99 protein-coding genes and 1 other RNA gene (2 of these 100 only partly in view) are annotated in these 112780 nt (G+C 68.8%); 55 read left to right on the top strand and 45 right to left on the bottom strand.

Going from position 1 to position 112780, the window contains the following annotated elements:
- Positions 1–506 carry the 3' portion of an inorganic pyrophosphatase gene (locus SYV04_RS19945; protein WP_321547424.1) on the top strand. Its footprint begins 175 nt before the window's first position, so only the last 506 of its 681 coding nucleotides appear in the window; the start codon falls outside the window, past its left edge; it ends in the stop codon at positions 504–506.
- Here the strand turns inward: SYV04_RS19945 and SYV04_RS19950 are convergent.
- The gene (locus tag SYV04_RS19950; RefSeq protein ID WP_321547425.1) at positions 489–1637 is read right to left on the bottom strand and encodes an energy transducer TonB family protein; all 1149 of its coding nucleotides are present in this window, start codon (positions 1635–1637) and stop codon (positions 489–491) included. The two genes, SYV04_RS19945 and SYV04_RS19950, sit on opposite strands and share 18 nt — an antisense overlap.
- 102 nt (positions 1638–1739) lie before the next feature.
- On the opposite strand from SYV04_RS19950, the gene SYV04_RS19955 reads away from it, so the two are divergent.
- Positions 1740–3185 carry a nicotinate phosphoribosyltransferase gene (locus SYV04_RS19955; protein ID WP_321547426.1) on the top strand — a complete coding sequence of 482 codons (1446 nt, stop codon included), beginning with the start codon at positions 1740–1742 and terminating at the stop codon, positions 3183–3185.
- A gap of 1 nt (position 3186) precedes the next feature.
- On the opposite strand, the gene SYV04_RS19960 is transcribed toward SYV04_RS19955, so the two are convergent.
- A complete protein-coding gene (locus tag SYV04_RS19960; RefSeq protein ID WP_321547427.1) occupies positions 3187–4062 on the bottom strand; it encodes an alpha-ketoglutarate-dependent dioxygenase AlkB in 876 nt (291 codons plus the stop codon).
- 109 nt (positions 4063–4171) lie between these two features.
- Here SYV04_RS19960 and SYV04_RS19965 point away from each other — a divergent pair, with 109 nt between their 5' ends.
- Positions 4172–5143, top strand: a complete 972-nt coding sequence (locus tag SYV04_RS19965; RefSeq protein ID WP_321547428.1) for a nicotinamidase — start codon at positions 4172–4174, stop codon at positions 5141–5143.
- An 18-nt stretch (positions 5144–5161) separates the two neighbouring features.
- On the opposite strand, the gene SYV04_RS19970 is transcribed toward SYV04_RS19965, so the two are convergent.
- From SYV04_RS19970 to SYV04_RS19985, 4 genes are read right to left on the bottom strand one after another with little or no spacing between them, the layout of a single operon-like run.
- Positions 5162–6334, bottom strand: a complete 1173-nt coding sequence (locus SYV04_RS19970) for a glycerate kinase (RefSeq protein WP_321547429.1) — start codon at positions 6332–6334, stop codon at positions 5162–5164.
- Complete coding sequence (locus SYV04_RS19975) at positions 6331–6678, bottom strand: hypothetical protein (protein ID WP_321547430.1); 348 nt, start codon at positions 6676–6678, stop codon at positions 6331–6333. Before SYV04_RS19975 ends, SYV04_RS19970 begins: the two co-directional genes overlap by 4 nt.
- The gene (locus tag SYV04_RS19980; protein WP_321547431.1) at positions 6675–7160 is read right to left on the bottom strand and encodes a YkgJ family cysteine cluster protein; all 486 of its coding nucleotides are present in this window, start codon (positions 7158–7160) and stop codon (positions 6675–6677) included. The genes SYV04_RS19975 and SYV04_RS19980 overlap by 4 nt, the downstream gene beginning before the upstream one ends.
- A gap of 48 nt (positions 7161–7208) precedes the next feature.
- Positions 7209–8492, bottom strand: coding sequence for a class I SAM-dependent rRNA methyltransferase (locus SYV04_RS19985; protein ID WP_321547432.1), 1284 nt, complete (start codon positions 8490–8492; stop codon positions 7209–7211).
- Positions 8493–8550: 58 nt separating this feature from the next.
- Between SYV04_RS19985 and SYV04_RS19990 the strand changes: the two genes are divergently transcribed.
- Positions 8551–9039: a hypothetical protein gene (locus SYV04_RS19990; protein ID WP_321547433.1), complete on the top strand. Its 489-nt coding sequence runs from the start codon at positions 8551–8553 to the stop codon at positions 9037–9039.
- 59 nt (positions 9040–9098) lie between these two features.
- On the top strand, positions 9099–9611 hold the full coding sequence (locus tag SYV04_RS19995; protein ID WP_321547434.1) for an FxsA family protein: 513 nt from the start codon (positions 9099–9101) through the stop codon (positions 9609–9611).
- Between the two features lie 4 nt (positions 9612–9615).
- Here the strand turns inward: SYV04_RS19995 and SYV04_RS20000 are convergent, their stop codons facing one another.
- Positions 9616–11166 (bottom strand): FecR domain-containing protein, encoded by a 1551-nt coding sequence (locus tag SYV04_RS20000; RefSeq protein WP_321547435.1) that lies wholly within the window; start codon positions 11164–11166, stop codon positions 9616–9618.
- Complete coding sequence (locus tag SYV04_RS20005; protein ID WP_321547436.1) at positions 11153–11860, bottom strand: RNA polymerase sigma factor; 708 nt, start codon at positions 11858–11860, stop codon at positions 11153–11155. Before SYV04_RS20005 ends, SYV04_RS20000 begins: the two co-directional genes overlap by 14 nt.
- Positions 11861–11994: 134 nt before the next feature.
- Between SYV04_RS20005 and SYV04_RS20010 the strand changes: the two genes are divergently transcribed.
- Entirely contained in the window at positions 11995–12810 is an 816-nt protein-coding gene (locus tag SYV04_RS20010) for a DUF7107 domain-containing protein (protein ID WP_321547437.1), read from the top strand.
- 55 nt (positions 12811–12865) lie between these two features.
- On the opposite strand, the gene SYV04_RS20015 is transcribed toward SYV04_RS20010, so the two are convergent.
- On the bottom strand, positions 12866–13816 hold the full coding sequence (locus tag SYV04_RS20015; protein ID WP_321547438.1) for a class I SAM-dependent methyltransferase: 951 nt from the start codon (positions 13814–13816) through the stop codon (positions 12866–12868).
- A 174-nt stretch (positions 13817–13990) separates the two neighbouring features.
- Positions 13991–14974, bottom strand: a complete 984-nt coding sequence (locus SYV04_RS20020) for a class I SAM-dependent methyltransferase (protein ID WP_321547439.1) — start codon at positions 14972–14974, stop codon at positions 13991–13993.
- On the opposite strand from SYV04_RS20020, the gene SYV04_RS20025 reads away from it, so the two are divergent.
- The 5 genes from SYV04_RS20025 to SYV04_RS20045 all read left to right on the top strand — a co-directional run bounded on the left by SYV04_RS20025 (position 14973) and on the right by SYV04_RS20045 (position 21537).
- On the top strand, positions 14973–15659 hold the full coding sequence (locus tag SYV04_RS20025) for a UdgX family uracil-DNA binding protein (protein ID WP_321547440.1): 687 nt from the start codon (positions 14973–14975) through the stop codon (positions 15657–15659). The two genes, SYV04_RS20020 and SYV04_RS20025, sit on opposite strands and share 2 nt — an antisense overlap.
- Positions 15660–15811: 152 nt before the next feature.
- Positions 15812–16351, top strand: coding sequence for an RNA polymerase sigma factor (locus SYV04_RS20030; RefSeq protein ID WP_321547441.1), 540 nt, complete (start codon positions 15812–15814; stop codon positions 16349–16351).
- Positions 16351–19323: a CHAT domain-containing protein gene (locus SYV04_RS20035; RefSeq protein ID WP_321547442.1), complete on the top strand. Its 2973-nt coding sequence runs from the start codon at positions 16351–16353 to the stop codon at positions 19321–19323. Before SYV04_RS20030 ends, SYV04_RS20035 begins: the two co-directional genes overlap by 1 nt.
- Positions 19324–19592: 269 nt before the next feature.
- On the top strand, positions 19593–20108 hold the full coding sequence (locus SYV04_RS20040; RefSeq protein WP_321547443.1) for a hypothetical protein: 516 nt from the start codon (positions 19593–19595) through the stop codon (positions 20106–20108).
- 283 nt (positions 20109–20391) lie between these two features.
- Positions 20392–21537: a cystathionine gamma-synthase gene (locus SYV04_RS20045; RefSeq protein ID WP_321547548.1), complete on the top strand. Its 1146-nt coding sequence runs from the start codon at positions 20392–20394 to the stop codon at positions 21535–21537.
- 85 nt (positions 21538–21622) lie between these two features.
- Here the strand turns inward: SYV04_RS20045 and SYV04_RS20050 are convergent, their stop codons facing one another.
- Positions 21623–22987: a pyridoxal-phosphate dependent enzyme gene (locus tag SYV04_RS20050; RefSeq protein WP_321547444.1), complete on the bottom strand. Its 1365-nt coding sequence runs from the start codon at positions 22985–22987 to the stop codon at positions 21623–21625.
- A gap of 278 nt (positions 22988–23265) precedes the next feature.
- Between SYV04_RS20050 and SYV04_RS20055 the strand changes: the two genes are divergently transcribed.
- The 3 genes from SYV04_RS20055 to SYV04_RS20065 all read left to right on the top strand — a co-directional run bounded on the left by SYV04_RS20055 (position 23266) and on the right by SYV04_RS20065 (position 26646).
- The gene (locus SYV04_RS20055) at positions 23266–24306 is read left to right on the top strand and encodes an aminoglycoside phosphotransferase family protein (RefSeq protein WP_321547445.1); all 1041 of its coding nucleotides are present in this window, start codon (positions 23266–23268) and stop codon (positions 24304–24306) included.
- Between the two features lie 13 nt (positions 24307–24319).
- On the top strand, positions 24320–25348 hold the full coding sequence (locus tag SYV04_RS20060) for a nucleotidyltransferase family protein (RefSeq protein WP_321547446.1): 1029 nt from the start codon (positions 24320–24322) through the stop codon (positions 25346–25348).
- 251 nt (positions 25349–25599) lie between these two features.
- Positions 25600–26646, top strand: a complete 1047-nt coding sequence (locus SYV04_RS20065; RefSeq protein ID WP_321547447.1) for a tetratricopeptide repeat protein — start codon at positions 25600–25602, stop codon at positions 26644–26646.
- Between the two features lie 73 nt (positions 26647–26719).
- Here the strand turns inward: SYV04_RS20065 and SYV04_RS20070 are convergent, their stop codons facing one another.
- The 6 genes from SYV04_RS20070 to SYV04_RS20095 form a co-directional block, all read right to left on the bottom strand.
- The gene (locus SYV04_RS20070) at positions 26720–27115 is read right to left on the bottom strand and encodes a hypothetical protein (protein WP_321547448.1); all 396 of its coding nucleotides are present in this window, start codon (positions 27113–27115) and stop codon (positions 26720–26722) included.
- A 24-nt stretch (positions 27116–27139) separates the two neighbouring features.
- The gene (locus SYV04_RS20075) at positions 27140–27634 is read right to left on the bottom strand and encodes a hypothetical protein (RefSeq protein WP_321547449.1); all 495 of its coding nucleotides are present in this window, start codon (positions 27632–27634) and stop codon (positions 27140–27142) included.
- Positions 27631–27903 (bottom strand): hypothetical protein, encoded by a 273-nt coding sequence (locus SYV04_RS20080; RefSeq protein WP_321547450.1) that lies wholly within the window; start codon positions 27901–27903, stop codon positions 27631–27633. Before SYV04_RS20080 ends, SYV04_RS20075 begins: the two co-directional genes overlap by 4 nt.
- Before the next feature lie 18 nt (positions 27904–27921).
- Positions 27922–28626: a hypothetical protein gene (locus SYV04_RS20085; RefSeq protein WP_321547451.1), complete on the bottom strand. Its 705-nt coding sequence runs from the start codon at positions 28624–28626 to the stop codon at positions 27922–27924.
- A 175-nt stretch (positions 28627–28801) separates the two neighbouring features.
- A complete protein-coding gene (locus SYV04_RS20090) occupies positions 28802–29233 on the bottom strand; it encodes an acyl-CoA thioesterase (protein ID WP_321547452.1) in 432 nt (143 codons plus the stop codon).
- A 20-nt stretch (positions 29234–29253) separates the two neighbouring features.
- The gene (locus SYV04_RS20095; protein ID WP_321547453.1) at positions 29254–30561 is read right to left on the bottom strand and encodes a hydroxyacid-oxoacid transhydrogenase; all 1308 of its coding nucleotides are present in this window, start codon (positions 30559–30561) and stop codon (positions 29254–29256) included.
- 148 nt (positions 30562–30709) lie between these two features.
- Between SYV04_RS20095 and SYV04_RS20100 the strand changes: the two genes are divergently transcribed.
- Both SYV04_RS20100 and SYV04_RS20105 read left to right on the top strand, forming a co-directional pair.
- On the top strand, positions 30710–31897 hold the full coding sequence (locus tag SYV04_RS20100) for a lanthionine synthetase C family protein (protein WP_321547454.1): 1188 nt from the start codon (positions 30710–30712) through the stop codon (positions 31895–31897).
- A 7-nt stretch (positions 31898–31904) separates the two neighbouring features.
- Positions 31905–35147 carry a lantibiotic dehydratase gene (locus SYV04_RS20105; protein WP_321547455.1) on the top strand — a complete coding sequence of 1081 codons (3243 nt, stop codon included), beginning with the start codon at positions 31905–31907 and terminating at the stop codon, positions 35145–35147.
- Here SYV04_RS20105 and SYV04_RS20110 read toward each other — a convergent pair.
- From SYV04_RS20110 to SYV04_RS20120, 3 genes are all read right to left on the bottom strand, one after another.
- Positions 35144–35314 (bottom strand): hypothetical protein, encoded by a 171-nt coding sequence (locus SYV04_RS20110; protein ID WP_321547456.1) that lies wholly within the window; start codon positions 35312–35314, stop codon positions 35144–35146. The two genes, SYV04_RS20105 and SYV04_RS20110, sit on opposite strands and share 4 nt — an antisense overlap.
- 121 nt (positions 35315–35435) lie before the next feature.
- Positions 35436–36200, bottom strand: a complete 765-nt coding sequence (locus SYV04_RS20115; protein WP_321547457.1) for a Stp1/IreP family PP2C-type Ser/Thr phosphatase — start codon at positions 36198–36200, stop codon at positions 35436–35438.
- Positions 36201–36320: 120 nt separating this feature from the next.
- Positions 36321–36689: a DUF192 domain-containing protein gene (locus SYV04_RS20120; RefSeq protein WP_321547458.1), complete on the bottom strand. Its 369-nt coding sequence runs from the start codon at positions 36687–36689 to the stop codon at positions 36321–36323.
- A gap of 17 nt (positions 36690–36706) precedes the next feature.
- Between SYV04_RS20120 and SYV04_RS20125 the strand changes: the two genes are divergently transcribed.
- The 5 genes from SYV04_RS20125 (at position 36707) to rsmA (ending at position 47998) form a co-directional block, all read left to right on the top strand.
- A complete protein-coding gene (locus SYV04_RS20125) occupies positions 36707–37210 on the top strand; it encodes a tRNA (cytidine(34)-2'-O)-methyltransferase (RefSeq protein WP_321547459.1) in 504 nt (167 codons plus the stop codon).
- 33 nt (positions 37211–37243) lie between these two features.
- Positions 37244–43210: a DnaJ domain-containing protein gene (locus tag SYV04_RS20130; protein WP_321547460.1), complete on the top strand. Its 5967-nt coding sequence runs from the start codon at positions 37244–37246 to the stop codon at positions 43208–43210.
- Between the two features lie 153 nt (positions 43211–43363).
- A complete protein-coding gene (locus SYV04_RS20135; RefSeq protein ID WP_321547461.1) occupies positions 43364–46108 on the top strand; it encodes a response regulator in 2745 nt (914 codons plus the stop codon).
- Positions 46109–46151: 43 nt separating this feature from the next.
- On the top strand, positions 46152–47150 hold the full coding sequence (tsaD, locus tag SYV04_RS20140) for a tRNA (adenosine(37)-N6)-threonylcarbamoyltransferase complex transferase subunit TsaD (RefSeq protein ID WP_321547462.1): 999 nt from the start codon (positions 46152–46154) through the stop codon (positions 47148–47150).
- 11 nt (positions 47151–47161) lie between these two features.
- Entirely contained in the window at positions 47162–47998 is an 837-nt protein-coding gene (gene rsmA / locus SYV04_RS20145; RefSeq protein ID WP_321547463.1) for a 16S rRNA (adenine(1518)-N(6)/adenine(1519)-N(6))-dimethyltransferase RsmA, read from the top strand.
- A gap of 299 nt (positions 47999–48297) precedes the next feature.
- On the opposite strand, the gene SYV04_RS20150 is transcribed toward rsmA, so the two are convergent.
- On the bottom strand, positions 48298–49698 hold the full coding sequence (locus tag SYV04_RS20150; RefSeq protein ID WP_321547464.1) for a serine/threonine protein kinase: 1401 nt from the start codon (positions 49696–49698) through the stop codon (positions 48298–48300).
- A gap of 250 nt (positions 49699–49948) precedes the next feature.
- Here SYV04_RS20150 and SYV04_RS20155 point away from each other — a divergent pair, with 250 nt between their 5' ends.
- Both SYV04_RS20155 and SYV04_RS20160 read left to right on the top strand, forming a co-directional pair.
- Positions 49949–50947 carry a coiled-coil domain-containing protein gene (locus SYV04_RS20155; RefSeq protein ID WP_321547465.1) on the top strand — a complete coding sequence of 333 codons (999 nt, stop codon included), beginning with the start codon at positions 49949–49951 and terminating at the stop codon, positions 50945–50947.
- Between the two features lie 534 nt (positions 50948–51481).
- On the top strand, positions 51482–52000 hold the full coding sequence (locus SYV04_RS20160) for a hypothetical protein (protein WP_321547466.1): 519 nt from the start codon (positions 51482–51484) through the stop codon (positions 51998–52000).
- 3 nt (positions 52001–52003) lie between these two features.
- On the opposite strand, the gene SYV04_RS20165 is transcribed toward SYV04_RS20160, so the two are convergent.
- Positions 52004–52282, bottom strand: coding sequence for a hypothetical protein (locus SYV04_RS20165; protein WP_321547467.1), 279 nt, complete (start codon positions 52280–52282; stop codon positions 52004–52006).
- A 194-nt stretch (positions 52283–52476) separates the two neighbouring features.
- Between SYV04_RS20165 and SYV04_RS20170 the strand changes: the two genes are divergently transcribed.
- From SYV04_RS20170 to SYV04_RS20190, 5 genes are all read left to right on the top strand, one after another.
- On the top strand, positions 52477–53124 hold the full coding sequence (locus tag SYV04_RS20170; RefSeq protein ID WP_321547468.1) for a deoxynucleoside kinase: 648 nt from the start codon (positions 52477–52479) through the stop codon (positions 53122–53124).
- A gap of 154 nt (positions 53125–53278) precedes the next feature.
- Complete coding sequence (gene panB / locus SYV04_RS20175; protein ID WP_321547469.1) at positions 53279–54187, top strand: 3-methyl-2-oxobutanoate hydroxymethyltransferase; 909 nt, start codon at positions 53279–53281, stop codon at positions 54185–54187.
- Positions 54188–54192: 5 nt separating this feature from the next.
- Positions 54193–55047, top strand: a complete 855-nt coding sequence (panC, locus tag SYV04_RS20180; protein WP_321547470.1) for a pantoate--beta-alanine ligase — start codon at positions 54193–54195, stop codon at positions 55045–55047.
- An 11-nt stretch (positions 55048–55058) separates the two neighbouring features.
- A complete protein-coding gene (smpB, locus tag SYV04_RS20185; protein WP_321547471.1) occupies positions 55059–55544 on the top strand; it encodes an SsrA-binding protein SmpB in 486 nt (161 codons plus the stop codon).
- Between the two features lie 30 nt (positions 55545–55574).
- Complete coding sequence (locus SYV04_RS20190; protein WP_321547472.1) at positions 55575–56096, top strand: ClpXP protease specificity-enhancing factor SspB; 522 nt, start codon at positions 55575–55577, stop codon at positions 56094–56096.
- 8 nt (positions 56097–56104) lie between these two features.
- Here SYV04_RS20190 and SYV04_RS20195 read toward each other — a convergent pair whose 3' ends face one another.
- From SYV04_RS20195 to SYV04_RS20220, 6 genes are all read right to left on the bottom strand, one after another.
- Complete coding sequence (locus SYV04_RS20195) at positions 56105–57931, bottom strand: serine/threonine-protein kinase (RefSeq protein WP_321547473.1); 1827 nt, start codon at positions 57929–57931, stop codon at positions 56105–56107.
- Positions 57932–57950: 19 nt separating this feature from the next.
- Complete coding sequence (locus SYV04_RS20200; protein WP_321547474.1) at positions 57951–58289, bottom strand: DUF971 domain-containing protein; 339 nt, start codon at positions 58287–58289, stop codon at positions 57951–57953.
- Between the two features lie 20 nt (positions 58290–58309).
- A complete protein-coding gene (locus SYV04_RS20205) occupies positions 58310–60010 on the bottom strand; it encodes an HD domain-containing phosphohydrolase (RefSeq protein ID WP_321547475.1) in 1701 nt (566 codons plus the stop codon).
- Between the two features lie 18 nt (positions 60011–60028).
- Positions 60029–60922, bottom strand: a complete 894-nt coding sequence (locus SYV04_RS20210; RefSeq protein WP_321547476.1) for a LysM peptidoglycan-binding domain-containing protein — start codon at positions 60920–60922, stop codon at positions 60029–60031.
- On the bottom strand, positions 60919–61365 hold the full coding sequence (locus SYV04_RS20215) for a FecR family protein (protein ID WP_321547549.1): 447 nt from the start codon (positions 61363–61365) through the stop codon (positions 60919–60921). Before SYV04_RS20215 ends, SYV04_RS20210 begins: the two co-directional genes overlap by 4 nt.
- Positions 61366–61456: 91 nt before the next feature.
- Positions 61457–62263: a carbon-nitrogen hydrolase family protein gene (locus tag SYV04_RS20220; RefSeq protein WP_321547477.1), complete on the bottom strand. Its 807-nt coding sequence runs from the start codon at positions 62261–62263 to the stop codon at positions 61457–61459.
- Between the two features lie 208 nt (positions 62264–62471).
- On the opposite strand from SYV04_RS20220, the gene SYV04_RS20225 reads away from it, so the two are divergent.
- From SYV04_RS20225 to purB, 16 genes are all read left to right on the top strand, one after another.
- Positions 62472–62957 (top strand): ribosome maturation factor RimP, encoded by a 486-nt coding sequence (locus SYV04_RS20225; RefSeq protein WP_321547478.1) that lies wholly within the window; start codon positions 62472–62474, stop codon positions 62955–62957.
- A gap of 65 nt (positions 62958–63022) precedes the next feature.
- The gene (nusA, locus tag SYV04_RS20230) at positions 63023–64720 is read left to right on the top strand and encodes a transcription termination factor NusA (RefSeq protein ID WP_321547479.1); all 1698 of its coding nucleotides are present in this window, start codon (positions 63023–63025) and stop codon (positions 64718–64720) included.
- Positions 64721–64741: 21 nt separating this feature from the next.
- Positions 64742–65047, top strand: coding sequence for a YlxR family protein (locus tag SYV04_RS20235; RefSeq protein ID WP_321547480.1), 306 nt, complete (start codon positions 64742–64744; stop codon positions 65045–65047).
- Positions 65048–65146: 99 nt separating this feature from the next.
- Positions 65147–68323 (top strand): translation initiation factor IF-2, encoded by a 3177-nt coding sequence (gene infB, locus SYV04_RS20240; protein WP_321547481.1) that lies wholly within the window; start codon positions 65147–65149, stop codon positions 68321–68323.
- Positions 68324–68402: 79 nt separating this feature from the next.
- Positions 68403–68990 carry a DUF503 domain-containing protein gene (locus tag SYV04_RS20245; protein WP_321547482.1) on the top strand — a complete coding sequence of 196 codons (588 nt, stop codon included), beginning with the start codon at positions 68403–68405 and terminating at the stop codon, positions 68988–68990.
- Complete coding sequence (gene rbfA, locus SYV04_RS20250) at positions 68987–69346, top strand: 30S ribosome-binding factor RbfA (protein WP_321547483.1); 360 nt, start codon at positions 68987–68989, stop codon at positions 69344–69346. The genes SYV04_RS20245 and rbfA overlap by 4 nt, the downstream gene beginning before the upstream one ends.
- 34 nt (positions 69347–69380) lie before the next feature.
- Complete coding sequence (gene truB / locus SYV04_RS20255; protein ID WP_321547484.1) at positions 69381–70250, top strand: tRNA pseudouridine(55) synthase TruB; 870 nt, start codon at positions 69381–69383, stop codon at positions 70248–70250.
- A gap of 13 nt (positions 70251–70263) precedes the next feature.
- Positions 70264–70590, top strand: a complete 327-nt coding sequence (locus SYV04_RS20260; RefSeq protein ID WP_321547485.1) for a ubiquitin family protein — start codon at positions 70264–70266, stop codon at positions 70588–70590.
- Between the two features lie 125 nt (positions 70591–70715).
- Positions 70716–70985: a 30S ribosomal protein S15 gene (gene rpsO / locus SYV04_RS20265; RefSeq protein ID WP_321547486.1), complete on the top strand. Its 270-nt coding sequence runs from the start codon at positions 70716–70718 to the stop codon at positions 70983–70985.
- Positions 70986–71338: 353 nt separating this feature from the next.
- On the top strand, positions 71339–73513 hold the full coding sequence (gene pnp, locus SYV04_RS20270) for a polyribonucleotide nucleotidyltransferase (RefSeq protein ID WP_321547487.1): 2175 nt from the start codon (positions 71339–71341) through the stop codon (positions 73511–73513).
- A 192-nt stretch (positions 73514–73705) separates the two neighbouring features.
- Positions 73706–74503: a hypothetical protein gene (locus SYV04_RS20275; RefSeq protein ID WP_321547488.1), complete on the top strand. Its 798-nt coding sequence runs from the start codon at positions 73706–73708 to the stop codon at positions 74501–74503.
- Positions 74504–74512: 9 nt separating this feature from the next.
- Complete coding sequence (locus SYV04_RS20280; protein ID WP_321547489.1) at positions 74513–75523, top strand: M23 family metallopeptidase; 1011 nt, start codon at positions 74513–74515, stop codon at positions 75521–75523.
- 75 nt (positions 75524–75598) lie between these two features.
- Entirely contained in the window at positions 75599–76057 is a 459-nt protein-coding gene (gene dut, locus SYV04_RS20285; protein ID WP_321547490.1) for a dUTP diphosphatase, read from the top strand.
- A 94-nt stretch (positions 76058–76151) separates the two neighbouring features.
- Positions 76152–78281: an SUMF1/EgtB/PvdO family nonheme iron enzyme gene (locus SYV04_RS20290; RefSeq protein WP_321547491.1), complete on the top strand. Its 2130-nt coding sequence runs from the start codon at positions 76152–76154 to the stop codon at positions 78279–78281.
- Positions 78278–79216, top strand: coding sequence for an ABC transporter substrate-binding protein (locus SYV04_RS20295; protein ID WP_321547492.1), 939 nt, complete (start codon positions 78278–78280; stop codon positions 79214–79216). The genes SYV04_RS20290 and SYV04_RS20295 overlap by 4 nt, the downstream gene beginning before the upstream one ends.
- Entirely contained in the window at positions 79213–80526 is a 1314-nt protein-coding gene (gene purB / locus SYV04_RS20300) for an adenylosuccinate lyase (protein WP_321547493.1), read from the top strand. The genes SYV04_RS20295 and purB overlap by 4 nt, the downstream gene beginning before the upstream one ends.
- 3 nt (positions 80527–80529) lie before the next feature.
- Here purB and SYV04_RS20305 read toward each other — a convergent pair whose 3' ends face one another.
- From SYV04_RS20305 to SYV04_RS20320, 4 genes are all read right to left on the bottom strand, one after another.
- On the bottom strand, positions 80530–82569 hold the full coding sequence (locus tag SYV04_RS20305; protein WP_321547494.1) for a PAS domain-containing hybrid sensor histidine kinase/response regulator: 2040 nt from the start codon (positions 82567–82569) through the stop codon (positions 80530–80532).
- A 15-nt stretch (positions 82570–82584) separates the two neighbouring features.
- Positions 82585–83385, bottom strand: coding sequence for an alpha/beta fold hydrolase (locus tag SYV04_RS20310; protein WP_321547495.1), 801 nt, complete (start codon positions 83383–83385; stop codon positions 82585–82587).
- Between the two features lie 159 nt (positions 83386–83544).
- Positions 83545–84501, bottom strand: a complete 957-nt coding sequence (locus SYV04_RS20315; RefSeq protein WP_321547496.1) for a phosphoribosylaminoimidazolesuccinocarboxamide synthase — start codon at positions 84499–84501, stop codon at positions 83545–83547.
- A gap of 42 nt (positions 84502–84543) precedes the next feature.
- Positions 84544–85131, bottom strand: a complete 588-nt coding sequence (locus SYV04_RS20320; RefSeq protein WP_321547497.1) for a hypothetical protein — start codon at positions 85129–85131, stop codon at positions 84544–84546.
- Between the two features lie 51 nt (positions 85132–85182).
- Here SYV04_RS20320 and SYV04_RS20325 point away from each other — a divergent pair, with 51 nt between their 5' ends.
- Complete coding sequence (locus SYV04_RS20325; protein ID WP_422723953.1) at positions 85183–85917, top strand: RNA methyltransferase; 735 nt, start codon at positions 85183–85185, stop codon at positions 85915–85917.
- Between the two features lie 38 nt (positions 85918–85955).
- Here the strand turns inward: SYV04_RS20325 and SYV04_RS20330 are convergent, their stop codons facing one another.
- The 3 genes from SYV04_RS20330 to SYV04_RS20340 all read right to left on the bottom strand — a co-directional run bounded on the left by SYV04_RS20330 (position 85956) and on the right by SYV04_RS20340 (position 87984).
- Complete coding sequence (locus SYV04_RS20330) at positions 85956–86228, bottom strand: vegetative protein (RefSeq protein WP_321547499.1); 273 nt, start codon at positions 86226–86228, stop codon at positions 85956–85958.
- A gap of 145 nt (positions 86229–86373) precedes the next feature.
- The gene (locus SYV04_RS20335; protein WP_321547500.1) at positions 86374–87591 is read right to left on the bottom strand and encodes a S1C family serine protease; all 1218 of its coding nucleotides are present in this window, start codon (positions 87589–87591) and stop codon (positions 86374–86376) included.
- Positions 87592–87681: 90 nt separating this feature from the next.
- Complete coding sequence (locus SYV04_RS20340) at positions 87682–87984, bottom strand: hypothetical protein (RefSeq protein WP_321547501.1); 303 nt, start codon at positions 87982–87984, stop codon at positions 87682–87684.
- A gap of 102 nt (positions 87985–88086) precedes the next feature.
- Here SYV04_RS20340 and SYV04_RS20345 point away from each other — a divergent pair, with 102 nt between their 5' ends.
- Genes SYV04_RS20345 through SYV04_RS20375 form a run of 7 tightly spaced genes read left to right on the top strand, consistent with a single transcriptional unit; the run spans position 88087 to position 94780 of the window.
- Positions 88087–89169 carry a CFI-box-CTERM domain-containing protein gene (locus SYV04_RS20345; RefSeq protein WP_321547502.1) on the top strand — a complete coding sequence of 361 codons (1083 nt, stop codon included), beginning with the start codon at positions 88087–88089 and terminating at the stop codon, positions 89167–89169.
- Positions 89166–89762 carry a TlpA family protein disulfide reductase gene (locus SYV04_RS20350; RefSeq protein ID WP_422723954.1) on the top strand — a complete coding sequence of 199 codons (597 nt, stop codon included), beginning with the start codon at positions 89166–89168 and terminating at the stop codon, positions 89760–89762. Before SYV04_RS20345 ends, SYV04_RS20350 begins: the two co-directional genes overlap by 4 nt.
- A 3-nt stretch (positions 89763–89765) precedes the next feature.
- Positions 89766–90602, top strand: coding sequence for a hypothetical protein (locus SYV04_RS20355; protein WP_321547503.1), 837 nt, complete (start codon positions 89766–89768; stop codon positions 90600–90602).
- A 17-nt stretch (positions 90603–90619) separates the two neighbouring features.
- Positions 90620–91477: a DUF350 domain-containing protein gene (locus SYV04_RS20360; protein WP_321547504.1), complete on the top strand. Its 858-nt coding sequence runs from the start codon at positions 90620–90622 to the stop codon at positions 91475–91477.
- Positions 91474–92733 carry a glutathionylspermidine synthase family protein gene (locus SYV04_RS20365; RefSeq protein WP_321547505.1) on the top strand — a complete coding sequence of 420 codons (1260 nt, stop codon included), beginning with the start codon at positions 91474–91476 and terminating at the stop codon, positions 92731–92733. The genes SYV04_RS20360 and SYV04_RS20365 overlap by 4 nt, the downstream gene beginning before the upstream one ends.
- Before the next feature lie 13 nt (positions 92734–92746).
- Positions 92747–94204: a hypothetical protein gene (locus SYV04_RS20370; protein WP_321547506.1), complete on the top strand. Its 1458-nt coding sequence runs from the start codon at positions 92747–92749 to the stop codon at positions 94202–94204.
- Positions 94205–94213: 9 nt separating this feature from the next.
- Entirely contained in the window at positions 94214–94780 is a 567-nt protein-coding gene (locus SYV04_RS20375; RefSeq protein WP_321547507.1) for a hypothetical protein, read from the top strand.
- Positions 94781–94785: 5 nt separating this feature from the next.
- On the opposite strand, the gene SYV04_RS20380 is transcribed toward SYV04_RS20375, so the two are convergent.
- Positions 94786–95538 carry a 2OG-Fe(II) oxygenase gene (locus tag SYV04_RS20380; protein ID WP_321547508.1) on the bottom strand — a complete coding sequence of 251 codons (753 nt, stop codon included), beginning with the start codon at positions 95536–95538 and terminating at the stop codon, positions 94786–94788.
- Positions 95535–97355 (bottom strand): OmpA family protein, encoded by a 1821-nt coding sequence (locus SYV04_RS20385; protein ID WP_321547509.1) that lies wholly within the window; start codon positions 97353–97355, stop codon positions 95535–95537. The genes SYV04_RS20380 and SYV04_RS20385 overlap by 4 nt, the downstream gene beginning before the upstream one ends.
- Positions 97356–97469: 114 nt before the next feature.
- Between SYV04_RS20385 and SYV04_RS20390 the strand changes: the two genes are divergently transcribed.
- Positions 97470–99974, top strand: a complete 2505-nt coding sequence (locus SYV04_RS20390) for a S8 family serine peptidase (RefSeq protein ID WP_321547510.1) — start codon at positions 97470–97472, stop codon at positions 99972–99974.
- Between the two features lie 67 nt (positions 99975–100041).
- On the opposite strand, the gene SYV04_RS20395 is transcribed toward SYV04_RS20390, so the two are convergent.
- A complete protein-coding gene (locus SYV04_RS20395; RefSeq protein WP_321547511.1) occupies positions 100042–101661 on the bottom strand; it encodes a M16 family metallopeptidase in 1620 nt (539 codons plus the stop codon).
- Complete coding sequence (locus SYV04_RS20400; RefSeq protein ID WP_321547512.1) at positions 101661–103007, bottom strand: M16 family metallopeptidase; 1347 nt, start codon at positions 103005–103007, stop codon at positions 101661–101663. Before SYV04_RS20400 ends, SYV04_RS20395 begins: the two co-directional genes overlap by 1 nt.
- A gap of 179 nt (positions 103008–103186) precedes the next feature.
- Between SYV04_RS20400 and ssrA the strand changes: the two genes are divergently transcribed.
- Positions 103187–103548: a transfer-messenger RNA gene (ssrA, locus tag SYV04_RS20405) on the top strand.
- A 74-nt stretch (positions 103549–103622) separates the two neighbouring features.
- Here the strand turns inward: ssrA and SYV04_RS20410 are convergent.
- The 6 genes from SYV04_RS20410 to SYV04_RS20435 all read right to left on the bottom strand — a co-directional run bounded on the left by SYV04_RS20410 (position 103623) and on the right by SYV04_RS20435 (position 111419).
- Positions 103623–105839 carry a sialidase family protein gene (locus tag SYV04_RS20410; protein WP_321547513.1) on the bottom strand — a complete coding sequence of 739 codons (2217 nt, stop codon included), beginning with the start codon at positions 105837–105839 and terminating at the stop codon, positions 103623–103625.
- Between the two features lie 77 nt (positions 105840–105916).
- Positions 105917–106645 (bottom strand): YciI family protein, encoded by a 729-nt coding sequence (locus SYV04_RS20415; protein WP_321547514.1) that lies wholly within the window; start codon positions 106643–106645, stop codon positions 105917–105919.
- A gap of 28 nt (positions 106646–106673) precedes the next feature.
- Complete coding sequence (locus tag SYV04_RS20420) at positions 106674–107462, bottom strand: alpha/beta fold hydrolase (RefSeq protein WP_321547515.1); 789 nt, start codon at positions 107460–107462, stop codon at positions 106674–106676.
- A gap of 55 nt (positions 107463–107517) precedes the next feature.
- Complete coding sequence (locus SYV04_RS20425) at positions 107518–107970, bottom strand: DoxX family protein (protein WP_321547516.1); 453 nt, start codon at positions 107968–107970, stop codon at positions 107518–107520.
- An 854-nt stretch (positions 107971–108824) separates the two neighbouring features.
- Positions 108825–111098: an ATP-dependent Clp protease ATP-binding subunit ClpA gene (clpA, locus tag SYV04_RS20430; protein ID WP_321547517.1), complete on the bottom strand. Its 2274-nt coding sequence runs from the start codon at positions 111096–111098 to the stop codon at positions 108825–108827.
- A 3-nt stretch (positions 111099–111101) separates the two neighbouring features.
- Entirely contained in the window at positions 111102–111419 is a 318-nt protein-coding gene (locus SYV04_RS20435) for an ATP-dependent Clp protease adaptor ClpS (protein ID WP_321547518.1), read from the bottom strand.
- Positions 111420–111616: 197 nt separating this feature from the next.
- Between SYV04_RS20435 and SYV04_RS20440 the strand changes: the two genes are divergently transcribed.
- Positions 111617–112780, top strand: partial view of an ABC transporter ATP-binding protein gene (locus SYV04_RS20440; RefSeq protein WP_321547519.1) — the 5' portion only. The gene runs 588 nt beyond the window's last position; 1164 of the gene's 1752 nt are visible here — the first part of the coding sequence; the start codon lies at positions 111617–111619; its stop codon lies off the right edge, out of view.

Here is a 112780-nt window from a genome sequence, read left to right on the forward strand (position 1 = left end):
TCTCCAGCCAGTGCCCCACGCCGTATGGCTTCATCCCGCGCACGTTCTGCGGCACGCAGGTGGCGAAGCGCGCCGCCGAGCGCACGGGCCTCAAGGACATCCAGGGCGACGGGGACCCGATGGACATCTGTGTGCTGACCGAGAAGGTCATCACCAGCGGCAACCTGCTGGTGCGCGCGGTGCCGATTGGCGGCTTCCGGATGGTGGATGGCAACGAGGCGGACGACAAGATCCTCGCGGTGCTGGAGTCGGACCTGGCCTACGGGGAGATCGTCCACATGGCGCAGGCGCCGCGCGCGATGGTGGACCGGCTCAAGCACTACTTCCTCACGTACAAGCAGATTCCGGGTGAGGGGAAGCGCAAGGTGGAGATCGCCGAGGTGTATGACCGGCCCGAGGCGCTCGAGGTCATCCGCCGCAGCATGAAGGACTACCAGGGCCTCTATGGGAGCGCGACGCCCCGGGCGAGCAAGCCCCGGCGCAAGCGTTCACTGAACCGAAAGTAGCCGCACGCGCTTGTAGATGCGGCGGTCCAGCGGCAGCCGCATGTCGACGAACTTCAGGGCTTCGTCGAACTCGAAGCTGAGGGTGGGCACGGGCGGGGTGATGGAGATGATCAGCTCGAACTGCCAGAGGCTGGTGAGCGTCTGGCGGCCGGCGAGGGCCTCGGCGGGCGGGGGCGGGAGCTGCTCGGCGGCGGCGCGCACGTCCTTGAGGGCCTCGCGGTCCACCTGGGCGTTGTTGCTGGGGGAGACGAGCGTCACCTCCAGGAGCTTGCCCTGTGCGTCCTGCACCACGCGGATGGTGGCGCGGCGGGTGGCGCGGAACTCCTCGCGCATCTGCCGCTTCATGGCCCGGCGGGCCTCGAGGTTGGGGTCTCCTCCGGGCGGGCCTCGGTCGTTCTGCACGGGAGCGTCCGCGTTGATGGGCGAGCCCGAGGAGCCATAGGCGGCGGCACGCTCGCGCCAGATTCCATTCCAGGCCTTGCTGTTCTCCTGGGCCTGCTCCAGGAAGCCCTTCATGCCCTGGGAGGAGACGGCGCGCTCGGCGTCCCAGGAGTTCAGCAGGCTCTTGCCGAGCTGACTGAAGTAGGGGTGTACCAGGCCGCGCTCCACCTTGCCCTTGCCGAGGCTCTCCAGGGCCAGGTTGCTGACGATGCGCTCCGCGGACTGGGAGGGAAGTCCCTTGGGGCCTCCCGAATCCTCGGGCGCCACGGCCACCTCTCCGCCCGGCGTGAGCGAGAGCGGAGGCGCGAGGTTCGGCGAAGGGGTGAGGCGGAGGCCCGGGGCGCGGGGTGTATCCGCCGCGAGAGGCATGTCCGTTCGGGGAACGTCGGTGGCGGGAGCGGGAGGCGTGGGGGCCTGGGCCGTTGCCTCGGGAGGAGGGGCCGGCTTGGGCGTGGGTCGCGGCGCTCGGGGTGGCAGCGGGGTGGGGGGCGGAGCAGGAGGCTCAGGGGGCTTCGCGGCGGGAGGTGGGACCTCTACCTCCACATATTCGAGGGTCACCGGCGTGGGCGGAGGCGGGCGCTGCTCGGCGGAGTCACGGGCTCGGGCCGCCAATACCAGCCACACGAGTGCATGCACGCCCAGGCTGAGGGCGAGCGCGAGCAGCAGGCGGCGGGGAGGGGCCGGAGACATGGAGGCCTCCATTTAATCGCGGATGGGCTCCCGGCGCTCATCAGGCCATCGGCCTCATGCCGGACGCCTGATAGTCTCCGCAGCCTGGAGGCAGATACCTTAATGGCGATCTCGCTGCTCGCGACGGATGGCTACAAGTTCAGCATGGCAGAGGCGGGCTGGCCCCTGCGCCGGGAGACCTTCTACTACACGCACCGCAAGGGCGGCCTGCAGGTGATGCCGCTGGACCTCGCGGCCTTCATTCGCGGCCTGCTGCCCGACCCCAAGCCAGAGGACTACGAGTTCCTCGGCCGCCATGATTACGAGATGGGCGTCGGCTTCAAGGCGGCCATGCTCCGCAAGGATCGCCTCGTCATCCACGCCGTTCCCCGAGGTGCGCTCTTCTATCAGCGGGAGCCGGTGTTCACGGTGACGGGGACCTCGGCCATGGTGTCCTGGCTGGAGCCGCTGCTGCTCCAGCTCAACTTCCGCATCCAGGTGGCCACCCAGGCGCTGGCGGACCGTGAGGAGCTGGCGCGCGCCCTGGCCGTCGTCACCTGCGAGGAGCAGAAGCGCATTGCCCTGGAGACGTTGGACTCCGTGGGCGTCAAGGCGGTGCCCATTCGGGTGGACTCAGAGGGCTACTCCCAGCGGGTCCGCGCGCAGGTGCGCGAGCTGGTGGAGATCGTCGAGGACCCGAGCCGCATCTTCGAGGTGGGCCTGCGCGCCGCCACCTGCCTGGAGCAGCACGAGCTGGCCCTGCGCGCCTGCAAGGACGCGGGGGTCGAGCGTACCAGCAACGTGGAGGGGGCTCGCAAGCTGGGGATGATCCCGGTGGGGACGATGGGGCACGAGCACATCCAGCGCTATGGCTCGGACGAGGCGGCCTTCCGCGCGATGCGGGAGCGCCGGCCGCAGCGTTCCAGCTACCTGCTGGACACCTACGACACGCTCACCTCGGGCCTGCCCACGGCCTACCGGCTCATCCGCGAGGAGCCGGGCGCGAAGGACTCGATTCGCTTCGACTCGGGGAACAAGAAGCTGCAGTACCTCTATGCGGTGACGATGGCGCGCGACATCGGCATCCACCCGGTGAACATCCTCGAGGACGGGCTGGACGCGCAGGCCACCCGGGAGTTCGAGGAGCTGCGGCGCCAGGTGGGCTGGCAGCCCTCGGCGCAGTTCTATGGCTACGGTGGGCACATCGTCGCGCGCACCATGGAGTGCCCGCTGACGCGGGACCGGGTGGCGGCGGTGTACAAGCTGTCGCTCACGGGTCACACGCCCACGATGAAGTTCGGCAACGAGCTGGCCGAGGGTAAGCAGAGCGTTCCGGGCTCGCCCGTGCTCTTCCGGCGTCGCCATGGCAATGGGCCCATCGGGCTCATCGGACAGGAGGGAGAGGCGCCGCCCGACGGGTACTTCCAGCTGACGGATAGCGCCGCGGAGGCGCCCTCGTTCGTGGCCACGCACCACACGGACGCCAAGGATGTGCGCGTGGCCTATACGCCAGCGACCCAGTCCCTGGTCGACGAGCTGCGCCGAAAGCACTTCCCTGCGGCGCGGTGAGTCACGGAGCTGGCTTCTCTCGCTCCAGCTCCGCGCGGAAGAAGGCGCTGCCCTGGGCCAGTGTCCGCATGTAGGGGCGCACGTCCTCGCGCGCCTCGGCTGACAACTGTGCGAAGGGCGTTACGTGCTGGTCCGGCACGTAGCGAAAGGTGAGGTTCACCCGCCGCGTCTGAAAGTCGGGCAGCTCGGGCGGCATCTTGTGTCCCGCCCGGGTGTCCACCCGCTGCACCCGGTGGAAGGTCTGCTCCTTCCACCGCGCCCCACCGAAGAGCTGCAAGGAGCCGTCATCCAGCCACTGCTCGAGCACGATCTCGTCCCGCTCGCCCGGGCGGGTGGAGGTGACGAACTGGATCAGAGCCCGCTCACCCAGTGACAGTGAGGCCACCGGCCCCGGCTCGAAGTCCTTGTGCTCGCCCACGCGCGCCGTGTCCACCCAGCGCCCATCCTCCAGGCGGTTGCCGTAGAAGTTCACCAAGCAGGTGTTGAGGTGCCAGCCGGTGGGCATGTCCGGGCCCCGGAACATCCGGCGCGCCAGCTCTTCCACCTTCTTCACCTGGCGCTCGAGCACCGGCGGAAACGGCTCCGCCCGCACGCATCGGTCCTTCACCCCCTTGGGAGGGCGGTAGTAGTCGAGGCACGCGAACTGCCAGTTGCCCAGCCAGTACACCGGGCGCAGCAGCCGGCGCTGCTCTTGTCCCGGAGGAGGAGGGAAGTGCTTCGAATAGCGCTCCTCCCACAGCGGCTTCAGCGTCGAGAGCCACTGGAGGATCTCCGAGCGGTCGGCCGCCGAGAGGAAGCTGGCGTTGTAGTGGTGGCCCGGCGTGCGCTGGCGGGCCTTGGAGGCCAGCATGCCGCCGCGACGAGGAGGAGGAGCCATGGCCTCGTGCGACTACCACAGCGCGCCCTGCCGCTACAGGCCACCTTTTCACCCCCGGACGCTTGGGGGGAGATTCCCCCGCCCGCCTGGCCGCTTATGATGCGGTCGCATGCCACTGCCGACTCCCCGTTTCCATGAGGATGCCCGCATCGGGCAGCTCTACCTGGAGCGCGCCGCCGAGGTCTCCGAGGAGGCCTGCCGCTACGCCGCCGAGCACCGCATCCGCCCCGCGCGCGAGGACCGGGTGCGCATCGCCGCTTTCGGCATCGACGTGCAGGTGGCCTTCTGCACCCCTGGCGCCAGCCTCTTCGTCCCCGGCGCCGTCGAGGACACCCAACGCACCCTGCGCTGGCTCTACGCGAACCTCGAGCGCGTCACCGAGCTCGTCTTCTCGCTCGACACCCACCGCGCCTTCCAGATCTTCCACCCCGCGTGGTGGCAGGACGTCGGGGGACGCCCGCCGCCGCCGCTCACCCCCATCACCGCCGAGGACATTCGCGCCGGCCGCTGGAGGCCCACCCGCCACCCGGAAGAGAGCCTCGCCTACTGCGAGCGCCTGGAGTCCAACGGCAAGTACATCCTCACCGTGTGGCCGTTCCATGCGCTGCTCGGAGGCCTGAGCCACCCGCTCGTCCCCGCCATGTACGAGGCGAGCCTCTTCCACGCGCTCGCGCGGGATACGCCCACCTGGTTCGAGCTCAAGGGCGAGCACCCGCTCACGGAGAACTACTCGGTGCTCTCCCCCGAGGTGACGGAGGTGCGCGGCCAGAAGGTCGGTGAATTCAACGCGCGCCTCTTCGAGCACCTCATGTCTTTCGACCGCGTGTACGTCTTCGGCCAGGCCAAGTCCCACTGCGTGCTCTCCACGCTGATGGACCTGCGCCAGCACATCGAGCGGACGGACCCCTCGAAGATGGGCCGCGTCTGCATCCTCGAGGACGCGATGAGCTCCGTGCCCGCGCCGCCGTTGGAGCCGCTGCCGCCCTCGCTCGACTTCCCGCGCGTGGCGGACGAGGCCCTGCGCGAGTTCCAGAAGGCGGGCATGCGCGTGGTGCGCACCACGGATCCGCTCGAGCCGTGAGCCTCGGGCCCGGGCGCCCTACATGGTGCCCGAGCCGACCAGCTGCCCGTCCCGGCGTGTGTGCTCCCGGCTGTCTGGAGGCGCCATGCTCCGGGCCTCGGTGGCCCAGCGCACCGCCGCCTCCCGCAGCGCCTGCGTGGCGGCGACCTTGTCGAGCGCGGGCGTACCCACGTCGATGACCTGGTGGAACAGCGAGGTCTCCACCCCCTCCTCGCGAACCACCGAGCCCGCGAAGAGCACCACGATTCGCCCCAGCTCGCGGCTGGTGCGCGCCAGCGCGGCCGGCCCCTTGCCCAGCGCCGTCTGCCGATCGAACCGCCCCTCGCCCGTGAGCACCACGTCCGCCACCGCCACGCGCCGTGGGAGCTGGAGCGCCTGGGACACCAGCGAATACCCCGACATGATGCTGGCCCCCGCCAGCACCGCGAGCCCGAACCCCAGGCCCCCCGCCGCGCCCGAACCGGGCACCCGGATGAACTCCGGCCCCAGGCCCCGCGCGAAGTACCCCAGCGCCTCCTCCAACTCCTCTACCGCCGCCGGATCGGCGCCCTTCTGAGGACCGAAGAGCCGCGAGGCCCCATTGGGCCCCAGCAGCGGCGCCGTCACGTCCGTGGCCGCCAGCAGCTCCACCTGGGTGAGCCGAGGGTGCCGTCCACTGGCATCCACCCGCGCCAGGCGTCGCAGCGCCAGGCCACCGGGGGGCAACTCCTGGCCCTCGGAGTCGAGGAAGCGGTAGCCCAGCGCCGAGAGCGCTCCGGTGCCCCCATCGTTCGTCGCGCTGCCGCCCAGTCCGACGATGAGCTTGGTGCAGCCCGCCTCCAGCGCCGCTCGGATCAGCTCGCCCGTGCCGTAGGAGGAGGCCCGCCGCACGTCCCGCGCGTCCGGCTTCTGCAGCGACAGCCCCGAGGCCGCCGCCATCTCGATGATCGCCGTCTGCCCGGAGTCCAGCACGGCATAGGCCGCCTCGACGGGCTCACCCAGCGGCCCCTGCACGGTGAGCACTCGCCGCTCACCCGGAGCTCCCGCCAGCATCGCCTCCACCGTGCCGGGCCCTCCATCCGCCAGCGGCGCTACATCCAGGTGGACCTCGGGGGCTGCCTCTTTCAACCCGGCTCGTAGGGCCTCAGCGGCTTCGGAGGCGGTGAGGGTGCCTTTGAACTCCTGGGGAGCGATCAGCCAGCGGAGGTTCACGGTTCGTTCTTCGCTTCCTGAGTTGGAGGTTCGATGGTGACGTTGCCGCCCGGCAGCGAGAGGGCGACGCACTTGCTCTGGAGTCCTTCTTCCACGCACTGCTCGTGGGCTTTGCACTGCCCACGGCAGGGCAGGGTGACGCAGTAACCGGTGTTCGGATCGCAGTGAGTCCCCGGCGGGCAGGCCGCGTAGCAGCCGCCCTGGGCGCGCGAGACGCCCGAGGACGCCACCGCGATCGTCGAGTTGATGAGGGCCTCGGCCACCTCTCCCGAGCCGCCACCCCTGCAGCCAGCCCCGAGCGCCAGCAGCACCACGAGCAGCCCGCGTTTCCAGTGGAGCTTCATCGTCGTTCCTCCAGGGACAGGGCCTCCGCGTGCCATTCCAGCAGAGGGCGTGGACTCTTGAGGTGGGGCCGCACGCGCTGGGAGACCGCCTCCAGCCGCCGCAGGAGCGTGTCCACGGCCTCCGCGGGCTGGCGAGCAGGGCCTCGGATGCGCTCGCAGAAGAAGGTGCGGCAGCCGAAGGGCCGGTCCGCGTAGACGGTACACCGCTTGCCTGCCCCATCCAGGTACGGGCAGGCGCCATCGTCGCGGGGAGGGGGGAGGCCGTGGCGGCTCGCGAGCAGCTGCCACTCCGGGTGCCACAGCCAGGGCTGGCGCTGGGTCCGCGCCAGCTGGCAACACTCACCGCTGGCGGGGCAGGAGAAGGGGGCGTAGGCCGTGTCGGCTCGCTGGTAGATGACCCTCAGCTCCCGCAGCGCCCGCGCCTCCGCGATCTCGCTGGCCTGTGGGGCCTCGTCCTCGTCGTCCCAGTCCCGCTCTTGCATCCAGGGCCTTTTTCTCACAACGAGGGGGCCGCGGTCGAACCACCTCTCTCAGAGAACTCGCAGGACGAAGCACTTCAGGTAGCGCGTTTCCCGCAAATTCAAGAGTACCGGGTGATCCTTGCCTGCTCCCCGGCGCTCGATGATCTGCACGCGTCGGCGCGCATCCGCGGCAGCCGAGGCCAGCATGTCCTCGAAGGCCTGCTCGTTCACGTGGTAGGTGCAGCTGGCGGAGATGAGGTAGCCCCCGGGCCGCAGCAGCTGCATGGCGCGCAGGTTGATCTCCTTGTACCCGCGCACGGCGGCCTCCACCGCGTCCTTGTTCTTCGCGAAGGAGGGCGGGTCCAGGACGATGGTGTCGAAGCGCCGCCCCTCGTCCACCGCGTCTCTCAGGAAGTCGAAGGCGTTGGCCACCACCACGTCCAGGTTGGTGAGGCGGTTGGCGGCGGCGTTGTCGCGAAGCTGGGCGGCGGCCGCGTCCGAAATCTCCACGGCGGTGACGCGCTGGGCGCGCGTGGCCAGCTGGAGCGCGAAGCCTCCTACATAGGAGAAGCAGTCCAGCGCCTCGCCATGGGCGTACTGCGCCGCCATGACGTGATTCTCCCGCTGGTCGAGGAAGGCGCCCGTCTTCTGTCCCTCGAGCAGGTCGGCCTTCATGCGCACCAGCCCCTCGTCGAAGGAGATGGGGCCGGGGAGCTGGCCGCGCAGCAGGCCCTTCTCCGACGGCAGGCCCTCCAGGGCGCGCACGCCCACGTCCGAGCGGTTGACGATGCCCTTGGGCTTGAACAGCTCGGTGAGCAGGTCCGCGATGAGCTCCTTGCGCGACTCCATGGCCGGCACGAGGAACTGCGCGCTCAGGTAGTCACCGTAGCGGTCCACCACGAGCCCGGGGAGCTGGTCCGCCTCGCCGTGGACGAGCCGGTAGGTGTGCTCTCCGGGCAGCGCCTTGCGCCGCAGCGCGTCGGCCGCCGCGAGCCGCTGGCGGAAGAAGTCCGCGTCCACCGGCACATCCTCGTAGCTGAGCCAGCGCAGGGAGATCTTCGACTGCCGGGAGTAGAAGGCCTTGCCGAGGAACCAGCCCCGGCTGTCGGTGACGCGCACCACCTCGCCTCCGGCCAGGCCCGGGTCTCCGTTGAGGTCGGCGCGGTAGATCCACGGGTGGCCGCCCTGCCAGCGCTCCACGCCGCGGCGCAGCAGGGAGACCTGGGGCAGGCCGTCGGGCCCGAGCTCGGGCGCGGTGCGGTCGGGGGCCGGGGTCTCCGGGCGGTGTGGTCGGCCTCGGCCGGGCTGTGGGCGCGAGGGCCTTCCCTTCTTGTGTCCGGGCGTGGTGGGCATGGTCGTGGCGCGGCGTATACTGCCAACCCGCGTGAGATACGAGCTGCTCCTTCAGACAATGGTTCCCGGGACGCCTTATGACAGCTCCCGGGTGGATGCCCTGCTCGTGGAGCGGGGGGCGACCGCGCGGCCGGATGGCATGCGCGTCTGGCGCCTCAAGAACGGGGACGTGGAGGTGGGCGAGCTGCGCGAGAACGGCCAGGTCGTCGCCACCGAGGTGCGGGTGCCGCTCTCGGACCGGACGGAGCTGATGCGCGAGGCGGTGGAGGAGGCCGCCACGCTGGCCCAGGCCGCCGAGGTCCGCCTGGTGGATCCGCAGCTCGGGCGCCCGCTGACCGCCAACGACAGCGGCTCGGTGGCGGAGCAGTACCTGCGCACCGCGCGCTACGCGGGCGAGATGATGGGCCTGTCCGAGGCGGTGTCCGCCAGCTACGCCGCCCAGCCCGAGGGGTTCCCGACGGGCGGCAAGGTGCTGCTGGGCATCGTCGGCTTCCTCATCGTCCTGTACCTGGTGGTGAACGGGCTCATCAGCCAGTTGGGCGGCTGAGACGCACGGAGTCCTCCAGAAGCGAGGAAAAGGCCGGGGCGGGGTGTTAGGGAGGAGTCGTGGCCAGGTACCTCTTTCTCGCATTCACGGTGGTGCCGTTCGTGGAGTTGTATCTCCTCATCGGGATCGGCCGGCAGGTAGGCGTGCTTCCAACCTTGGGGATGGTGGTCGCGAGCGGTCTGCTCGGCGCCTGGCTCGCCAAGCGAGAGGGCCGGCGCGTCCTGCGAAGCTGGCAGGGGGCGGTGGCCCAGGGGCGCCTCCCCGAGGAGGGCATCCTGCACGGCGCCCTCGTCCTCGTGGGCGGCGTGCTGCTCATTACTCCGGGCGTCCTCACCGACGCGGTGGGGTTCCTGCTGCTCCTTCCTCCGGCCCGGCGGTTCATCGCCGCCCGGCTGCGGCGCGCGCTCGATCGCCGGATGCAGGCGGGCACGCTCCGGGTCGGCTCCTTTGGCTGGGGAGGCTTCCCGGGCATGGGCTCCTCGGGGGAGCCGTTCTCCCGCGCTTCACCGCCCTCTCGCCGCTCGCAGGGAGAGGTGGATGCGGAGTTCACGGACGAGGGGCCCGGGCGCTGAAGGCTTACGGCAGCAGCGCGGCCTTGGCCTCGCGGACGTAGCGGCCCTTGGGGAACTCGCGCAGGTAGCGGCGGTACTCGGTCGCCGCCTCATCCTTGGCCAGCCGCTCCTCGAAGCACCGCGCCCGCAGGTAGCGCGCCTGCTCACGGAACTCGCGAACCGGGCTCTGCACGGCGATCTCCGCGAGCCCCACCAGGAAGCTCTCGCACGCCGTGGCGTTGAGCTGCTCCCGCGCGTGCCACAGGAAGCGCGCGTCCGTTGTCCCCGGCTGCGCGACCCCTGGCTCCGGTGGAGTCCAGCGCGTGTCCGGCGCTGACGGGGCCACCACTGTCTCTGTTGGCTCCGGACTCGAGGGCACGGGGTAGGGCGCGAACTCGGAGCCAGAGGACTCCGGCGCTGAGGGGGCCATGGCCACGGGGGCGGGTTTCTCCTCCGGGGGCGCGCTCGCGGAAGGTTCGGGTTCGGGAGAAGCGGGGGACACGGCGGCGGCCGGCTCCGGCGCTCGTGCCGGGGAAGGCTCGGCGGGAGCAGGCCGTGGGGCGGGCGTGGGCATGGGTTCCGCCAGCGGAAGCCCCAGCTCCTGGAAGACCTGACGGTCCTTCGCGGAGAGCGCACGGGCCTTCGGGGTGGGCTTGCCGGAAGTCACCGCCACGCGCTCACCCGCGTTCACGAGTCGCGGGAGCTGACCGGCGGTCTCGATCTGCACCCTGCCTTCGAGCACGGCCACCACCGCGCCGCGCGCCGTGCGCTCGACGGAGAAGACGGTACCCACCACGGAGGCGCGTACGCCCGCCGCCTCCACGGTGAAGCCCTTGCGCGCCACATGGGAGGCCCGCACGGTCAACCGTCCCCGCTTGACCGTGAGGTGGACGTCCTCCGCCACGGTGCGCGCCAGGGTCACCTCCGAGTTGGGAGACAGCCGCACCCGGCTCGCGTCGGGAAGCTGCAACTGGGCGTTGGACTTCGCCCGCGTTCGCACGGAGGTGCCCGCCTGGAGCTGAGTGCCCGGCTGGAGCAGGCGCTCAGGCGTCTTCGGCTCGCGGATCCACGCTCCCGTGGCGCTCTCGACCCGGGTCGCGATGAGCGGCGCGGCGGTGGGGGCGGGCGCCTCTGGCGGCACGGGACTCGGGGGCACGGGGGCGGGGGCAGGAGGCTCCTGACGCGCCACCTGAGGCGGGGGCGTCTCCTCGCGCACCACGGCGACCTTCGGAGGGCTCGGCTGGGGCGGAGGCGCCGCCGGACGCAGCACCACGAAGGCCAGCACGGCTGCCAGGGCGCCCGTGGCGGCTAGCGCCCACGGCCAACGGGGCCGCTGCTCGAGCCGGGCGAGCCGCTGGGCCGCGGCGCTCTGGAGGCGCTCATTCACCTCCGCCCAGCGCACCTCGGGCGACTCCTCCCGCGCCGTGCTCAGCAGGGACTGGGCCCGGCGCAGCTCGGTGAGCTTTTGGGCGCACACCTCGCAGCCAGCCACGTGCTCCGCCACGCGGGCATTGGCCTCGACCTCCAGCTCGCCCGCGGCGAACGCCCACAGCGCCTCGGTCTCATGGCGTGCCATGGGGACCTCCGGCGCGGGGCGTGTCGAGCAGTCGCTGCATGGCCTCGGTGAATTCCAGCCGGGCATGGTGCAGCCGGCTGCGGACAGTATTGGCCGAGCTTCCCACAGCTTCGGCGATCTCGTCCGGCGTCATCCCGCACAGCTCGTAATAGACGAAGACGATGCGCTTCTTGGGTTTGAGCCGCTCCAGGGCCTGCTCTACCAGGCGCGCCGCCTGTCGCCGCTCGGCCTCCCGCTCGGGGTCCTCATTCGAGGCAAAGGCTTCGGGCGGAGTCGCCACCGGGTCCTCGGGCCGGCGCCGCTTCCAGCGCAGGTGGGACAGCGCCACGTTGGCGCACACCCGATAGAGGAAGGTGCGGAAGCGTGCCTCGCCCCGGAACCCCTTCACCGCCGACAGCAGCCGCAGGTACGTCTCCTGAAGGAGGTCCTCCACATCGGTGCGGTTACCCACCAGGTGGTGCAAGGTGCGCGCGGCGTCCTCGCGGGTGAGCTGGTACAGCCGGTCGAAGGCGGTGACATCTCCCTGCTGGAGGCGGTGGACCAGGGCTGTCAGCTGACTCTCATCCAGGGAGGGCGCGGGCGCGGGCGTCAGGCCCAGGCGCGCTCCGAGCGCGGAGGGGGCCTGCGGGGATCGTGCGCCACGGAAGAACAACGGGGAGCCCCCCTCGATGATTTGGACAGTCCAGGCCAGCACATTACCTCCATGCCCCTGGGTCTCCGCAGCAGCGCCCGGCGATCAAAAATATTTTTTGATCACTTCTGGTGACTCCGGAGACCAAGCCGCCAGACCGAGGTTGGTTGGCCGGACCACTTCCTTCGGAGTCCCCCATGCCGAACACCCCCGCCCGCCTGTCCTGGCTGGTGTCTCTTTTCGCACTCGGAATGATGTCCGGGTGTGTCATCCACGAGTACGACGACGAGCTCTCGGAGCACGGAGACTGGTGCGAAGACACGTTCCACTTCTGCGACGACACCTCCGACTGTCACTCCAACCAGTACTGCCGCTACGGCACGTGCCGCGACGTTCCGTCGGATGCGCAACGCTGTAGCTCCAGCACGCAGTGCGGTTACGGGCAGACCTGTATCGACGGGGTGTGCTGCAGCTCCTGCGATCGAGACTCGGACTGCGGTAACGGGGGCTCCTGCGCGGATGACAACTACTGCGATCCGAAGCCGCAGCCCCGGCCGGATGGCGGTAGCCCCAGGCCGGACGGTGGCTCGCCGCCGTGGCCGCCTCCCACGGACGGTGGCTCCTGCCAGCCGCCCCCGCCGCCTCCTCCCCCGGATGCGGGCGCGGGTTGCCGCCAGAACAGCGACTGCGGCTATGGCAACTACTGCATCAACGCCGTCTGCCACCGCTCGTGCGCCTCGAACACGCAGTGCGGCCCCAACGAGACGTGCCAGGGGGGCCTGTGCAAGCCGGGCTCGCCCAACCAGTGCGTGAACAATTCCCAGTGCCCCTCTGGGAACGACTGTGTGGACGGGCAGTGCCGCGCGCAGTGCGGCTACGGCTCTCAGTGCCCGACGGGCCACGTGTGCCGCATCGGCTACTGCCTGCCGGACACGGGCTCGGGCAAGGCTTGCACGGCCAACTGTGACTGCGTCGCGGGGGAGCGCTGCCTGAACGGGTACTGCTCGCTCTAACCCCTCGGAGCCGGGGGAGGAGGCCCGTCGCGCTGTGCGGCGGGCCTCCAGGCCATTACGGCGTCGGCCGACGCTCCAGCCGGGCCACGAAGAAGAAGTCGCGGTGGTTGAAGTTGTAGGTGGCCTCGATCACGAAGCCGAGTCGGCCCAGCACCTGCTCGACGAGCTGCGGGGAGAGCCACTCGAACTTCGGGCACATCTTGCCCTGGAGCGGGAAGCACACGGGCACGTCGCCCACCAGCTTGTTGAAGCCTCCATCGCTGGTGGCGTCGGCCACGGACATGATCAGCTTGCCGCCGATGCGCAGCGTCCGCGCGGCCGACAGCCAGTACGCGACGAGGTACTGCAGGTCGACGTGGACCATCGCGTCCATGGAGTACAGGCAGTCCAGCTCACCGGCCCACCCGAGCTGCTCGGCGGTCCGGTCGATGATGTCTGGGCGGTCTTCGATGACGAACGGGCGGAGCCGACCATCCGCGACGAGCGGCGCGCAGCGCTTCTCCAGGACCTTGAGGTAGGAGCGGGACACGTCGAAGGCGGCCACGGTCGCGTTCTTCCAGGCCTCGAGCACCATCAGGGAGTACTTGCCCGAGCCCGGGCCGATCTCCGCGAAGCGGGTGCTCTCCGGGGGGACGTGCTGCTTGAACATCTTGTCGAACGACTGGCGCCAGTACTGCTCGTCACCCCACTCGTCGCCCGGCCAGGTGAAGACGGTGTTGCCCGAGGCGTCGCGCTGCACGAGCTCGGGGAACTCCCGGTCGACGTAGAAGTCCCAGTACTCCCCATAGCGCTCCTGCTTGCCGTGCTGGCCCAGGGGCGCGGTCAGGGGCTCGACGGCCGGGGGCGGGGGGGACGGCGGAGCCACGGGCTCGGCGGGGCCCATGCGATTGCGCTCCTCGTTGGCGAGGGACTCGGCGCGTTCGATGAGGTGCTGCACGGTGGGGACGCGCACCGCACGGCGCGCCACATCCTTGGCTACTTCGACAATCGTTTCACGCAGTGCCATTACGGATTCCAGGACAGGTGGCCACCCGGCGTGGCCAGAGAGGGCCGCGAAGATAGACCAGGGCTCCGAGGAGCGTCCACGCGATGGCGGAGACGCACCGCGGCATTACTGAGAGGGATTTTTCCAGTCACACAGTGGCCGCGTCGTCGACGCGCGCAGCACCCTCCAAGCGTCTTATCTGGGGGCTCGGACCATGCGCCAGCAGCGGTGGATCTCCTTGCGCTGGAAGTCCTCGGGGATGGAGGCGGGGGTCAGCTCTTCCACGGCCAGGTCCCGCGCGGCGGACGGGTTGAGCGTGAAGCCCTGGAAGTTGTTCGAGAAGTAGAGGACGCCCCCGGGAGCGAGCACGGCACGGATGGCGGCCAGCAGGCGAGGGTGGTCTCGCTGGACGTTGAAGCTGCCGCTCATGCGCTTGGAGGTGGAGAAGGACGGAGGGTCGCAGACGATGAGCTCGTAGCGGTCCGGCTCGTCCGCCTGGGCCTCCAGCCAGGGCAGCACGTCGGCGCGGACGAGGCTGTGGCGCGCGTCCGCCAGCCCATTGAGGGCGAGGTTCTCCTCGGCCCAATCGAGGTACGTGTTGGACAGGTCCACGGTCACCGTGCGCGCCGCGCCGCCCGCGGCGGCGTAGACAGTGAAGGCGCCCGTGTACGCGAAGAGGTTGAGGAAGCGCTTGCCCTGGGCCTCCTCGCGGACGCGCGCGCGGGTGAGTCGGTGGTCCATGAAGAGGCCGGTGTCGAGGTAGTCCCCGAGGTTCACCCAGAACTTCAGGCCCTGCTCCTCCACCACGAGGCGCTCGCTGTCGTGCCCCACGCGCTCGTACTGTTTGCGGCCCCAGGGCTGGGGCGTGTGCGTCTTGACGTAGATGTGCTCGGGGGAAACCTCCAGCACCTCCGCCACCGAGGCGAGCACCTCCTCGCGCTGGCCCTCCACGGTGCCGCTCTGCAGGGCCCGGCGGCGGGGGTATTCCACGAGGTGGACCCGCTCGCCATAGATGTCCACGGCATAGGGGTACTCGGGGATGTCCCGGTCATAGATGCGAAAGCAGGTGAGGCCACGCGCGCGCGCCCACTTGCGAAAGTGCCGGGCGTTCTTGCGCAGCCGATTCTCGAACATACCTGCTGGATTCTCAGGGGGGTGCTTACCCTGTGGAGTAGCCATGCCCAAACGTCCCTCTGCCCAGGAAACCGCTGCCCCCCTCATTCCCCAATCCCCCACGTTGGACAAGCTTCGTGAAGCGGCCGCGGGCTGCCGGGCGTGCCCACTGTGGAAGACCGGAACCCAGACCGTCTTCGGCGAGCGGGAGGGGCGCCCCCAAGCGGGTCCCCGCGTCATGTTCGTCGGGGAGCAGCCGGGCGACCAGGAGGACAAGGCCGGCAAGCCCTTCGTGGGCCCGTCCGGACGGCTGCTCAATGAGGCGCTGGAGACGGTCGGCATCGACCGGCGGCAGGTCTACGTCACCAACACGGTGAAGCACTTCAAGTGGGAGGCGCACGGCAAGCGGCGCCTGCACGCCAAGCCGAGCTACGGAGAGATTCGCGCCTGCAAGCCGTGGCTGGAGGCGGAGATCCGCGTCTTCCGACCGGACGTCATCGTCTGCCTGGGCGCCACGGCGGCGCAGGCGCTGCTGGGCAAGGACTTCCGGGTGACGCGCCAGCGCGGGCAGCCCCTGCCGTCCGAGTACGCACGCGTGGTGGTAGCCACCGTTCACCCGTCGTCCATCCTCCGGGCGCCCAGTGCCGAGGATCGACGCCAGCAACTCGCGGCGTTCATCCAAGACCTGAATGGGGTGGCCCGGGTGCTCCGCGACCTGGACGCAAGGGAGGGGGTATCCGCGCACCCCTGAGGTAATAAATCCGGCGCTCGGCGTCTGGGATTGGCACGAGAGCGCTCATGCCAAGCCTGGGGTCGTCGTTGTCCTCCTTTCTGTTTGAAAAGTCCCTCCCGCTCGAGGTGGCCCATATAAGAGGGTGGAAACCGAAGGTACCTCCACACCCCATGAGCAACGATAAGAGCGGACACGGGGCGGGGGAGTTCGCCACGAAGCGCAGGAAGTGGCTCCTCCTCCAGGCGCGCAATGTGTGCCGCAACGAGAGTGACGCGGAGGACCTCGTGCAGGAGTCCCTCCTGCGCTTCATCCAGGTCTTCGGGAAGATGAATGCGCTCCCCGAGGACCGGATCTGTGAGTCGTGGCTGGTCACCACCCTCAACAATCTCTTCTTCGACCAGTGTCGGAGGAGGAAGGTGCAAGCCAACGGTGCGAAGGACCCCACCTTGAGCGACGAGGCGCTGGTGGTGCAGGAACCCGCCGCGCAGCCGGTGTACGACGCGGTCACCGACGAGCAGTTCGCCAAGGCTCTCCAGGCGCTGAGCCCGAAGATTCGAGCCACCTTCGAGCTGCATGCGGCCGGAAAGAAGTACCAAGACATCTCGCGTTCTTTGGACATCCCCATCGGAACCGTCGCCAAGCGGCTGCATGACGCCCGCGCGAAGCTGCGGGAGCTCCTTGGGCGCAGCACCACCCCGGGAGTGCACTGATGACCCGTCCCTGCGACCAGGTCGAGCTCTTCGTAGACGGTGAGCTTCCCCTCGAAGAGGCCGATGCCTTCCGGTTCCACCTCCCGGATTGCCCCCGGTGTCAGCGTGAGATGTCCAACCTCATGCAGCTTCGGTTGTTGGGGAATCGCTATGTCGAGCGGGAGGGCACGCGTGAAGTCGACGCGGTTCCGCGCCCTCCGGTCCGTGCGCGATGGATGCGCCCGCTGCTGATGGCGTCGGCTTCCCTCGCCGCCGCGCTGGTGGTGCTCGTCGCGGTGCGCCAGGGTTCCAAACCCTCCTTCGAGAGCGACGTCTGGCTGCTGGAGCGCCCCCGGCTGTTGGAGGCGCGCGTCAGCTACCGCGATGCCGACCGCTACCGGTCCATGGAATCGAGGAGCATGGGGAGCAAGGGAGCCTCGGCGAGACTTCCCCATGGGGACCTGGGCATCCTCGAAGAGAGGGACCCGCGGGGGTTGGTGGCGGCCTACCTGGTTCGCGGCGAGCCAGGGCTGGTGGAGCTGGCGCTCCAGGAGCTCGATAAGCTGGACGAGGCTCCGGAACCGCGAGACTCGTCGGACCTGGCCAGCGATCGCGCGGTGGCGATGTGGCTCAAGGGCAACCACGAGGAGGCGCTGAGGCTGCTGGATGCCGCGCTGGAGAAGAACCCGCGCCACGCCCAGGCGCTGTGGAACCGGGGACTGGTGCTGCGCGACCTGCACCTGCCGTTGCTGGCGGCTCAGGCCTTCTCCGAGGTGGCCGCGTTGAATGAGGAGGGCTGGTCCGGAGAGGCGGCGAAGAATGCCCAGGACCTCCGGGAGGAGCAGACGAAGCGGTACACGCGGTGGAATGAGGGAGTCGAGGCCGGCAAGGCCCTCGTGAACGAGGCACCGGACAGCCTCCCAACGGGCTTCGGCCAGAGCCCGGATACGCGTCGCTTCTTCTATGATGCCGTCCGGTCCGCCCCCAACCGGGAGCGGGTGCTCGCGCTGCTTCCTCTCGCGCAGGTACTCGATGAGCGGGCGGGGGGCAGCGTGCTCGAAGGTTACGTGCGCCGGGTCGCGGAGGCGGACTTCTCGCGGCGCGGCCCGCTCGCTCAGGACTACGCGGCCCTGGTTCAAGGGCATCTCAAGGGGGAGGCCAGGGAGCGCTTCCTCTCGAAGCTCCTGGAATCGAAGGAGGACGACATCCTTCTGGGGGCGTTCTTCGACCAGGGGACCGCCGCCCACCACCTGAAGCGCCACGAGGCCATCGTCGCCGCCAACCCGGATCCCTGGTTCCATCTGCTCCTGGCGCATGCGCGCGCGAAGCTTGATCGGGCTCAAGGGCGCTGGACGAACGCGACCCAGGTGCTCCTCGACGCGCGCGACCGGTGTCCGAAGCCTGGGCTCGAGTACCCCTGCATCTACACCAAGCTCGACCTGTCCAGCCTCTACATCCGGCTGAACCAGTTCGAGATCGCGCGCACGCACGTCGAGGACGGCTTGAAGGAAGCCCGCGGGAGCAACGCGTGGAAGATGGAGTCGAGCCTGCTGTGGAACCTGGCGCAGATCGCCCGCGTCCGAGGCGAGGACTCCCTGGCACGCGCCTACCTCAAGGAATTCCTCGAGAGGGAACTCCTCAAGGGCGCTCAGAAGGACGCCGACACGTTGCGCCGCGTCCACCAGGAACTGGCGGCCATCGCGATACGGCAACTTCGGGTAGATGAGGCCCGGCGGGAAATCGACGCGGCGATCGACGCGGCAAGCGCCGTGGGCGAGACGCTGTCGCTGCCAGGGAGCTTCGACCTGGCGGATATCTCGCGGCGCAAGCCCGCTGCCAATGACGAGCAGCACCTGACGAAGGCGGTGGAGAAGCTGCAGAAGGGGCTGAGCCCGGGCGAGCGCCTGGTCGCCAAGCACGTGCTGGGGCGGTTCTACATCGAGCGAGATGTGGAGAAGGGAAGCTCCCTTCTGAGGGACCTCATCCAGGAAGCGGAGGCGCCGCAACTCAGGGAGGACGGGGCAGCGCGGCGAGCAAGAGCCTATAGCTTCACCTCCCTGCTTCATGAGGCGGGCAAGCGCAATGCCTTCGAGGAAGCGCTGAAGCTGTTCGCGCAGGAATGGGGCGGGGAACTGCCCCGCCAGTGCCTGCTGGCGGTCACCGCCGATTCTGGGCGCCTGCTGCTCGTCGCGCGAGGCGTCGACGGTGCATTGGAAGGCCGCCATCAGGAACTGGGTAAGCCATTGCCCGTGCGCCTCGATAAGACGGTGCCCGAGGAGCTCAAGGGCCTCCTGCGCGCGTGCCCCCAGGTGCAGGTGCTCGCCCGCCCCCCCATTCATGGTCGGGCGGGGCTGCTCCCGCCGGAGATGGCCTGGAGCTACCTGACGCGCACCCCCGCGCCACGTCCGCAGCGGACCGGTCCGGCGATCCACCTCGTCGTCTCCAACGTGGAACTGCCACGCGACGTCCCCTTCAAGCGGCTCAACCCCTGGAGACCCACCTTCGGCCCGAATGAGCAGCGCCGTGAACTCTCGGGCGCGGAGGCGACGCCGTCTCGAGTGCTCGAGGCCATGCGGGATGCCACGGAGATCGACCTGGTGGCCCACGGCACCATCAATGAGTCCACCAACGCCTCTTACCTGCTGCTGGCGTCAGAGCCGGACGGTCCGGAACTGGGCGTGGCCGAGGTGCGCGCCGCTTCGCTCCAGGGGAGTCCTTTCGTGGTGCTGGCGGCCTGCCACGCCGCGCACACCGCCAGCTCGTTCGACTCCCCCTTCAGTCTCCCGGCCGCCTTCATCGAGGCAGGTGCGCGAGGGGTGCTCGCCTCGACGGTGGAGATCCCCGATCAGGAGGCGGAGAAGTTCTTCAACGCGGTTCGCGAGCGCATGCGCTCAGGCACCTCTCCCGTTCAGGCCCTCCGAGAGGAGCGTCTGAAGTGGTTGAGTGCGGGGCAGGGCACGCAGTGGCTCGATAGCGTTTTGTTGTTCGAATAAGCCACACGTCCGAGAGGACGCGGAGAGACGCACGTGCGCCAGGTCGGTGCGCGTGCGTTTCCTTTTGCGGGTCCAACCTCTCCCGAGGGATTCAGTCATGGTCCTGAATGTCTCGAAGTGATGACATTTCTGCATTTACCCAACTTCCTTGGTTGGATGGCGGCAGAGGAAAAAAAAGACCTGGTAGGGAGGTAAGAAACCAACTCGGCCGCGTCTTTTTTTTCGGGGAAGCGAAAAGGGCTTCCACCTCGAGAGACAAGGACTACGCCGTGAACAAGGCTCAGCAGACCCGCTCACTCAAGTCGTCCGGCATCAGCTCCATGAACAGCATGGGGGACGTGACTCCCCATGACCACGGGGAGACGGAACCGCCTCCGGAGCCCAAGCGGGGGAAGATCGTCCTCCGGACGGACGTGGTGAGCATCTTCGTGGAGGTCGACATCAACGACTCCACGGGGGCGGCCAGTTGGCCCGAGGACAGCGGTGCCCCGCGGGAGCTGATGATCGTGCCGCTGCCCGACGGCGAGGAGTTCCTGGCCTTCGGGCTGGTGCATGAGGCGACGATCAGCCGGGTGTCGTTCGTGGCCTGGGGCCTGGGGCGCGATCAGCTCGAGCTCCTCATGGACCAGTTGTCCGGCGATGCGGACTCCGTGACGTTCTACGCCCAGCCGCCGCAGCAGAGCCTTCAGACGTACATCTCCACCTACTTCCCCAGCGGCACCCTGCATGCCTCCTCGCTGCAGTGGCGGGTGAAGGGGCTCATCCGCTCGGCCTTCCTCAGTTGAGCGCGACGTGGAAACGGGAGCGGCCAGGTAAGAATTTTTCCGCTCCACGTCTCTTTTCTGCAACCGCCGACGCACTGTCAGCGGGAGGGGTTCTCCGGGGTTTCTGGCGCGGTGAGCCATGGGATGGGAAGTGCCTCGGGCGGCCATCGACGGATGCCTGGTTGAGAGGGGGATGTGTTTCTCCCAGGCGCGTACAGGGGGGGATGGCCGTCCGAGGCTTGTTGTTCATGCCGCACCCTGGGGCTTTCCCAGGAGCAGGAGGACTGTGGTAGTCCCCTGGGCCATGCGCTTCGACACGCTCGCCATCCATGCCGGCCAGGAGCCGGATCCCACCACTGGCGCCATCATGACGCCGGTCTACATGACCTCCACCTACGTCCAGGACGGCCCGGGAGAGCACAAGGGCTTCGAGTACAGCCGGACGCACAACCCCACGCGCAATGCCCTGCAGGAGTGCCTGGCCGCGCTCGAGGGCGCGAAGTACGGCGCTGCGTTCGCCTCGGGGCTGGCGGCCACGGATGTGCTGATGCACATGCTGGACGCGGGCGACCACGTCGTCGTCTCGGATGACGTGTACGGCGGCACCTTCCGCATCTTCGACAAGGTGTTCAAGCGCCTGGGGCTGAACTTCTCCTTCGTGGACCTGTCGCAGCCGGACACCTTCGCGGCGGCCATCACCCCGAAGACGAAGATGGTGTGGGTGGAGAGCCCCACCAACCCGATGCTCAAGCTCATCGACCTGGCGCGGATCGCCGAGGTGGCCAAGAAGCACAACATCATCTCGGTGGCGGACAACACCTTCATGACGCCGTACTTCCAGCGCCCGCTGGACCTGGGGTTCGACGTCGTCACCCACTCGACGACGAAGTACCTCAACGGCCACAGCGACGTGATTGGCGGGTTCACTGGCACGAGCCGCCAGGACATCGCCGAGCGGATGTACTTCCTGCAGAACGCGGTGGGCGGCGTGCCCGGGCCGATGGACAGCTTCCTGGTGCTGCGCGGCCTGAAGACGCTGCACGTGCGCATGGAGCGCCACGCGCAGAACGCGATGAAGATGGCGCAGTACCTGGTCACGCACCCCAAGGTGCAGAAGGTGACCTACCCGGGCCTGGAGACGCACCCGCAGCACGCGCTGGCGCGCAAGCAGATGAAGGGCTTCGGCGGGATGCTGACCTTCGACATCAAGGGCGGGCTGGAGGCGGCGCGCACGTTCCTCAAGCGGGTGAAGGTGTTCGCCTGCGCCGAGTCGCTCGGCGGGGTGGAGTCCCTCATCGAGCACCCGGCCATCATGACGCACGCCTCGGTGCCGAAGGAGACGCGCGAGAAGCTGGGCATCGCCGATGGCTTCATCCGCCTCTCGGTGGGCATCGAAGACTCGCAGGACCTCATCGACGACGTGGCCCAGGCGTTCGACGCGGTGAAGTAGTCCGCACCCCAGGGCGCTGAAAACACCGAGGGCCTCCCGCTTTCCAGCGTGGAGGCCCTCCGTGCTTCTACGGCTCAGGCGGCGCTCAGGCCGTGGTGCGGTGCATGTAGTCGATGAGATCGATCTTGGTGACGATGCCGACGATCTTCTCGCCGTCCTTCACCACCGCCACGTTGTCCTGCGCGAAGATCTCCCGCAGGCGGTTGAGGCTCGTCTCCGGCGCCACCATGCCCTGCAGCGGCGCCACGATGGCGTCGATGCTGTCGCTGAAGCCGATCTTCTTGGCGACCAGCGCGTTGAGCAGGTCCAGCTCATGCACCATGCCCACCGGGCGGCCTTCGTCGCTGAGCACCGGCATCTGGCTGATGCCGTGCTTGCGCATCTGCTCCACCACCAGGTCCACCTTCTGGCCCTTCTTCGCGGTGAGCACCTCGCGCTTCTTGTCCCCGAGCAGCTCGCGCACCGTGCCGCCCTTCTCCTCCAGGAAGCCGTTGTCGCGCATCCACTCGTCCGAGTGGAACTTGCTGATGTAGACCATGCCCGAGTCCGTCAGCACCGTGACGATGGTCTTGCCCTTGCCGATCTCCTTGGCCAGCTGCACCGCCACGTGTACCGCCGCGCCCGAGGAGCCACCCGCGAAGATGCCCTCCTCGCGCGCCAGCCGCCGCGCCGCCACGAAGCTCTGCCGGTCATCCACCTGGCGGATGTCGTCCACCACCTTGAAGTCCATGGCGCCGCACAGCATGTCCTCGCCGATGCCCTCGACCTTGTAGACGTGCGGCGTGGTGAGCTTGCCCGTCTTGAAGTAGCCCTCGTACACCGAGCCCACCGGGTCCACGCCCACCGTCTTCAGGCCGGGGATCTTCTCCTTGAGGAACTTGCCCGCCCCGCTCATCGTCCCGCCCGTGCCCAGGCCCGTCACGAAGTAGTCGAACTTGCCCTCCGTCTGCTCGTAGATCTCCGGACCGGTGATCTTGTAGTGAGCCTCGATGTTGTCCGGGTTGTGGTACTGGTTGAGCATGAACGCGCCTGGCGTCTCGCGGAACAGGCGCTTGGCCGTCTCGTAGTAGCTGCGCGGGTCCTCGGCCGGCACGTTCGTCGGCGTCACGACGACTTGAGCGCCCAGGGCCTTGAGGCGGTTGATCTTCTCCAGCGACATCTTGTCCGGCATGGTGAAGATGCACTTGTAGCCCTTCACCGCCGCCGCCAGCGCCACGCCCATGCCCGTGTTGCCGGAGGTGTTCTCCACGATGGTGCCGCCGGGCTTGAGCTTCCCCTCCCGCTCGGCCTTCTCGATGATGTAGAGCGCCATGCGGTCCTTGATGGACGCGCCCGGGTTCATGAACTCGCACTTGACCAGCACCGTCGCGTCGTTCGGTCCGACGAGCTTGTTGAGCTTGACCAGCGGCGTGTGGCCAATGGCCGTAAGGATGTTCTCGTGGATGTCCATCGTGGCTTCCGTGAAGAGGTGTTCTGCGGCCGGTCCTTATATGCCGCCGCTCCAGCCGGGTCGATAACGCCCCGCGCTTCGTCGCGCTCCGAGGGGCACTCCCCCGAAGGGCGGCCTTCCAGGAGCCATGAGCCGCGCTGTGGTGCCGCAGGACGTCAACGCGTCGCGTAGGCGACAACCCACACGCCCGCCCGCCTGGTCTCTCTTGTCTCCTTTGACCCACCCCCCGGGGGCCCCCATACTGGCCAGGTCTCAATCCCTTGGAGAACCCTTCCGATATGGAACTCGAGGCCGCCCTGCGCGACCAGGTGGGCAAGGCCATTGGCCGGCCCGTTCCCAACGCCCCCATCAAGAAGCTGAAGGGGGATGCCAGCAACCGCTCCTACTACCGCGTCGGCGCCCCCCCGGAGAGCTGGGTGGTGATGGTGATGCCGCTGGATGCGACGAAGAAGAGCGAGGAGGCCACCAAGGGTGAGCCTCCCAAGGAGCTGCCCTTCATCAACGTCCACCGCTACCTGGAGAAGCTGGGTGTGCGGGTGCCGCGCATCATCCGCTACGACGAGCCGGCGGGGATGATGGTGCTGGAGGACCTGACGGACCTCACCTTCGAGGCGGCGCTGGAGGGCGGCAAGCGGCAGGAGGAGCTCTACACGCGGGCGGTGGAGCTGCTGGCGCGCCTGCGCGTCGAGGCCGAGCGCCGGCCGGATCCGGAGTGCCTGGCCTTCACCCGCGCCTTCGACGAGGACCTGTACGACTGGGAGCTGCACCACTTCCGCGAGTGGGGCCTCGAGGCGTGGAGCGGCAAGAAGCCCACCGATGCCGAGCGCGCCGAGCTGGATCGCACCTTCCGGGAGATCTCCCACACGCTGGCGGCCGCTCCGCGTGGCTTCACCCACCGCGACTACCAGAGCCGCAACATCATGGTGAAGGACGGCGAGCTGGTGGTCATCGACTTCCAGGACGCGCTCCAGGGCCCGCGGCAGTACGACCTGGTGGCGCTGCTGCGCGACAGCTACGTGGAGCTGGACCGCGACTTCGTCGACACGATGCTGGACCGCTACATCGACGCCTTCGAGAAGGCGGGCGGCGGGCGCATCGAGCGCGCGGCCTTCAAGGAGTTCTTCGACCTGCTCACCATCCAGCGCAAGCTCAAGGATGCGGGGCGCTTCGAGTTCATCAACCGCGTGAAGGGCAACCCTGGCTTCCTGGTCTCCATCCCTGCCTCGCTGCGCTACGTGAAGGCCGCCTTCGCGCGGCGCCCCGAGCTGCGCAAGCTGCAGGAGCTGATCAGCAAGTACGTCCCCGAGCTCTCCGCCTGAGGCCCGTGCTGCGATGAAGGCGATGATCCTCTGCGCGGGGTTGGGCACGCGCCTCCGCCCGCTCACCGAGCGCTGGCCCAAGCCGGCGCTGCCGTTCCTGGGCCAGCCGCTGCTGCGCTACCACCTGGCCGTGCTGAAGGCGGCGGGTGTCACGGCGGTGGGCATCAATACCCACCACCTGCCGGAGGTGATGGCGTCCACCGCCCGCGCCGAGTGCGAGCGCGTGGGGCTGCCGCTTCACGTGGTGCATGAGCCTGTCATTCAGGGCACGGGCGGAGGCATCCGCGGGCTGAGGGACTTCCTGTCCGGAGATGACTTCCTCGTCTTCAACGGCGACATCCTCTTCCCGGTGGACCTGCGCCCGGTGGTGGCGGCGCACCGGAGCTCGGGCGCTGCGGCCACGATGGTGCTGATGCCCATGCCGCCGGACGAGAAGTACGCGGCGGTGGAGATGGACTCCGGGCGGCAGGTGCGGCGGATCGCCGGGCGAGGCCCTGGCGCCGCGGCGCTGAGCCCCTGGCACTTCACGGGCGTACACGTCATGTCCCCGCGCGTCTTCGACTTCATGACGCCTGAGGGGCCCGAGGACATCAACCGCGACGTCTACGTGCGGATGATGGAGGCGGGCCTGGCGGTGCGGGGCGAGGTGGTGCAGGCGTACTGGTCGGATCTCGGCACGCCCTCGCGCTATCTGGCCACGGTGCGGGACGTGCTCTTCGGCCAGGCCCCGGTGGACGGGCTCGGCGAGGCCTCTCCCTTTGCCGCGGCGCGGCGCGGGGAGGGGAACTGGTGGGCCCATCCCCAGGCGCACCTGGGCGCCGCGAAGGTGGCGGGGCCCGCGTACTTCGGCGCGGGCTGTGTGCTCGCCGACGGGGCGCGGATTGGCTCCGCGGTCGCGGTGGGCGCGGGGGCTCGCGTCGGAGATGGCGCGCGGCTCAACCGGGTCGCCGTCTTCGAGGAGACCGAGATCGCGCCGGGCGAGGAGCTGGTGGAGGTGCTCGCCTGGGGCACGCACCGGGTGCCCGCGCCGATGGGTTCCTGAGCTGAAGCTTCACAAGCAGTGAAGCCCTCGACCCGCGGCGTGTGCCGCGGCGCGGAAATCCCTCTCATTCCAAAGCACTGCTGCGGGTTAACCAAATGGTTGCGGTCCCTACGACCGCAACCTCGCGTGGGCCTGCATTTTTTTGAGCCAGCCGAGGCGTCGAGACTCAACAGTGTTTGGGCGCTGTCACTTTCAAATGATCACCCCATGCTCGGATCAGTGCCCTCAACCAATTCAAGAGGGAAGACCACATGTCGATGAAGAAGCAGCTGACCTTGGGTGCCGCGCTGGCCATGGCCTTGACCACGCCCGCGCTGGCAGCGCCCAAGCTTCAGCTCACGATCCAGGGGGATGTCGAGGTCGCGGGCAAGGAGGAGGCGGAGGCGGGCGACAAGGCGTTCGCGGCGGGTGACTTCCGCTCCGCCCTGGCGGCCTACGGCGAGGGTTTCGCCGACACCAAGGATCCGGATTTCCTCTACGCCCTGGGCCAGACGCAGAAGGCTCTGGGGAACAAGGCCGAGGCCAAGAGCCTCTTCGAGTCCTACCTGGCCGGCGCCGGCGAGCTGAAGTACCGCGGCGAGGCGGCCACCGAGGCGGGAGTAAAGGCGACCAAGGGCCTCGTCGGCGGTGTCGTGAACACGGTGGGCGGGGCGGCAAACGCCGTTGTCGGCGTGGTGGGAGGCCTGGCCTCCACCGTGTACACCGCGGTGAAGGTGAACGTGGCCGACAAGCTGGAGGCCGGCGCGCAGGAGGTGGCCAAGAAGGGCGACGAGGCCTACGCGGCGGGCAAGTATGCCGAGGCCCGTGCCTTCTATGATCAGGCCTACGAGAAGTCCCAGCAGGGCCTGGCCCTGTTCGCCGAGGGCATGGCCAACGCCCAGGCGGGCAAGGGGGCCGAGGCCCGGGCGGCGCTCGCGGGCTTCCTCGCCAGCGCTCCCAAGGGTGAGCAGGCCGATCAGGCCCGGCAGATGCTGCTGGCGATGGGCGGCTCTCCCCAGATGATGGCCAAGGGCGTGTCGATCGCCTCGAAGATGGCCAAGGAGGCCAAGACCGAGGCCACCAACGCCGACAAGGCCTTCAAGGCCGGGCGCTTCATGGAGGCAGCGAAGTTCTACGGCGAGGCCTACGCCAAGAAGAACGATGCCGTCGCCCTCTACGGCAAGGGCATGGCGCAGTACGCCGAGGGTGACGTGAAGGAGGCCGCCGAGAGCTTCAAGAGCTACCTGGCCTCTGGCGGGAAGCTGGAGTTCAAGACCCAGGCCGAGGCGGCCCTCGCGGCCTCCTGGGGCGCTGAGTAGTCCTCCACCGCGGTGACAAAAAGGCCCGGCCTCCTTTGGGAGACCGGGCCTTTCTCTTTTCCGGCTGCGTCCGTTAGTTGGTGCGGCAGTTGCCCGTGGACGTGTCGCACCGGCGTCCGGCCGTGCAGTCCACGTCGTTGGTACACTTGGGCGCGCAGATCTTCTCCTCGTCGGTGCAGATGACGTCCTCGTCGTCGCCGCACAGCTCGGTGCTCTGGCACTCGCAGAACTTCCGCTCGGAGCCGCTGGCGGTGCTCACGCCACTGCATGACTTGGCGCTCGAGGGGCAGTCCGTGGCCGACTCGCAGCTCTTGACGCACACCTTGGCGAGCGGGTGGCAGAGGGAGTCGTCGGAACAGGCTTCGTCGGTGGTACAGCTGGTGAGCTCATCCGACTGCAGGACAGAGCAGCCGGCCAGGGTGAACCCGCTGACGAGGGCCCCCAGGCAGAGCAGTTTCTTCAGGCTCATGGGTATTCCTTCCTTGGGTATCGGCTACTGGGAGTCGGGGCAGCCCAGGTAGTAGTCGCGCATCGGCTCGCAGAAGTCGGCGGTGAAGGCCCCGTTCACCTGGCCCTGCGGGAGCACCAGGTCGAACGTGCCACCGAACTCCTTCTCTTCTTCGGACTGGTCGACCTCGAGCCGGCCGCCAGAGGCAGTGCCCTCCAGGATGCGAACGCCCTGGAAGTCGACCCAGCGCGCGGAGAGGTCGCCGCCGATGCTCCGCGTGCCCTGCGCGAAGCTGGGCGTGCGGAACACCAGCGTGGTGCCCACATGCGGTTGCGGCAGGCATGCCAGCCCGTCGAACTGGGTACATGCATCGCCCCGGTCACTGATGAGGGCGACGGTGAACTCGTTCCCCTCGATCGGCACGCGAGCGAAGAGGATGGACTTGGGTTCGAGCTCGTGACCGCCGTAGGTCAGCGTCTCGGTGTCGTGGCCTCCACAGGCCGCGAGTCCCAGTGGCGCGAGCAGGAGAAAGCGCTTCATCGGCTGGTCCCCGCGCACTGGCCGTCAGCCGTGTTGCAGGACGCTTCGGCGCCACCTTCGGGGGCGGGACCGATCTCCGTCGCGGGCGTGCCGTCCGGGTTTTCGATGTACGTGCCCTCGTCGACACACAGTCCCTGGCGGACATCGCACTTCATGTCCTCGAGACAGTGCTCATTCGTCTCGCAACGGATGAGGGGAGGGGCACAGCTCACGGAGAAGAGCGCGGCGAACAACACCGCGCCACAGCCAAGAGAGAGGCGAAGTGACATGGCGATTCAGAGCCTTTGCTAGAAGCGGACGGAGAGGGAGAGCGAAGCGTCTCCCTGGGAACCGACGAAGAAGCCGGCCTGGAGCGGCGGAGGCTCGGGCGGCATGACGAGGATCTCGGTGGCGACCAGCTCCGGCGGCACCAGCAGGGCGTTGGTCACCTCGGCGGCCTTGCGCTCCTCGGGAGTGCCTGCCTGGGCGAGGCGCTTGTCCGCCTCCTTCTGGAGCGCGGCCATCCGGGCCTTGGCTGTGAGGTACTGACGCACGGCGCTCTGGGTCCGGTAGGCGGCGTAACCGCCCATGGCGCCCGACAGGCCATAGAAGCCCTTGGACACGAGGCCTCCGTAGTACGCCCTCCGGTAGATGCTCTTCGTCTTGTCCGGCGTGGGGTGCTTGGCGGGGTCGCGCAGGTCGCGCTCGGGCCCCGCGGAGACGAGCCCCGTCGCGTAGCCCAACCCTCCGAGGAGGGCCGAGTAGACGAAGTAGCGGATGGGCAGGTTGAGCTCGGGCTCGGGCCCCGCGGGCTTCTTCTGCGTCTCCTCCAGCGCTTTCTGCGCCTCCTCCTGCTGCTTCCGCGCGGCCTCGAGCTGCTTCTCGACTTCTTGCTTCGCTTGCTCGGCTCGAGCCCGCTGCTCGGCCGCGTCACGCTCGGCTTCTTCCTGCTGCTGCTGGGCCGACTTCGGGGGTGCTTCCGCGTTGTTTCTCTTTGTCTCGGCCGCTTTCACTTGCGGTGCGGCCAGACACAAAAGGACTGTGAGCCCCAAGGCTTGTTGCCGTTGCACGATTCCCTCCCTCCCCGCCGCGGTTTTTCCGCGAGGGACAAATTGCCGATCGAGGTTGTCGCGACCGGGATTTGTTGGATCTTGGAAGCTTGAGAATCGGGAGGAGGGTGCTGACGCGTCAGGTCACGGTGAGTCGCGCGAGCGCTTCGCGCAGGCGCTCGGGCATCGCCACCGCCTTGCGCGACTGGCGGTCGACGAAGACATGCACGAAGTGCCCATGGGCGGCGGGCTGCTGCTCGCCTTCCTTGAAGATGGCGATGCCGTACGTCACCGAGCGGTTGCCGAGCTTGTCCACGCGCAGGGCGGCTTGAAGGCGGTCGGGGTAGGCCAGGGGGGCGCGATAGGCGCACTTGGACTCCACGACCAGTCCGATGACGGGGCTGTTGTGGATGTCCAGGCCGCCCTCGTGGATCAGGTAGTGGTTCGCGACCGTGTCGAAGTAGCTGTAGTAGGTGACGTTGTTGATGTGGCCGTAGACGTCGTTGTCCATCCAGCGGGTGGTGATGGGCAGGAAGTAGCGGTAGCGGTCTGGGGGCTCGGCATCGGACACGGCGGTTGCCTCGGCTTCGGTTACCAGTAGCTCAGCGCCTGGCGGAACAATTGGGTGAGGACGGGCCTGCTCATCTCTCGGGGAGCATTCTGGAGCAGGCGCTGCTGCGGATAGGCGCCCTCCGTGAGGGCGGTGACATCGGCTTCGCTGTAGCCGACTCCGCTCAGTCCGTTGGGCATGCCCACCGCGCGCATGATCTGGATCAGCTTGCCCGCGAGCACCTCTCCGGCGTCTCCGGGCGAGGCGCCGCGCGCCTCCGCGCCCAGGCACCGCGCGGCTTCCAGGTGGCGCTCGGGGCTCACCTCGGCGGTGTAGCGGAACACGGCCGGGGCATTGACGATGACGGACATGCCGTGCGGCACCATCGGCTCGTCTTGGGGATAGCCCGAGGGCCGGAAGTCACGCACCAGACCGGCGACGGCATAGGCCATGCCGTGCGGCGCATGCACTCCGGCGTTTCCGAACGCGATGCCGGCCAGCGTGGCGGCCCACATCAATTGCTCGCGGGCCTCGTGGTCCTGTGCGTCCGCTACTCCTCGCTCCAGATACAGGCCCATGAGGCGCAGCGCCTCGCGGCAGCCGAGATCGCTCCACGGGTTGGCGCCCTGGCTCATGGGCCGCAGGCTCGGTCTGGCCGGGGCGGGGCGGCGTACGTAGGGTCGCGCGGTGTAGGACTCCAACGCGTGGGAGAGCACGTCCAGTCCGCTCGCGGCGACCACCTCGCTGGGCAGGCTCGCGGTGCAATCTGGATCGATGAGCGCTTCGGTGGGGCGCAGCGCCGGAGAGGCGATGCCGGTCTTCGCCTGCAGCGAGAGCAGATCGCAGATGGTGATGCCTGTAACTTCGCTGCCCGTTCCCGAGGTGGTGGGGCAGGCGATGTGCGGCTTGAGCGGGCCGGGCACCGGGCGTCCCTCGCCCACGGGCGCGTTGACGTAGGCCAGGAAATCCGCCGGGTGGGTGGCGTAGAGGTTGGCGGCCTTGCAGGTGTCGATGACCGAGCCTCCGCCCAGGGAGACGTAGCCATCCGGCCGCGTCTCCGCCGCGAACCGCGCTGCCTCCAGGAAGGACTGGTCCGTGGGCTCGATGCGCACCGCGGTGTAGACGGCCACGTCCAGGCCGGCCGCGAGCAAGGACTGGTGCATCTTCTGGAAGTGCGGCAGCCGGGCCAGTCGCTCGTCCGAGAACAGGGCCACGCGCTTCATCCCCAGCGCCCGGGCGCGATCGCCTACTTCGTTCAGGCAGCCACGGCCGAAGGTGATGCGCGAGGTGTCCACGGTGAAGGCGCTGTCGCAGCCTTCGCCGGCGAAGTGGTAGTGGCAGCAGTCCATCGCTTCCCTCCTGACCGTTCCCGCCGGACTGTATCGGAGTGGGCTGGCCGAGAGACGAGAAGAGGGGCCATCGAGCCATGGTAGCGTGCAGGCACGGCGGATGATGCGCGACGGTGACAGGCCCTGGCGTCCTCTCCTGGAGGGCGCGATGGCGGAGCAGGCACGGCAGGCGGTCGTGGAGATCGCCACCGCCCTCGCGTCATCTCCTGCTCCAGAGCCCCGGGAGGATGATCCCACGCTGGCCTCGGGCGCCGCGGGGCAGGCGGTGTTGTTCGCCGCGCTGGCGGCTGTGCTGCCCGAGCTCGGCCACGCTGAACGCGCGGTGGCGCTTCTGGATCGTGCTTTCGATGGCATTGGCGCTGGGGGATTCGGCCCGGAGTTGTACGCGGGCTATACGGGCGTGGGCTGGGCAGCCGAGTTCCTCCGGGGCCGGCTGCTTGCCTCGGACGAGGACCACGGTGCCGATGTGGATGAGGCCTTGGACGAGGTGCTCTCCGCGTCTCCTCCGCCAGGCGCGCATGATCTGGTTCGAGGGTTGGTGGGGCTCGGCGTGTACGCCCGAGAGCGGCTCCCTGCGCCGGCTGCCAGGCGGACCCTGGAGCGCATCGTTCGCCACCTGGGGGCCATGGCCAGGCACGAAGGTCCGGGCTGCTGCTGGCCCGCTGAGGATGCTCGGGTCGCGGACGTGGGAGTCGCGCATGGCACGGCGGGAGTGGTGGCCTTCCTCGCAGCGTGTTGGCGAGAGGGCGTGAGCGAGGCGCGTCCGCTCATGGACGGGGCCGTGAGCTGGTTGTTGGCCCATCGGCTTCCTCTGGATGGGGAGACGCGCTTCCCGGCCTTCGTGGCTCTGCGGGCCGACGGTCCGCCTCCGAAGCCCACCCGCTCTGCCTGGTGCTATGGCGATCCTGGGGTGGCGCTTGCGCTGCTCTCGGCGGCCCGTGCCACGGGCGATGTCTCGTGGGAGAGGGAAGCATTGGAGGCGGCTCGCGCGGCAGCTCGGCGTCCCATGGGCCACACCCAGGTTGTCGATGCCGGGCTGTGTCACGGCGCGGCGGGGCTGGGACACCTCTTTCATCGCCTCTATCAGGCCACGGGAGAGGACACCTTCGCTCACGCGGCGCGAGGCTGGTTCACGCGCACGCTCGCGATGCGTAAACCAGGAGAGGGTATCGCTGGGTACCTCGCGTTCGCGCCTACCCATGGCTCCTGGCACGCCGATCCAGGGCTGTTGACGGGGGCGGCGGGTGTTGCGCTCGCGCTCTTGTCCGCCGCCTGGCCGATTCCTTCCTCTTGGGATCGAATGCTGCTCGCCGATCTGCCCCTCGTTGCTTCGTGACGCGCCCATGCCCCGCACGCCCACTGTGCTCCTCGAAGCGCCGCTCACGCCCTCGGGCTTTTTCGTCCTCCGCACGCCACTGCTCCCATTCGATGAGCTGCTCTCCTTGGGGCAGGAACTCGTTGCCCCGCTCGTACCGCTCGATGATGGCCCCGCGCTGGAAGCCGCGCTGGCCAGGGATCGGGCCCTGCTTCGTGAGCGCCTGCGTCGACTCGTGGCGCGTCCGGAGGTTCGTGAGGCGCTCTTCCTGGCCTCTCCCAGCCTCGATGAGAGTCTGGCGCTATGGCTGCGGGAGCCCGAGGGGGAGCGGGGGCAGAAGGTAGAGCGCGCGCTCGTCCGCTACGTGGCGCGCATGGCCGGGCGCCCCACGCCCTTTGGCCTCTTCGCGGGTTGCTCCCTGGGTCGCACCGGAGACACCACCGTGTTGCGCACCGGTCCCCGGGAGCACTACCGCCGTCATGGTCGCCTGGATATGGACTTCCTCCTCGCGCTCACCGACGCGCTGGGAAAGGCACCGGAGCTTCGCGGCGAGCTTCGCTACCGGTGCAATGACAGTCTGTACCGGGCCGCTGGCCGCGTGCGCTGGACGTCCGCTCGGATCGAGAAGAACGTTCGCGGCTACCACCTCGTTACCGCCGAGCCCACGGCCTACCTCGAAGCCACGATCGAGCAGGCGCGGCACGGCGTGCGTTTGTCGGAGCTCGCCGCGCACCTGGTCTCGGCCGATCCAGAGATCTCCCTGGAAGATGCGGAGAGCTACCTGACCGAGTTGGTGGACGCGCAGCTCCTGGTCCCCGAGTTGGCGCCGCGAGTGACGGGCGATGAACCGCTGGAGGGACTCATCGCGAGTCTCCGTGAGCATCCGGGAGCCCTGAGCACGCTGACAACGGAGCGCTTGGGGCGTGCGGCCACTTCCTTGCGCGAATTGGATCGCGTGGGACTTGGCGCCCGAGGCGAGCAGTACCGCGCCATTGCCGCCGAGTTGGAGGGACTCTCGGCCCCTGTCGAGCTGCCTCGCTTGTTCCAGGTGGACCTCTACAAACCCGCGCCGGAGGCCCAGCTGGGCCCGGACGTCCTCGCCGAGCTGCGGCGTGCCATCGAGCTGGTGCGCCGAATGACACGCTCCGACGATGCGCTGCGCTCCTTCGTGGAGGACTTCGTCACCCGCTACGGCGACGAGGAGGTGCCGCTGCTGGAGGCGCTGGACGAGGAGTGTGGCATCGGCTTCCAGGCCTCGAAGGCGCCCTCGGCCGCGGGCGAGCCCTTGCTGGAGGGGCTCCCGTTTCCCGAACAGCCACGATCCGCGGGGACGTTCGGCGCCCGGGAGACGGCGCTGCTCCGAAAGCTGCATGAGGCGCTCACCACGGGTGCCCTCTGTGTGGAGCTCTCACCGGAGGACCTCGAGAAGCTGACGGTCTCCCAGCCGCCCGTGCTGCCGGACGCGTTCGCTGCCATGGCCGTTCTCTCCGCCGCCTCGCCGGAGGAACTGTCCGCAGGCCGTTTTCAGCTCTTCCTCAGCTCCGTGAGCGGTCCATCGGGAGCGCTGCTGATGGGCCGCTTCTGTCACGGGGAGCCCGCGCTGGCCGCCGCGGTGGCCGAGCATCTGCGCTCCGAGGAGGCCCTGCGGCCGGACGCTGTTCATGCCGAGATCGTCCATTTGCCCCAGGGCCGCATCGGCAACGTGCTCCTGCGCCCCGTGCTGCGCGGCCATGAGATTCCGTTCCTCGGCCGCTCAGGGGCTCCCTCCGAGCGCCAGCTTCCGCTGGAGGACCTCTCGGTCCGCGTGGAGGACGAGCGCGTCGTGCTGCGCTCGCGGCGACTGGGGCGCGAGGTCATTCCCCGATTGACCACCGCGCACAACTTCACCGGCCCGATGAACCTGGGCGTGTACCGCTTCTTGTGCGCGCTGCAGAGCCAAGGCACCGCGCCCGCGCTCCAGTTCGACTGGGGGCCGCTGAGCCGCGCGCCCTTCCTGCCCCGGCTCACCTTCGGGCGAGTGGTGCTCTCCCGCGCGCGTTGGCGGGTGGAGCAGGAGCCACTCCAGGCGCTCGGGCGGACCTCGGGAGCAGAGCGCTATTCCGCCGTGCAGCGCCTTCGGGCCGAATTGCACCTGCCTCGCCGCATCCACCTCGCGGAGGGAGACAACGAGCTGCCGGTGGACCTGGACAACGCGCTCGACGTGGAGAGCCTCGTCCAGCTGGTGAAGGACCTCCCGGGCGCTGTGCTGCTCGAGCCTTTCGCTGGACCGGAGGGGCTGTGTGCCACCGGTCCAGAGGGCCGCTTCACCCACGAGCTCATCGTTCCTTTCGTGCGCGGCGATCGCGTCCCGAAGCCCGCGCGGGTGGCGGTGCCTCTGCCCGCGCTTTTCCCTCGGCGGTTCCCTCCCGGGACGGAGTGGCTCCAGGTCCGGCTCTACACCGGGACGGCGGGCGCGGATGCGGTGCTGCGAGAGGTGGTCGCGCCGGTGGTGCGGCAGGTGGTGAGCTCGGGCGCGGCGGACAATTGGTTCTTCATCCGCTACGTGGATCCGGATTGGCACTTGCGCCTGCGGTTCCATGGCCGTCCGGAGGTGTTGCTCGGAGAGGTGTTCCCGGCCCTGTGGCGTGCCGCCGCACCATTCCTGGAGGACCGCCGTCTGTGGAACGTGCAGTTGGGCACCTATGAGCGCGAGGTGCAGCGCTACGGTGGGCCCGAGGCCATCGCGCTCGCCGAGCGTCTCTTTTGCGCGGACAGCGAGGCCGTGCTGGGCATCCTCCAGAGCCTGGAGGAACTGGGAGGAGCCGGCGCGCGGTGGCGACTGGCTGCCTGTGGCATCGATACCTTGCTGGGCGATCTGGGCCTGGAGTTGGAAGCCCGGCATGCGCTGCTGCGCCGCCTGCGCGCGGACTTCGGGAAACGCTTCAAGGTGGATGCTGCCTTCGAGCGGAGGCTGGGCGAGCGCTTCCGTCGGGAGCGGCCCACGCTGGAATCCCTGCTCGAGGCCGAGCCTGGGGCTCGGGAGCCGTTGTCACCCGCGCTGGAGCTTCTGCGCCGCCGTTCGGAGCGCGTGGCGCCCGTGGTCGCCGAGCTCCGGGCGCTGGAGCGTTCCGGGCGGTTGTCGTGCTCCATCGAGGAGCAGGCGGCCAGCTACGTGCATATGCACACCAACCGCCTGTTCCGTGATGCGGCGCTCGCGCAGGAGTTGGTGCTGTACGACTTCCTGGAGCGCTACTACGCGTCGAAGCTGGCGCGGGCACGCCGGCGGAGCTAGCCGAGGTAGTCGGTATCGTCGGGGTTGGCGATGCACTCCTGGGTCCGCGGACACGTGCAGGTGATGGCCGTGGTGCCTCGCTTCAGCTCATGGCCGCCCTGCGACGACGTCAGGCTGCGGATCGTCTCGGACTTGAGCGAGAGCTTCTTCCCGGTCTTCTTCTCCATGGTGTTCTCCTCCCTCGGTTGTGCCCCGCCTCGACACGCTGCGGGCAGGACGCACGAAGGCTAGCCTTGAGTCTCGGGTAGACTCAAGGAAATCAGGATTTGCCTGAAATGTGGGGGCTGCTCAGTGGTTGTGGTAGCGGGCCAGCACGCAGGTGACGTTGTCGTTGCCGCCCGCAGCGTTCGCCAGGTCGATGAGCTGGGAGCACGCCTTCTCCAGCTCCGTGGTGCGCGAGAGCACCTCCTGGATCTGCGGATCCGTCACCATGCCCGACAGGCCGTCCGAGCACAGCAGGAAGATGTCGCCTTCCTTGGGCTCCAGCCGCGCCACGTCCACCACCACCGATTCCTTCATCCCCAACGCGCGGACAATCACGTTCTTGTGGGGGAAGTTCTCGATCTCCTCCGGCGAGAGCTTCTTGGCCTTGAGGTAGTCGTTGAGCAGCGAGTGGTCCTCGGTCACCTGCTTGAGCGTGCCCTCGCGGAAGAAGTACACGCGGCTGTCGCCCACGTGCCCCACGTACGCCGTGGAGTTGGCGAAGTGCACCGTGACGATGGTGGTGCCCATGCCCTTGTACTTCGAGTCGCTGCTGGCCTTCTCGAAGATGCGCGAGTTGGCGAGCTTGATGCCGGTGGCCAGCCGGTTCTCATCGTAGTTGCGCGTCTTGTCCATCTTGAACGGCCACGTCGCGTCCGCGTCCCGCGACGTCATCTTGAAGAACTCGCCCAATTCCTCCACGGCGATCTTCGAGGCGATCTCTCCAGAGGAGTGTCCGCCCATGCCGTCGGCGACACAGCAGAGGTTCTCCTCCGGCAACAGGAGGTAGTTGTCCTCGTTGTGGTTGCGCTTCATCCCGACGTGGGTAAGGCCTGCTACCTCGATGCGCATGCGCGGGAACTCGTGTGGACGCGTAAAAGGGGACGCGTGGAGACCGTCTTGCACGTTAACAAAGCCCCCCTGCGGGGGCAAAACCCATCGCATAGGGCACCCGCCCAGGAGCCATGGGGGCTACCCCCCCGGCTGGGTCGCCGGCTCGAAGACGAGCCGATCGCCCTCCTGCGTCTGGCTGGCCTCCAGCGTCCCCGCCGGTAGCTCCAGCACCGAGTGGGCCTTGAAGTAGACCGAGCTCATCCTCCAGGCGGGCATCGCCGGGATCTGCTTGACGATGCGGCCTTCCGGGTCCAGGAAGACGACGTCGATGGGGATCCGCATGAAGAAGGTATGGATGGAGTTGCAGGGCACGATGTGCATGCCCTCGCCGAACACCAGCGAGCGCCGCCCCATCAGCCCCTTGAAGCGGGACACGAAGGAAGCGGCTCGCTCGGCGCGGTCGGCCAGCAGCCGGCCTCGGGTCTCGTTGTTCACCTTCCAGCGCATGCAGGACGTTCTACCCCATGCTTGAGCCCCTGGCGCGTCCCCTGCACCTCGTCCTGGTGTCGCCGCAGATTCCTCCCAATACCGGCAACGTCGCCCGCCTGTGCGCGGTGACGGGCAGCCGGCTCATCCTCGTGGAGCCGCTGGGCTTCTCCATCGCGGACCGGGACTTGAAGCGCGCCGGCCTGGACTACTGGGACAAGGTCTTCCTCAAGCTGTATCCCACCTATGCGGCCTACCTGGAGGACTACCCGGAGGCCCGGCGGTGGCTGTTCTCCGCCCGCGCTTCTACATCCCTGTATGCCGCCCGCTTCGAGGCGGGGGACCACCTGGTGTTCGGCTCGGAGGTGACGGGGCTCTTGCCCGAGGTGATGGAAGGGGGCTCCGGGCAGCCGGTGACCATCCCCATGCTGGCCGAGCGGAGGAGCCTCAACCTGTCCACCTCGGTGGGGATTGCCACCTATGAGGCACTGCGGCAGGTGCAGCTGGGGGAAGCGGCCAGGCAGCCCCCCTCGGCAAGTTGAGGGCAGAGGCAGGGGGGGTAGACTCCGGGCGTCATGTCGCCCTCGCTTGTCGCTGAAGCGCTGTACTCCGCCCACAAGGCTCGCGCCACCGGTCAGCTCACGCTCCACTCGGGTGGGCGTGAGTCGAGGCTGTTCCTCCAGGAGGGCAACCTGGTCGGCACGCAGCTCGGGTTTGGGTTCCAGAGCCCGGCGCAGGCGCTGCTGCAGAGCGGGCGGATGGGGGCCGAGGCGCTGGATGCGCTCTGGGCGCGGGGTGGGGCGGGTGCGCCGGATGAGGATCTGCTGGAGGCGCTGGGGATGGGGGAGGAGGGGGTGGCCGAGTTGCAGGTGCTGGCCCATGTGCGGCGGCTGAGTCAGCTGGCCGAGCGCTCCGCGTTCGAGCCAGGGGCGGTGGAGGAGATGTTCCGGCCGATTGCCGGGGCTCGGGTGGTTCGCGCCGCCTTGGAGCCGGGCAGGGCGGAGGGGGCTCCCGCGCGGGTGTATCGCTGTGCCGATGTGGCGGCGTGCGAGCCGTGGCTCTCGGGGGAAGGGGAGCGCGCTTTTCTGGAGACGCTGGGGAAGTTCTTGCAGCCGGAGGCGCTGACGGTCGCGCAGGAGGCGCTGCTGCGGGTGCTCGAGCGCGAGGGGCTCGTGGAGTCCTTGCGCGTCGAGGAGTGGGAGGCTCGGGAGCGGGCTCGCATTGCCGAGGAGGCGCGCCGGGCTGAAGAGGCTCGGTTGGCTGAAGAGGCTCGGTTGGCCGAGGAGGCTCGGCGGGCCGAAGAGGCGCGACTGGCCGAGGAGGCGCGACTGGCCGAAGAGGCGCGACTGGCCGAGGAGGCACGGCTGGCCGAGGAGGCTCGACTAGCCGAAGAGGCGCGGCTGGCTGAGGAGGCGCGCCGGGCGGAAGAAGCTCGACTGGCCGAGGAAGCACGTCGGGCGGAAGAGGCTCGGTTGGCCGAGGAAGCACGCCGGGCCGAAGAAGCGCGACTGGCCGAAGAGGCGCGACTGGCCGAAGAGGCACGCCGGGCTGAAGAGGCACGTTTGGCCGAGGAGGCGCGGCTGGCCGAAGAGGCGCGCCGAGCGGAAGAGGCTCGGCTGGCCGAAGAGGCGCGCCGAGCGGAAGAGGCGCGACTGGCCGAAGAGGCTCGGCTGGCGGAAGAGGCTCGGCTGGCCGAAGAGGCGCGCCGAGCGGAAGAGGCGCGACTAGCCGAAGAGGCTCGACTGGCTGAAGAGGCTCGACTGGCTGAAGAGGCTCGACTCGCTGAAGAGGCTCGGCTGGCGGAAGAGGCTCGACTCGCTGAAGAGGCTCGACTGGCTGAAGAGGCTCGGCTAGCCGAAGAGGCTCGACTCGCTGAAGAGGCTCGACTCGCTGAAGAGGCTCGACTCGCTGAAGAGGCTCGACTCGCTGAAGAGGCTCGACTCGCTGAAGAGGCTCGACTCGCTGAAGAAGCGCGTCGGGTCGAGGAAGCCCGGCTGGCTGAGGAGGCACGTCGGGCCGAAGAAGCTCGGTTGGCCGAAGAGGCGCGTCGGGTCGAGGAAGCCCGGCTGGCTGAGGAGGCACGTCGGGCCGAAGAAGCTCGGTTGGCCGAAGAGGCGCGTCGAGCCGAAGAGGCTCGGTTGGCTGAAGAAGCCCGGCTGGCTGAGGAGGCTCGCCAAGTCGAGGAGGCACGTCGGGCGGAAGAGGCTCGCCTCGCTGAAGAGGCACGACTGGCCGAAGAGGCTCGCAGGGCTGAAGAAGCCCGACAGGTTGAGGAGGCACGTCGAGCCGAAGAGGCTCGAATTGCCGAAGAGGCGCGTCGAGCTGAGGAGGCGCGACTGGCCGAGGAGTTCCGGCTAGCCGAAGAGGCTCGCATTGAAGAGGAGCGGCGCCGAGCTGAGGAGGCGCGCCTCGCAGAGGAGCAGCGGCTGGCCGAAGAGGCTCGGCTGGCTGAGGAGGCTCGGCTAGCCGAAGAGGCCCGTCAGGCCCGCTTGGTTGAGGAAGCGCGCCGAGCCGAAGAAGCCCGTCAGGCAGAGGAGGCGCGGCTAGCCGAAGAGGCGCGGCTGGCTGAAGAGGCACGCCGAGCTGAGGAAGCCCGTATTGAGGAGGAGCGGCGCCAAGCGGAGGCAGCCCGTCTCGAGGAAGAGCGGCGCCTTGCGGAAGAGGCACGGCTGGCGGAGGAAGCGCGCCGTGAGGAGGAAGCTCGGCTAGCGGAAGAGGTACGGCTGGCCGAAGAGGCGCGGCTGGCGGAGGAGGCACGCCGAGCCGAAGAGGCCCGACTCGAGGAAGAAGCTCGGTTGGCCGAAGAGGCGCGCCGGGCGGAAGAAGCGCGACTGGCGGAAGAAGCGCGACTGGCGGAAGAGGCACGTTTGGCCGAGGAGGCTCGGCTGGCCGAGGAAGCTCGGCTGGCCGAAGAGGCGCGCCGGGCGGAAGAAGCGCGACTGGCGGAAGAGGCACGCCGGGCCGAAGAGGCACGTTTGGCCGAGGAGGCTCGGCTGGCCGAGGAGGCGCGCCGAGCGGAAGAAGCGCGACTGGCTGAAGAGGCGCGTCGAGCTGAGGAGGCTCGGCTGGCCGAAGAGGCGCGACTGGCTGAAGAGGCGCGTCGAGCTGAGGAGGCTCGGCTGGCCGAAGAAGCACGCGTGGCGGAGGAACTGCGGCTGGCGGAGGAGGCTCGGCGGGCGGAAGAGGCTCGACTTGCGGAGGAAGCGCGTCAGGCCGAAGAGGCTCGCCAGGAAGCGGCTCGGCTCGCAGAGGAAGCTCGACTGGCTGAAGAGGCTCGACTGGCCGAAGAAGCCCGTCGGGCGGAAGCGCTGCGTCAGGCCGCCGAAGCTGCGCGTCAGGCCGAGGAGGCCCGCCAGGCCGAGGAGGAGCGTCTGGCAGCCGAAGCGCGAGCGGCGGAGGAAGCTCGCCTCGAAGAGGAGCAGCGTCGGGCCAAGGAGGCTCGGCTGGCGGAGAAGGCGCGTCGAGCCGCGGAACTTGCCCGTCAGGCCGAGGTGGCCCGTCAAGCGGAAGAGGCCCGCCAAGAAGAAGAGCGACGGCAGGCGGAGGAGGCTCGGCGGGCCGAGGAAGCGCGACGCGAGCAAGAGCGTCGGGCCGAAGAGGAGCAGCAACTGGAGCAGGCACGCCGGGCCGAAGCTGCCCGGCTGGCGGAAGAACTGCGCATGGCGGCCGAGGCCGAGCGGCTCGCGGCGGAGGCACAGCAGGCGGAGGACTCCCACCGCCAGAGTGAGGAGGCACGGCAGGCGGAGGAACTGCTCCTGGCGGCCAAGGTGCGTCAGGCCGCCGAGGCTTCCCGGAGGGCTGCGGAGGCGCTGCGAGCGGAGGAAGCCCAAGCATCCGAAGCGCCTGTGGACGAAGAAGTCCACATCGAGGAGAAGCGTCGCAAGTCCAAGGAAGCCCGGTTGGCGGAGAAGGCACGCCGTGCCGCGGAGGAAGCCTCCCAGGGACAGGAGACACGGCCGTCCGAGGACGCCCCCGTCGCGCCCGTGGCGCCACAAGCCGGGGAGGAGCGCCAGGCCGCCGAAGCCGCACTCCAGGCCGAAGAGGTCCAGGGGACCGAAGAATCCCTTCAGGCCGAGGCGGCGCGTCAGGCCGAAGAGGCCCGGCTGGCCGAGGAGTTGCGTCTGGCCGCCGAGGCGCGCCAGGCAGCGGAGGCTTCCCATCAAGAAGGAGAGGCGCGTCAGGCTGACGAGGCGCTGAAGGCCGAGGAAGCACGCCTCGAGGAGCGGCGCCGGGCCAAGGAGGCACGTCTGGCGGAGAAGGCCCGTCAGGCCGCCGCCGCCACCCGTCAGGCCGCCCAGGATCGCCAGGCTCAGGAGAGCCGCCTTGCCGGTGGCGAAGATCGGCTCGTCGAAGAGGTCCCTCTGGAGGAGGCGGTCCTTCTCATGGAGGAGGCCCGTCAGGCCGACGAGGCGCGCTCCGCGGACGAGGCGCGAGTCGCGGCGGATGATGCACGCCGGTCCGAGGACGAGCGGCTCGCGGAGGAACTACGCCTGGCCAGCGAGGCGCGTCAGGCCGCGGAGGGCACTCATCACGCGGAGCAGGCGCTCCAGCCCGACGAAGGGGTGACGGAGGAAGTGCGCCTGGAGGACGAGCGGCGCCGCTCCAAGGAAGCGCGCCTGGCCAAGAAGGCGCGGCAGGCGGAGGAAGCGCGGCTCGCGGAGGAAGCTCAGCGGCTCGAGGGCACGGTCGAAACCCCCGTGGCCCCGACGCAGGAAGCCGCGCCAGCCCCGGTGGAGGAGGACGACATCATCATCGCCGAGGTCGAGGTGCCCGCCGCCCCGCCTCAGACGGACTCCATCGATGAGATCTCCTGGTCCGATGCCCTGCTGCCGCTCCCTCCCGGCTCACCCGACGCGTTGCTCCAGGAGGACAAGAACGCGCTGAACCTGGCGCGCCAGCGAGCGGAAGCGGAGCTCCTCCTCGATATGAAGGAGGTCCATCGCCGCGCGGTAGTTCCGTCGGTCGATCCCTGGCTCACCGAGGAGCCGGTCCGCAAGGCGCCTCCGCCCGCGCTCGCGACCGCCGCCCCGGACGAGATCCCCGTCACGGAAGTCGACCTGGATCAGGACACCTGGAGCGATCTCGTTCCCGGCAAGGACCCTGCTCCCGCCCCGGCCCCGCAGCCCGCTCCGGCCAAGGCGATTCCTCCGGGCATGCTGGCCGCCCAGCCTCGCCCGCCCACGGTCGCGCCCCCCTCCGATGCGCGGCCCGCGACTCCGTCTCCGACACCGCCGTCCTGGCCCGCGGCGGGCGCTTCACGGACCGGAGACGATGACCTCTGGCGCATCGTCACCTTCGATCGGGGAGAGATCCCCGCGAACCTCTCCGATTCCTTCGAGGCGGCGCTCAACCAGGTGGACTCGCACCTGGAGTCGCTCGTCCTGACGGATGTCAAGCCCTCCGAAGTCGAGGTGGAAGAGCTCCCGGTGGAGGCCATCGTCGAGGCGACCGTCGAACCGGTACCCGCCCCGGTCGGTTTTGCCCCACCCCCTGGTGACAATCCGGCTGTAACTGGCCAGACTGCGTGGAACAACCCATCCGACGGGGCGCTGGATGCGGATCTCGATGGGTTGGATGCGCTAGACGATTGGGATTTCGACGAGGACGACGTGGCGGGCGATCCCTCCAACCCTGATGAAGCGGCCCGGATGCGGCGCCAGCGCCTGCTGCGCCGCGCCATGGAGAACATGGGCTCTCTCGGTGTCCGGGCGGACGCGCCCGTGGGGGCTGTCCCCGTGAGCGAGCTCCCCGCGGCTCCCCCGGCTCCCCCGGCTCCTGCTCCCGGAGCGGAAGACTCCGGGCTCGCGCTGCAGATCGAGAAGCGCTACGAGGACCTGCAGACCAAGCGCGACCACTTCACCATCCTGGGCATCACCCCGGAGACGCCCAAGGACCAGGTGAAGGCCGCGTTCCTCAGCCTGGCCAAGGTCTTCCACCCGGATCGTCTGCCGCCCACGCTGCCCCACCTGGCGCCCAAGATGACCTCCGTCTTCGAGGCCATCCGCGAGGCGTACGAGATCCTCCATGACGACGCCAAGCGCGCCGCCTACATCGAGGGCCTCAAGAAGGCGGCGGCCCCCAAGTCGACGGCGACCTCGACTCCGGGCGCGGGCCCGGCGGCGCGCGGCGGCGCCAACAGCGACGCGGGGGACCTCTTCAAGATGGGCGAGGTGTACTTCCGCAAGCGGGACTTCACCACGGCCGCCAGCCACTTCGAGCGCGCCTACGCCATGGAGCCCAAGGCCCTCTACCTGGCCGCGCTTGCCTGGACGGTCTACATGGACCCCCAGCGCAAGGCGGAGATCCCCAAGGCCAAGCAGATGATGGCCGATGCCATCAAGGCGGACGCCAACTGCGACCGGGCGCACTACCAACTGGGCGTCATCGCCCGGGTCGAAGGTGACACGGATCGCGCCGAGCGGCACTTCCGCGAGGCGGTGCGCACCAACCCCAAGCACCTGGAAGCCAACCAGGAACTGCGCCTCATCGAGATGCGGAAGAAGAACAGTCCTCCTGCGAGCAAGAAGGGCTTCTTCCGCTAAACCACCTTCCTGCCGGTGGCTCGTCTGCCCGGATACCGGGCGGGGGAGGGTACCGGCCAAACCATTGACATGCCTGGAGACCGGGCGTGATCATCGCGCGACTCCTGGGCGCCGGATCCTCTGGGAGCCGTCCGCAGCGAAAGGCAATCCAACGTGGCCAAGCAGCACCTGCTCCTGGTCGATGGTGACGCGAAGAGCCTTCGCGTGATGGAGGTCAGCCTGAAGAAGGCGGGCTTCTCCGTGACAACGGCCATCCACGGCAAGGACGCGCTCGAGAAGGTCCAGATCAGCCCACCGGATCTCGTGCTCGCCGACACGAAGATGCCGGAGATGGATGGCTTCGAGCTGTGCAAGTCGCTCAAGTCGGACGAGCGCTTCAAGTTCATCCCGTTCGTGTTCCTGACCAACCAGAAGTCGGTTGAGTTCAAGGTGCGCGGGCTGGAGCTCGGCGGCGACGACTACCTGACGAAGCCCATCTACATCAAAGAGATCGTCACGCGCGTCCGCATGATTCTCCAGAAGGCGGAGAAGGAGCGGATCGAAAAGCGGGAGACGACCAAGGGTGGCTTCGGCGGCAGCCTCGCCGACATGGGCGTGGTGGACCTGGTCCAGACGTTCGAGATCGGCCGCAAGACGGGCACCATCAACATCCAGGGCGAGCGCGTCGGCGCCATCTACTTCAAGGAGGGCCGCGTCATTGACGCGGAGCTGGGGCGCCTCAAGGGTGAGAACGCGTTCTACCGGATGCTGAACACCTTCGAGGGCCAGTTCGAGGTGCAGTTCACCCCGCTGGACCGGCCCGAGCGCATCGAGGTCTCCACCCAGGGCCTGCTCATGGAGGGCATGCGCCGGCTGGACGAGTGGGGCCGCATGCTCGAGCAGCTGCCGCCGCTCGAGACGGTGTTCGAGATCGACTACCACCAGCTCGCCGAGCGCCTGTCGGAGATCCCCGACGAGGTGAACGGCCTGCTGCGCCTCTTCGACGGCAAGCGCACGCTGAGCCGCGTGGTGGAGGACTCGGACTTCGAGGACCTGGCCGCGCTGGGCATCATCAGCAAGCTCTACTTCGAGGGACTCATCCGCGAGCTGGGCAACGTCTCGCAGGAGCCCATCCAGAGCGGCAAGCCGGGCATCGAGGAGTGGCTGCACGCCGCGGCCCCTCCGCCACCGCCCGCGCCCGCCGAGCCGCCCGCCGCCGAGCCGATTCCGAGCCCCGTGCCCGTGGCGGCTACGGCCTCGATTCCGACCCCTCCGCCCGTCGCCGCGGTCAAGCCTCCGCCTCCCGTCGAGCCGCCCCCCGCGCCTCCCGCGGCGGTCGAGTCACCCGCTCCGGTTTCTGGCTCCGGCGCTCCGGGAGGACCTCCCGCGCAGCCGGCCAACGTCGTCGTCTTCCAACCCAAGCCCAAGCGCCACAATGCTCCCACGGTAGAGGTGCCGGCCATCGCGGAGATCCCTCCCGCGCAGGAAGGCTCCTCGTTCCTCGTGGAGCCTCCGCCCGAGCACCGCGCCCAGGAGCACGCGCGGCGCAGCCTGCTGCTGGACTGGAGCCGGGTGGATACCGATGGCCTGGGCTCGGCGAGCACGTGGGCGCCGCTTCCTTCCTGGTCTCCCTCGCGAGGAGGGCACTCGCCGTCCAGCGCGGCGCCGCAGCCCGCTCCGTCGCAGCCCGAGGCGCCTCCCGCGGTCGCACCGGTGTCCGTCGGGGCGGCCGGACCGGGCGCGCCCTCCAAGCCGCCCATCTTCGGTGGCGCCGCCGTGGGGCCTGATCCGTTCCCTCCGGTTCCTCCTCCCACGCCCGCGCCGCCCTCTTCGGAGGTGACGCTGGTGACGGGCCCCACGCCGGTGGCCGAGCCGCTCAGCGTGGATGAGGTGGAGCCCTCGGCGCCGCCGCAGCTCGCGCTGCCGCCGTACCCGGGCCATGGGGCTCCGGAGTCCGCGGCCAAGCCGACGTCGACGCCGACGCCGGCGCCTGTGAAGCCCGAGCCCAAGGTGGAGAAGCGCGAGGAGCCGTCTCTGCCCACGCTGGATCTCCGGCCTGGGCCGGAGCCCAAGCCCGTGCCCAAGCAGCCTGAGAAGAAGCCGGAGAAACAGCCCGAGAAGAAGCCGGTGCCGCCCAAGAAGGAGGAGGGCATCGACGAGCGCGCGCTCGCCGAGGCGGTGCGGCCCAAGCGCACCGGGCTCTATATCGGCGTGGGCATCGCGGCGATCGTCATCGCCGGCGCGGTGGTGGCGATGCGCGGTGGCTCGGACGCGTCGGATCCGAAGCCGACTCCGCCGCCGGAGCAGGCCTCCACGAACACGAAGCCTCCCGAGACGCCCAAGCCGCCCGAGGCGGTGGTGACGCCTCAGCCGACCCCGCCGACTCCGAGCGCCACGCCGGACGCGGGGACGCTGGCCACGCGCCCGCCGGAGCCGTCCAAGCCCGTCGAGACCGTTGTCCAGACGCCGAAGCCGCCGGAGCCCGAGGAAGACCCGGAGCACACCGAGCCGGCCCCCGACCCCGCCAAGCCGGTGGACCCGGACGAGGTATTCGCCGCCGCCATCAAGCAGGCGAGGACGGCGGTGGTGAGCGGACGCTACAAGGCCGCCGCGGTGAACTACCGCAAGGCGCTGAAGGCCAAGCCGGGCTCGGAGGAGGCCAAGGAGGGACTGGGCTTCTCGCTGGTCATGGGCAGCACGACCGATAGCGCCTACCGGGAGGCGGCGAAGCTGCTGCAGGACGTGGTCCGGGACAAGGAGGCCAACGCCCGGGCCTGGTTCGCCCTGGGCATGGCGCTGCAGGTGACCCAGCAGAATGCGCAGGCGGTGCAGGCTTATAAGAAGTACCTTGCACTGGAGCCCTCCGGGAAATTCTCCTCCGACGTTCGCCTCGCGCTGAAGCAGCTGGGCAGCAACTAGGGGCGGAGGGCTCGGGCCCTTGTTGGCCTGAGAGGTCACCGCCTTGCTCGTTCTTGGACTGGAAACCAGCTGTGATGAGACCGCCGCCGCCCTCGTGGAGGATGGCCGGCGGGTGCTCTCGGACGTCGTCTCCACGCAAGTGGACATCCACCGGCGCTGGGGTGGGGTGGTGCCGGAGCTGGCCAGCCGCAACCACATCGTCCAGGTGATGCCGGTGCTGCACGAGGCGCTCACGCGCGCGGGCAAGACGCTGGAGGACGTGGACCTCATCGCCGTCACCTCGGGGCCGGGCCTCATCGGCGCGCTGCTGGTGGGCGTACAGGTGGCCAAGTCGCTGAGCCTGGCGACGGGCAAGCCCTTCGTGGGAGCCAACCACCTGGAGGGGCACCTGCTCGCCATCCGACTGCTCGAGGATGCGCCCGAGCCGCCGTTCCTGGGGCTGGTCGTCTCGGGGGGGCACACCAGCTTCTACGAGGTGCAGGACTACGGGCGATACCGCCTGGTGGGAAGCACTCGGGATGACGCGGCGGGCGAGGCCTACGACAAGACGGCGCGCATCCTGGGCCTGCCGTACCCAGGGGGGCTGCCCATCGACCAGCTCGCGCAGAAGGGCAACCCGGAGGCCATCCACTTCCCGCGTGCGCTGCCGCAGCAGGACACCTTCGACGTGTCCTTCTCGGGGCTGAAGACGGCGGTGCTGAACCACGTGCGCAAGAACGGTGTTCCGCAGGGCCAGGAGCTGGCGGACCTGTGCGCCTCCTTCCAGGAGGCGGTGGCGGACGCGCTGTCGAAGAAGTTCGTCGCGGCGGCGCGCCGGCTGGGGCTGCAGCGCATGGTGTTGTGCGGGGGCGTGGCGGCCAACTCGCGGCTGCGCTCGCTGAGCCTGGAGCGGGCGCAGGAGCGCAACCTGCGGCTCTACCTGCCGCCGGTGCGATTGTGTACGGACAATGGGGCGATGGTGGCCGTGGCGGGGTATGAGGCGTGGCGTCGGGGGCTCCGCGGAGACTTCCGACTCGCCGCCGATCCGGCCTGGCGGATGTAAGGGAGGGAAACGTGGAATCGCCGCGCGACATCCTCAAGCGTCACGGGCTGCACGCGAAGTACAGCTGGGGGCAGAACTTCCTCGGCGACGAGCGAGCGCTCCAGAACATCGCGGACGCGCTGGCGCTGCGCGAGGGCGAGCCCGTGGTGGAGCTGGGGCCTGGGTTGGGGCACCTCACGCGGTTCCTGTCGGCCACGGGGGCGCGTGTCACGGCGGTGGAGAAGGACCGGGACATGATCGCCGTGCTGGAGAAGGAGGCGATCCCCGGTGTGCGGGTGGTGTCGGGCAATGCGGCCACGGTGGACTTCGCGCAGGCGGCCGGTGAGCCCGAGGTGGCGGTGGTGGGAAACCTCCCGTACCACCTGACGAGCTCGATCCTCTTCCAGGTGCTGGAGCAGCGCGCCCATGTGTCGCGGGCGGTGTTCACACTGCAGAAGGAAGTGGTGGAGCGGCTGGCGGCGGAACCGGGGACGCGAGACTACGGGCTGCTGACCGTGTTGCTGGGGCTCTACTTCGACATCGAGCACCTCTTCACGCTGCATGCGCGGCTCTTCCACCCGCCACCCAAGGTGGACTCAGCGGTGGTGCGGCTGACGCGGCTGAAGGCACCGCGCGCTCCGGTGGTGGACGGTGCGCGCTTCATCCGCGTGGTGAAGGCGGCTTTCGCTCAGCGGCGCAAGACGCTGCTCAACTCGCTCAAGTCGGACCGGACGCTGGCCTCACCCGAGCAGTTCGCGAAGGCGCTGGAGACCGCGGGCATCGACCCGATGCGCCGCGCGGAGACGCTCTCGGCCGAGGAGTTCGCCGCGCTGGAGCGAGCACTGGGCCCCGTTCCTCAGAGTCCTTAGGATGTAGGCGGACGCTCAGGGGGAATGAGCGGCCAATAACAACGCCCCTTCCACTCATACCAGGTGGGGTCGCATGGTGCCTCCATATCCGCGATGCGTGCCCAGCACCCTCCGTTGATCTCGATCTCTCCCCGGCTTGCACACGGTGGCCGCTTCTGGCGCTTGAGTGGGCTGCTGGGCATATCGAGGCCGACCACGCGAGGAGTGCCGGGAGGACCCGTGACAAGGGCTCCGGACATGTGGGCTGGGTTCAGCGGCTCGTGCATGAAGAGCAGGAGTGCAATCGCTCGTGTCTTCAATCACGGCTCCTTGGAGGTGGGTTGTCGCAAGGGAGCGCTCACAGGCAAGTAACACTTGCCTTGCCAATCGTAGGCGTCGGCTTCGCACGGTGCTTCCATGGTTCCTACCTGTATCCAGCATCCCCCGTTGATCTCCACCTCTCTCCGGCGCACGCACGGGGCGCGCTTCTGACCTTTCAGCGGGCGGTCGGGCATATCGAGGCTCACTGCGCGCACGGGAAGACGGTCTGCGATGAAGGGCGCGGCAGATGCCAGGGTCGTGTCTCCCAATCCCACAGGCTCCCCGGCGCGTCCTTTGGCTGGCTGCTCCCCACAGGTCAATTGTGGCGGATCTTCCATGAGATGAGCTGACAACACGGTGACCAGCGTCACTGCGGCCAGTGCGGCAGAGGGGACAAGCCACCTCGACAGCAGTACCAGGACGCGCCTGAACCAACTCGGAGGCCCCGGCCGGGTTGCACGCTCGGTGGTCCGTGTGGACGAGTTTGGGACGATGGGTAGATCCAGTTCCGGTTCCACGCTCGCCGCTGCTTTCTTGAGGGACTGCGCCAACTCTCCAGCGGTTCCGCGCGCGGAGCGCTCCTCGGAAAGCATCTGAAGGATGAGGCTGTCCAGAACAGGCACCACGGAGGCCATGTCTCGTGGAGCCACGAGGCGCGGGGGACGAGGCCGCTCCGGATCATCAGAGCACTCGGGATCCGTGCCGGCGGGAGGGTAGGTGCCTGTCACGAGGCGGTAGGCCATCACCCCCAGCGCATAGAGATCATCCTCCGGAGGGTAGTGGTAGTGCGCCTCGAGGTGGCGCCGGAACTGGTAGCGGAAGCGGATGAGCTGGTGGCTGCGGTAGGGCTCGGTGCCAGGAGGAATGGCGGAGTCCGTGAGAGGACGCGCCCCTGCGTACCAGCAGGCTCCAAAGTCCACGAGGAAGACCTGCCCATTCTCTCCCACCAGCACGTTGTCGCCCTTCACATCCCGATGCACGCCGTGCAGGTGGGTGGCCTCCAGCGCCCGAGCCACCTGCGCCAGGACCAGGAGCACCTGTCGGGAGGTGAAGCTGCGCTGGTCGGCCCACTCGTAGAGCGGAACGCCCTCCACCCACTGCATGACGACGTAGGGATAGCTCTGTCCCAGAACGTCCTTCCACAGGCCGTGCCCATGGAACTGGGGCACTGCGGGGTGATGGATGCGTGAGAGCAGCATCGCCTCCCGCTCGAAGCGCTCATCCTCCGGGTTCCGGGCGAGCTTGAGCGCGTAGGTGCCAGCCTCGGGCTGCTCGGCGCGTACGACGCGGTACACCACGCCGTAGCTACCGCTCCGGAAGCGCTTGATAACGCGCCACTGGTCGATGAGCGCACCGCTTTCGAAATTGGGATCCGAAGCAAGGGACAAGGACGGAGACATGCGTGAGGGACTCTCCTGAGGGAGATACCCTACCTGAAAGGTCGGCCCGCATGCACCTGCCCTGATGCGTCACATGGAGGGCCCCGCGAATAACCGCCAGCGGATGCCCTCGCCGGTGCTGTCCGGAGCCCAAAAATGTCAGACCCGTTGGGTACTTTCTTCGCATGGCCGCCAGAGAAGGGGCCTCGAATCTCACGCCGCTCGCAGGCCTGATCCGCCGCGGGCACTACCCTCACATTGGAGAACCGTCATGGCTTCGCGCACTCGTTCCACCGAGCAGACCAAGGCTTCGTTCGATGAGCTGGCCCGCAAGGCTCGTAACAAGCCCGTGGTCTCGGCCAAGGAGCAGGAGGCACGTCACTCTCACGCCAAGAACGTCCTGGCGGATGTCGCCAGCCTCACCGCCGAGGCGGCCGTCAAGAAGGTGACCGAGGCGGGACTGACGATCAACAAGACGCTGGGCGGCATCAACGAGCAGGTGATGGGGCTGGTCGAGGAGCTCAAGAAGCTCGATGAGGCCATCAAGCTCAAGAACGAGGAGCTGACGGGGCTTCACGGCAAGGACATCGCCGCCAGCGCCATCGATGTGCTGGTGGCCGAGTACGACAAGAAGAAGGCGGAGCTCCAGCTCGAGATGGAGCGGCTGCAGAAGGAGATCGCCGAGACGCGCGCGAAGTTCGACGCGGATCTCGCGGCGGAGCGGCAGGCCGGCGAGGTGGCCCGTACGCGCGCCGAGGAGGAGTACAGCTACAACATCCAGCTGCAGCGCAAGAAGGACCAGGATGCCTTCCAGGAGCAGCTGCGCCTGCAGTCCGCCACCGAGCGCGACCGCAAGGAGAAGCTCGAGAAGGAGTGGGCCACGCGCGAGGAGAGCCTGAAGCTGCGCGAGAAGGAGCTGGAGGATCTGCGCAAGCAGGTGGCGGACTTCCCGGCGGTGCTGAAGAAGGACACGGACGCGGCGGCGGCCATCGCCGGCAACCGCGTGAAGTCCGAGTGGGAGATGAAGTTCACCCTCGCCCAGAAGGACGCGGAGACGGCGCAGCGTGTGGCGAGCATGGAGATCGCCTCGCTCAAGGAGGCGAACGCGAAGCAGGCGCATGCGCTCCAGCTGCTCCAGACCGAGCTGGCCGAGGCCAAGCGTCAGGTCCAGGCCATCGCCGAGAAGGCGCTGGAGTCCGCCTCGGGCGCCCGTGCGCTCGCCGAGGTCCAGGGCGTCATCGCCAGCCGCGACTACAACAAGAACAAGTAGTCATGGTCGGCCCCCCGCGAGACCTCTTCAAACTTCGGAGAGGCTCGCGGAGTGATGCTGGCGGGTGGAAACATGCTCGTGTTGAAGTGAAGGGGTGAATTCCTGGTTGAGGGTGGTACTGGCGTGCGCGAGCTTCTGGCTGGGGGGCTGTTCCACCAGCCACCAGCAACTGCGTCAGTCCGGGGGCCCAGGACCTGGGCCAGGGTGCGCGAGCACGTTGGATTGCGCGTGCAAGAACGGCTCAAAAGTGGCGTGCGAGCAGGTGGGGACCGCGCCCAAACGACGGCCTTCGGGGCCTGGGCCTGTCTTGCCACCAGGGACGGGAAAGGACCCTGTTACTCCCGAACCAGATGCTCAGGAAGATGACACCAAGGAGCGGTGCGCGAAGTACTACGCGAAGTGCATTGCCCAGGGGGGTGGCAGCCTCCCTGGGCATGCCTTGGGCTACAGCCGCTGCGCTTCCTGCATGGCGTACTGCACCGCTAACGGCTTCTGGCCCCAGGCGATCTACACGTGGAACGGAGAGCGGTTGCCATGCCCCGGAACCTGAAGCAGGAGCAGGAGCAGAGGTTCATGCACTGGGCCCAGGCGCGTGACCGCCTTGCACTCTCGCTCCAAGGGGCATCCATCCCTGAGAAGGTCCGGGCCTATCGGAAGCTCGAGAAGCAGATCCTCCAGGAGACGCGCACTGCATTCGAGAAGCAGGAGATGCAGCGGCGGCTGACCGAGGATCTGCTGATGGCGACCAGTGCTGGGCCCTGGAGAGGGTTCTCGCCGTACCTGAGGCGGATGGAACAGCTCGGCTACTCCTCGATGGACTGTCGCCTCTTGGTCTGTGCCTGGGCGGCCCAAGCCTCCCGAGGTTCTCCCACCGGAGCGCGCAAGACCGCCGCGCTTATCGCCGCCTTCGAGAGGCGCGTGGGCTCTCGGAAGTTGCATCCCGAACTGCGGAAGCAACTCGATGAGGTGCTGATGCGGGCTCGCAGGCTTGCAGGTCTTGCTCTCGCGAACGTCTCGGAGGGGAGAGCGCGCGGTCGTCGCTCCCCCAAGTAGTCGCTACCGCTCGCGCAGGCCGATGGCCTTCCCCAGGCCACCGTGCTGCTCCAGGAACGCGCGGAACTCGTGCTCGGGAATGCGCATGCGCCTGAGCACCTCGCGGAGGATTTCCTCGACGCTGCCATCCTTGCGGCGCTTGAGCTCCAGCGCCGTCTTGAGCAGCACCACGCCGTAGAGGGGGTCGGGTTCCACGCTGGGTGCGGGCTGCGCCTTGGGCTGCGCGGCCTGCTTGCGCTCCTCCAACCGCACCACCGTCTTCACCCGCTGCCTTCCGCTCATCTCACCCTACGCCCGCTGTGTTGGAACGGCGCGCGGACCGTATGGAAACGTCCCCCGAAACGTCAAGCGGCGGCGCGGGGCTCGGTCGACTGGCCCGATGAAAAATTGCCCCATTGGCCTGCCCGCGATCTGTGGTATCGCGCCGTGCGCGCCGGAGGTACTTCCCGGCGCGGTCTTCGCGAGGCCTTCGGCGCATGGACTACCGCTACATCGTGGTCGAGGGGCCCATTGGCGTGGGCAAGACGAGCCTCTCCAATCTCCTGGCCGAGCGCTTCCGCGCGCGCCGGGTGCTGGAGGTGGTGGAGGAGAACCCGTTCCTCTCCAGCTTCTACACGGATCGCCAGAAGTACGCGTTCCAGACGCAGATCTTCTTCCTGCTCTCACGCTTCCGTCAGCAGCAGGAGCTCTTCCAGCAGGACCTGTTCAGCGCCGTCACCGTCAGCGACTACCTGTTCGCCAAGGACCGCATCTTCGCGTGTCTCACCCTGGACTCGCACGAGCTGTCACTCTACGACCGGGTGTTCGAGGCGCTGGGGCCCCGGGTGACCAAGCCGGACGTCGTCATCTACCTGCAGGCCCGGTTGGACGTGTTGCTGCACCGCATCAAGAAGCGGGCGCGCGAGTTCGAGCGCAAGTTCGACGCCGGCTACCTGGAAGAGCTGGTGCATGCCTACAACGACTTCTTCTCCCACTACACGGAGACGCCGTTGTTGGTGGTGAACACCTCGGACATCGACTTCGTGAACAACGAGGCGGACCGGGAGGGGCTGATCGCGGCCATCATGAAGGCCCGGCAGGGGGGCGTACACCACTACGATCCACAGCCCTCCCGGCGAGCGTGAACCGAGGGGTTACCTGGCTGGTCGCTTCACAGGGTTCCCCACGGAGCCCCGGAGGGCGTTAGAGTGTCGGTAAGCCCCCGTCGATCCCCTGGGACGGCGAGGGGTGTGTGCCTGGAACACCGTGAACCCTCTCCACCGAACAAGGAGGTGAACCGTGAAGGACAAGGTCACCATCCACACGCTGAAGCGCCTGAAGCAGAGTGGCCAGAAGATCTGTATGGTCACCGCCTACGATGCCACCTTCGCCCGCCTTCTCGATGAAGCCGGGGCGGACGTGCTGCTCGTCGGCGACTCGCTGGGCATGGTTGTCCAGGGGCATGACTCCACGCTCCCGGTGACGATGGACCAGATGATCTACCACTGTACCGCCGTCACCCGCGGGGCCCGCCGGGCCCATGTCGTGGGGGACATGCCCTTCATGAGCTACCAGACCTCGGTGGAGGCCGCGGTGCGCAATGCCGGGCGGCTCGTGGCCGAGGGCGGCGTGGGCAGCGTGAAGCTGGAGGGTGGCGCCGAGTTCGCCGAGACGGTGGCGGCCATCACCCGCGCCAGCATCCCCGTCATGGGGCACCTGGGGCTCACCCCTCAGTCGGTGCACAAGATGGGCGGCTACGTGGTGCAGGGCAAGGACGAGAACGCCGCCCGGAAGATCCTCCACGACGCCCAGGCGCTGGAGCGCGCGGGCTGCTACGCCCTGGTGCTGGAGGGCGTGCCGGCGGAGCTGGGCTGGCAAATCACCCAGCGCCTGAGCATCCCCACCATCGGCATCGGCGCGGGAGTGGCCTGCGACGGGCAGGTGCTCGTCTGCTACGACCTGCTGGGGATGAACCCGAACTTCAAGCCCAAGTTCGTCAAGCGCTACGCGGACCTGCACGGCTCCATCACCGGCGCGGCGGGGGCCTTCTTCGCCGAGGTGCGCGCTGGCACCTTCCCGGACGAGGACCACTCGTTCCACTCGAAGACGCTGCGGCTGGTGGCCTCCAACGCCCACCCGGCGACCGAGGGCGCCGAGGGCGCCGAGGGGACCGAGAAGGTGGGCCCCGTCTACGGAGTCCCGGTCTGAGTCCCATGGCTCTCCAGGTCCTGCGTACGGTGGATGAGGTGAAGGCGTGGGTGGCGTCCGTGCGCCGTGAGGGGCGCCGGCTCGCGCTGGTGCCCACCATGGGCTACCTGCACGAGGGCCACCTGTCGCTCATGCGCGAAGGGCGCAAGCGGGCCGACGTGGTGGCCGCCTCCATCTTCGTCAACCCGACCCAGTTCGGTCCCAAGGAGGACCTGGGGCGCTACCCGCGTGACTTTCAGGGCGACCTGGCCAAGTGCGCCAGCGCGGGCGTGGAGGTCGTCTTCGCGCCCGAGCCGTCCGTCATGTACCCGCCGGGCTATCAGACGTACGTGGAGGTAACGGAGGTGAGCCAGGGGCTGTGCGGCGCTCGGCGGCCCGGGCACTTCCGGGGCGTGGCCACCATCGTCACGCAGCTCCTGTGCCTGTTCCGGCCGGACGTGTCCCTGTTCGGAGAGAAGGACTACCAGCAGCTCCAGGTGATCAAGGCCCTGAACCGGGACCTGCACCTGGGCGGTGAAGTGCTGGGCATGCCCACGGTGCGCGAGGCGGACGGGCTGGCGATGAGCTCGCGCAATGCCTACCTCACTGCGGAGGAGCGGCAGCGGGCCCTGGCCATCTCACGGGGGCTCCAGGCGGCGCAGGCGCTGCACCGGGCCGGTACCTCGGACGGGGTGGCGCTCACCGAGGCGGTGCGCCGGGAACTTCGAGCGGCGGAGCTGCGGGAAGACTACGTGGAGCTGGTGGACGCCGAGCGCTTGACGTCTCTGTCCGCGGTCCAGCCGGGCCAGCCAGCGCGCCTGCTCGTGGCCGCCTTCTGCGGTGCTACACGGCTGATCGACAACCAGCCCATCGGAGGTTAGAGGACGCGCATATGGCTGGGGGCAAGGCGAAGGGGGTGGGGAGCGAGCCGGGGGTGCGAGTCATCGCCGAGAACCGGAAGGCTCGCGCCGCCTACACGGTGGACGAGAAGCTCGAGGCAGGGCTGCAGCTCCAGGGCAGCGAGGTGAAGGCCCTGCGCGAAGGCACGGCCAACCTGTCGGACGCCTACGCGCTCCCCAAAGGCAGCGAGCTGTATCTGCTGAATGCCCACATTGGCTCCTACAAGCCGGCCAATGTGTTCACCCATGAGCCCACGCGGGGGCGCAAGCTGCTGCTCCATCGCGCGGAAATCGACCGCTGGGCAGCGAAGGTGCGAGAGCGCGGTTATTCCATCATCCCGCTTGTGCTGTACTTCAAGAATGGGCGGGCCAAGGTGGAGCTGGGGCTCTGCCGCGGCAAATCGCACGAAGACCGGCGACAGGACATCAAGGAACGGGAGACGAAGCGGGAGATGGACCGGGAAGTGCGCCGTCGCTGAAGACGGCCTCCAGTCCCGCCTTGGATACGGATGGACAAGAAGGGTCCCGACAAGAAGGAGCGGCTGCTGGCCGCTCTCGAGCAGGGCATGGTGATGATTCACTTGGACGCGCGCCGCCCGGGGGTGCTCGTCCCGTCGGAACTGCGCAACGAGTCCCACCTGCGCCTCAACCTCTCCTATCGCTTTGATCCGCCGGATCTCTCGGTCACCGAGTGGGGCGTTCGCTCCACGCTGAGCTTCGGTGGCAAGCGCTTCACCGTGGCGGTGCCCTGGTCGGCGCTGTTCGCCATCGCCAGCCACGTGACGAAGGAGCTGTTCTGGATGTACCCGGACGACATGCCGGCGGAACTGCTCCAGCAGACGATGGTGACGACCAAGGTGTCCACGCAGGAGGTGGTGCCCACGCCCGCGCCGGCTCCCGCGTCGGCGGAGGCGCGTCCCAGGGCGGTGCTCCGGGAGGTGCCCAGCGGTGAGGGCAAGGAGCCCGAGCCCGAGGGACCTCGGGACGAGCCGCCCACGCCACGCAAGGGCCACCTGCGCCTGGTGAAGTGAGGCGCGCGCTAGCGCTGCTTCTGCAACTTCACGTCGAAGTGCGCCGGGGCGCCACCGGTGAAGGTTCCCTTCCACGGCTTGTAGCCCGGCAGTGAGACCTGCACAGGGATGTCCGCGCCCGCCGGGTAGACATTGTCCATGAGCAGCGGCGTGGTGCCCTTGTCCTCGCCATTCACCCGTACCTGGGCTCCCTCGGGCTGGCTGCGGACGATGAGCGGCGGCAGCTCGGCGGGGGTGGTGGATAAGGTGGTGCGCACCATGTTCTCGGCACTCGGCAGCAGCACCTTGAGGTGGGGCAGGGCATAGTACCCACCCGCCACGAGCACCCCCAGCACGCCCAGTCGCAACGCCCATCGCACCCAGGGCGAGCGCCGATCCGGCTCCCAGAGCGTCTCCTGACGGGCCGCTCGCTCCTGCAACTCGAGCTTCTCCTCGGGGATCTCCACCGCGCTGAGCGGAGCCGCCGCCAGGGGCGCGGGACCCTGGCTGGTCAGGTTCGCGGCGCAGCGATCACACGGCGCGTAGGCCGAGGGCAGGGGCGAGTCGCAGCGCACACAGCGGAAGGACGGGGCAGGCTCTTGCGCGGGATGCGCTGCCACCCCTGGATACGTCCTCGCGAGGGCGGGCTCCGCGGAGACATCCTCGGATGGCCCATTCACCCCTTGCCCCGAGAGGTCGAGCTCCAGGGAGGGGAGGGCGTTCGCGCCCGGCTGGGTGTCGACGGGGACAACGGGAGAGGGAGGCGAGATGAGCCGCCCGCTCATGCTCAGCTCCCGAGACCCAGGCGCCAGGGACCACTCGGCGGACGCCTCGATGCCCCGGATTCCAGGGGGAGGAGCCGCAGGGGGAGGCGCGGGAGGAGACGCGCGAGGAGCCGCCGCGAGAGGAGGCTGCGCGGCCGCGGGCTCCCGTGCCGCCTCGGCCTGCTCGAGCAGGGTGGGGGGCAGGTTCAGCTTGGCGAGGAAGTCCGCCAGCGCGTGAGAGGTGGCGGGCTCTCCAGCGCGGGCGAGGTAGCGCGCGAGCGCCTCGGCCATGGCCTCTGGCTGGGCGAAGCGCGCCTCGGGCTGCTTGGCCAGCGCGCGCATCACCACCTCGACCAGGGGCTCGGGCACGTGGGTGAGGGGCGGAGGCTCGCGCTGGGCGATGGCCATGGCGACGATGATCGCCTCGGACGAGTCGCTGAAGGGGTGCTGCCCGGTGAGCAGCTCATAGAGGACGATGCCCAGGGAGAACTGATCGCTGGCGGCGGTGGCGGGCGCGCCAGTGACGACCTCGGGCGCGGCGTAGGAGGGCTTGCCCTTGAAGACGCCGGGCTGGGTGCCGTTGGAGACGCCTTCCAGCCGGGCGATGCCGAAGTCCGTCACCTTTACCTCACCCTCGCGGGACACGAGGATGTTGGACGGGGAGATGTCACGGTGGGCGGTGAGCACCGGCCGCCCGTTGTGAGTGCGCCGGTAGGCGTGGATGAGGCCGGCGAGCGCCTGGGCCCCGATGAAGGCCACCAGGTGCGGGGGAAAGCGCGTGCCCTGCCTCTTCGCGCGGCGGATCAGCGCGCCCAGATCCCACCCGTTCACCAGCTCCATCACCAGGAACAGGCCGTCGGCGTCGGTGCCCACGTCGTACACGCTGACGAGGTTCTGGTGGTGCAGGTGCGTGGCCAGCTTGGCCTCGGAGAGGAACATCTTGGCGATGCCCTCCTCCTTGGCCAGGTACGGAAGGATGCGCTTGATGGCGACGTGCTTCTCGAAGCCCTCGGCGCCTCGGGACAGGCCCAGGAACAGCTCCGCCATGCCTCCAGAGGCCAGGGGCCGCACGAGCCGGTAGCGTTCGTTCACGGCAGCTCCCTCCGGTCCCTCAGCCCTGGGGCTGGGTGATGTCGCGCAGGAGCTGCCAGGGGTAGATGCCGGTGCTGTGCCCGTCGCTGAAGGTGAAGGTCAGCGCGTAGTTGCCCACCGGCTGCAGCGCCTGGACGCGGGTGTCCGCGGGCACGCGGTTCGGGTCGAGGGTGCGCTGGTGAGTCCACTCGTCCACGCAGGCGGCGCACGGACACTGCTGGCGCAGCACCTGCGCGGAGGCGGAGGTGTGGACTCCATCATCCCAGGTCAGCGTCAGGCGCATGCTGTCCGGTGCGAGCTGGACGTCGGTGGCCTTGACGGGCTTGGGGGCTGGCTTGATGCGATCCCAGAAACTCACCGGTTCACCTTACCTGAATCTCACGAGGCGAGCTTCACAGGTTGGCGGTGGCCTTCCAGGCGCACACCCTTCTTCTGCAGCACGCGGCGCAGGGCCTCCACCACCTTGGGGTCGAGCTGCGCGCCGCTGAGCTTGTCGAGGATCTGCATGGCCTGCTCCAGCGGCATGGCCTTCTGGTAGGGGCGCGTGGAGGTACAGGCGTCGAAGGTGTCCGCGCAGGCGACGATGCGCGCCAGCATGGGAATCTCCTCGCCCTTGAGCTTGTCCGGGTAGCCACTGCCATCCCAGCGCTCGTGGTGGCTGCGCACGCAGGCGCGCACCGAGGTGAGGAAGCTCACCGGCCCGATGATGGAGTCACCGATGGCCGGGTGCTCGCGCATGATGGCCATCTCCGCGTCAGTGAGCCGCGACTGCTTGCAGAGGATGGACTCGACGATGCCGATCTTCCCGATGTCGTGGAGGATGCCGCCATACTGGAGCTGCTTGAGCTGGCGCTCGGGCAGGGTCAGCTCCCGGCCGATCTCCACCGCCACGTCTCCCACTCGCTGGCTGTGGCCGCGGGTGTAGGCGTCCTTGGAGTCGATGGAGTTGGCCAGCGCGACGATGGTCTCCAGGTAGCCCTGCTCCAGGCTCTCGTAGAGCCGGCGGTTCTCCATGTCGTAGGCCATGAGCTGCTTGCTCATGTAGTTGAACGTCTGGGCCAGCTCGCCCAGCTCGTTCTTCTGGCGGATCTCCACCTCGGCGCCGAACTTGCCGCCGGCCAGCTCCAGCGCCTTGGCGGTGAAGTTCTTCAGGGGGCGCGTGAGGTTGCGAGAGAAGACGGCGGCCAGCACCAGCGCCACGAGGATGGCGCCGCCCAGGGCCATCAGGATGCGCCGCTCCATGGAGCCTACCTGGTGGTAGGCCTGCACCACCGGCTGCTCGGAGACGATGGCCCAGCCCAACTCGGGCAGCACCGTGTAGGCGGCCACCGTGGCGTCCTTGCCCTTGCCGAAGTTGCCGACGTGGAAGTGCTCCGAGTCGGGCGAGTGGGTGAGCTGCCGCAGCAGGTGCTCCACGGGGCCGCGCTGGGAGATGTCCGGGTTCTCTCCGAGCGCCGCGCCGCCCGCCAGCAGGTGGCCGTGGCGGTCCGTCACATAGAAGAAGCCGCTGGAGCCCACGCGCTCCTGAAGGAGGAGCTCCTGCAGGCCCGCGAGGGACAGGTCCGCGGCGATGTAGCCCTTGACCGGCTCGCCCACGGGGAAGGCCAGCGTCAGCACCGGGACGTGCTGGGGCCCCTGATGCACCACCTCCGCGTAGCTCATGCCGGTGAGGCCCTGGAGCAGGGCGCGGGCGCGCGCCTCGTGCTCGGCCACCGCGGTGGGAGGCAGGTCATTCACGGCGAAGGCCTGCAGGCCCGGCATCCGCTCGCCCTGCGCGGTGAAGACGGTGATGGCCAGCACCTCACGGTGTTGGCTGAGCACCGAGCCCAGCAGCGCGCGCTGCTGAACCGGCGGGTGCGTGAAGAAGGCGGTGTTGGTCAGCGCCACCACTGCTTCGGTGGGCTCGGACAGGAGGTTGTCGAGCTTCAGCCGCAGCTGCTTGACGCGCTCTTGCGCCAGCTCCTGCGCGTCGCGCACGAGCAGCTCGCGGGTGTGGGAGACAGACAGCCACCCCACCATCAGCGTGGGGATGATGCTGGCCACGAGCATCAGCAGGAGGATGGCTTTGAAGAGGCGCACGCGTTCTCGTCCCTGATGCTATTTCCAGCTGGGCTCGCCTACCTGGAGCTTCACGCGATCCTCGATGAGTTCGAAGAGGCGCTCGGCGGATGCGTCGGATTTCTGGCTTTCACCCAGGGCTCGCACCGTCCATCGATAACGGCCGGCGGGGAGCGCTGGCAATTGCCACTGTGTGGCGGGCACGGTCTGGCGCAGGGGCGGGCCCTGGACGGGGTGTACCTCCACCTCGTACTGCTTGGCGCCAGGGACGGGGCGCCACGCCAGCGTCACCGGGCCCAGCTGGCCCTTGATGGGCGTGAACTTGAGCTTCTGGCCCTCGCTGGGAGAGCGGAGCTGGGGCACCTCCAGCGGAGGGGCGGGAGGAGGTGGCGGCTGCCCCTTCTCCACGCGCACCGTCTCACCGGGGCTGACCGGCCGGGTGACGCTCTCGGCGTTGACGCGCACCGGCGGCCCCGACTGGACGGAGACGGTGGTGTCCCCGCCCTCGCTCACCTTCACCTGGAAGGAGGAGGGCTGGCCCGTGCCCGGAGACAGCAGGGCCCAGGCGTTGTCGGCGGCCTTGGCGGCGGACTGGTAGTCGGCGGACTGGAAGTGCGCCTCGGCCTCTCGCAGCTTGGCCGAGGCCTCCTCGCGCCGGGTGGCCTGGCGGTCCGCCTGAGCTACGGCGCTGCGCGCGGTCTCCAGCGCGCTCAGGGCCCGGGCCCGGTCCTCCTCGGGCGGCAGCTTGAGCTTGGTGCCAGGAGCCACGGCGTCCGAGGTCAGCTGGTTGAGCGCCCGGAGCTCACTGGCGCCCTTGGGGTCTCCCAGCGTGCGCTCGGCGACCTGGGCCAGCGACTCACGCTCGTTCACCACGACCAACCGCTCCGCGGGCGTGGCCGAGAGCCAGACCAGGAGGAAGAGGGCGCTTCTCATTGGAATACGATCTCCCTTCCCGCCTGGACGGTGGCCGAAGGCGTGGAGACGGAGAGCGACTGGGTGGAGGGCGTCTCCAGCGCGGCGTCCACCTGCCCCTTGAGCAGGGTGAGGTCCGTGCGCTGCTGGCCCGGCCGTGGCCGCGTCTCGGCGATACCGATCAGCGCATCCTCTCCCAGGTTCACCCGGCCCCCATTGCCGAAGACGATGCGCGCGCTGGCCCCCGCGGCGGTGCGCACCTTGTCATTCTCGAAGAGGGGCATGCCGTCTTGCGCGGAGATCCATTCATCTCCCACGACCCGCTTGAGCTTCACATCCCCCCGCACCTCCCGCAGGTGCGCGCGTGGCTCCGGCGCCTTCGGCGGGGTCGCGGAGGGCGCGGGTGGCTTCTCATCGGCGGTGCAGCCGAAGGGCATGGCCGAGAGCGCGAGGGCGAGGAGCATGAAGGAGCGGCGACCGGTCACGAGAGGTTCCAGGGCGCGCAGTGTAGCCCGGGAGCCACCGTGCTCGCACGGGCCGATCATTCCCCGCCCGTTAATCCACCAGGCGGCGGTGCTGCAGGCACGGCAGGTTGCGGCGGATGCGGGCCTGGAGGTCCGGGTCCACCGGCGCCAGCGCCAGCCCCTCTCCCTCCGAGGCCCGCGCGGTGACGAGCCCCCATGGGTCCACCACCATGGCGTGACCATAGGTGACGCGCTTGTCGGAGTGCCGCCCACCTTGTGCGGGGGCGATGACGTAGCACTGGTTCTCGATGGCGCGGGCGCGCAGCAGCACCTCCCAGTGGTCCTTGCCCGTCATCAAGGTGAAGGCCGCTGGCACCGCCAGCATGGTGGCTCCCTGAGCGACCAGGCGTCGGTACAGCTCCGGGAAGCGCAGGTCGTAGCAGACGGAGAGCCCCAGCCGGCCCACCTCCGTGGTGGCCGCCACCACCTCTGTGCCGGGAGCCACCACCGCGGACTCGTGGTAGGTCGCCCCGTCTCCCACATCCACATCGAACAAGTGCATCTTGCGGTAGACGCCCAGCCGCTCGCCGTCCGGCCCGAAGAGGGTGCTGGTGTTGTAGAGGCGGCCGCCCGGGGCTCCGGTCTCGAGGATGGAGCCGGCCAGCACGGTGATGTTCTGCTCACGGGCCACCTCCGCCATGCGGGACAGGGTGGGGCCCTCCAGGGACTCGGCGGCGCTGGGACGTTCGACCTCGGAGCCCATCCAGCTGAAGTTCTCGGGCAGCCCCACCAGACGGGCTCCCAACTTCGCCGCCTGCCGGACGAGCCGGGTGGCGACTTCGAGGTTGTAGGCCTTGTCCGCGGTGGACACCATCTGAGCGGCGGCGATCAGGTGCATGGGGGCGTTATAACGGGATGGAGGGCGTGGAACCCTTGGGAATCATTGTCCTTGGGGGCCGTGTTCTACCTTGAGCATGGGTGCGTCATCCTTTACACGCCGTCTGGGCGTGTGCTAGGGGACCCGCCCGACATTTTTCGACGGCAGTTCTTCGAAAAGTGGGCCGACGTGCCCGCTTTTCTTTTTTTGGAGCCAGGTTTCCGGACGCATGGCGGAGAGCAACTTCAAGCAGACGGTGGAAGAGCGGGCGATGAGCCTGCTGGAGCCCATCGTTGCGGGCGAGGGGCTGGAACTCGTCGACCTCGAGTTCCTCCGCGAGCGCGAGGGGTGGGTGTTGCGCCTGTTCATCGACAAGCCTGGCGGTCGGGTGGGCTTGGACGAATGCACGCAGGTGTCCCGGGCGGTGGAGCCAAGCCTGGACGTCGAGGATTTCATCCCCAACGAGTACAACCTCGAGGTCTCCAGCCCCGGGGTCAACCGGCCTCTGAAGAAGCCGGCCCACTACGCGCGGGTGAAGGGACAGAAGGTCAAGGTGAAGACCTTCGGTCCCATCGGCGACCCGCCCCGCAAGAACTTCACTGGCACGCTCGCTGAGGTGACAGGGGAGGACATCGCGGTCGAAGTGGAGGGGGCGGGCAGCTTCCGCATCCCCTTCAAGGACATCGCCAAGGCCAACCTGGAGTTCGAGTTCTAGCCGTCGACATACAGGGCGCGCCGTGGAGCGGCGGGCCCGTGGACCCTTTTAGGAGAACGAAGACCATGCCTGCTCAAGCCAACCCCGCCGTCAACCTCAACCTCGTCCTCGACCAGGTCGCCAAGGACAAGGGCATCGAGAGGGGTGTGCTGATCGCGACCCTCGAGGACGCGATGAAGACCGCGGCCAAGAAGCACTTCGGCCAGGACCGCAACCTCGAGGCGAAGTACGACCCGGAGAAGGGCGTGGTGGAGCTGTTCCAGGCCATCGTCGTGGTGGATGAGATCACCGACCCGGTGCAGGCGGTGAACCAGATCCTCCTGGGCGAGGCCCGCAAGAAGGGCATGGAGGTCGAGGCCGGCGACGAGCTCGTCTTCCAGATCTTCTACCGCGACGAGGACGCCGCCGAGGCGAAGGCGCAGGACGACCAGTACGGGGACATCCTCCGGCTGAAGACGTTCCGCCGTGGCTTCGGCCGCATCGCCGCGCAGACGGCCAAGCAGGTCATCCTCCAGCGCACGCGGGATGCGGAGCGCGAGAACGTCTTCAACGAGTACAAGGACCGCAAGAACGAGATCGTCACGGGCATCGCCCGCCGGTTCGAGCGCGGCAACATCATCGTGGACCTGGGCCGCGCCGAGGCGGTGCTGCCGGTGCGCGAGCAGGTGCCGCGCGAGACGTACCGCCCGGGTGACCGCGTGCAGGCCTACGTGCTGGACGTGCTGCGCGAGTCCAAGGGCCCTCAGATCGTCCTGAGCCGCGCCTCGGTGAACCTGCTGACGAAGCTCTTCGAGATGGAGGTGCCCGAGATCGCCGAGGGCATCGTCGTCATCGAGGCGGCGGCGCGCGAGCCGGGCGGCCGGGCGAAGATCGCCGTGAGCAGCCGGGACGCGGACGTCGACCCGGTGGGCGCGTGCGTGGGCATGAAGGGCAGCCGCGTGCAGGCGGTGGTGCAGGAGCTGCGCGGCGAGAAGATCGACATCGTCCCCTACGACGAGGATCCGGCCCGCTTCGTGTGCGCCGCGCTGGCGCCCGCCGAGGTCAGCCGCGTCATCATCGACGAGGCCAACCACGCCATGGAGCTCATCGTCCCGGACGACCAGCTCTCCCTGGCCATCGGGCGGCGCGGGCAGAACGTGCGCCTGGCGGCCCAGCTGACGGGCTGGAAGCTGGACATCAACAGCGAGAGCCGCGTGCGCGAGATGCGCGAGTTCGCCAACCGCTCGCTCGGCGCGCTGCCCGGCATCAACGAGATGCTCATCGAGACGCTCTACGCCCATGGCTTCCGGCAGGCCAAGGACGTGGCCGAGGCCAGCCCCGATGTGCTCTCGCAGATTCCGGGCTTGGACCCCGCGCGCATCCCCGCGATGCAGGAGGCGGCGCGCAAGCAGATGGTGGACGACGCGGCCGAGCTGTCGCGCATGGACCACGAGCGGGAGCAGGCGCGCATCGCCGAGGCCCGCCGCCACCCGGATGAGCTGAGTCAGGCCGAGAGAATGGCTCGCGTCCGCGGCCTCGGCGAGAAGACCATCGAGGCGCTCATGTCCACCGGTTACAAGACGGTGGAGGAGATCGCCAACGAGAAGGATCTCCAGAAGCTCGGCGACGTGCCGGGCGTCGGAATCAAGAAGGCCCGCCAGCTCAAGAGCGCGGCCGAGAACTACCTGGTGGAGGAGGCCAAGCTCCGGGCCGAGCTCAATGCCGAGCGCGGGCTGCCTCCTCCCTCCGCGTCCGGGAGCGCGGAAGTCGCCAAGTCCCCGTAAGCTGTCCGGCCGGAGGGTGGGATGAGCCCGAAGTCCCGTTCCGGCCCCTCGCAGGGCCCTCTGCCAGAAGGGCCCGTTCGCAGCTGTGTCGGCTGCGGAGCCCGGCGCTCACAAGCCGAGCTCACCCGGGTCGCCTTGGACCCGGAAGGTGAAGTGGTGGTGGACAAGGAGAGGCGGCTGCCCGGCAGGGGCGCCTACCTCTGCGGTGCCGGGTGTCTGACGGCGGCGCTCAAGCGGAAGGCCTTCGGGCGGGCCTTTCGAGGAAGGGCGGGCAAGGTTGACCCGCTGAAGCTCGGGCAGGCGTGGGAGTCTGGCTCGGGGCCTTGAGGGGTGGCGAGGGGGAGTGGGTGTTAAGGACCACTCGCACACATTTTTGGATTAGGGTGCTGCGCCCCGGTATCGGCGGAGCAGAAGGCCAAGCAACGTATGTCGAAGAAGCGCGTTCACGAAATCGCCAAAGAGCTCAAGAACCACGGCATCGAGCTCGACAACAAGGAGGTCGTCACCGAGCTCGCGGCGCTCGGTTACGACGTCAAGAGCCATTCGTCCTCGCTCGATGACGATCAGGCCACGGCTGCGGTCCAGAAGATCTTGGACAAGCGCAAGCCGAAGCAGGCCGCACCGCCGGTGACGGCCAAGGGCTTCGTGGTGCGCCGCAAGGTCGGCCCGCCCGCCGGAGCCACGAGCGAGCAGGCCCCCGAGGCGGCCTCCGAGGCTTCACAGGCGGCTCAGCCCGAGCCCGAGGTGGAGGCTCCTCGCGTCGCCGCGCAGCCCGAGCCCGAGCCTGAGGTCGAGGCTCCTCGCGCCGCCGCGCAGCCCGAGCCAGTAGCCGAGGCGCCGAAGGCTCCCGCGCAGCCCGAGCCTGCCACCACCGAGGCTCCTCGCGCCGCCGCGCAGCCCGAGCCTGTGGCCGAGGCGCCGAAGGCTCCCGCGCAGCCCGAGCCTGCCACCACCGAGGCTCCTCGCGCCGCCGCGCAGCCCGAGCCCGTGGCTGAGGCGCCGAAGGCTCCCGCGCAGCCCCAGCCCGCCGTCGAGGCGCCCCGGGCCGCCGTGCAGCCGCCGGTCTCCACGCCGCCGCGTTCTCCCGTTCAGGAAAGGTCTTCCTTGCCCACGACTCCCCCGCGCACGCCGGTTCCTCCGACAGTCCGGACGCCCGGCACGCAGGCGACCGTCATCTCCCGTCCGGCGCCCGGCATGTCCGGTCGTCCCGGTGGTCCGTCCCAGGGGGGTCGTCCCGGTGGTCCGGGTGGCCGTCCTGGCGCGCCGATGCATGGCGGTCGTCCGGGTGGTCCCGGGCAGCAGCACCGGCCGGGTGGTCCCGGTCAGTACCGTTCGAGTGGTGGCCCGGGCTCCGGTCCGGTGCGTCCCACCTCTTCGCCGGGAATTGGCGGTGGCGCTCAGGCTTCGGCCTCGCCGACCCAGCCCGGGCAGCCGCCCGTCATGGTCGGCGGCGTGCCGCACGCCCCGGTCTCGCAGGAGCAGCGCCAGATGCGCCCCACGGCCACCCAGGCCGTCGTCATCTCGCGCCCGCTCATCCAGGTTCGCCGCGTAACGCCCACGACGTCCGCGCAGAAGCAGTACCCGATGGCGCCGGGCAAGAAGGCCATCGGCGAGGTGCGCGAGTTCAAGGTCGTCCCGGATCACGCCGGTCGCGGCCGTGAGCTGGTCGACGTCTCCAAGAACAAGGACAAGGCGCCGCGCAAGAGGGGTGGACCCAATGACACGTCCATCTCCAAGCAGGAGCTGACGGACCTGGTCTGGGGTCGCGTCAACATCCCCGTTCGCGGCAAGAAGAAGAAGCCGACGAAGAAGGGCGCCAAGACGCAGATCACCCAGATGGCCGAGGAGAAGAAGGTCATCAAGCTCCAGGAGGGCATCAGCGTGTCCGACCTGGGTCAGCGCATGGGTATCCGCACCGCGGACATCATCAAGAAGCTGATGGGTCTGGGGAAGATGGCCACCGCCAACCAGATGGTGGACGCGGACACCGCGGAGCTCATCGCCACCGACTACGGCTGGAAGGTGGACCGGGTGGGCTTCGAGGTGGAGGACTACCTGCCCGAGGTGGAGCTGAAGCCCGAGGACGAGCGCACCCGTCCGCCGGTCGTCACCGTCATGGGCCACGTCGACCACGGAAAGACGAGCCTGCTGGACGCCATCCGCTCGGCCAACGTGGCCTCGGGCGAGGCGGGCGGCATTACGCAGCACATCGGCGCCTACAGCGTCACCACCAAGCGCGGTGACCTGACGTTCCTGGACACCCCGGGCCACGAGGCCTTCACGTCCATGCGCGCTCGCGGCGCCAACGTGACGGACATCGTCATCCTGGTGGTGGCCGCGGACGACGGCGTGATGCCTCAGACGATCGAGGCCATCAAGCACGCCAAGGCCGCCGAGGTCCCCATCGTCGTCGCCATCAACAAGATGGACGTGCCGGGCGCCAACCCGGACCGCGTGAAGAAGGACCTGGCCAGCCACGAGCTGGTGCCCGAGGAGTGGGGCGGCGAGACCATCATGGTCCCCGTCTCCGCCAAGCAGAAGATGGGCTTGGACCTGCTGCTGGAGAACGTCGTGCTGCAGGCCGAGGTGCTCGAGCTGACGAGCAACCCGGCTCGTCCGGCGGTGGGCGCCATCATCGAGGCCAAGCTGGATCGCGGTCGTGGCCCCGTGGCCACCGTGCTGGTGCAGGAGGGCACGCTGCGGTTGGGCGATGCCATCGTCACTGGCACCCACTACGGGCGCGTTCGCGCGATGAACAACAGCCGCGGCGAGATGGTGAAGGAAGTGCTGCCGGGCTACTGCGCGGAGGTCATCGGCCTGTCGGGCGTGCCCACCGCGGGTGACGCCATCAACGTGGTGGCGGACGAGAAGGCGGCCAAGCAGATCGGCGATCACCGCGGCATGAAGGAGCGTCAGGCGGACCTCAGCAAGGTCAGCCGCGAGACGCTGGATCAGCTCTTCGCCAAGACGAAGGCGGGCGGCGGTCCCAAGGAGCTGCGCGTCGTCATCAAGGCGGACGTGCAGGGCTCGGCCGAGGCCGTCAAGCAGGCGGTGCAGAAGCTGGCCACCCACAAGGTCAAGGTGGAGGTCATCCACACCGGCGTGGGTGCCATCACCGAGTCGGACGTGATGCGCGCGGCTGCTTCCAAGGGCCTGGTGCTGGGCTTCAACGTGAAGCCGGAGTCGGGCGCGGAGTCGGCGGCCAAGGCTCAGGACGTCACGCTGCAGGGCTACAGCATCATCTACGAGCTCATCGACGGTGTGCGCACGGCCATGGAGGAGCTGCTGGAGCCCATCCGCACCGAGCGCAAGCTGGGTCGCGCGGAGGTCCGCAACACCTTCAACGTGCCGAAGCTGGGCACCATCGCCGGTGCGGCGGTGCTGGAGGGTGTCATCCGCCGCGGCGCCTTCGTGCGCCTCATGCGCGAGAACAAGCAGCTGTTCTCCGGAAAAATGGCGTCGCTCAAGCGCTTCAAGGACGACGTCAAGGAAGTGGCGCAGGGCTTCGAGTGCGGTATCGGCATCGAGAACTACAACGACCTCAAGCAGGGCGACATCATCGAGGCCTACGAGATCGAGGAGACGCGCCAGAGCCTGACGTAAGCCCATCGTCGCCTTCGGCGCAGTTCACCGTTGGCCCCGGCGGCTGGCCCAAGTGCCGCCGCCGGGCAGAGGGCCCGTCATGTTCGTGTGTGTCTCACGTCTCACCCTTCAGATTCCCGAGAGCGGCTCGCTCAAGGCCAAGCGTCAGGTGCTTCGTCGGGTGACGGAGCGGGTGAAGGCCCGCTTCAACGTCGCCGTGGCGGAGGTGGACGACCAGGACCTCTGGCAGAAGGCCTCCATCGCTCTCGCCGTGGTGGGCAACGAGCGCCGCCACGTGGATGAGCAGATGGAGAAGATCATCCACTTCGTGGAGGAGATGTACGTCGCTCCCCTCATCTCCCGGGAGAAGGAGATCCTCGCGCTCGGGGACAAGCTCTTCTCGCACGAGCTGGCGCCGGAGGCTCCCGAGGCGGGAGACACGGAAGAAGCGCCGGAAGGGGAGCAGGAGGGCTTGAGCCCCGATGAGCTGATTGCCAGCTTGAACCGGGCGGAGCGCTCCATGGCGGAGGCCGAGGGGATGGGGGACTGGGAACGGCGGCACGAGGGGCAGGAGGGCCGGGAAGGCACGGGCAAGCCTGCTCCCTCGCGGGGCGGCCCGTTGACGCTGGATGAAGCCCGGGTACGCGCGCGCAACCTGCGCAACCCCCGGGACTGGGAGAAGAAATGAGTACGCATTCGCGACCGGAGCGCGTGGGCCAGGAGATCCAGGCCGCCATTGGCCAGATCCTCACCCGCGGCGAGCTGCGCGACCCGCGCATCGGCTTCATCACCATCACCGGAGTGAAGGTCTCGCCGGACCTGCGCGTGGCCCGCGTCTTCTACTCGATGCTGGGCACCGAGAAGGAGCGCGAGGACACGCAGAAGGGCTTGGAGGCAGCCAAGGGCTTCATCCGCCGGGAGGTGACGTCGGTGGTGAACCTGCGGGTGTCCCCGGAGATCTTCTTTTCCTTCGATGCGTCGGTGGGCGAGGGCGACAAGATCGACCGGCTGCTGCGCGAGGTCCGCGAGAAGGAAGGCTGGTAACCGCGTCGCGCGGCATCCATGATGTAAGGCAGTCATGGACGGCGTTCTGGTCATCGACAAGCCCTCGGGTCCCACCTCGTTCGACGTGGTGCGGCAGGTACGTGCGCTGCTGAAGGTGAAGAAGGCGGGGCACACCGGCACGTTGGATCCGATGGCCACGGGCGTCCTGCCCCTCTGCCTGGGAGACGCCACCAAGGTGGCGGGCTTCATCACCGAGGGGGACAAGGCCTACGAGGCCACGGTGCGCCTGGGCGTGGAGACGGACACCCAGGATGCCCAGGGGAAGGTGATGGCGGAAGCGCCGGTGCCGCCCCTGACGTCCGCCATGCTGGAGACGGCGCTGGCGTCCTTCCGAGGCACCTTCGAGCAGGTGCCGCCCATGTTCTCGGCGGTGAAGGTGGATGGCAAGCGCCTGTACGAGTTGGCCCGGGCGGGCGAGGAGGTGGAGCGAGCGAGCCGCCAGGTGACGGTGTACGAGCTGGTGCTGCGCGACTTCTCGGCCAACACGCTGCGGCTCTCGGTGCGCTGCTCCAAGGGCTTCTTCGTCCGCACGCTGGCCTATGACCTGGGCCGGGCGCTGGGCTGCGGCGCCCACCTGGAGGCGCTGCGCCGCACCATGAGCGGCCCGTTCACGCTGTCCCAGGCGCTGCCGCTCTCGGAGCTGCCGAAGCTGGCGCAGGACCGGGCGGCCATCACCCCTCGCCTGCTGTCCGTGTCCGAGGCGCTGTCCAACCTGCCACCGCTCCGGGTGAGCGCGGCGGAGGCTGCCCGGGTCACCCACGGCGTGCCGCTGGAGGCGCCGCCCATGCCGGGCCGCGTCCGGGTGCTCGGGCCGGACGACAAGCTGCTGGCCGTCGCCGAGGTGGTGCGCGGCCGGCTCAGCTACCTGCGCGTGCTCGCCTGAAAGGGGGAGGCGCGTGGCCCGACCGCTCGACATCACCGTGGTGGTCGCTCCCTCCCTGCGCGGGGCCTTCGAGGGCCGGCAGGTGGTGAACCTGGGCGTGCCCGCCACGGCCCATGTGGGAGACGTGCTGGAGACGCTGCTGCGGCTCTACCCGCGCCTGAACAGCCTGCTGGCGGGGGACAAGGGGCCTCCGGGTGGGCGCTACCTGCACGTGGCGCTGGATGAGCACGCGAGCCGGGAACTGGCTCAGGGGCGGGGAGGGCTCGCTGCTGGACACAAAGTCTTCATCTTCGCCCTGTCCCGTCCTCCAGCGAGCAGCCGGACGAGCCTCGAAGGTTGACCGCCCGTGTAGGTGAAGCTTATAAGCCCCCCCGCTGTTAGTAGGGAAATGCCCGGTCTGTACCCCTCCGCGGACCGCGGCCTCTGAGCAGTTCCACCGGAGTGGGACGTAGAAAAGAGAGAACCATGTCGTTGCATCAGGAACGCAAGAGCGAGCTCGTTACGAAGTTCCGGACCCACGAGACGGACACCGGGTCTCCCGAGGTGCAGGTGGCGCTGCTGTCCGAGCGCATCAACATGCTCACCGAGCACTTCAAGACCCACAAGAAGGACCACCACTCTCGGCGCGGTCTGCTGAAGCTGGTGGGTCAGCGTCGTCGGCTCCTGGACTACCTGAAGACCAAGGACACCGTGCGCTACCGCAAGCTCATCGAGGGCCTCGGTATCCGCAAGTAGGCCTGTAGAACCCGGGGCGCTGGCATTCACCAGCGCCCCGCGCATTTGTTGGTTGTTGGAGAGAGGCGGGGCGAAGCAGGAGCAAGGGCGAGGGTGCTGTCGGAAGTTTTGGTTTCCGTTCGGAGTGGCTGACCGCTGTCGGCCCCCGCGATCAGGGATCAAAATTCCGCAGAATCCCTGCCGGCGCTCTCCAAGCGCCCCAATGTGCAGTCAGACCGCGGTTGCCCGATTCCGCCTGTCCAAGGCCCGGCGACCGCTCATCACCCAAAGCCCTCCGGCACGCGGACCCCACCCTCGCGGGTGCGAGGCGGGACGCGCACGGCAGGGGGCTTTCAGGAAGCAAAGGCAAGGACATGCTGAAGAAGAGCGTCAAGATTGGCGACAGTGAGCTGAGCATTGAAACGGGCCGTCTGGCCAAGCAGGCCGACGGCTCCGTGGTGGTTCGCTACGGCGACACCATGCTGCTGGTCACCGCGGTGAGCGCGCGGGAGAAGAAGGACGTCGACTTCCTGCCCCTCACGGTGGAGTACCAGGAGAAGCTGTACTCGGCGGGCCGCATCCCCGGCAGCTACTTCAAGCGCGAGGGCCGGCTGACGGAGAAGGAGACGCTGGCCAGCCGCCTGGTGGACCGCTCCGCCCGCCCGCTGTTCCCCGAGGGCTACGCGTACGAGACGCAGATCATCGCCGGCGTCATCTCCGCGGACCCGGAGAACGAGGGTGACATTCACGGCATCACCGGCGCCTCGGCGGCGCTGTGGGTGTCGGACATCCCGTTCAACGGCCCCATCGCGGGCATCCGCGTGGGCCGCGTGGAGGGGAAGTTCGTGGCCAACCCCACGGCCAAGCAGCGCGAGCAGAGCGACATCGACCTGGTCATGGCGGTGAGCCGCGAGGCCATCGTGATGGTGGAGGGTGGCGCCGAGGAGGTGAGCGAGGCGGACATGGTGGCCGCGCTCGAGTTCGGCAAGCAGGCCGTGCAGCCCGCGCTGGACATCCAGGACGAGCTGCGCCGCGAGCTGGGCAAGACGGTGCGCTCCTACGAGAAGCAGGCCTCCATCGACGAGGGGCTCAAGGCCAAGGTTCGTGAGCTGGCCTGGGACGGCATCGTCAAGGGCTACACCATCAAGGAGAAGGGCGCTCGCTACGAGACGCTGGGCAAGGCGAAGAAGGAGACCGTCGCCAAGCTCAAGGAGCAGCTGGGCGAGACGTTCACCCCCACCGTGGAGAAGCACGCCAAGCAGGTGGTGGAGGACCTGAAGTACGAGCACATGCGCCAGCTCACCGTGGACGGGGGCCGCATCGGCGCCCGTGGCCACGCGGAGGTCCGCAAGATTACGTGCGAGGTGGGCGTGCTCCCGCGCACCCACGGCAGCGCGGTGTTCACCCGCGGCGAGACGCAGGCGCTGGTGGTGACGACGCTGGGCACCAGCGAGGACGAGCAGCGCCTGGAGCTGCTGGGCGGCATGGCCTTCAAGCGCTTCATGCTGCACTACAACTTCCCGCCGTTCAGCGTGAACGAGACCAAGCCGCTGCGCGGCCCGGGTCGTCGCGAGGTCGGCCACGGCGCGCTGGCCGAGCGCGCCCTGCGCAACATGGCGCCCAAGAGCGACTCGTTCCCGTACACCATCCGCCTGGTGTCGGACATCCTGGAGTCCAACGGCTCCTCGTCCATGGCCTCGGTGTGCGGTGGCACGCTGGCGCTGATGGACGCGGGCGTGCCCATCAAGGCGCCGGTGGCCGGCATCGCCATGGGCCTGGTGAAGGAGGGCGACAAGGTCGCCATCCTCTCGGACATCCTCGGTGACGAGGACCACCTGGGCGACATGGACTTCAAGGTGTGCGGCACCTCGAAGGGCATCACCTCCATCCAGATGGACATCAAGATCACCGGTCTCACCACGGAGATCATGAGCCGCGCGCTGGAGCAGGCGCGTCAGGGCCGCATCCACATCCTGGGCGAGATGCTCAAGGCGATGCCCGAGGCCCGCAAGGAGATCAGCCAGTACGCTCCTCGCATCACCACCATCCAGATCCGTCCCGAGTACATCAAGAACGTCATCGGGCCGGGCGGCAAGGTCATCAAGGACATCATCGCGCGCACGGGCGCCTCGATTAACATCGAGGACTCGGGCCGGGTGGACATCGCGAGCGCCAACAGCGACGCGGTGAAGGCCGCCATCGCGATGATCCAGGCGCTCACGCGCGAGGCGGAGATCGGGAAGATCTACACGGGCACGGTGCGGAAGATCGCCGAGTTCGGCGCCTTCGTGGAGCTGTTCCCGGGCACCGACGGCCTCATCCACATCTCCGAGCTGTCGGACAAGCGCGTCAAGAGCGTGTCGGACGTGCTGAAGGAGGGCGACGAGGTGCTGGTGAAGGTGGTCAGCATCGACAAGACGGGCAAGATCCGCCTGTCGCGCAAGGAGGCCATGGCCGAGCGCGCCGCCGCTCAGCAGCAGACCACGCCGCCCACGGGTGACGGGGCTCCGGCCGCCGCGCCCACCACGCCTCCGACCGCGAAGGCCTGAGCAGGCTAGCAAGCTCCTCGGGTTGAGCCTGAGGAGCGGGTGCTCTCACGTCGCCCTCTTCCACCTCGGTGGGGGAGGGCGTTCGTGTTTCTGGAGGGCCGGGCTGGGTCACTTGGCACCTGGAGCCAATCCGGGGAAAAATCCTCCCTGCTGCCCGTGCGTTGAAGGCGCGAGCACGCTCCCGGAGCCCTCGTGTCCCTGCGCCCGCTGACGCCTCCCGCCCAGCCGTCCGGCCCTCTGTCGGGGCTGTCGCGCTTCATCGGCGGCTTCCGCTGGGCCTTCATGCCGCTGGGGCTGCTGGCCCTGGTCGCGGTGGGGGTTCACGCCGCGGCGGACACGCTCGATGACCGGTTGCTGACGCTGGTGGACATGGCGGATGCCGCCTTCGACCGGCTGGTGGGGTCCTCCACCGTCACCGAAGGGCTGGTGGACTTCGTGTCGCTCGAGCAGCGCACCCTCATTGCCCGTGCGCTGGCGCTGGTGTGGGAGCTGTCCGTGGACCTGGTGCTGGCCCTGCCCGCGCTGGGCTATCGCGAGTCCAAGGCGAAGGAGGAGGAGCCGTGGCGCAAGTACCTGGCGCAGGACACGCGCCCCACCTGGCGCCAGCTCTTCCAGCGGTCGCTGCGCAAGCCCACCACGATGCGCTGGACGCGCCCGTTGGCAACGGCCGCGGTGGTGCTCGCCGGGGCGTGTGCGGTGGCGCGGCTCGTCCAAGGCACGGTGTACCTCTCCTGGCGTGAGCTGCTGGGGGAGGGCGCGGCCGACATGGCGGCGCGAGGGCTGGCGTTGAGCGCGCTGGCGGGCATCCTCGTGACGCTGGGCTGGCGCGCGGTGCTGCGCAACCTCCAGCACGCGGACACTGCCTCGGAGGAGAATGTCCGCAATCGGCTGCAGGCCCTCTCCTATGGGCTCATGGGCTCGGCGATGGCGGTGCCCCTGGCGCTCGCCGCGCTGCTGGATGCCTCTCCTGTCCTCTCCTTCCTTCGCTGAGGTGGCCCCGTGTTCTCGCGCAATGCACGTGGCCTGCTCGACTTCCTGATGGCGGCCCTGTGCCTCTGGACGGCCTATCACCACACTCCCGCGGGGGCGCTGGCGCGGCGGGCCGGGGCCTGGGCCTTCAACTCCCGAAGCACCGCCCGCCCGCTGCTGGCCTACTACGACGGGGTGAGCAGTTCGGGGGTAACGACCTCCGCGCTCGTGCCGGCGGCGCCTCTGACACGGCCTCTCTCCGACGCCGAGACGCTCGCCTATGGCACGCACCTGGCGCTGAAGGGACTTCAGCCCAAGGCCCGACAGCACACGTTGGCGCTGGCCGCCGAGTTGGGTGTGTCCTCGGAGGCGCTGCTGGACGCGGCGCAGGGGCCTGTGGCGACGCGGAAGCTCCTCGATGCCCTCGCGAGTGACTTCCCGCACGAGGAGTCCCGCATTGCCGCCCTGTTCGCTGGCCGCATTCCCGCGCGCTATGCCCTGGAGCGGGTGTCGGCGGAAGGTGGAGCACCCACGCTGGAGCGACTCTCCCAGCAGTTGCCTCCGGGCTTCGAGGACGCCACGGTCGGCGCGGCCCAGGCGCTGGCGCTCACCACCGCGTTCGGGCTGACGTGGCCTGTCTCGGAGACGGCGCGCATCTCGAGCCCCTTCGGTTATCGCATCCACCCCACGTTGGGCACACGCAAGCTGCACACCGGCGTGGACATCAGCGTGGCGCAGGGTACGGAGGTGCGCGTGGTGGAGGACGGCACAGTTCGCCGCGCGAGCGAGGACGCGGTGAACGGCCGGGTGCTCATCATCGACCACGGCCGAGGAGTGACGACGGCCTACTGTCACAACTCGGAGTTGCTCGTGAAGCGGGGCCAGCACGTGAAGCGAGGCGAGCTCATTGCCTACTCGGGCAACACAGGTCGCTCCACCGGGCCGCACCTGCACTACCAACTCGAGCTGTCCTCGCAGCCCGTGGACCCGCTGCGCTTCCGCGTCCGGTCGAACGCCGTGGCCACCGAGTCCAAGCCCTGAGCTTAAGGGCCGCTCCCGGGCGCCATAAGGCAAGGTCCTCGGCGGGGGCTCCGCTTCCGTGCTACTTCGCGGGGCATGTCCTCCCGCGTGACCCTCCAGGTGCGCCGTGTGCGCCCCAACCACCCGGATCCGTTGCCCCTCCCCCGGTACGAGACGGCGCTCGCCGCCGGGTTGGACCTGCGCGCGGACATCGAGGAAGAGCGCACACTGAAGTCCCTCGAGCGCTTCGCCGTGCCCACCGGGCTCGCCCTCGCGCTGCCCCCCGGCTACGAGGGGCAGGTGCGCCCCCGCTCGGGCCTGGCGCTCAAGCATGGCGTCACCTTGCTCAATTCTCCGGGCACCATCGACGCGGACTACCGGGGCGAGGTGCAGGTGATCCTCGTCAACCTCTCCCAGGAGCCCTTCACCCTTCGTCGCGGGGACCGGGTCGCCCAGTTGGTGGTGGCGCCCGTCACAACCGCCGAGATTCAGGAGGTGGCCCTTCTGGATACCACCCCACGGGGTGAGGGGGGCTTCGGCTCGACAGGTCGATGACACGGGACCGTTCCTTGCTGGCCCGGGAGCGGGCAGGATAAGGAGAGAGCGGGCCCTGTGCCGGAGGCCCGCGAGGACCTGGAGTCCATCCCCCGTGCTCTGCAAGCGCTGTGGCAGCCACGTTCCCGAGACGAGCGATTCCTGCCCGACCTGCGGCCTGAAGTACGACGCAGCCGCCCGGCAGGCCGCGGGTGCCTCCGCGCGCAAGCGGGGTGCGGTTGAGGGCGCTCCCTACAAGGCGGGTGATGTAGCCGCCGGGCGCTATGCCATCCGCGAGCTGGTGGGCGCCGGTCCCGTGGGCTACGTCTTCCGGGCGCTGGACCAGACGCATGACGTGGAGGTGGCTCTCAAGGTCATCAACCCCCGGCTGCTCCAGGAGCCCGAGGAGCGCACCCAGTTCTCCCTGGTGCTCCGGGTGGGCAAGAAGCTCGGCCACCCGCACCTGCTTCGCGTGTACGAGGAGGGCTTTGATCAGGACCGGCCCTTCTTCACCACGCAGCTCGTCGAGGGCATGACGCTGCGCCGCATGATGGAGATGCGCGTGGCCAAGGGGCAGCCCTTCACCCTCAGGGAAGTGGAGCCGCTGCTGGGCCAGCTCGCCAGCGCGCTGGACGCCGCGCACCGTTACGGGCCGCACTCGGACCTCAAGCCCGAGAACATCATCGTCCTGCCGGACATGCTCAAGGTGACGGACTACGGGCTCGCGCTGGGCCTGCCGCGCCCGCCCTTCGTCCAGGCCCAGAAGGGCTTCCGTGCCGATGGCTACATCGCCCCCGAGTACGCCTCGGGCGGTGAGATCGACACGCGCATGGACCTGTACTCGCTCGCGGCCATCGTGGGCGAGATGCTCACCGGGCTCATGCCGGATGGCGACGGCATCCCCGAGGTCCTGATGAAGAATCCGGACCTCCCGCCCGCCTTCGAGGCGCTCTACCGGCGCGCGCTCAACGCCAACCCCACCGCCCGCCCGAGGACCGCCGGAGAGTTCGCCGCCGAGTTCTCCTCCATCGTGGCGAGCAACTCCTCGGGGACGAGTCGCCCTCCCAAGTCCGCGCCGCCCGTGGGGCAGTCCGCTTCGTCTTCCACGGCGCGCACAGGGGACAAGCCTCCCCCGCCGGTGCCTACGGATCAGCTCCCTGTCGTCAACATCGCGCCGCCCGTGATGGTTCGTCCCGCGTTGAAGGACGACGCGCCGGTCGATGCCACCCAGCCCATGGACGCGGCGATGCTGGCCGCCATCATGGCGGCTCCGCCGGGAACCGCCCCTCCCGCCGGGGGCCAGGCGCCAGCGCCTTCCGAGCCGGTCGCGAAGCCCACCGCCCAGGTGAAGCCCGCGGAGCCTCGGCCCGCGCCGAAGGCGAATGCGTCCCCAGCCCCCACTCCGCCTCGTGCCGCCGCGAAGCCCGCGGCCGCGCCTCGGCCCAAGAAGGCTCCCGACAAGCGCTCCCAGCCCGTGCTCTGGCTCGTGCTGCTCACGGTGGCGGGGCTGGCGACGGGCTCGGCGGGGGGGTATGTGCTTCTGAAGCGGCTTCGTGCAGGGCAGGAGACGGGCACTCCGGCCGTGGGAGGGCAGGACCCCGGCCGCACTCAGCCGGTCAATCCGCAAGCCAGCCCGGTGAGCGACCCGATGGCACCCGCGGGAAGCTGTCCCCCAGGGATGCGGCTGGTGAGTGGCGGGACGTTCAAGATGGGGGCTCCCGCGGGCGAAAAGGACAAGACGTTCGACGAGCGCGAGCTGGAGAACGTCCAGGTGGCCTCCTTCTGCATCGACGAGTACGAGCACCCCAACCAGAAGGGCAATCCGCCCACCATCAACGTGAGCTGGCTGGAGGCGAAGCAGGCCTGCGAGAGCCTGAGCAAGAGGCTCTGCACGGAGGAGGAGTGGGAGAAGGCCTGCAAGGGTCCGGGCAGCGCCCGCTTCCCTTACGGCAATGACTTCGACCCGGACCGCTGCAACACCGAGGACGCGTCCAACAAGGACCGTGCGGTGGCCGCCTCGGGCAGCTTCCCGCAGTGCCGCTCGGCCTACGGCGTCATGGATCTCTCCGGCAACGTGACGGAGTGGACCTCCTCGACGAGCCAGGACGGGACGGTCATGGCTCAGAAGGGTGGAAACTTCGCCCGCTCGGATAGCTCGGTGCGCTGCTCGGCGCGCAGGAGCGTCGTGCCCACCGAGCGCGACCAGAACCTGGGCTTCCGTTGCTGCGCGGGTGTCGGACCATGAGCCTGGCGAGGGGGGCCCTGCTGCTCGCGCTGCTGCCCGTGATGGCCGTTGCCCAGGCGCGCCCCAAGGTGGTGGCGGTGAAGTCCGCGGACCTGGCGGCCTACGGCTCCGTCATCGCCGGCTTCCGCGCCGAGGCCGACGCGGACGTGCAGGAGGTGATGCTCGACGAGAGCAGCGCCACCGCCGCGCGTGTCTTCAAGAAGCTGGCGACGCAGAAGCCCTCGCTGGTGCTGGCGCTGGGGCCGCTGGCGGCCAACGCCGCGCGTCGCTCCCTGAGCGAGGACACCCCCGTGCTCTTCGTCATGGTGCCCTACTTCGAGAAGTATGGCCTGGAGGGCCCCAACGTCACCGGCATCGCGTTGACGAGCGACTACACCCCGGAGCTGGGCGCTCTCAAGGCCATGGCTCCCAAGGCTCGCAAGGTGGGCATCCTCCACGATCCGCGCTTCTCCGCCCGGCAGGTGCAGATGGCGCAGGAGGCGGCCGGAGGCCTGGGGCTGAGCATCGTCCCGCTGGAGACGGACGGGCAGGGCAAGGTGGAGAAGGTGCTGGAGGGAGCGGCGGGCAAGGTGGATGCGCTGATGATGGTGGCCGACAAGACGGTCGCCAACACCACCGTGTTCCAGGCGCTCATCGCCTTTGCCCAGGCGCAGAAGATTCCCGTGGTGGGGCTCACCGTCAGTCAGGTGAAGGAGGGCGCCACGCTCGCGGTGTCCCCCAGTCCCACGGCCATCGGCCAACAGGCGGGGCGGCTCTCCAACCGCATCATCCACGAGAAGGTGGACCCTGGAGCGCTGGCGGTGGCCCAGCCGGAGGGCATGGACATCGTTGTCAATCTCACCGCCGCGCGGAAACTGGCCTCCTCCTGTGATGCCGCGATGGAGCTGATGCGCTATGCGGCCAAGCGGGACTTTCCCGTGAGGGTCTACGAGTGATTCCGCGATACAGCCGACAGGAGATGACCTCCCTCTGGTCCGACGTGGCCCGCCTGCGCCGCTGGCGCGACGTGGAGCTCGCCGCGCTGGAGGGCATGGTGGAGGCAAAGCTCGCCCCACGTGAGGCGCTGGACGATTGCCGCGCCCGTGCCGGTGACTTCAGCCCGGAGGACGCCGCGCGCATCGAGGAGATCGAGCGCACCACCAAGCATGACGTGATCGCCTTCCTCACCTTCATGGAGGAGCGGGTGGGGCCCAGCGCGCGTTGGCTGCACCTGGGCATGACGTCCTCGGATGTGCTGGACACCTCGCTGGGGATGACGCTCCGTGACGCGCTGGACCTCATCCTCAAGGGGCTGACGCGGGTGATGGCGGCGGTGGAGAAGCGTGCCTTCGAGCACCGCCACACGGTGATGATGGGGCGCAGCCACGGCATCCACGCCGAGCCCATCACCTTCGGGCACAAGCTGGCCATCTGGTACGACGAGCTGAGTCGTGCCCAGGCCCGTCTGGAGCGCGCGCGGGAGACCATCGCCGTGGGGAAGATCTCCGGCGCGGTGGGCACCTTCGCGCACCTGCCTCCGGCGGTGGAGGAGCACGTGTGCCGCAAGCTGGGCCTGCACGCGGCGCCGGCCTCCAGCCAGATCGTCCAGCGAGACCGGCACGCGGAGTACTTCACCGCCCTGGCCCTGTTGGGCTCGAGCATCGAGAAGTTCGCGGTGGAGATCCGCCACCTGCAGCGCACCGAGGTGCGCGAGGCGGAGGAGGCCTTCACCGCGGGGCAGAAGGGCTCCAGCGCGATGCCGCACAAGCGCAACCCCATCCTCTCGGAGAACCTCACGGGGCTGGCGCGGCTGCTGCGCGGCTACTCGCTGAGCGCCATGGAGGACGTGGCGCTGTGGCACGAGCGGGACATCTCTCACTCCTCCGTGGAGCGGGTAATCGGCCCGGATGCCACCATCGTGGCGGACTTCATGCTCCACCGCTTCGCGGGGCTGATGGAGAACCTGCGCGTCTACCCCGAGCAGATGGCGAAGAACCTGGAGCTGCTGGGGGGAGTGGTGAACTCGCAGCGCATCCTGCTGGAGCTGGCGCGCAAGGGCATGGACCGGCAGGCCGCCTACGTCGTCGTCCAGCGCAACGCGATGAAGATGTACGAGGAGGGCGTGGACTTCCGCCAGGCGCTGCTGAAGGACGCGGACCTGCTGAAGATGATGACGCCCGAGGAGATCAACGACTGCTTCTCCACGGGCTACCACACGCGGCACGTGGACGACATCTTCCGCCGGGTGTTCGGGCGCAGCCAGTAGTCGCTAAGCCCAGCCGTGCCCGGCGTTCGGCCCCGTGGTCGCCGCTCGCCGGACCTCTTCCTTCAGCGCTCCGATGATGGCGTCCAGCTCCGTCTGGATGGCGTGGATGGCGGCGCGGATCCGGCCCGCGTCGCTCTCCTTCTCCGCCAGGGCCCTGCGGCCCTGCTGCAGCGCGGATTGCAGCGCGTGAGCCTCCAGCAGCTCCAGGGTCATCTTGATCTTGTGAGCGTGGAACTCGAACTCCTCCGGGCTGCCGTTCTCGAGGGCCTTCTGGAACTCGTGCTTCTGGGTCTCGGAGGTGGTGATGGCGATGGTGGCGAACTCGATCAGCGCCTCGGGATCGCCCTCGGCCAGGCTCCGGAACTTCTCCAGGTGGAAGGGCGGGGGCGCCGCGGTGACGTCCGCTGCTTCGTATCCCCGCTCCGGCGCGCTCGCAGCGAGGCTGCTCGCGGGAGTGGCATTGGAGCGAGAGGCGTGCATGGCGATCTTCGCGAAGAGCTCATCCGGCCGGAACGGCTTGCCGACGAAGTCCGTGAAGCCGGCGGAGGCGAGCCGCTCCTCCAGGCCCATCCGGGCCGAGGCCGTCAGGGCCAGGATGGGCAAGCGCCGGAAGCGCTCCTCGGGAAGCGCTCGGAGGGTGTGGGTGGCGGCGTAGCCATCCATCTCCGGCATCTGCAGGTCCATCAACACCAGGTCGTAGGGCGTCTTCTGGAGCTTCTCCACGGCCTGCCGCCCGTTGCCCACCACGTCGAAGTGGATGCCCCATTTCCGCAGGAACTGTGAGAGCACGAAGATGTTGATGGCGTTGTCTTCGGCCACCAGGACCTTGAGCCCCTGGACGTCCTGCGCGTTCGCTCCGACCTGCGCGGGGCGCTCGACCGCTTTCTCCACGTGAGCGACCTTCAGGCGCAGGCTGAAGGAGAACGACGAGCCCGCCCCAGGCACGCTCTCCACGCGCATGGTGCTGCCATACAGCTCCAGCAGCTTCTGGCAGATGGCGAGGCCCAGGCCGGTGCCTCCGTACGTCATGTTGACGTCGTAGCTGGCCTGGGTGAACTCCTCGAAGATGTGCCCCAGGCGGTCCTGGGGAATCCCGATGCCCGTGTCGGTGACCTGGAAGTCCAGGCCGACGGCATCCGAGAGCACCTCTCGGGTCCGCAGCGCCACCGTCACGGTTCCCGTCTCGGTGAACTTGATGGCGTTGCCCAGCAGGTTGCTGAGCACCTGGCCGATCTTGACCGGATCCCCCATCAGCCAGGCGGGCACCTGCTCGTCGATCTCCACCTGGACCGAGAGCTTCTTCTCCTCCACCTTGGCGTTGAAGCCGCAGACGATGCCGTAGATGAGCTGGCGCAGGTCGAAGCGCCGCTCCTCCAGCGTCACCTTGCCTGCCTCGATCTTGCTGAAGTCCAGCACGTTGTTGAGCAGGCCCAGCAGCGTCTCCGAGGAGGCTTGCAGGACGCTGACGTACTTCTCCTGCTCGGGCGAGAGCTCCGTCTGCAGCAGCAGCCCCGACAGCCCGATGATGGCGTTCATCGGGGTGCGGATCTCATGGCTGATCATCGACAGGAAGTCCGCCTTGGCCTTGGCGGCCTGCTCCGCCTTCTTCCGGGCCAGCTGCAGCTCCCGCTCGTAGTTCTTCCGGTCCGTGATGTTGAAGAGGGTGGTCCGGTTGAGCAGCGGCTTACCCTCCGCATCCCGCTTCTGGAAGGTGCTGACCAGCACCGGCAGCGGCAGGCCGCTCTTGCACATCAGGTCGAAGTTGACCTCCTGGACCAGGCCCTGCATCCGCAGCAGGGGCCCGTAGTGCGTCTCGTGGTAGATCTTCCCCCCCATGCCCAGCAGGTCCTGGAACCGCTTGCCGCCCAGCAGCTCCTCGCGCTGGTAGCCCGTCCAGCTCAGGAAGGTCTGGTTGACCTTGACGATGGTGCCGTTGGGCAGCGTGGAGATGTAGCCACAGGGCGCGTTCTCATAGAGGTCCTCGACGCTCTCCTCGATGAGCGCCGCGTCGGTACCGCCATGGGGAGGGGCTGAGGTATTCAAGGCGGGTTCAAGGACCTATGCCGCGAGGAAGCTGCTCATGGCGGCGATGGTTTCCGCGGGCTCGCTGAGGTGGGGGCAGTGCCCCGTGGCGCTCAGTTGGTGGAAGTGGCTGTTGGCCAGGTGCTGGTGCAGGTACCGGCCCACCGCCTCTGGCGCGATGATGTCCTCGCTGCACTGGAGGATGAGCGCCCGCTTCTTCAGCTTCGGCAGGTCGGTCCGGTTGTCGGACAGGAAGGTGGCGCGCGCGAAGTGCTTGGCGATCTCGGGGTTGGTTCGACAGAAGCTGTTGGTCAGCTCCTCGCCGAGGTGCGGGCGATCCGGGTTGCCCATGATCGACGGCGCCATCGCGCTGGACCAGCCAAGGTAGTTGCTGTCCAGGGACTCGAGCAGCCCGTCGATGTCTCCCCGGCTGAACCCACCCACGTAGTCGCCGTCATTGATGTAGCAGGGGGAGGGGCCGATCAGCACCAGCTTGTCGAACCGCTCCGGCTCGGCGATCGCCGCCAGCACGCCGATCATCGCGCTCACCGAGTGCCCGACGAAGACGGCGTCCTTCAGCGCCAGCTCGCGGCAGATCTCCAGCACGTCGTCCGCATAACCCTTCAAGCTGCTGTATTTGGTGCGGTTGAACGCGGAGATGTCGGACTGTCCGGCGCCAACGTGATCGAAGAGAACGATGTGGTAATCGTCCTGGAAAGCGGGCGTGATGAACCGCCACATGTTCTGATCACAGCCATAGCCGTGGGCCAGGACCATGGCCTTCCTGCCGCGCCCCATGACTCGGACGTTGTTCCTCTTGAGCGCGCTCGCGGCCATGGTGACTTCCCTTTGGATTCCAGGTGGCACGGGTGCGCCACCGCATCAGGGTAGTTCAAGAGGTTGGGGCGAAATTCCACGGCCGCAAGGGGCTCCGCGAGGAATGTGGACTAGCGCCCACTCCCTCGGAGCCCGTGTTCATTGGCGGATAGCCGGTGTCTACAGGTGCCCCGCCGCGCGCAGGTTCTGCTCGATGCGCGCATGCACGTCACCTGCCTCCAGCTTCAGCGTCGTGCCGGTGATGCGCTCGTAGGCCGCCAGGTACTTCTCCGCCAGGTCCACGCGCACCGCGTCGGGGATCTGCGGCGGGGTGCCCTGTCCCGAGAAGTTCCGCTCGCGGATGAGCCACTGGCGGATGTTCTCCTTGTCCAGCATGCGCTGGTCCTCGCCCTTGGCGAAGCGCGCCGCGTACTCGTCCGCCACCCAGTAACGGCTGGAGTCCGGGGTGTGCATCTCGTCGATGACGTACAGGTCGTCGCCCACCTTGCCGAACTCGTACTTGGTATCCACGAGGATCAGCCCGCGCGTGCTCGCCCAGCGCTGGCCCTCGGCGAACAGGGCCTTGGCCGCCTCGCACAGCCGTGCCCAGTCCCGGGGACTGGCCAGCCCACGCGCCAGCAGCTCCGCCTCCGAGATGGGCTCGTCGTGCTGCCCGTACTGCGCCTTCGTGGAGGGCGTAATCACCGGCTCGGGGAAGGCCTCGTCCTTGCGCAATCCGGAGGGGAAGGGCAGCCCGTAGGCGGTGTGCGTGCCCTTCTGGTAGTCGCGCCACAGGCTGCCCGTGAGGTAGCCGCGCACCACCATCTCGATGGCGAAGGGCTCACACGCGCGCGCTACGGTGACGTTCGGGTCCGGCACCTCCAGCACGTGGTTGGGGACGATGTGCTTGGTTCGCTCGAACCAGAACGTCGCCAGGCGGTTGAGCACCTCGCCCTTGAAGGGCAGGGTGGTCAGCACATGGTCGAACGCGGAGAGTCGGTCCGTGGTGACCAGGAAGAGCCGATCGCCCTTCCGGTAGGTGTCGCGGACCTTGCCCTGGTAGCGCGTTCCCAGGGTGGGGAACTGCGTCTGCCGGAGGGTGTGCGGAAGCTGGGCGTGGAGAGCGGACGTGTTCACGAGGCGCCTCGAACCCCGCGGGCCTGCGGGGAGGCGCGGACTCTACTGAACGGCCGCTGGGGTGGAAGCGGGACCTGAGGCGGCTGCCAGATAGAGGAAAGCCGGGTTGATGCGAACGATGCCGTCCACGTAGGCCACCGCGTACGGCGCGCCCGTCACCCGGTCGACCTGCACCGGCCCCGCGGGGTGGATCTGCCAGTGGGTGAGCAGCGTGCGCGCCACCAGCTCGGCCGCCTCGCGCTCGGAGAGCCCCTGGAGGCTGTCGCGGCGATCCTCGGGCCAGCGATCACCGGTGCGCCCGTCGAACGCCAGCTGCAGCGCGGCTCCCGAATCCGGAGCCTGCAGCAGGTCCATCCGCGCCTCGAAGCCAGGCGCCGCCACCAGCTCGCCGTTGTGGCTCATGGGGAACAGCACCAGCGCCTGCGCCGCGCGGCCCGTCTCCTGCTCCGACAGCCGCGCCAACTCGCGGAACAGCTCCAGCCGCGTGGAGGCGGACTCGAACTCGAGCGCCTCCGGAGAGCTGGTGAGCGCCTGGCGCGCGGTGATCGACATGCGCGTGGGGGTGCCCGCCCCGCCACAGGCGGTCAGGACAAAGACGGAGAGCAACAGGCCAGGCACCCAGCGACGCATCGGCCGGAATATACCGATCCGCTCCCGGAGCAGCCAGATAAACTCGGGGCCATGAGTCTGGGTTTGCACCTCTCCGTCGTTCTCCACCAGACGCGATCTCCCGACAATCTCGGTGCGGTTGCCCGGGTCATGGCGAATTTCGGCTTTTCACGCCTCATCCTGTCGGACCCTGCCACCTACGCCTTCCGAGGCGCCGAGCGGCTGGCCGTCAAAGGCGAGGCGGTGCTGGAGCGGATGGCCGTAGCGAAGGATCTGCCCGAGGCCCTCAAGGACTGCGTGTACGCCGTTGGCACCACCTCTCGTACCCAGCTCAAGGGGCGCGCCGCGCTTACCCCGGAGCAGGCGGTGCGACGGCTGGCGGAGGAGAGCGCGCGGGGCCGGGTGGGGCTGGTGCTCGGCGGAGAGCAGCGGGGCCTGTCCGACGAGGAGCTCGCCGTCTGCACCGACGTGCTCGTCATTCCCACGAGCGAGGTGCAGCCCTCGATGAACCTGGCGCAGGCGGCGGCGGTGCTGCTCTACCTGTGCAGTCGGGAGGGCGCGCAGCAGGCCGTGCCCGCGGCTCCCGAGCCGGGCGCGCGCATGGGGACGCTCAACGCGCTGGGCGGCCGCATGCAGCAGGTGCTGTTGTCGGCGCAGTTCCTCAACCCGCAGGCGCCGGAGCATGTGCTGCACGAGCTGGAGCGGACGTTGTTACGGGCGCAGCTGACCCAGCGCGAGGCGGAGCTGTGGCTCACGGCCTTCAAGCACCTGGAGCGTGCGGTGAAGCAGGGCGCCTCTACTCCTTAGAAGGGAGAGGCGCCCGGTACGAAGAGAAGGGGACGGCTTTAAGCCGCCGCCTCCTTCTTGTAGGCCTCGCCGTAGTGCTTCTCGCACAGGCCAGCCTTGCCCGCCTTCGCGCGGCACTCCGGCTTGGAGCACGTCTTGTAGCGCGAGTGCGGCAGCTCCTCCTGGCGCCACTTCTTGTAGTGGAAGAAGCAGTAGCCCTTGGCGCGGTAGGGGCGCTTGCAGTTCGCGACAGTGCACGCCTTCTTGCCATTGCCCTTGGCCGTACGCGGCCAGCTCTTGTGCGGGTTGGTCTTCTTGGCTTCCTCGGCCATGGGGTTCCTCTCTCTTGCGATGCGGTGCCGGACGCCACGTCTTGGTGGCCCACCCGGGTACGAAAAAGGCGCACTGTGTAGCGCCCACGCAAGGGGAACGCAAGCCGGGCAATGAGGTAGCAGGCAGGCGAGGGGCCTGAACCCGTCAGGGAGACGGCGTGGCGGCCGGCTCCGGAGCCTTCACGGCGGCCCTCGGAGCGGGCTGATCCGTCCGTACCCGCTCCAGCCGGGAGCCGGTGGGCTTACGAGGAGGCGAGCGCCGGGCGGCCACCGCCGGGGAGGCCGTCTCCTCGGTGGGCAGCTCCTCCAGCTTCACCCGCAGTTTCAGGGGCTGGGCGCCCCGGCGCACCTGGAGCACCACGCTCTTGCCGACGCCGCGCGCCGCCACCTGCCAGCGCAGCTTGTGCGCCCGGTCCACCTTCCGGGAGTCCAGGCCGACGATGACATCTCCCACGCGCAGGCCAGCCCGGCCCGCGGGGCCCTGCTCCTCGACGGCGGAGACCACGACGCCACTGCCGCGCGTGGACAGCCCGTACTCCGCGGCCAGGTCCTTCGAGTAGTCCGCCACGGCGATGCCCATCCACCCGCGGCGCACCTTGCCGTGCGCCTTGAGGTGCGGGAGTACCGCCTTGGCGATGTCGATGGGGACGGCGAAGCCGATGCCCTGGCCCGCCACGTTCACCGCGTTGGCGATGGCCACCACGTCCCCGTGCAGGTCCAGCACCGGCCCGCCCGAGTTGCCCGGGTTGATGGAGGCATCCATCTGCATGTAGTCGAAGTCACCGTCGCGCCCGTTGGGCGTCACGTCCTGGCGGCCCTTGTAGCTGACGACGCCCACCGTCACCGAGTGCGCCAGCCCGAAGGGGTTGCCGATGACGACGATCCAGTCGGCCACCTCCACGTGGGAGGCCGAGGACAGCTTGAGCGCCTGCAGCTTGCGGCCCGTGTCGACCTTCAGCAGCGCGCAGTCGGTGCGCGGGTCCTGGCCCACCACCTTCGCCGGGAAGTCCTCGGGGTAGCCGCGCGGGGAGAGCACCGACACGAACACGTCCGAGGCGCCCTCCACCACGTGGGCGCTGGTGAGGATGTAGCCGTCCGGGTGGATGATGAAGCCCGAGCCGATGCCCTTCTGCGGCTCCTCACCGGAGACGGCGGAGTCGGCGCTTGCCTGGTGGGTGGTGATGGAGACCACCGAGGGCATGGCCGCGCGCGCCACCTGGCTCAGCGTGGAGCGCTGCTGGTGGACTTCCTGGCCCTTGGCTTCGAGCCACAGCCGTCCCCCTCCCGCCCACGCCGGGGCCGCCACCATCACCGCGTACGTCACCGCCGCCAGCAGCACGCCCTTGACCCGCGTCCTCGACATGGACCGCCTCCACACCCGACCACCTTGGCGCGAAGCTAAGGAGGCACGGGAGGTAGCGGAAGCGGCAGGGGGCCGGGCGGGGAGCGCTGCTTACTTCTTTTGGGCGATCAGTCGGTTCACCGCCTCACGGTCCTCGGCGGTGATTCGCTCGCGGGGCGCCCCTTCCGTCTTGCGGCCGACAGCATCCTTGGCGTCCTCGAAGGCGTCCTCCAGCCCACCCTTCACCCGGTCCACCCCGTCCTTCATCTTGTCCATCTGCGTGGGCCGCGTGGCGCGCTTCCACGCCTTCTCCATGTGGTCCAGCGGCGAGCGCCCGTCGATGTTCCCCTTCGCCAGGAAGATGCCCAGCGCCACCGCGCACACCGTCCACACCAGGAACTTCAGAATCCCCATGCGTTTACACCCTCCTACCTCCTCGTACACCGGAATGAAGGGGGAGGCCAGTTTCCAACGCGGGAGGACTTGGGCGCTGACAGGGGAGGCAGGGCGCCTCTAATGTGCGCGGCCTTGCAGCCCGAAGAACTCTTCCAGGCGGCCCAGGAGCGGGCGGCGCAGATCGATGTCCGGCGCAGCGGTCTGCCGGCGGCGTTGGAGCGCGTGCGAGCGGATGCCTCGGCGCTGTTCGCGCGCATTCCCGAGCCCCCGTTGTACCGGCGCGCGGAGGATCCGGCGCGCAAGGCGGCCGAGGCGCTGCTGCCCGAGGTGGAGCGGGTGCTGGCGATGGCGCTGGCGGTGTCGTACGAGCGGGAGGCCCCGGCGGCGATTCACGGCATCCTCGCGGCGGTGCGTGCGCACGGCGAGGCGCTGTGCCACACGGTGAGTGGGCGGCTGGGACAGGCGGAGTCGGCCTGGCGGCGGGCGCTGGAGCTGGAGCGGGCGGCGCACCCCACGCGCAACCTGGTGACGCAGGCGCCCCGGCAGCCGCCGGTGTTCGACAAGTCCTCGGGGGCCTCGCGGTATGACCCCCGGGAGGCGCCGCACGCGAAGGTGAAGCTGGTGTGCCCCAACACGGGGTGCAAGCGCATCGACGACTACGCCTTCACGGCGAGCCACGCCTACCACCGCTTCGTGTGCCCGGCGTGCAACACGCCCTTCCTGGCGTACTTCGGCGAGCTGCGGATGCTGGAGGTGGAGTCGCACCGCAGCTCCAACCGCTACCTCTTCACGGTGGATGAGATCGCCGGCGGGGGTAGCTCGCGCATCGACTTCGAGGAGGCCAGCGGCGCTGAGTTCCCCGCGGCGCGCAGGGACCTGCTGGCCTTCCTCTATACGGAGGCGCGGGAGCTGAAGGCGGTGGTGAACGTCACCAACGGCCGGTTGATGTGGATCAGCCCAGCGGCTTCCTGCTTCCTTGCTACGGCGGCCTTCGGCGAAGGGGCGCCCGAGCTGGTGGCCTTCCGAGCGTTCCGGGACGATGTGCTGCGCCACCATGGGCTCGGCCGGGCCTTCATTCGGGGCTACTATCGCCATGGTCCCGGGGTCGCGGAGTGGGTGGTGCGCCACCCGCGCGTGCGGACCGGGGTGCGCGGGGCGCTGACGCTCGTGCATCGGGGCTTGATCAGGAGTGGACACGCGTGACGCAGCAGGTGACACCGCCACAGAACGAGGGAGCACCCAAGCCGCCCGCCCGTAGCGCGGGGGACTGGGGGGCCACGGCGCTGCTGGTGCTCACGGCGCTGTTCGGGCTCGGGGGGCTGGTGTACCTCGGGGTGACGGAGGCACAGCGCTCCAAGATGGTGCCGGAGGGCGCCAGGCCCATGAGCTTCCAGTTGGGGCGCTACGGCGGGGGCACGCTGGCGCTGGAGGACCTTCGGGGCAAGGTGGTGATGCTCGACTTCTGGGCGACGTGGTGCCCGCCGTGCCAGGAGGAGATGCCCGCGCTGGTGAAGCTGGCCAAGGAGTACGAGAGCCAGGGGCTGGTGTTCGTGGCGGCCAGCCGGGATGACGACGACGTGAAGGAAGAGGTGGTGGACCAGTTCGTCAAGCGCTTCCTGCCGGAGCTGGGCCCCTACGTGGTGTACGCCAATGACGACGTGGCGCGGGCCTTCAAGGTGGAGGCGCTGCCCACGCTCTACTTCCTGGACCGCGAGGGCAAGGTGACGGACGCGGTGCGCGGGATGATGAGCGAGGCCGCCTTGCGCAAGCGTATCGAGCGGGCGCTGAAGCCCTGACGCATGGAAGCCTCGCGTGGTGGCCTGGTAGGCCTGTTCGGGCGCCCCTTCCTCAACCTCGAGCCCTACCTGGACCTGAAGCGGCTCGAGTCGCTGGACGATGAGATCTGCTACGCGCTGGCCCAGGTGCAGACGGGCTACACGGGCGGCAGCCACAAGGCGATGGGGATCGTCCCGCCCTCGATGGCGGAGGACCCCTACATCGACTACGGGCAGGTGATTCGCGGCTTCAGCGAGGCGGAGTTCGCCACCTTCCTGTCGCTGGGGCAGGAGCCCGGGGCGTTCGACCCGAAGTTGCGGCACACGTACGAGTTCGGCGAGGAGCGCGAGCACCCGCTCACGCGCGAGCAGATGCTGTTCCTGAAGTACAAGCACGGCGTCTACTTCCCGTGGAAGGTCTTCTACGAACTCATCCCCGGCGGCTACTGGAGCGAGAAGAGCAAGGCCAAGGACTTCACGCGGGAGGCGCGGCTGTACTTCCCGCGCACGGTGGCGTTCGTCCAGTCGCTGCCCTTCCAGGAGATCGGCCGCTGCACGGTGATGGGGCTGGAGGCCAACGATCATGGCACCGTCCACCGCGACGGTGAGCCCGAGGAGCAGACGGCCCCGGACCACTTCATCACCGTGAGCCCGCGCGGCAACAAGCGGCTGTTTCTCTGGGAAGAGGAGGCGCGGCGCAAGACACCGGTGACGGGCCGGGCCTACTGGTTCAACGATTTCGACTACCACGGCGTCGAGGCGGATCCGTTCTTCCGCTACTCCCTCCGGGTGGATGGCGTCTTCACTCCGGAGTTCCTGGAGCGGCTGGGGCGGGACTTCGAGGTGTCCTCGGGCAGTTGAGGTAGGCTTCCCGTCCCATGGAGCTTCGCCCCCTGTACCTGCTCACCTTCAGTGGGATCACCACGCTGATCCTCCTGCTGCTGTTCCGCCTCGGGCAGCGGTTGGTGTCCCCCTCGCACACCGTGCGAGAGGACCTGGAGCACGACCACACCGCGCGAGCGCTGCTGCAGGTGGGGCAGGTGCTCAGCGTCTTCCTTATCGCCGGCTCGGTGGTGGCGGGCTCCGTGCAGGGCGAGAGCGTGGCGCAGGATGCGCTCTGGGTGGCCGCCTACAGCCTGCTGGCGCTGGGGCTGCTGGCCGTCTTCGGGCACCTGGGGGTGAAGGTGCTCCTGCGCTCGCGGCTGCCGGCGGAGATCGAGCGCGGCAACACCGCGGCGGGGCTGGCGGCCGGCGCGCATTACCTGGCCACCGGCATCATCCTCTCGCGCTCCATCTCCGGCACGGACCTGAGGACGCTGGGCATCGCGCTGGTGTTCTTCGTCATGTCTCAGTTCGCCCTGCACCTGTTCGTGGTGCTCTTCCGCACGCTCACCGCCTATGACGACGCGGAGGAGGTGCTCGGGGAGAACGTGGCGGCGGCGATCAGCTACGCGGGCGTCACCATCTCCCTGGCGCTCATCATCGGTCACGCGGTGGAGGGCACCTTCGAGGGCTGGGGGCCGTCGCTGAGCGGCTATGCCAAGGCGCTCATCTTCATCCTCACGCTCTACCCGGTGCGCCAGCTGCTGGTGCAGACGCTGCTCCTGGGGGCGCGCTTCACGCTGCGCGGGGGCCGGCTGGACCAGGGCATCGCCGCCGAGCGCAACCTGGGCATGGCCGTGCTGGAGGCGGTGGCCTACCTGGCCGCGGCCTTCCTCGTGACGCGCATCTCATGAACGCGTCCTCCTTGAGCTACGAGGCGCTCGCCGAGCGCCTGCTCGCCACGGGCATCGTCACGGATCCGTGGCTGTCCGGCACGCCGCGCTTCCGCGTGGAGCCGCTGCTGCTGTCGCGCGAGCGTCAGGCGCGGCTCTACCGGGCGGCCGAGGACGTGGCGGCGGCCTATCACGAGCTGAGCTTGGCGTGCGCCGCCTCGCCGGAGGTGCTGGAGTCCTTCTTCGCGCTCACGCCGTTCCAGCGGCTCATGTGGCAGGTCTCGCAGCCGTTCTGGCATGGCATCGCCCGGGCGGATGTCTTCTTCACCCGGGACGAGGGGCTGGCCGTGTGCGAGCTCAACAGCGACACGCCCACGGGCGAGGCCGAGGCGGTGTTGCTCAACCCGCTGGTGCAGCCCTCCTGGCCGGGCACGGTGGACCCGAATGGGGAGCTGGGCGAGCGGCTGTGCCAGATGGTGGAGTCGCTGGCGGGACGGCTGCTGGTGCCGGTGCCGGAGCGGCTCTCGGTGGGCATCATCTACCCCACGGAGATGCCCGAGGACCTGGCGCTCGTGCGGCTGTATCGCGCCTGGTTCGAGGAGCGCGGCTGGACGGTGTCGCTGGGCTCGCCCTTCAACCTGTCGGCGGGCGCGGACGGGCGGGTGTGCCTCTTCGGGGAGCCGTGTGACGTGCTGCTGCGCCACTACAAGACGGACTGGTGGGCCGAGCGCCTGCCGGTGTGGGGCGACGAGGAGCCCGCCGAGGACATGGCGCCGCTGTCAGGCCCCTTCTCCGTGGTGATGCAGGCGTGCCTGGAGGGCCGGTGCGTGGTGGTGAACCCCTTCGGAGCCGTGCTCACGCAGAACAAGCGGGCCATGGCCTTCATGTGGGAGCACCACGAGCGCTTCTCACCGCGCGCCCGCGCCACCATCCGCGCCTTCGTCCCCTACACGGTGCGGATGGAGACGGTGCCCATCGAAGAGCTGGCGAAGGATCGGGAGGGCTGGGTGCTCAAGTCGGACTACGGAGCCGAAGGGGACCAGGTGCTGGTGGGCCGGCACACGGTTCAGGGCGACTGGAACGCGGCGCTGGTCCATGCGGTGCCGGGCCGGTGGGTGGCCCAGCGCTACTTCGCGGCGGAGGAGACGGCGGGTGGCGAGGCGGTCAACCACGGTGTCTACGTCATCGCGGGCGAGGCGGCGGGCCTCTATGCCCGCGTGCAGCGCGGCGCCACGGACACGCAGGCCTTGAGCGCCCCGGTGCTCGTGGTGCCCTGAGGGAGGCTCGGCGATGGCGAGTGACGACACGAAGAAAGAGCCCGAGGTGCTTCCCTTCCGGCGCCATGTGACGGTCCAGCAGCCGGGGATCGTCGGCGCTCAGTGGTGGAACGATGGCCTCTCGGCGATGGGGTCTCCGGTCAACCGCCGTGGCGCGCTCAAGGCGTTGCTGGTGGTGGGTGGCACGGTGGCGGTGGGGGGAATCGGCATTGCCTCCCAGATCAAATCGTCCGAGCCCGACTACGACATCGAGATGCTCGACACGCTGGAGACCCAGCGCTCGCAGGGGTGGAACTTCGGCGCTCCGGACGAGTCGCTCTCCTTCACGGGCCAGGTGCCGGTGAGTCATGAGGAGACGTCCCTCCACAAGTTCGCCACGGAGATGTCGCCGAAGCAGGACCGGCTCAAGCCCTTCTACCAGGCGACGCTGTTCCAGGCGCTCGCGGGGACGGTGCCGAGCACGATTCCGTCGGCCGTGGCGCTGAGGGCCGCGGTGAAGCCCGTCCTCACGCCCGCGATGGACACGGCGTTCCGACAGGGCCAGGCGCTGGCGCGCCTCTTCGAGGAGAGCGAGGAGGTGACGCGCGCCACGGTGGTGATGGTGGATCTGCCGGGGCCCGAGGCGGTGGCGTTCGCCGCGGGGCTGTCGCGGAGCTTCGAGCCCGTCTTCACCTTCGACAACTGGCCGCACCCGCGCGGCCTGGTGCCCGCGCACCTCACGCTCGGCGCGGCGCTCTACTACCGCCCGCTCCTGGAGCGGACGGCGAGGAGGCGATCCACGTCGGCGCCTCCGGTGCTCGTGCTCGATCGCAACCGGCTGCTGCCCTACACCAAGCCGCAGACCCAGTTCGACAACCGCTACCTGGCGCGGCTGCCTCCGGCCGCCCGCCTGACGGAGATGGGCTTCAAGCACGTGCTGTACGTCGCGCCCGGGGACGGCCCCCTGCAGGAACTGGACGACATCAACGAGGACTTCGTGAGCTACCGCGAGGCCCGCCTGGACGTGAAGAGCGTGGCGGCGAGTGACTTCCAGCCCGCGCCCTCCGAGCCCTCGCTGGTGGAGGACGTGGTGACCACGCCGTACACCAGTGATGTGCTGCCGGAACTGCAGCGGCGGCCCTTCTACTTCGGGGGCTCACCGGTCTCGCACAGCTCCTTCTGGATGTTGTACCCATGGCTACGGGGCGCGACGGCTCCGGCGATGGCCGCTGTGCCGAACCCCCTGCCTCCGAAGACCGCGGGTGGGCACCGCTACGAGCCTCAGAGGAGGGCGACGATGTTCTCGCTTCCGCCGAGCTCGGCCTCGGGCGCGCCGCGACCGAAGCCCACGGGCTTCGCCAAGGTGCAGGTGAAGGTGGCGGCCGCGAACCGGCAGATCCTCGGGTTTGCCTATGGCTCCTACAGCTCGTGGAACCGTGCGCCGACGGCCCACAGCTCTTCCAGCTCCGGCTATTCCAGTTACGGTGGGTGAGAGGAGCGTATGGACTACTCCATCTTCGCGATGCAGGTGACGCGCCGCATGCAGTCGCCGAGGGACCCGCTCCACGAGCGGCTGCACCGGCTCATCTCCGGAGAGCCGGAGCGCGTCACCGCCGGGCAGCGGTACCGCTTCTACCGGAAGCTGAGCACCGAGCTGCTGCCGGCGGTCGGGGAGTTCGAGAAGGGAGTCTGGGACTACTGGGATGTGCCCTCCCGTGCGCCGGGGGACTTCCAGGACTGGGTGGATGGGCTCCAGGGACGCGAGGCGCGCTCCTCACCCGCGCCGGACGACGGGGAGCCGCGATACATGGTGTTCACCATGTCGCTGCTGCTCCAGCACGGCAGCACGAGCGACGTGCGGATGACGTCGCACTGCAACATCCCCGAGCTCCAGCTGTGGCGGTGGTCCACGTTCGAGCACCTGCTGAAGGGCATCACCCTGCTGAACTTCCTGAACGTGCAGTCGGATGTGGTGTACCTGTTGCCGGGAGACGACGCGGGGTACGGCCTGACGGCGGAGAACCTGGGGAGCCAGGACTACCACTACCTGCGCAACCTTCACCGGTGAGCGCGTCAGAACCACACTTCCCAGACGGTGCCTGAGGCATCCAGCGCAGCATGCGCGGTGGCGGAGATGCGGTCCCGCGAGCCGGTGAACGGCTGGATCTGGTGGAGGCGGTAGCTGTCGAGGATGACCAGGTCCCCGGTGCCGTAGCGCGCATCCGCGTGGGCAAGCTGGGGCAGGTCCTCCGGAACCTCATCACTTCCCTCGTAGGTGGCGTCCCACAAGCGCAAGGCTCCGCCCGCCTCGGGAGGCTGGAGCATGAGAACCAGCGTGATGGCGCGCGAGCCCCGCTCGCACTGGGTCTCGGAGAGCCCCTCGGTGTCGAAGTGGATGTCTCCGCCGTGTTCGGACAGCCACTGGCCCGCGGGGAAGATGTGGACACCGGGGCCGCACCAGCCGGGGCGCTTGATGGCGGAGGCTCCGACGAGCGTGGAGAGGACCTCGAGCAGCCGGGCCTGGAAGCCGGGGAGGAAGCGCTCGACCTGGGCGTCGGAGGCGCGGGCGTTGGTGAAGTACTCCTCCTCGCGATCCTGCTCGAGGTGGGTGTACCAGGCGCGGCCAAGGGAGAACTGCACGCCGTTGAAGTCGGAGATCCAGAAGGGCCTCCCGGCGTAGACGCGGCGCGCGAGGTGCGCGCACTCCTCGGCAGCCAGGAAGCCCGGCACGTGAACGCCGAGGTGCGCATCGAGCAGCCCGAAGAAGTCGGCGCGGCCCGAGCGCAGCTCTTCCCACGAGCGCTCGGCGAGGGTGCCCAGGCTCACTTCGTGCCTGGTGCCGCGCCGCCGGGAGCCGCGGGCGGAGCCGCGGGGGGCGTGGGAGCGGGCACCTCGCGGGCCGGCGTCTCCACCTCATCGCGGATGAGGCGGAAGTCGACGCGGCGGTTCTTGGCGCGGCCCAGCGGCGTGGCGTTGTCGGTGATGGGACGATCGAAGCCGAAGCCCTTGGCGCTCAGGCGCTTGCGCGCGATGCCCTTGCCGACGAGGTACTCCATGACCGCCTTGGCGCGCCGCTGGGACAGGTCGACGTTGTAGTTGCGCGAGCCCACGTTGTCGGTGTGACCCTCGATGAGGACGGGGCCGAGCATGGGGTTCTTGGCGAGCACGGAGGCCACCTCATCGAGCAGCTTGAAGGACTGCTTCTGGATCTTCGCCTGGCCCGTCTCGAAGAGGATGTTGCCCTTGATGCGGATGCGGTCGGACTCGACGACGACGAACGGCGGCGCGTCGTAGGGGCAGCCGTTGTTCTCCGGGGGGCCGTACAGGTCCGGGCACTCGTCCTGGTTGTCGGGGATCTCGTCGCCGTCGCTGTCCGGGCAGCCGTCGTACTCCTTGGGGCCGGCCTTGTCGGGGCAGGCGTCCAGGTGGTCGAAGAGGCCATCGCCATCGGTGTCCGTGTCGGGCGGGCAGCCGCGGTGCTCCTTGAGTCCGGGCTTGTCGACGCAGCGGTCCTCGCCGTCGGCGATGCCGTCACCGTCGTTGTCCGGGTCCAGGCACCCATCATCATCCTCGTGGCCGTCGCGGTCCTCCTTCTCGCTGGGGCACTTGTCGCGTGAGTCGGGCACGCCGTCGCCATCCGAATCGGCGGACTCCTTCTCGTAGCTCAGGGCCACCATCACCCGGAACGCCTCGCGCCCGTAGCCGCCCCTCAGGCCGATGCCACGGCCCACGGTGAGCGCCAGCCCCCAGGGGCCGGCTATTCGGGTGCGCGCGCCCACCATGGCCTCGAACGGGGTCTTGAGCGAGTCGGCCTGGCTGAAGTTGAAGGGCGAGGAGGCCGGGGTGGACAGGTGCAGCTCCGCCAGGGCCTGCACGTCGGTGAAGCGTCCCATGTTCGGCAGGTCCACCACGGCGCCCGCGCCCAGGGTGAGCTCGTCGTCCACGAGGAGGTTGAGGTACTGGGCGTGCTTGCGGAAGCGCCACCCCACGTTGCCCAGCAAGCGCACCGGTCCGAAGGAGCGCTCCACCGCCAGCCGCGGCGACACCAGCACTCCGCGCTCGCCGAGGAAGCTGCCCGCGTTGCCCGTGGGCAGCCGCACCTCACCCACCAGGGCCAGCCCCACGGGAGCCAGAGAAGGATCCAACAGGGTGAAGCGCGGCAGCAGGCGCACATCTCCCAGGCCGTAGCGGCTCACGCCCGCCGCGCCCGGAAAGTCCGGCGCCGCGAGGGCATCGCGCAGCAACTGGAAGCGATCGCCTTGGATCACGGTGAAGGGAAGGTCCGCCGCCAGCTCCAGGCGCGGGTGGACCTGGTAGGCGAAGAGCGCGTGCGCATCGAGCCGATAGGGGAGCAGGTCCCCTAGCTTCTCGTCCCCCAGGTTGAGGGAGAGGATGCTCAGGTTGAAGTCCAGCAGCAGCGAGGCGCGCATGCTGCCCACGGACGGCATCCGGGCGCCCTCGAGCGCGAGGCCGCTGTCCTGGGCCGCGGTGGCCTTCACGGGCACCGCGTCGAAGCTCCGCGAGAATGGATCGTGATCCGCCCAGGCCGTTCCGCTCCCCACGAGGAAGCACAGGAACACCAGGCGGATGGCGGCGGGGTGCAGCAGCCCTCCAAGGTAGGGCGCCAAGAGCGAGCCTCGCATGGGGGCGCTTATAGCCCCCACTGTTCGAGAACCAAAAAATTTATGCCGGAATGAGACTTTTACATGTTTTTTGTGAGAAAACAGTGAATCACGTTGGACCACCAAGGAGCGTAAATGCGTAAAATCCCCCTTCTCCTTTCAACCGTGACCCTGTCACTCGCGGCCTGTGGAGACGCCTCGTTCGAGGAGGCCTCTGCCGCCCGCGAGGAGGCCATCAAGCAGTCGCGCGCGACCAAGTTCCGCCTGAGCGCGGACGCGGTGGAAAACGAGTACATCGTCGTCCTCCACCCTCAGCAGGGGCTGAGCGCGGAGGTGGCGGCCGAGGACATGGCGAAGACCTACCGCGGTCGCTCGGGTCGGGTGTTCCGCCACGCGCTGAAGGGCTTCGTGGCGTACATGAGCGAGGCGGATGCGCGCGCGCTCGCCGAGGATCCGCGCGTCAAGTTCGTCGAGCAGAACGGCCGGGTGCAGGCCGTAGGCGTGCAGACGCCCGCGACGTGGGGCCTGGACCGCGTTGACCAGACGGACCTGCCGCTGGATCAGACGTACACGTACAACACGGCGGGCTCGGGGGTACACGCGTACATCATCGACACGGGCATCCACCTGAGCCACCAGGAGTTCACCGGCCGCATCGGCAACGGGTACGACGCGGTGACGTCGGGCGGCACGGCGGCGGACTGCAACGGCCACGGCACGCACGTGGCGGGCACGGTGGGCGGCTCCACCTACGGCGTGGCCAAGGAGGTGACGCTGCACCCGGTGCGCGTGTTGGACTGCGGCGGCTCGGGCACCTACGAGGGCGTCATCGCCGGCGTGGACTGGGTGACGGCCAACCACCAGTCGCCCGCCGTGGCGAACATGAGCCTGGGCGGCGGCGCCTCTCAGGCGGTGGATGACGCGGTGACCAACTCCATCGCCGCGGGCGTGACGTACGCCATCGCCGCGGGCAACGACAGCGGGGATGCCTGCACCAAGTCTCCGGCGCGCACGCCCAACGCCATCACCGTGGGTTCGACGACCAACACGGACGCGCGCTCCTCGTTCTCCAACTTCGGCACCTGCGTGGACATCTTCGCGCCGGGCTCGGATATCACCTCCGCGTGGTACACGAGCAACAGCGCCACCAACACCATCAGCGGCACCTCGATGGCGGCCCCGCACGTGGCCGGCGCCGCGGCGCTCTACCTGGGCACCAACCCGACGGCCAGCGCGGAGCAGGTGACGAGCGTGCTCACCAACATCGCCAGCCTGGGCCGGGTCACCAACCCGGGCACCGGCTCGCCGAACCTGCTGCTGTACACGGCCTCCATCGGCAATGGCTCGGGGGACAACACCGCGCCCACCACCGAGCTGACCTCGCCCGCCTCGGGCATCACCGTCACCGGCTCCGTGAGCCTGTCGGCCAACGCCAGCGACGACGTGGGCGTCACCCGCGTCTCCTTCTTCGTCAACGGCGCGGTCGTCGGCACGGACACCACCGCTCCGTACGCGCTGACGTGGGACACCACCCAGGGCGGCAACGGCAGCCACGCCATCGTGGCCAAGGCGTATGACGCGGGCGGCAACGTGGGCTCCAGCGCCGCCGTCACCGTGACGGTGAACAACCCGGGCATCGCCAGCTACAGCGCCACGCTGAAGGCGCCGAGCTGCGCCACGCCGGGCGCCTACTGCGACACCGGCACCCTGGTGAAGGGCCGCGGCACCATGGGCCCCGAGGCCAATGCCCCCAACACCCTCAACAACTCCTGCGCCGACGGCAACAGCGGCACCTACCTGAGCGACGAGTCGCTGGAGCGCATCCGCGTCTCGACGCTGGACGGCTCGCCGATGGCGCCGGGCAAGACGGTGAAGGTGGACGTGACGGTGAACGCGTGGTCCACCGGCAGCTCGGACTACCTGGACATCTATTACACGGGTGACGCGAGCAACCCCTCGTGGACGTTCCTGGCGACGCTGCAGCCGTCCGCGGGTGGCACGCAGGTGCTGTCGGCCACGTACACGCTGCCGGCGGGCAGCCTGCAGGCGGTGCGCGGCAACTTCCGCTACAACAGCACCGTGGCGAGCGCCTGCAGCACGGGCAGCTATGACGACCGCGACGACCTGGCCTTCGCGACGGGCGGCGGCAGCGGCCCGCAGGCGCCCTCGGCTTCGTTCACCTCGTCGTGCAGCGGGCTGAGCTGCTCCTTCACGGACACCAGCACGGACTCGGACGGCACCATCGCCTCGCGCAGCTGGAGCTTCGGTGACGGCAGCGGCTCCACCGCGCAGAACCCGAGCAAGACGTACTCGGCGGCGGGCAGCTACACCGTGTCGCTCACGGTGACGGACAGCCAGGGCCTGACCAACACCCGGACGCAGACGGTGACGGTGACGGCGCCGGTGTCCATCTCCCTGTCCGTGGCGAAGCGGACCCAGGGCAAGCGGCGCTACGCGGACCTCACGTGGTCCGGCGCCAGCGCCAACCGCGTGGACGTGTTCCGCAACAACGCGCGCGTCACCACCACGGCCAACGACGGCGCGCACACGGACACGCTGTCCGCGGCGGGGACCTACACGTACAAGGTCTGCAACGCCGGGACGACTACCTGCTCGGCCAACGTCTCCGTGACGTTCTGATCGAGCCGGAATGAAGCACGGAGGCCCCGGGTCGGCTCACGCCGGCACCGGGGCCTCTGCTTTGGGGCTACTGCTCCATGAAGTCGCTGGCGGAGAGGACCTCGATGGCGTCCGTCCGCAGCGGCAGCGGATGCAGGAGGATGGCCTTGTCCTCAGCGAGCAGCTCGGGCTGCTTGGGGGAGGCGTAGGTGATGGGCGCGGGCGTCGGGGACTTCAGCGCGGACACGAGCGCCGGCGCATCCTGGGTGACGAAGGCGAAGCTGAGCGCCGAAGGAGACAGGCGGCGGCGCACGGCCTCCTGGACGGCCTCGGGCGTCATGTCGGTGAGCGCCTTGCGGTACTGCTCGAGGAAGTCCGGCGTGCCATAGAAGCGCGAGTCGATGGCGTAGCCCAGGCGGCGCTGGTCCGTCTGCTCCCACAGTCGCGTGTAGCTCAGCAGGAAGCCGCGAGACTGCTCGAACGCGTCGCGCGACATGCCCTGACGGACGAGCCGGTCGAGGTAGTACACGGCGCCGTGGGTGGCGAAGACGGCATGGGTGGGCACCACCGGGCGTACCCAGAGGGTGATGTCCTGCTGGGTGCGGGCGATGTTGGTGCGGTTGAAGGTGGTGCCGGGCTGTTCGGCGAAGTGCTCGGCGTAGGCGTAGTTGCCGTAGTTGAGGCCGCGTTTCTCACGCAGTTCCTGGAAGAGCACGCCATGGGACTGGCGGTGCTCGCCCAGGTACGAGAGGGCGAAGGCCACCGGGAAGAAGTCCGGGTCACCTCGGCGCAGGGGTGTCACGTAGCCCATGGAGACGGCGGTGGAGGAGGTAGGCTTCTGGAGGACGACCGCGCGGCCCGGCATGGGCTGCACGGGGGGCAGCTCCACCCGAGGAGCTCCGGTGGCGGGCAGCGCGGACAGGCGCGAGGTGAGGGACTGCTTCAGCGCCTCGTCCACGGGACCGGCCAGTCCGATGACGAGCCGGTCCTGGGTGAAGATGCGGCGGGCGTGGGCCTTCACGTCCTCCAGGGTGAGGGACTCGAGTCCCTTCACGGTGCCGCCCACGAAGTGCGCGTACGGGTGTCCCCGGTAGAGGAGCGCGTCGAGGGCGACCTGGCCCAGCCGCTCGTCGTTCTCGTTGCGCAGCTGGTTGCGGACGGTGTTGAGCGCGTCGGTGCGCAGCCGCTCGAACTCGCTTTTCTCATAGCGGGGCTCGAGCAGCACATCGGTGAAGATCTTCAGGAAGCGCGGCAGGAAGTCCTTGTGGACGCGGCCGGAGAAGGTGGTGAACTCCTTGTCGGGCAGGACTTGCAGCTCGGCGGCCATGGGGAAGAGCGCCTCCAGCAACTGCGCGGAGGTGAGCTCCCGGGTGCCGCCCTCCGCAAGAAGGGTGGCGGTGAGCGCGGTGAGGCCCTCCTTGCCCTTCGGGTCGTCGATGGAGCCGGCACGGAAGACGAGCCGGAAGCTGACGATGGGATTCTGGGGGTTGGTCTGAATGACCAACTCCATGGGCGCGGGCTGCTTCAGGGGCACGGCCGGCACGGCTACGGGAGCCTGGGCCGTGGGAGAGGAGGCGGGTGCGGTAGTCGGCGCCGGAGCAGGGGTGGCCTGGGGCTCGGGCGTGGGCGTGGGCTGGGGCGTGCTGGCGCAGCCGCCGAACCACAGCGTGGCGGTGAGGGCGAGGGAGGCTCGGGTGAAGGGGCTCATCACTGCTTCCCTCCGTTGGCGGGCGTCAGGGTGAGGACGGTGAGGTTGGTGTCGACGAGGTAGGAGCGGGCGAAGGCGACGAGCTGCTCGGGTTGGACGCGGGAGACGTTCTGGAGGTGGCGGGAGAGCGCGTCCGGAGTGCCGAAGATGCCGGCGTACAAGGCGAGCTGGACGCCGACGTCATCGGGCGCCTCGAGGTTCATGAGGAGGCCGTAGCGGATGTTGCTCTGGATGGCCTTCACACGCGCTGCGTCCACCTTGCCGGAGGCCAGCTCGCGGACGGCGCGGGTGAGGGCGGCGTCCACGGCGGCGCGGTTGTCCTCGGCCTTGAGGGTGGCGATGAGGTTGAGGAGGTGGGGATCCCGGTGCGGGTAGAAGTCGCTACCGATGAACTCGGCGAGCTGCTTCTCGAGCACGAGCTCTTTGTAGAGCGGGCTGGTGGGGCCCACGAGGTAGGCGGCGAGCACGGACTGGATGGCGGCGCTGGGGGTGGTGAGCGAGCCCGCGGGGGTGTGCCAGGCGAGCACGTGGCGGGGCAGGGTGCTGGAGGCCCAGTCGATGTGCGCGGTGCGCTTCTCCTTCTGGGGAGGCTCGGTGGGCATGTTGAGCTGGGCCGCCTTGCGCGCCCAGGGGCCATAGTGCTCCTGGATGGCCTTCATGACGGCCGCGTCATCGAAGTCGCCGACGATGAAGATGATCGTGTTGTCCGGGGTGTACCAGCGCTCGAAGAAGCTGCGGCTGTAGGCGTAGGCCTCCGGCATGGCCTTGATGTCCTCATAGAAGCCGAGGGTGGTGTGCCGGTAGGTGTGCTTCTGGAAGGCGGTGCCCAGCAGGCGCTCCTCCATCTTCAGCTCCGGGCGAGATTCGTTCTTGTGGTACTCGCCGAGCACCGCGAGCGCCTCCGTGCGGAAGGAGGGCTCGGCGTACTCGAGGTTGCGGAAGCGGTCTGCCTCCAGCTCGATGAGGGCGTCGAGCCCGGCGGTGGGGCCGTAGGCGTGGTAGACGGTGAAGTCGTCGGTGGTGAAGGCGTTGTCGTCGAAGCCGTAGGAGGCGACGATGCGATCGCGCTCTCCCTCGGGGTGCTTCTTCGTGCCCTTGAACATCATGTGCTCGAAGAAGTGAGCGAAGCCCGTCTTGCCAGGCTCCACCTCGTTGCGCGAGCCCACGCGCACGACGGAGTAGTAGGCCACGAGGCCGGGCGAGCGGAAGGGCACTCGCACGACGGTCAGCCCGTTGGGCAGACGCTCGGTCTTCAGGGCGTAGGGGAAGACATCGTCTCGCGCCTGGGCAGCGGCGGGGAGGGCCGGGGCCAGCAGGAGCAGGAGGAGGGGTAGGAGTCGTTGCATGAGGGGACCTCGCGAGCCGGATCACGACGGGTGACCCGGGCGGTCGGCGACCCTATGCGGTTGGTGGGCAGGAGGGGAGGCGAGCGCGAGGGAGATGTTCGGCAGTATGTGCGCCTGGAGGCGTCAGGAGGATTGACGGCCCGGCGTGAGCGGTTAACGTAGATGCGTCGAACGAAAAAGGGGGCGACCTGGCTTCGACGGGGGCATAGAGGCCCGAGACGCGTGCCGAGCTTGTTAGTGACTCGTAAAACCGCTGACACAGACACAAAAGCCAACGACAACGTTGAGCTCGCGCTGGCTGCCTAACAACAGTTCTTAGCGCGCGGTCCTCCCGCTCTCGGCCCGTGGGGTGGGGTAGGACCGTCATAATGCGGGCTGGCTGCCGAGGGTGCCTGGGCCCGAGGTGGCGAGATCTTTCCAGGACCGGCTCGTGAGGATCCCGTCCGTGGGAGCCTTCGGGACGTAGCAAATCGCGGACTACGCACGTAGGGTCGAAGGGAAGAAGGCTTTCGGACGCGGGTTCGATTCCCGCCGCCTCCAAGCAGCAAAAACCCCGTGACACCGCTCAGGTGTCACGGGGTTTTCTTTTTCGGCCGAGGCCCCGAGGGGCAGCTCTCACTCGCCTCCGGTGAGAGACGCCCAGACGCCCGATTCCGACGCGAGGTACAGCTCGTTCGCGTTCGCCGGCGCAATCGCGAGATCCGCGCCGAACACGCCGGGCGGGAGCGAGAGGAGGGTCCAGGTGGCTCCGCCGTTCTGGGTCTTGTAGGTCCCGCTGAAGGTGAGCGCGTAGGCCGTCTGCGGATTGCTCGGGCTGAACCGCACCGGGTACTGCGAGCCACGGTTCAGCACCAGGGTCCAAGTGGCTCCCGAGTTCGTGCTCTTGAAGATGCCCGAGTCGGTGCTCGCGAACACCACGCCGTGCTGCGAGGGATCGGTGGACACCGCACGCGCAGTGCCGCTGAGTCCCGGGTTCAGGTCGGTGAGCGTCGGCGGTCCTCCGGTGGACGAAAGGACCAGCCGTCGCGCGCCGAACTTGGACACGAAGTAAGCGGTCGACGAGTCGGTCCCATCGATCGCCACCGAGCGCGCCCAGTATCCGAAGCTCGGATCGCTCACCAGGTGTGACCAGGAGAGCCCTCCGTCAGAGGAGATCCAGACCCCTCCGTACTTCGAACCGAAGCAGTCCTGCCCTCCGCCCCAGAGCGTCGCGGGGTCGCGCGGGTCGACGGTGATCGACATCCAGCAGGCGAAGGACGAGATGTTGTGTTCGAGCCAGCTCCAGCTCTGGCCCGAATCGGCCGTCCCGTAGAGACCCTCCTGGCCCTGGTTGTTGCCGTAGAGGTACGCGTACCCCGCCGTCGTCGGGTCCACTCCGAGGATCGCGCCCGGCGCGGCGAAGCTCTGCGCCCACGCGCTACCGCTCTGCGAGCTGAACAGGCCGGTGTAGTACGACACCGCGTACACGGTCGTCGGCGAGCCCGCACCCGCCGCGATCCGGCTGATGGACCCTCCGGAGATCCCGGCCCCCGGGGCCCAGGTCGCGCCCTGATCCTGCGAATTCACCGGCACCCCGTTCTGCACCCCGAGGAAGTTCCCGCTGCTCGCGCTGAGCGCGACGTAGGACCAGGATCCGCTCGCGACCTGGGTGAGCGTCACCCCGCCGTTGGTGGAGCGGACCAGCCCGCTCGCGGTCGCCGCATAGAGCGCGCTGCTGGAGGGCTCGATCGCCAGCGTGGCGCCGGTACCCGAGACCGCGGTGGGGGACCAGGTCGCTCCGAAGTTGGTGCTGTGCCACACCGGCGACGCGCACGGATTTCCCCAGGTCGCGAAGGTGAAATAGACGCTCCCCGGTTGCGTGGGGTCGGCGGCCAGGCGCTGCGGCGTGCCGCACTGGAAGAGGCCGTTGGCGTTCCGGGCGAACCCGGAGGAGATCGCCGTCCAGGTCGCGCCGCCATCGTCGCTGCGGTACGGCCCCTCGTAGAGCATCAGCATGTAGAGCCGCGACTGGCCATCCACGGCCATATCGACCGGATAGTTGGAGGCGGAGAGCGGCGGGAGCCCGGTGCCCTGCACGGAGCTGAAGGTCGCGCCTCCATTGGTGCTCTTCGCGGGCAGCCCGTTGTACCGACCCACGTAGATCACGCCGGCAGTGTTGGCATCGAAAGCGACCGCGCTCGCCGCCTGCCAACCGGGCAGCCGGCTCTTGATCGAGGTCCAGTGGTCTCCGCGATCCGTCGACATCAAGAGATCGCTCTTGGTCACGACGATGACCGTGGCCGGGTTGAACGGATCGGTCACCACCCGCTGCGCGTTGCCCACGTCGAGTACCGAGGTCCAGGTGGCGCCCTGATCGGTGCTGCGGAACGCGCGGCCCGCGGTGGCGTACGCGGTCGCTCCATCGCTCGAGTAGGCCAGCTCACCCACATGGGCGAGCGGCAGCCCTTCGCTCATCGGTACCCAGGCGGGCGCGTCGAAGGCGGCACTCGTGGCGCTGGTCAGACCGGGCGCGGTGGCAGTCAAACGAAGCGCGGTTCCGCTCCGGGTGAGCCACAGCGCGGCGAAGGTCGCGCTTCCGTTCACGAGCTGCGCGGTGAGGGTTCCGGAGAGCACCGACGTCGTCGGCGTGGCCAGGGCGATCGTCACCGTACCGCTGGCGCCAGGGTCGACGTTCCCAAGCGAGTCCTTCGCTTCGACCACCACGGGACTCAGCACCGCGCCAGCCTGGACCTTCGTCGGCTGGGTCGAGAACACGAGCTTCGTCGCCGATGCGCTGGCGGCACCTCCCACGAGTAAGAGGAAGACACCGGCGAGCCTGAAGCAGCGATTCATCGACACCCCTCCGTTGTGCTGAAAACGGAAGCTTCCATGAAGTCGATTCCTCTTGGAAGGCAAAGAATCGAAGCCGCTTACGGCTCCTCCACCACCCGGAGATCCACCTCGGGCGTCGTCACGGCAGTGCCGTAGCGCAATGCCCACTCCGACGCCTCCTCGAGCGACTTGGCCTGGAACATCGCGTAGCCGGCGATGAGCTCCTTCGATTCGGAGAACGGGCCATCGACGACCGAGTGTCGATCCCCTTGGAAGGTATAGCGCTTGCCCTGCTGACTCGGTCGCAGCCCGACGTTCGTGAGCAGGACCTTGGCGCCCGACATCTCCTCGAACAGGGCCGAGAGCTTCGCGCGCTGCTGCGCGGGGCGCGGGCGGCCTGACTCCGAGGTGGCGTCGGCCTTGTACAGGAGCATGTAGCGTCGGGTCGCGAGCTCCTTGGGCATCGGCACCATCCCGATGTCCCACGCCTCGGTGACCGGGCGGATGTCGATCTCGACATCCCCCACGATACTCGCGTACCGCGAGGCCCAGGCGCTGGCCTCGTCGAGGGACGCCGTGCGGACGATCAAGAAGCCCGCCGGCAGCTCGTTCGAGGGCGTGAACGGCCCCTTCGTGACGGTGCGCTTGCCGCCGGTGAACCGCAGCCGCACGCCCTGAGCGCTCGCGCGCAGCCCCTCGCCGCCGAGCAGGATGCCGGCCTTCATGAACTCGCCCATGAGCTTGCCGACCCGGGAGATCAGCTCCGCGTCGGGAATGGCGCCTGCCTCCCAGCGAGGCTCGGTCTTGTGCATGACGATGAAGCGCATCGAACGCGTTCCTTTCCTTCGGTGGAGCTCAGGCGGTGAAGTACTCGACCACGGCCGGGGTGAGCACCTTCGGGTTGACGTTGTGCGTCTGGCCGTCCAGCGTGCGGCGCCGCGCCCCAGGTACGATGTCCGCGATGGCCTCCGCGGCCATCTTCAGCTTCGCATCGGTCTTGCCGCCGTACATGACGAGCGACGGGACCTTGATCGACGCGAAGCGCGTCTTCGGGATGCTGAAGTCCCCCATGATGCGGGCGTCGTAGGGGAGCGTGTGCGCGACGGCCTCGAGCTTCTTCCAGACGCCTCGCATGAGCTGCATCATGACGACCATGAACCCCGGCGCCCCGACCATGTCGCGCATGAAGTACTTCACGGCATGGCCCCGGCGGCCTTCGGCGAGGAGCCGCTGGAGCTGGGCTTCGTGGTGGGCCTGCGCATGGCGCGCGTCATGCTGTGCGACGTACGGAGGCTCGTAGGCCACCAGCTTCTGGATGTTCAGCCCGCTCGCCGCGGCCTCCAGCGCGAGGGCGCCACCGGAGGACAACCCCACCACGAACGCGGAGCCCCCCGCGGCCTGGATGAGCGCGTCGAGGTCCTCGAGCTCGCGCTCCTTCGCGTACGGCTGCGTGTCGCCGCTGTCTCCGCGGCCCCGGCGGTCGTACACGAACACCGTGAAGCGCTGCGCGAGGAGCGGAGCGAGCTTCGGCATGGGCCCGAACCTCCGGCTGCACAGGGCTCCATCCACGAGGATGAGCGCAGGGCCCGAGCCGAGCTTCTCGTAAGCGATGGGAGTGCCATCCTTCGATATCACCTGGTTCATGAAGTCTTCCTCCGATGGGCGGGAGCGGCGTCATAGGCCGGCTCGCCCGATGTGGTCACTCACGAACTCGCATCGAGAGGAGCGCGCGCAGGCGGGCATTGCGCAGAGAGAGGCCGCCCCAGACCAGGAGCGCCACGTAGACGGGAAACAGCGTATGGCTGAACAGGGGGTTGCCCATGCGCACGTGGGTGGCGATCGCGCCGCCGAACCAGCCCGTGAGCAGGATGGCGCCCAGCACCGAGGTGCGCGGAACCACATAGAGCGCGACGCACAGGGACTGGACGAGCCCCAGCCCGAAGACGGCGCTCGCCGCGTACCCCAGCTCGGTGGTGCCCTGAATGAAGGGGGGCAGCCCGAGCACCTTGCCCAGGGCATCGAACGCCAGGAAGAGGATCGCCAGGCCGCTCATCAGTCGACCGGCCCACTGCGCCTTCCGTGCGCCAGTCACGGCCTGGGACTGGGGGACTGCGTTCACATCGAGGATTCCACGCTGCGAGAGGGCTTCCATGGGCGTCTCCGTTGTCGCCGAGGGTCAAATCCCCCGGTCAAAAAGACGTCGAATGAGTCCGGAGGGGATCGACATTTCGCGGTTTGGGCCTTCGAGGCGGACGTAAGTGCCCGAAATCACAGCCCTTGGCGGCGCGGGGGGGCACGGTGGTGGGCGGTCCCTGGGCCACGGTGCGTGAGGACGACTTCGACTCGCTTGCCGGCCACATTGCTACAGCAGACCCGCGCTGGAGCGCTCTCAACACACGTCGGCGATGCGCACGGACATCCTTCCCGAGGAGCTTCTCAAGACGGTTCTCGGTTCGATGACGACGGTCGCCGCGGAGCGGCTGCGTGCCGAGCCCAGCCTGCGTCAGGTGCTCTCCCGGGTCTTCGCGGAGGCGGCCTCGCTCCGGGGCGTGGCGCCAGAGCCACTCGTGGTTGCACGTCACCTGGGCGCGCGGCTCGCCGAGGCGGACGACCCCGCGCGTGCCTTGGAGCACCTGCATGCGCGAGACCTGGCGCTCGCGCTCGCCTGCGCTCTAGAGACCCCCGGGGCCGCGGACCTGCTCGAGCAGGAGGTCCTGCTGGCGTGCGGCTCGCGCTGCGGATGCGCAAGGCACATGGCCAGGAGGCCCAGGTGGATGCCGAGGTGCTGGCCGCGCATCCCGTCTCTCCACCCAGAGAGAGGAGGACAACTCGAAGGTCACCCTGCGCTGGAAGCGGGTGAGCGACCTGTGCGAGTCGTCCACCTCGTTCAAGTGCCGGGGAGGAGGGGCGTGCTCCTGTGTCACCACGAAGAACGAGCCCCTGACGGGCCAGCAGAACTGCACTCTCTGACGGCCAGGAGCCACCGGATTTTCTTTTAGGTGTGCGTTACGCGGACGCAACGACGTGGAGCTTCAGGGCGTCTTCCTCCACGTCGAAGCGCGCGGTGCCGCCGTTGCTCAGCTCGCCAAAGAGGAGGGCCTCCGCCAGTGGGGTCTTCAGGCTGGTGTCCACCAGCCGTGCCATGGGACGCGCGCCGAACGCCGGCTCATATCCGTGCTTGGCCAGCCACTGCCGCGCCGCCTCGGTCAGCTCCAGCGTCACCTGCTTTTCCGTGAGCATCTTCCGGAGCAGGCCCACCTCCTTGTCCACCACCTTGAGGATGCTCTCGGGCGACAGGTCTCCGAAGAGAATCCACCCGTCCAGCCGGTTGCGGAACTCCGGTGTGAAGGTGTGCTCGATGGCCTTCTGCGCGCGGCCGGTATCCACGGTCGGAGGCCTCTCGCCGAACCCCATCGACTTGGTGCGCGTGACCTCGCGCGCGCCCGCATTGGTGGTCAGGATGATGATGATGTTGCGGAAGTCCGCCTTGCGGCCGTTGCTGTCCGTCAGCGTCGCGTGGTCCATCACCTGCAGGAGGATGTTGAAGAGGTCCGAGTGGGCCTTCTCGATTTCATCCAGCACCAGCACGGCATGGGGATTCTTGAGGACGGCCTCGGTGAGCAGTCCTCCCTGCTCGAACCCGACATAGCCCGGAGGCGCACCGATGAGCCGGCTCGCCGTGTGCTTCTCCGAGTACTCGCTCATGTCGAAGCGCAGGAACTCCACACCCAGCGCCGCCGCCAGCTGCCGGGCCAGCTCCGTCTTGCCCACGCCCGTGGGGCCGGAGAAGAGGAAGGAGCCAATGGGCTTCGTCTGCGCGCGCAGGCCCGAGCGCGCCAGCTTGATGGCGTTGGTGATCGCACGGATGGCTTCGTCCTGGCCGAAGATGACCGACTGGAGCTCCTTCGCCAGGCCCTGGAGCTGCATCCGCTCCTGCGCGGAGACGCTCTTGGCGGGGATGCGCGCCATCTTCGAGACGATGGCCTCCACGTCCGCCACCGTCACCGTGCCGGTGCGCTCGCTCACGGGCTTGAGCCGCTCGGCCGCCCCCGTCTCGTCGAGCACGTCAATCGCCTTGTCCGGCAGGAACCGGTCGTTGATGTGCCGAGCGGACAGCTCCGCCGCCGCGCGGAGAGCCTCGGGGGTGTACCGCACCCGGTGGTGCGCTTCGTAGCGGCTCCTCAGCCCCTCCAGGACGCTCAGGGTGTCCTCCACCGAGGGCTCGCCCACGTCGATGCGCTGGAAGCGCCGCGACAGCGCCCGGTCCTTCTCGAAGGAGGACTTGTACTCTTGGTACGTCGTGGAGCCGATGCAGCGCAGCTCACCGCTGGCCAGCGCGGGCTTGAGCAGGTTGGCGGCATCCATGGAGCCGCCGCTGGTGGTGCCCGCGGCGACGATGGTGTGGATTTCGTCGATGAAGAGGATGGCGTCCTTCTTCTCCCGCAGCGCCTTGAGCACGGCCTTGAGCCGCTCCTCGAACTGGCCGCGGAACTTCGTGCCTCCCAGCAGCGCGCCCATGTCCAGCGAGTACACCGAGGCGCCCTTCAGCTCCTCCGGCACCGTGCCCTCGTGGATGCGCAGCGCCAGCCCTTCGGCGATGGCCGTCTTGCCCACGCCCGGCTCGCCCACGTACACGGGGTTGTTCTTGCGCCGTCGGCACAGCACGTGGATGGTCCGCTCCAGCTCCTTCTCCCGGCCGATGAGCGGGTCGATGCGCCCCTCCCGGGCCTGCTGGAGGAGGTCGGTGGTGAAGGCCTCCAGCGGCGCCTTGCTCGGGCTCTCCTCCTCGCGCGCTTCGGCGGGGCGTCCCGGCTGGGCGCCTTCTCGGGGCGCGGTCACCGCGACGGCCCGCTGAGGGCTGGCGGCGAGCAGGTCCGGCCGGGCGCCGCCCTCCTGCTTCAGCATGAAGAGGGCGTGGCTCTTGTCCTCGTGAAGCAGGGCCATCAGCACATCCCTGCCATCGATGATGTCCTGCTCGGCGGCCAGCGCCTGCAAAGCGGCGCGCTCGAGCACCCGCTCCACGGCCAGCGTGTGACGCGGCGTGACCTCGACCTGCTCGGGCAGCGGCTCGAGTCGCTCCTTCAGGAACGACGCCAGCCGATCCTGCAGGCGCGTGACGTCGGCTCCTACTCCCGAGAGCACGTCGCGAGTGTGATCGTCACGGGTCAGCGCGAAGAGCAGGTGCTCCAGCGTGACATACTCGTGCCGCAGCTTCCTCGCCGCATCGAGGGCTTTCCGGAAGCTCACCTGCAATTCCTGGCTAATTTGCGGTCCTGGCACGGGTCAGCCCTCCTCGGGTTCCATGGAGAGCCGCAACGCAAAGGCATTGTCCCGCGCCACGTCTTCCACTGTCTTGATTTTCATCTCAGCCACTTCGTACGTGTAGCGACCCGCGACGCCCACGCCGTTCTGCTGGACCTGTCGCAGGATGTGCAAGGCGTCCGCCTCGGACCGGTGGAAGACCTCCCGGAGAATGGCCATGGCGAGCTCCCGAGGGGTGGCGGCGTCGTCGTGCAGGAGCACCTTGTAGAACGTGGGCTCCGTGAGCCGCGGTCCTGCGGCGTTCTCGGTGGTGGCGTGCGTGTCGTGCCCTTGCGCCATGGCCTGTCGAGCCTCCCTTGCATGCGCGGGCCAGCAAACCGCTGGACGGTCTGGTCCACCCGCCTGGAAATGCAACGGACCGCACTATACGTGAAGCGCCACACGAAACCGCACACGGGCTTGTGATTGACCCGGGTGCCCGGTGTGGGAGGAGGGGGGCTCCCCGCTTCCATGGGGGCCAGGGTAAGGTGGAGGCGATGAGCGAAAAACCGTCGCTTCGCCAGGTTCCGCTCCGTCGCCTCTATGCCCTCGCGCGCCCGGAAGCCGCGAGCCTGCTGGCGGGAGCCCTCTTTCTGGTCATTGGAAGCGCCGCGGCGCTCCTGTTTCCTCGGGCCATTGGCCTGCTCGTGGATGCGGCGCTGGGCGGTAAGGGGACGGAGGCCATCGACCGGATGGCGCTGTGGATGGGCGGAGTGTTCCTGGCCCAGGCCGCGGCGACCGGCTTGCGCTACTACTTCTTCCACCTGGCGGGTGAGCGCATCATCGTCCGCGTGCGCGAGCAGCTCTACCGCAGCCTGATGGACCAGGAGGTGGGGTTCTTCGACCAGACCAGCACGGGGGAACTGGGAAGCCGGCTCATCTCGGACACGGCGAGCCTGCAGAGCGTGCTCAGCTCCAACATCTCCATCCTCCTGCGCAACGTCGTCTCGGTGGTGGGCGGAGCGGCCTTCCTGATCTACACCTCGCCTCCGTTGGCGCTGCTCATGCTGTCCGTCGTCCCGCCCCTGGCGCTGGGCGCCATCGCCTTCGGGCGCCGCCTGCGCAGGCTGTCGCGCCAGGTGCAGGACGTTCAGGCGGAAGCCCACCAGGTGGCCGATGAGAGCCTTTCGGGCATCCGGACGGTGCGGGCGTTCGCCGCGGATGACCACGAGGTACGGCGCTTCAGTGCGGCGCTGGGGCGGGCGTTCCAGCTCGCACGGCGCAGGGTCATCGGCTCGAGCCTGTTCAACGGCACCGCCAGCCTCGCCGCCTATACGGGAGTGGGGCTCGTCTTCTGGTACGGAGGGCGGCTGGTGGGCTCGGGCGAGCTGTCGGTGGGCGGGCTCACCTCCTTCCTTGTGTACACGCTGCTGGTGGCCGTGGCGCTCGGTGCGCTGGGCGACCTTTGGGCGGAGCTGATGGGGGCCATCGGGGCCGCCGACCGCGTGTTCGAGCTCATCGACCGTGTTCCGGCGCTGCCTCCGCGGGGTGGACGGATTCCCGAGCGCATGGAGGGCCGGGTGGAGTTCAAGGACGTTCACTTCCGCTATCCCGCGCGCCAGGAGGTGGCCGTGCTGCGGGGCCTGGACCTGAAGACCGCCGCCGGCGAGGTGGTGGCGCTGGTCGGGCCGTCCGGCGCCGGGAAGTCCACCATCGCCTCG

The sequence above is a fragment of the Hyalangium ruber genome, from assembly GCF_034259325.1.
Lineage (GTDB): Bacteria > Myxococcota > Myxococcia > Myxococcales > Myxococcaceae > Hyalangium_A > Hyalangium_A rubrum.

Excerpts from the sequence above, each read along its gene's own strand:
- SYV04_RS19950 (WP_321547425.1), bottom strand. The coding sequence starts at position 1,637 with ATGTCTCCGGCCCCTCCCCGCCGCCTGCTGCTCGCGCTCGCCCTCAGC.
- SYV04_RS19955 (WP_321547426.1), top strand. The coding sequence starts at position 1,740 with ATGGCGATCTCGCTGCTCGCGACGGATGGCTACAAGTTCAGCATGGCA.
- SYV04_RS19960 (WP_321547427.1), bottom strand. The coding sequence starts at position 4,062 with ATGGCTCCTCCTCCTCGTCGCGGCGGCATGCTGGCCTCCAAGGCCCGC.
- SYV04_RS19965 (WP_321547428.1), top strand. The coding sequence starts at position 4,172 with ATGCCACTGCCGACTCCCCGTTTCCATGAGGATGCCCGCATCGGGCAG.
- SYV04_RS19975 (WP_321547430.1), bottom strand. The coding sequence starts at position 6,678 with ATGAAGCTCCACTGGAAACGCGGGCTGCTCGTGGTGCTGCTGGCGCTC.
- SYV04_RS19980 (WP_321547431.1), bottom strand. The coding sequence starts at position 7,160 with ATGCAAGAGCGGGACTGGGACGACGAGGACGAGGCCCCACAGGCCAGC.
- SYV04_RS19985 (WP_321547432.1), bottom strand. The coding sequence starts at position 8,492 with ATGCCCACCACGCCCGGACACAAGAAGGGAAGGCCCTCGCGCCCACAG.
- SYV04_RS19990 (WP_321547433.1), top strand. The coding sequence starts at position 8,551 with ATGGTTCCCGGGACGCCTTATGACAGCTCCCGGGTGGATGCCCTGCTC.
- SYV04_RS20000 (WP_321547435.1), bottom strand. The coding sequence starts at position 11,166 with ATGGCACGCCATGAGACCGAGGCGCTGTGGGCGTTCGCCGCGGGCGAG.
- SYV04_RS20010 (WP_321547437.1), top strand. The coding sequence starts at position 11,995 with ATGCCGAACACCCCCGCCCGCCTGTCCTGGCTGGTGTCTCTTTTCGCA.
- SYV04_RS20015 (WP_321547438.1), bottom strand. The coding sequence starts at position 13,816 with ATGGCACTGCGTGAAACGATTGTCGAAGTAGCCAAGGATGTGGCGCGC.
- SYV04_RS20025 (WP_321547440.1), top strand. The coding sequence starts at position 14,973 with ATGCCCAAACGTCCCTCTGCCCAGGAAACCGCTGCCCCCCTCATTCCC.
- SYV04_RS20020 (WP_321547439.1), bottom strand. The coding sequence starts at position 14,974 with ATGGCTACTCCACAGGGTAAGCACCCCCCTGAGAATCCAGCAGGTATG.
- SYV04_RS20030 (WP_321547441.1), top strand. The coding sequence starts at position 15,812 with ATGAGCAACGATAAGAGCGGACACGGGGCGGGGGAGTTCGCCACGAAG.
- SYV04_RS20035 (WP_321547442.1), top strand. The coding sequence starts at position 16,351 with ATGACCCGTCCCTGCGACCAGGTCGAGCTCTTCGTAGACGGTGAGCTT.
- SYV04_RS20045 (WP_321547548.1), top strand. The coding sequence starts at position 20,392 with ATGCGCTTCGACACGCTCGCCATCCATGCCGGCCAGGAGCCGGATCCC.
- SYV04_RS20050 (WP_321547444.1), bottom strand. The coding sequence starts at position 22,987 with ATGGACATCCACGAGAACATCCTTACGGCCATTGGCCACACGCCGCTG.
- SYV04_RS20055 (WP_321547445.1), top strand. The coding sequence starts at position 23,266 with ATGGAACTCGAGGCCGCCCTGCGCGACCAGGTGGGCAAGGCCATTGGC.
- SYV04_RS20060 (WP_321547446.1), top strand. The coding sequence starts at position 24,320 with ATGAAGGCGATGATCCTCTGCGCGGGGTTGGGCACGCGCCTCCGCCCG.
- SYV04_RS20065 (WP_321547447.1), top strand. The coding sequence starts at position 25,600 with ATGTCGATGAAGAAGCAGCTGACCTTGGGTGCCGCGCTGGCCATGGCC.
- SYV04_RS20070 (WP_321547448.1), bottom strand. The coding sequence starts at position 27,115 with ATGAGCCTGAAGAAACTGCTCTGCCTGGGGGCCCTCGTCAGCGGGTTC.
- SYV04_RS20075 (WP_321547449.1), bottom strand. The coding sequence starts at position 27,634 with ATGAAGCGCTTTCTCCTGCTCGCGCCACTGGGACTCGCGGCCTGTGGA.
- SYV04_RS20080 (WP_321547450.1), bottom strand. The coding sequence starts at position 27,903 with ATGTCACTTCGCCTCTCTCTTGGCTGTGGCGCGGTGTTGTTCGCCGCG.
- SYV04_RS20095 (WP_321547453.1), bottom strand. The coding sequence starts at position 30,561 with ATGGACTGCTGCCACTACCACTTCGCCGGCGAAGGCTGCGACAGCGCC.
- SYV04_RS20100 (WP_321547454.1), top strand. The coding sequence starts at position 30,710 with ATGGCGGAGCAGGCACGGCAGGCGGTCGTGGAGATCGCCACCGCCCTC.
- SYV04_RS20105 (WP_321547455.1), top strand. The coding sequence starts at position 31,905 with ATGCCCCGCACGCCCACTGTGCTCCTCGAAGCGCCGCTCACGCCCTCG.
- SYV04_RS20110 (WP_321547456.1), bottom strand. The coding sequence starts at position 35,314 with ATGGAGAAGAAGACCGGGAAGAAGCTCTCGCTCAAGTCCGAGACGATC.
- SYV04_RS20115 (WP_321547457.1), bottom strand. The coding sequence starts at position 36,200 with ATGCGCATCGAGGTAGCAGGCCTTACCCACGTCGGGATGAAGCGCAAC.
- SYV04_RS20120 (WP_321547458.1), bottom strand. The coding sequence starts at position 36,689 with ATGCGCTGGAAGGTGAACAACGAGACCCGAGGCCGGCTGCTGGCCGAC.
- SYV04_RS20125 (WP_321547459.1), top strand. The coding sequence starts at position 36,707 with ATGCTTGAGCCCCTGGCGCGTCCCCTGCACCTCGTCCTGGTGTCGCCG.
- SYV04_RS20130 (WP_321547460.1), top strand. The coding sequence starts at position 37,244 with ATGTCGCCCTCGCTTGTCGCTGAAGCGCTGTACTCCGCCCACAAGGCT.
- SYV04_RS20150 (WP_321547464.1), bottom strand. The coding sequence starts at position 49,698 with ATGTCTCCGTCCTTGTCCCTTGCTTCGGATCCCAATTTCGAAAGCGGT.
- SYV04_RS20155 (WP_321547465.1), top strand. The coding sequence starts at position 49,949 with ATGGCTTCGCGCACTCGTTCCACCGAGCAGACCAAGGCTTCGTTCGAT.
- SYV04_RS20160 (WP_321547466.1), top strand. The coding sequence starts at position 51,482 with ATGCCCCGGAACCTGAAGCAGGAGCAGGAGCAGAGGTTCATGCACTGG.
- SYV04_RS20165 (WP_321547467.1), bottom strand. The coding sequence starts at position 52,282 with ATGAGCGGAAGGCAGCGGGTGAAGACGGTGGTGCGGTTGGAGGAGCGC.
- SYV04_RS20170 (WP_321547468.1), top strand. The coding sequence starts at position 52,477 with ATGGACTACCGCTACATCGTGGTCGAGGGGCCCATTGGCGTGGGCAAG.
- panC (WP_321547470.1), top strand. The coding sequence starts at position 54,193 with ATGGCTCTCCAGGTCCTGCGTACGGTGGATGAGGTGAAGGCGTGGGTG.
- smpB (WP_321547471.1), top strand. The coding sequence starts at position 55,059 with ATGGCTGGGGGCAAGGCGAAGGGGGTGGGGAGCGAGCCGGGGGTGCGA.
- SYV04_RS20190 (WP_321547472.1), top strand. The coding sequence starts at position 55,575 with ATGGACAAGAAGGGTCCCGACAAGAAGGAGCGGCTGCTGGCCGCTCTC.
- SYV04_RS20210 (WP_321547476.1), bottom strand. The coding sequence starts at position 60,922 with ATGAGAAGCGCCCTCTTCCTCCTGGTCTGGCTCTCGGCCACGCCCGCG.
- SYV04_RS20215 (WP_321547549.1), bottom strand. The coding sequence starts at position 61,365 with ATGCTCCTCGCCCTCGCGCTCTCGGCCATGCCCTTCGGCTGCACCGCC.
- SYV04_RS20220 (WP_321547477.1), bottom strand. The coding sequence starts at position 62,263 with ATGCACCTGATCGCCGCCGCTCAGATGGTGTCCACCGCGGACAAGGCC.
- SYV04_RS20225 (WP_321547478.1), top strand. The coding sequence starts at position 62,472 with ATGGCGGAGAGCAACTTCAAGCAGACGGTGGAAGAGCGGGCGATGAGC.
- nusA (WP_321547479.1), top strand. The coding sequence starts at position 63,023 with ATGCCTGCTCAAGCCAACCCCGCCGTCAACCTCAACCTCGTCCTCGAC.
- SYV04_RS20235 (WP_321547480.1), top strand. The coding sequence starts at position 64,742 with ATGAGCCCGAAGTCCCGTTCCGGCCCCTCGCAGGGCCCTCTGCCAGAA.
- infB (WP_321547481.1), top strand. The coding sequence starts at position 65,147 with ATGTCGAAGAAGCGCGTTCACGAAATCGCCAAAGAGCTCAAGAACCAC.
- SYV04_RS20245 (WP_321547482.1), top strand. The coding sequence starts at position 68,403 with ATGTTCGTGTGTGTCTCACGTCTCACCCTTCAGATTCCCGAGAGCGGC.
- rbfA (WP_321547483.1), top strand. The coding sequence starts at position 68,987 with ATGAGTACGCATTCGCGACCGGAGCGCGTGGGCCAGGAGATCCAGGCC.
- truB (WP_321547484.1), top strand. The coding sequence starts at position 69,381 with ATGGACGGCGTTCTGGTCATCGACAAGCCCTCGGGTCCCACCTCGTTC.
- rpsO (WP_321547486.1), top strand. The coding sequence starts at position 70,716 with ATGTCGTTGCATCAGGAACGCAAGAGCGAGCTCGTTACGAAGTTCCGG.
- pnp (WP_321547487.1), top strand. The coding sequence starts at position 71,339 with ATGCTGAAGAAGAGCGTCAAGATTGGCGACAGTGAGCTGAGCATTGAA.
- dut (WP_321547490.1), top strand. The coding sequence starts at position 75,599 with ATGTCCTCCCGCGTGACCCTCCAGGTGCGCCGTGTGCGCCCCAACCAC.
- SYV04_RS20295 (WP_321547492.1), top strand. The coding sequence starts at position 78,278 with ATGAGCCTGGCGAGGGGGGCCCTGCTGCTCGCGCTGCTGCCCGTGATG.
- SYV04_RS20310 (WP_321547495.1), bottom strand. The coding sequence starts at position 83,385 with ATGGCCGCGAGCGCGCTCAAGAGGAACAACGTCCGAGTCATGGGGCGC.
- SYV04_RS20320 (WP_321547497.1), bottom strand. The coding sequence starts at position 85,131 with ATGCGTCGCTGGGTGCCTGGCCTGTTGCTCTCCGTCTTTGTCCTGACC.
- SYV04_RS20325 (WP_422723953.1), top strand. The coding sequence starts at position 85,183 with ATGAGTCTGGGTTTGCACCTCTCCGTCGTTCTCCACCAGACGCGATCT.
- SYV04_RS20330 (WP_321547499.1), bottom strand. The coding sequence starts at position 86,228 with ATGGCCGAGGAAGCCAAGAAGACCAACCCGCACAAGAGCTGGCCGCGT.
- SYV04_RS20335 (WP_321547500.1), bottom strand. The coding sequence starts at position 87,591 with ATGTCGAGGACGCGGGTCAAGGGCGTGCTGCTGGCGGCGGTGACGTAC.
- SYV04_RS20340 (WP_321547501.1), bottom strand. The coding sequence starts at position 87,984 with ATGGGGATTCTGAAGTTCCTGGTGTGGACGGTGTGCGCGGTGGCGCTG.
- SYV04_RS20345 (WP_321547502.1), top strand. The coding sequence starts at position 88,087 with ATGTGCGCGGCCTTGCAGCCCGAAGAACTCTTCCAGGCGGCCCAGGAG.
- SYV04_RS20355 (WP_321547503.1), top strand. The coding sequence starts at position 89,766 with ATGGAAGCCTCGCGTGGTGGCCTGGTAGGCCTGTTCGGGCGCCCCTTC.
- SYV04_RS20360 (WP_321547504.1), top strand. The coding sequence starts at position 90,620 with ATGGAGCTTCGCCCCCTGTACCTGCTCACCTTCAGTGGGATCACCACG.
- SYV04_RS20365 (WP_321547505.1), top strand. The coding sequence starts at position 91,474 with ATGAACGCGTCCTCCTTGAGCTACGAGGCGCTCGCCGAGCGCCTGCTC.
- SYV04_RS20370 (WP_321547506.1), top strand. The coding sequence starts at position 92,747 with ATGGCGAGTGACGACACGAAGAAAGAGCCCGAGGTGCTTCCCTTCCGG.
- SYV04_RS20375 (WP_321547507.1), top strand. The coding sequence starts at position 94,214 with ATGGACTACTCCATCTTCGCGATGCAGGTGACGCGCCGCATGCAGTCG.
- SYV04_RS20385 (WP_321547509.1), bottom strand. The coding sequence starts at position 97,355 with ATGCGAGGCTCGCTCTTGGCGCCCTACCTTGGAGGGCTGCTGCACCCC.
- SYV04_RS20390 (WP_321547510.1), top strand. The coding sequence starts at position 97,470 with ATGCGTAAAATCCCCCTTCTCCTTTCAACCGTGACCCTGTCACTCGCG.
- SYV04_RS20395 (WP_321547511.1), bottom strand. The coding sequence starts at position 101,661 with ATGAGCCCCTTCACCCGAGCCTCCCTCGCCCTCACCGCCACGCTGTGG.
- SYV04_RS20400 (WP_321547512.1), bottom strand. The coding sequence starts at position 103,007 with ATGCAACGACTCCTACCCCTCCTCCTGCTCCTGCTGGCCCCGGCCCTC.
- SYV04_RS20410 (WP_321547513.1), bottom strand. The coding sequence starts at position 105,839 with ATGAATCGCTGCTTCAGGCTCGCCGGTGTCTTCCTCTTACTCGTGGGA.
- SYV04_RS20415 (WP_321547514.1), bottom strand. The coding sequence starts at position 106,645 with ATGCGCTTCATCGTCATGCACAAGACCGAGCCTCGCTGGGAGGCAGGC.
- SYV04_RS20420 (WP_321547515.1), bottom strand. The coding sequence starts at position 107,462 with ATGAACCAGGTGATATCGAAGGATGGCACTCCCATCGCTTACGAGAAG.
- SYV04_RS20425 (WP_321547516.1), bottom strand. The coding sequence starts at position 107,970 with ATGGAAGCCCTCTCGCAGCGTGGAATCCTCGATGTGAACGCAGTCCCC.
- SYV04_RS20435 (WP_321547518.1), bottom strand. The coding sequence starts at position 111,419 with ATGGCGCAAGGGCACGACACGCACGCCACCACCGAGAACGCCGCAGGA.